This is a genomic window from Nakamurella multipartita DSM 44233 (assembly GCF_000024365.1).
Classification (GTDB): Bacteria; Actinomycetota; Actinomycetes; order Mycobacteriales; family Nakamurellaceae; genus Nakamurella; species Nakamurella multipartita.
The window spans coordinates 5,386,695-5,500,742 of record NC_013235.1; the positions used below are offsets into that span (position 1 = coordinate 5,386,695).

The 114,048-nt window shown below is 72.2% G+C and carries 97 protein-coding genes, 1 tRNA gene and 2 pseudogenes (1 of these 100 cut by a window edge); 51 read left to right on the top strand and 49 right to left on the bottom strand.

The features are described 5' to 3' along the window. Positions 1–111: 111 nt before the first annotated feature. Positions 112–1,296, top strand: a complete 1,185-nt coding sequence (moeA, locus tag NAMU_RS23935; RefSeq protein WP_015749916.1) for a molybdopterin molybdotransferase MoeA — start codon at positions 112–114, stop codon at positions 1,294–1,296. 19 nt (positions 1,297–1,315) lie between these two features. On the opposite strand, the gene NAMU_RS23940 is transcribed toward moeA, so the two are convergent. Beyond that, the gene (locus tag NAMU_RS23940; protein ID WP_015749917.1) at positions 1,316–2,197 is read right to left on the bottom strand and encodes an endonuclease/exonuclease/phosphatase family protein; all 882 of its coding nucleotides are present in this window, start codon (positions 2,195–2,197) and stop codon (positions 1,316–1,318) included. 218 nt (positions 2,198–2,415) lie between these two features. On the opposite strand from NAMU_RS23940, the gene speB reads away from it, so the two are divergent. Next, positions 2,416–3,552 (top strand): agmatinase, encoded by a 1,137-nt coding sequence (speB, locus tag NAMU_RS23945; RefSeq protein ID WP_015749918.1) that lies wholly within the window; start codon positions 2,416–2,418, stop codon positions 3,550–3,552. Between the two features lie 67 nt (positions 3,553–3,619). On the opposite strand, the gene NAMU_RS23950 is transcribed toward speB, so the two are convergent. After that, positions 3,620–4,048, bottom strand: coding sequence for a hypothetical protein (locus NAMU_RS23950; RefSeq protein ID WP_015749919.1), 429 nt, complete (start codon positions 4,046–4,048; stop codon positions 3,620–3,622). 241 nt (positions 4,049–4,289) lie between these two features. On the opposite strand from NAMU_RS23950, the gene NAMU_RS23955 reads away from it, so the two are divergent. The 5 genes from NAMU_RS23955 to NAMU_RS23975 all read left to right on the top strand — a co-directional run bounded on the left by NAMU_RS23955 (position 4,290) and on the right by NAMU_RS23975 (position 9,162). Further along, entirely contained in the window at positions 4,290–6,638 is a 2,349-nt protein-coding gene (locus NAMU_RS23955) for a sensor histidine kinase (RefSeq protein ID WP_015749920.1), read from the top strand. Then, entirely contained in the window at positions 6,635–7,273 is a 639-nt protein-coding gene (locus tag NAMU_RS23960; RefSeq protein WP_015749921.1) for a response regulator, read from the top strand. Before NAMU_RS23955 ends, NAMU_RS23960 begins: the two co-directional genes overlap by 4 nt. 152 nt (positions 7,274–7,425) lie before the next feature. After that, entirely contained in the window at positions 7,426–8,439 is a 1,014-nt protein-coding gene (locus NAMU_RS23965) for a TerC/Alx family metal homeostasis membrane protein (RefSeq protein WP_015749922.1), read from the top strand. Positions 8,440–8,645: 206 nt separating this feature from the next. Continuing rightward, positions 8,646–8,894, top strand: a complete 249-nt coding sequence (locus NAMU_RS23970) for a DUF6457 domain-containing protein (RefSeq protein ID WP_015749923.1) — start codon at positions 8,646–8,648, stop codon at positions 8,892–8,894. A gap of 4 nt (positions 8,895–8,898) precedes the next feature. Then, positions 8,899–9,162, top strand: a complete 264-nt coding sequence (locus NAMU_RS23975) for a GlsB/YeaQ/YmgE family stress response membrane protein (RefSeq protein ID WP_015749924.1) — start codon at positions 8,899–8,901, stop codon at positions 9,160–9,162. 28 nt (positions 9,163–9,190) lie between these two features. Here NAMU_RS23975 and NAMU_RS23980 read toward each other — a convergent pair whose 3' ends face one another. Continuing rightward, positions 9,191–9,589: a PPOX class F420-dependent oxidoreductase gene (locus tag NAMU_RS23980; protein ID WP_015749925.1), complete on the bottom strand. Its 399-nt coding sequence runs from the start codon at positions 9,587–9,589 to the stop codon at positions 9,191–9,193. 84 nt (positions 9,590–9,673) lie between these two features. Here NAMU_RS23980 and NAMU_RS23985 point away from each other — a divergent pair, with 84 nt between their 5' ends. Further along, entirely contained in the window at positions 9,674–10,861 is a 1,188-nt protein-coding gene (locus NAMU_RS23985; protein ID WP_015749926.1) for a cation:proton antiporter, read from the top strand. A 69-nt stretch (positions 10,862–10,930) separates the two neighbouring features. On the opposite strand, the gene NAMU_RS23990 is transcribed toward NAMU_RS23985, so the two are convergent. Next, positions 10,931–12,013, bottom strand: a complete 1,083-nt coding sequence (locus NAMU_RS23990) for an App1 family protein (RefSeq protein ID WP_015749927.1) — start codon at positions 12,011–12,013, stop codon at positions 10,931–10,933. Positions 12,014–12,161: 148 nt separating this feature from the next. On the opposite strand from NAMU_RS23990, the gene eat reads away from it, so the two are divergent. Genes eat through eutC form a run of 3 tightly spaced genes read left to right on the top strand, consistent with a single transcriptional unit; the run spans position 12,162 to position 15,881 of the window. Further along, entirely contained in the window at positions 12,162–13,634 is a 1,473-nt protein-coding gene (eat, locus tag NAMU_RS23995) for an ethanolamine permease (RefSeq protein ID WP_015749928.1), read from the top strand. Between the two features lie 46 nt (positions 13,635–13,680). Beyond that, on the top strand, positions 13,681–15,093 hold the full coding sequence (locus NAMU_RS24000; RefSeq protein ID WP_015749929.1) for an ethanolamine ammonia-lyase subunit EutB: 1,413 nt from the start codon (positions 13,681–13,683) through the stop codon (positions 15,091–15,093). Further along, the gene (eutC, locus tag NAMU_RS24005; RefSeq protein ID WP_015749930.1) at positions 15,090–15,881 is read left to right on the top strand and encodes an ethanolamine ammonia-lyase subunit EutC; all 792 of its coding nucleotides are present in this window, start codon (positions 15,090–15,092) and stop codon (positions 15,879–15,881) included. The genes NAMU_RS24000 and eutC overlap by 4 nt, the downstream gene beginning before the upstream one ends. 28 nt (positions 15,882–15,909) lie before the next feature. Here the strand turns inward: eutC and NAMU_RS24010 are convergent, their stop codons facing one another. Then, a complete protein-coding gene (locus NAMU_RS24010) occupies positions 15,910–16,359 on the bottom strand; it encodes a PAS domain-containing protein (RefSeq protein ID WP_015749931.1) in 450 nt (149 codons plus the stop codon). Positions 16,360–16,368: 9 nt separating this feature from the next. Here NAMU_RS24010 and NAMU_RS24015 point away from each other — a divergent pair, with 9 nt between their 5' ends. After that, a complete protein-coding gene (locus NAMU_RS24015) occupies positions 16,369–16,953 on the top strand; it encodes a GNAT family N-acetyltransferase (RefSeq protein WP_015749932.1) in 585 nt (194 codons plus the stop codon). Between the two features lie 9 nt (positions 16,954–16,962). On the opposite strand, the gene NAMU_RS24020 is transcribed toward NAMU_RS24015, so the two are convergent. From NAMU_RS24020 to NAMU_RS24030, 3 genes are all read right to left on the bottom strand, one after another. After that, a complete protein-coding gene (locus NAMU_RS24020; RefSeq protein ID WP_015749933.1) occupies positions 16,963–17,949 on the bottom strand; it encodes an IS481 family transposase in 987 nt (328 codons plus the stop codon). Positions 17,950–18,025: 76 nt separating this feature from the next. Continuing rightward, a complete protein-coding gene (locus NAMU_RS24025) occupies positions 18,026–18,358 on the bottom strand; it encodes a TfoX/Sxy family protein (RefSeq protein WP_041369391.1) in 333 nt (110 codons plus the stop codon). Continuing rightward, the gene (locus NAMU_RS24030) at positions 18,355–18,741 is read right to left on the bottom strand and encodes a nuclear transport factor 2-like protein (protein ID WP_005177618.1); all 387 of its coding nucleotides are present in this window, start codon (positions 18,739–18,741) and stop codon (positions 18,355–18,357) included. The genes NAMU_RS24025 and NAMU_RS24030 overlap by 4 nt, the downstream gene beginning before the upstream one ends. Positions 18,742–18,760: 19 nt before the next feature. Between NAMU_RS24030 and NAMU_RS24035 the strand changes: the two genes are divergently transcribed. From NAMU_RS24035 to NAMU_RS24050, 4 genes are all read left to right on the top strand, one after another. Then, positions 18,761–19,480, top strand: a complete 720-nt coding sequence (locus tag NAMU_RS24035; RefSeq protein ID WP_015749935.1) for a winged helix-turn-helix transcriptional regulator — start codon at positions 18,761–18,763, stop codon at positions 19,478–19,480. 63 nt (positions 19,481–19,543) lie between these two features. Then, complete coding sequence (locus NAMU_RS24040; protein ID WP_015746695.1) at positions 19,544–21,097, top strand: IS1182-like element ISNml3 family transposase; 1,554 nt, start codon at positions 19,544–19,546, stop codon at positions 21,095–21,097. Between the two features lie 296 nt (positions 21,098–21,393). Continuing rightward, positions 21,394–22,479 carry an IS110 family RNA-guided transposase gene (locus NAMU_RS24045; RefSeq protein ID WP_015749936.1) on the top strand — a complete coding sequence of 362 codons (1,086 nt, stop codon included), beginning with the start codon at positions 21,394–21,396 and terminating at the stop codon, positions 22,477–22,479. A 460-nt stretch (positions 22,480–22,939) separates the two neighbouring features. Beyond that, entirely contained in the window at positions 22,940–23,932 is a 993-nt protein-coding gene (locus NAMU_RS24050; protein WP_015749937.1) for an IS481 family transposase, read from the top strand. Here the strand turns inward: NAMU_RS24050 and cphA are convergent. After that, positions 23,929–26,673: a cyanophycin synthetase gene (cphA, locus tag NAMU_RS24055; RefSeq protein WP_015749938.1), complete on the bottom strand. Its 2,745-nt coding sequence runs from the start codon at positions 26,671–26,673 to the stop codon at positions 23,929–23,931. The genes NAMU_RS24050 and cphA overlap by 4 nt on opposite strands. 101 nt (positions 26,674–26,774) lie before the next feature. Beyond that, positions 26,775–28,160 carry an aminotransferase class V-fold PLP-dependent enzyme gene (locus tag NAMU_RS24060; protein ID WP_015749939.1) on the bottom strand — a complete coding sequence of 462 codons (1,386 nt, stop codon included), beginning with the start codon at positions 28,158–28,160 and terminating at the stop codon, positions 26,775–26,777. On the opposite strand from NAMU_RS24060, the pseudogene NAMU_RS32010 reads away from it, so the two are divergent. Continuing rightward, a pseudogene (locus tag NAMU_RS32010) lies at positions 28,159–29,096 on the top strand (amidohydrolase family protein). The gene NAMU_RS24060 and the pseudogene NAMU_RS32010 overlap by 2 nt on opposite strands. Positions 29,097–29,100: 4 nt before the next feature. Continuing rightward, on the top strand, positions 29,101–31,041 hold the full coding sequence (locus NAMU_RS24070) for an ABC1 kinase family protein (RefSeq protein ID WP_015749940.1): 1,941 nt from the start codon (positions 29,101–29,103) through the stop codon (positions 31,039–31,041). A 10-nt stretch (positions 31,042–31,051) separates the two neighbouring features. Here the strand turns inward: NAMU_RS24070 and NAMU_RS24075 are convergent, their stop codons facing one another. Then, positions 31,052–31,870: a fumarylacetoacetate hydrolase family protein gene (locus tag NAMU_RS24075; RefSeq protein WP_015749941.1), complete on the bottom strand. Its 819-nt coding sequence runs from the start codon at positions 31,868–31,870 to the stop codon at positions 31,052–31,054. 13 nt (positions 31,871–31,883) lie between these two features. Then, entirely contained in the window at positions 31,884–32,858 is a 975-nt protein-coding gene (locus tag NAMU_RS24080; RefSeq protein ID WP_138180455.1) for a cyanophycinase, read from the bottom strand. Positions 32,859–33,232: 374 nt separating this feature from the next. On the opposite strand from NAMU_RS24080, the gene NAMU_RS30160 reads away from it, so the two are divergent. Continuing rightward, on the top strand, positions 33,233–33,748 hold the full coding sequence (locus NAMU_RS30160; protein WP_015749943.1) for a hypothetical protein: 516 nt from the start codon (positions 33,233–33,235) through the stop codon (positions 33,746–33,748). A 65-nt stretch (positions 33,749–33,813) separates the two neighbouring features. On the opposite strand, the gene NAMU_RS24090 is transcribed toward NAMU_RS30160, so the two are convergent. Next, complete coding sequence (locus NAMU_RS24090; protein WP_015749944.1) at positions 33,814–34,644, bottom strand: putative protein N(5)-glutamine methyltransferase; 831 nt, start codon at positions 34,642–34,644, stop codon at positions 33,814–33,816. A 240-nt stretch (positions 34,645–34,884) separates the two neighbouring features. Between NAMU_RS24090 and galE the strand changes: the two genes are divergently transcribed. Together galE and NAMU_RS24105 are read left to right on the top strand one after the other, a co-directional pair. Then, positions 34,885–35,853, top strand: a complete 969-nt coding sequence (gene galE, locus NAMU_RS24100; RefSeq protein ID WP_015749945.1) for a UDP-glucose 4-epimerase GalE — start codon at positions 34,885–34,887, stop codon at positions 35,851–35,853. Between the two features lie 254 nt (positions 35,854–36,107). Continuing rightward, positions 36,108–37,502 (top strand): sugar porter family MFS transporter, encoded by a 1,395-nt coding sequence (locus tag NAMU_RS24105; RefSeq protein ID WP_015749946.1) that lies wholly within the window; start codon positions 36,108–36,110, stop codon positions 37,500–37,502. Positions 37,503–37,565: 63 nt separating this feature from the next. Here NAMU_RS24105 and NAMU_RS24110 read toward each other — a convergent pair whose 3' ends face one another. Together NAMU_RS24110 and NAMU_RS24115 are read right to left on the bottom strand one after the other, a co-directional pair. Next, positions 37,566–38,276, bottom strand: coding sequence for a TetR/AcrR family transcriptional regulator (locus tag NAMU_RS24110; RefSeq protein WP_015749947.1), 711 nt, complete (start codon positions 38,274–38,276; stop codon positions 37,566–37,568). A 31-nt stretch (positions 38,277–38,307) separates the two neighbouring features. Beyond that, on the bottom strand, positions 38,308–38,928 hold the full coding sequence (locus NAMU_RS24115) for a TMEM175 family protein (RefSeq protein WP_015749948.1): 621 nt from the start codon (positions 38,926–38,928) through the stop codon (positions 38,308–38,310). Positions 38,929–39,160: 232 nt separating this feature from the next. Between NAMU_RS24115 and NAMU_RS24120 the strand changes: the two genes are divergently transcribed. After that, a complete protein-coding gene (locus NAMU_RS24120; protein ID WP_015749949.1) occupies positions 39,161–39,886 on the top strand; it encodes a phosphatidylserine decarboxylase in 726 nt (241 codons plus the stop codon). Next, positions 39,886–40,788, top strand: a complete 903-nt coding sequence (locus tag NAMU_RS24125; RefSeq protein WP_015749950.1) for a CDP-alcohol phosphatidyltransferase family protein — start codon at positions 39,886–39,888, stop codon at positions 40,786–40,788. Before NAMU_RS24120 ends, NAMU_RS24125 begins: the two co-directional genes overlap by 1 nt. 64 nt (positions 40,789–40,852) lie before the next feature. Here NAMU_RS24125 and NAMU_RS24130 read toward each other — a convergent pair whose 3' ends face one another. The 3 genes from NAMU_RS24130 to NAMU_RS24140 form a co-directional block, all read right to left on the bottom strand. After that, a complete protein-coding gene (locus NAMU_RS24130) occupies positions 40,853–41,158 on the bottom strand; it encodes a DUF3263 domain-containing protein (protein ID WP_015749951.1) in 306 nt (101 codons plus the stop codon). Between the two features lie 179 nt (positions 41,159–41,337). Beyond that, a complete protein-coding gene (locus tag NAMU_RS24135; RefSeq protein WP_015749952.1) occupies positions 41,338–42,345 on the bottom strand; it encodes a hypothetical protein in 1,008 nt (335 codons plus the stop codon). A gap of 150 nt (positions 42,346–42,495) precedes the next feature. Next, positions 42,496–43,917 carry an amidase gene (locus NAMU_RS24140; protein WP_015749953.1) on the bottom strand — a complete coding sequence of 474 codons (1,422 nt, stop codon included), beginning with the start codon at positions 43,915–43,917 and terminating at the stop codon, positions 42,496–42,498. Positions 43,918–43,981: 64 nt separating this feature from the next. On the opposite strand from NAMU_RS24140, the gene NAMU_RS24145 reads away from it, so the two are divergent. Next, the gene (locus NAMU_RS24145; protein WP_015749954.1) at positions 43,982–45,535 is read left to right on the top strand and encodes an MFS transporter; all 1,554 of its coding nucleotides are present in this window, start codon (positions 43,982–43,984) and stop codon (positions 45,533–45,535) included. Positions 45,536–45,603: 68 nt separating this feature from the next. Continuing rightward, positions 45,604–47,253 carry an AMP-binding protein gene (locus NAMU_RS24150; RefSeq protein WP_015749955.1) on the top strand — a complete coding sequence of 550 codons (1,650 nt, stop codon included), beginning with the start codon at positions 45,604–45,606 and terminating at the stop codon, positions 47,251–47,253. 121 nt (positions 47,254–47,374) lie between these two features. Here NAMU_RS24150 and NAMU_RS24155 read toward each other — a convergent pair whose 3' ends face one another. Further along, positions 47,375–48,160 (bottom strand): TIGR03084 family metal-binding protein, encoded by a 786-nt coding sequence (locus tag NAMU_RS24155; RefSeq protein WP_015749956.1) that lies wholly within the window; start codon positions 48,158–48,160, stop codon positions 47,375–47,377. A gap of 168 nt (positions 48,161–48,328) precedes the next feature. On the opposite strand from NAMU_RS24155, the gene NAMU_RS24160 reads away from it, so the two are divergent. Next, positions 48,329–49,135, top strand: coding sequence for an enoyl-CoA hydratase-related protein (locus NAMU_RS24160; RefSeq protein WP_015749957.1), 807 nt, complete (start codon positions 48,329–48,331; stop codon positions 49,133–49,135). Between the two features lie 4 nt (positions 49,136–49,139). On the opposite strand, the gene NAMU_RS24165 is transcribed toward NAMU_RS24160, so the two are convergent. Both NAMU_RS24165 and NAMU_RS24170 read right to left on the bottom strand, forming a co-directional pair. Continuing rightward, positions 49,140–50,879, bottom strand: coding sequence for a DHA2 family efflux MFS transporter permease subunit (locus NAMU_RS24165; RefSeq protein WP_015749958.1), 1,740 nt, complete (start codon positions 50,877–50,879; stop codon positions 49,140–49,142). A 168-nt stretch (positions 50,880–51,047) separates the two neighbouring features. Continuing rightward, entirely contained in the window at positions 51,048–51,728 is a 681-nt protein-coding gene (locus NAMU_RS24170) for a PadR family transcriptional regulator (RefSeq protein ID WP_015749959.1), read from the bottom strand. Between the two features lie 149 nt (positions 51,729–51,877). Here NAMU_RS24170 and NAMU_RS24175 point away from each other — a divergent pair, with 149 nt between their 5' ends. The 3 genes from NAMU_RS24175 to NAMU_RS24185 all read left to right on the top strand — a co-directional run bounded on the left by NAMU_RS24175 (position 51,878) and on the right by NAMU_RS24185 (position 54,597). Next, complete coding sequence (locus tag NAMU_RS24175; protein ID WP_015749960.1) at positions 51,878–53,599, top strand: PHA/PHB synthase family protein; 1,722 nt, start codon at positions 51,878–51,880, stop codon at positions 53,597–53,599. Positions 53,600–53,750: 151 nt separating this feature from the next. Continuing rightward, on the top strand, positions 53,751–54,179 hold the full coding sequence (locus NAMU_RS27840) for a PAS domain-containing protein (RefSeq protein WP_015749961.1): 429 nt from the start codon (positions 53,751–53,753) through the stop codon (positions 54,177–54,179). A 136-nt stretch (positions 54,180–54,315) separates the two neighbouring features. Next, on the top strand, positions 54,316–54,597 hold the full coding sequence (locus NAMU_RS24185) for a hypothetical protein (RefSeq protein ID WP_015749962.1): 282 nt from the start codon (positions 54,316–54,318) through the stop codon (positions 54,595–54,597). Positions 54,598–54,716: 119 nt separating this feature from the next. Here the strand turns inward: NAMU_RS24185 and NAMU_RS24190 are convergent, their stop codons facing one another. Beyond that, on the bottom strand, positions 54,717–55,361 hold the full coding sequence (locus tag NAMU_RS24190) for a TetR/AcrR family transcriptional regulator (protein WP_015749963.1): 645 nt from the start codon (positions 55,359–55,361) through the stop codon (positions 54,717–54,719). A 227-nt stretch (positions 55,362–55,588) separates the two neighbouring features. Here NAMU_RS24190 and NAMU_RS24195 point away from each other — a divergent pair, with 227 nt between their 5' ends. Both NAMU_RS24195 and NAMU_RS24200 read left to right on the top strand, forming a co-directional pair. Further along, positions 55,589–56,380, top strand: a complete 792-nt coding sequence (locus NAMU_RS24195) for an SDR family NAD(P)-dependent oxidoreductase (RefSeq protein ID WP_015749964.1) — start codon at positions 55,589–55,591, stop codon at positions 56,378–56,380. Positions 56,381–56,429: 49 nt separating this feature from the next. After that, positions 56,430–57,995 (top strand): AMP-binding protein, encoded by a 1,566-nt coding sequence (locus NAMU_RS24200; RefSeq protein ID WP_015749965.1) that lies wholly within the window; start codon positions 56,430–56,432, stop codon positions 57,993–57,995. A 16-nt stretch (positions 57,996–58,011) separates the two neighbouring features. Here the strand turns inward: NAMU_RS24200 and NAMU_RS24205 are convergent, their stop codons facing one another. The 3 genes from NAMU_RS24205 to thiO are packed head-to-tail and all read right to left on the bottom strand — an operon-like array spanning position 58,012 to position 60,138. Further along, the gene (locus NAMU_RS24205) at positions 58,012–58,794 is read right to left on the bottom strand and encodes a thiazole synthase (RefSeq protein ID WP_015749966.1); all 783 of its coding nucleotides are present in this window, start codon (positions 58,792–58,794) and stop codon (positions 58,012–58,014) included. After that, positions 58,787–58,987, bottom strand: coding sequence for a sulfur carrier protein ThiS (gene thiS / locus NAMU_RS24210; protein ID WP_015749967.1), 201 nt, complete (start codon positions 58,985–58,987; stop codon positions 58,787–58,789). The genes NAMU_RS24205 and thiS overlap by 8 nt, the downstream gene beginning before the upstream one ends. After that, positions 58,984–60,138 carry a glycine oxidase ThiO gene (gene thiO, locus NAMU_RS24215; RefSeq protein WP_015749968.1) on the bottom strand — a complete coding sequence of 385 codons (1,155 nt, stop codon included), beginning with the start codon at positions 60,136–60,138 and terminating at the stop codon, positions 58,984–58,986. The genes thiS and thiO overlap by 4 nt, the downstream gene beginning before the upstream one ends. A 410-nt stretch (positions 60,139–60,548) precedes the next feature. On the opposite strand from thiO, the gene thiE reads away from it, so the two are divergent. Further along, on the top strand, positions 60,549–61,214 hold the full coding sequence (gene thiE / locus NAMU_RS24220; RefSeq protein WP_015749969.1) for a thiamine phosphate synthase: 666 nt from the start codon (positions 60,549–60,551) through the stop codon (positions 61,212–61,214). Between the two features lie 15 nt (positions 61,215–61,229). Here the strand turns inward: thiE and malQ are convergent, their stop codons facing one another. Beyond that, a complete protein-coding gene (gene malQ / locus NAMU_RS24225; RefSeq protein ID WP_015749970.1) occupies positions 61,230–63,404 on the bottom strand; it encodes a 4-alpha-glucanotransferase in 2,175 nt (724 codons plus the stop codon). A 192-nt stretch (positions 63,405–63,596) separates the two neighbouring features. Between malQ and NAMU_RS32015 the strand changes: the two are divergent. From NAMU_RS32015 to NAMU_RS24240, 3 genes and pseudogenes are all read left to right on the top strand, one after another. Next, positions 63,597–63,980, top strand: a pseudogene (locus NAMU_RS32015) (aromatic acid exporter family protein); the annotation flags it as partial. A 656-nt stretch (positions 63,981–64,636) separates the two neighbouring features. Continuing rightward, a complete protein-coding gene (locus NAMU_RS31210; RefSeq protein ID WP_041369406.1) occupies positions 64,637–64,966 on the top strand; it encodes a hypothetical protein in 330 nt (109 codons plus the stop codon). A gap of 84 nt (positions 64,967–65,050) precedes the next feature. Next, entirely contained in the window at positions 65,051–66,310 is a 1,260-nt protein-coding gene (locus NAMU_RS24240) for a multidrug effflux MFS transporter (RefSeq protein ID WP_015749972.1), read from the top strand. 221 nt (positions 66,311–66,531) lie between these two features. Here NAMU_RS24240 and NAMU_RS27845 read toward each other — a convergent pair whose 3' ends face one another. Next, positions 66,532–67,293: a hypothetical protein gene (locus NAMU_RS27845; RefSeq protein WP_015749973.1), complete on the bottom strand. Its 762-nt coding sequence runs from the start codon at positions 67,291–67,293 to the stop codon at positions 66,532–66,534. A 99-nt stretch (positions 67,294–67,392) separates the two neighbouring features. On the opposite strand from NAMU_RS27845, the gene NAMU_RS24250 reads away from it, so the two are divergent. From NAMU_RS24250 to NAMU_RS24260, 3 genes are all read left to right on the top strand, one after another. Beyond that, on the top strand, positions 67,393–68,733 hold the full coding sequence (locus tag NAMU_RS24250) for a DUF4032 domain-containing protein (RefSeq protein WP_015749974.1): 1,341 nt from the start codon (positions 67,393–67,395) through the stop codon (positions 68,731–68,733). A gap of 159 nt (positions 68,734–68,892) precedes the next feature. Next, a complete protein-coding gene (locus tag NAMU_RS24255) occupies positions 68,893–69,477 on the top strand; it encodes an HdeD family acid-resistance protein (protein ID WP_015749975.1) in 585 nt (194 codons plus the stop codon). 126 nt (positions 69,478–69,603) lie between these two features. Further along, positions 69,604–70,608: a sigma-70 family RNA polymerase sigma factor gene (locus tag NAMU_RS24260; protein ID WP_015749976.1), complete on the top strand. Its 1,005-nt coding sequence runs from the start codon at positions 69,604–69,606 to the stop codon at positions 70,606–70,608. Between the two features lie 57 nt (positions 70,609–70,665). Here NAMU_RS24260 and NAMU_RS24265 read toward each other — a convergent pair whose 3' ends face one another. The 4 genes from NAMU_RS24265 to NAMU_RS24275 form a co-directional block, all read right to left on the bottom strand. Then, complete coding sequence (locus NAMU_RS24265) at positions 70,666–72,198, bottom strand: CYTH and CHAD domain-containing protein (protein WP_015749977.1); 1,533 nt, start codon at positions 72,196–72,198, stop codon at positions 70,666–70,668. A 79-nt stretch (positions 72,199–72,277) separates the two neighbouring features. Further along, positions 72,278–72,421, bottom strand: a complete 144-nt coding sequence (locus NAMU_RS30165; RefSeq protein WP_169312549.1) for a hypothetical protein — start codon at positions 72,419–72,421, stop codon at positions 72,278–72,280. A 275-nt stretch (positions 72,422–72,696) separates the two neighbouring features. Further along, positions 72,697–73,878, bottom strand: coding sequence for an ABC transporter ATP-binding protein (locus NAMU_RS24270; protein ID WP_015749978.1), 1,182 nt, complete (start codon positions 73,876–73,878; stop codon positions 72,697–72,699). After that, positions 73,875–75,725 (bottom strand): helix-turn-helix domain-containing protein, encoded by a 1,851-nt coding sequence (locus NAMU_RS24275; protein ID WP_015749979.1) that lies wholly within the window; start codon positions 75,723–75,725, stop codon positions 73,875–73,877. Before NAMU_RS24275 ends, NAMU_RS24270 begins: the two co-directional genes overlap by 4 nt. Positions 75,726–75,864: 139 nt before the next feature. Between NAMU_RS24275 and NAMU_RS24280 the strand changes: the two genes are divergently transcribed. The 9 genes from NAMU_RS24280 (at position 75,865) to NAMU_RS24320 (ending at position 88,292) form a co-directional block, all read left to right on the top strand. Then, the gene (locus NAMU_RS24280; RefSeq protein ID WP_015749980.1) at positions 75,865–77,367 is read left to right on the top strand and encodes an aldehyde dehydrogenase; all 1,503 of its coding nucleotides are present in this window, start codon (positions 75,865–75,867) and stop codon (positions 77,365–77,367) included. Between the two features lie 253 nt (positions 77,368–77,620). Beyond that, positions 77,621–79,027, top strand: a complete 1,407-nt coding sequence (locus NAMU_RS24285) for an MFS transporter (protein WP_015749981.1) — start codon at positions 77,621–77,623, stop codon at positions 79,025–79,027. Next, positions 79,024–80,214: an FAD binding domain-containing protein gene (locus NAMU_RS24290; RefSeq protein WP_015749982.1), complete on the top strand. Its 1,191-nt coding sequence runs from the start codon at positions 79,024–79,026 to the stop codon at positions 80,212–80,214. Before NAMU_RS24285 ends, NAMU_RS24290 begins: the two co-directional genes overlap by 4 nt. A 48-nt stretch (positions 80,215–80,262) precedes the next feature. Beyond that, positions 80,263–80,691, top strand: coding sequence for a cupin domain-containing protein (locus NAMU_RS24295; RefSeq protein ID WP_015749983.1), 429 nt, complete (start codon positions 80,263–80,265; stop codon positions 80,689–80,691). Next, positions 80,688–81,680, top strand: coding sequence for an amidohydrolase family protein (locus tag NAMU_RS24300; RefSeq protein WP_015749984.1), 993 nt, complete (start codon positions 80,688–80,690; stop codon positions 81,678–81,680). The genes NAMU_RS24295 and NAMU_RS24300 overlap by 4 nt, the downstream gene beginning before the upstream one ends. Positions 81,681–81,685: 5 nt before the next feature. Further along, complete coding sequence (locus NAMU_RS24305; protein ID WP_015749985.1) at positions 81,686–82,762, top strand: NADH:flavin oxidoreductase/NADH oxidase; 1,077 nt, start codon at positions 81,686–81,688, stop codon at positions 82,760–82,762. Between the two features lie 140 nt (positions 82,763–82,902). Beyond that, a complete protein-coding gene (locus tag NAMU_RS24310) occupies positions 82,903–83,829 on the top strand; it encodes a cation diffusion facilitator family transporter (RefSeq protein WP_015749986.1) in 927 nt (308 codons plus the stop codon). 147 nt (positions 83,830–83,976) lie between these two features. Continuing rightward, positions 83,977–85,407, top strand: coding sequence for an ankyrin repeat domain-containing protein (locus tag NAMU_RS24315; protein WP_015749987.1), 1,431 nt, complete (start codon positions 83,977–83,979; stop codon positions 85,405–85,407). Between the two features lie 191 nt (positions 85,408–85,598). After that, positions 85,599–88,292 (top strand): hypothetical protein, encoded by a 2,694-nt coding sequence (locus tag NAMU_RS24320; protein ID WP_015749988.1) that lies wholly within the window; start codon positions 85,599–85,601, stop codon positions 88,290–88,292. Between the two features lie 23 nt (positions 88,293–88,315). Here the strand turns inward: NAMU_RS24320 and NAMU_RS24325 are convergent. The 3 genes from NAMU_RS24325 to NAMU_RS24335 form a co-directional block, all read right to left on the bottom strand. Continuing rightward, positions 88,316–88,391 (bottom strand) — tRNA-Thr (locus NAMU_RS24325). Positions 88,392–88,444: 53 nt separating this feature from the next. Beyond that, entirely contained in the window at positions 88,445–88,753 is a 309-nt protein-coding gene (locus tag NAMU_RS24330; protein ID WP_015749989.1) for a hypothetical protein, read from the bottom strand. Positions 88,754–88,797: 44 nt separating this feature from the next. Continuing rightward, positions 88,798–89,709, bottom strand: a complete 912-nt coding sequence (locus NAMU_RS24335; protein ID WP_015749990.1) for a zinc metalloprotease — start codon at positions 89,707–89,709, stop codon at positions 88,798–88,800. 173 nt (positions 89,710–89,882) lie between these two features. Between NAMU_RS24335 and NAMU_RS24340 the strand changes: the two genes are divergently transcribed. Continuing rightward, positions 89,883–91,454 (top strand): gamma-glutamyltransferase family protein, encoded by a 1,572-nt coding sequence (locus tag NAMU_RS24340; RefSeq protein ID WP_015749991.1) that lies wholly within the window; start codon positions 89,883–89,885, stop codon positions 91,452–91,454. A 52-nt stretch (positions 91,455–91,506) separates the two neighbouring features. On the opposite strand, the gene NAMU_RS24345 is transcribed toward NAMU_RS24340, so the two are convergent. The 5 genes from NAMU_RS24345 to efeU form a co-directional block, all read right to left on the bottom strand. After that, positions 91,507–93,318 (bottom strand): VanW family protein, encoded by a 1,812-nt coding sequence (locus tag NAMU_RS24345; protein ID WP_052308071.1) that lies wholly within the window; start codon positions 93,316–93,318, stop codon positions 91,507–91,509. Between the two features lie 365 nt (positions 93,319–93,683). After that, positions 93,684–94,202, bottom strand: coding sequence for a helix-turn-helix domain-containing protein (locus NAMU_RS24350; protein ID WP_015749993.1), 519 nt, complete (start codon positions 94,200–94,202; stop codon positions 93,684–93,686). Between the two features lie 360 nt (positions 94,203–94,562). Beyond that, positions 94,563–95,888 carry an iron uptake transporter deferrochelatase/peroxidase subunit gene (gene efeB, locus NAMU_RS24355; RefSeq protein WP_015749994.1) on the bottom strand — a complete coding sequence of 442 codons (1,326 nt, stop codon included), beginning with the start codon at positions 95,886–95,888 and terminating at the stop codon, positions 94,563–94,565. Between the two features lie 22 nt (positions 95,889–95,910). Beyond that, positions 95,911–97,167 carry an iron uptake system protein EfeO gene (efeO, locus tag NAMU_RS24360; protein ID WP_015749995.1) on the bottom strand — a complete coding sequence of 419 codons (1,257 nt, stop codon included), beginning with the start codon at positions 97,165–97,167 and terminating at the stop codon, positions 95,911–95,913. 117 nt (positions 97,168–97,284) lie between these two features. Beyond that, positions 97,285–99,024 (bottom strand): iron uptake transporter permease EfeU, encoded by a 1,740-nt coding sequence (gene efeU / locus NAMU_RS30705; RefSeq protein WP_015749996.1) that lies wholly within the window; start codon positions 99,022–99,024, stop codon positions 97,285–97,287. A gap of 183 nt (positions 99,025–99,207) precedes the next feature. Here efeU and NAMU_RS24370 point away from each other — a divergent pair, with 183 nt between their 5' ends. Both NAMU_RS24370 and NAMU_RS28705 read left to right on the top strand, forming a co-directional pair. Beyond that, on the top strand, positions 99,208–99,780 hold the full coding sequence (locus tag NAMU_RS24370) for a peptide deformylase (protein WP_015749997.1): 573 nt from the start codon (positions 99,208–99,210) through the stop codon (positions 99,778–99,780). Between the two features lie 352 nt (positions 99,781–100,132). Then, on the top strand, positions 100,133–102,367 hold the full coding sequence (locus NAMU_RS28705) for a bifunctional alpha,alpha-trehalose-phosphate synthase (UDP-forming)/trehalose-phosphatase (RefSeq protein WP_015749998.1): 2,235 nt from the start codon (positions 100,133–100,135) through the stop codon (positions 102,365–102,367). 35 nt (positions 102,368–102,402) lie between these two features. On the opposite strand, the gene pip is transcribed toward NAMU_RS28705, so the two are convergent. From pip to NAMU_RS24395, 4 genes are all read right to left on the bottom strand, one after another. Further along, positions 102,403–103,341 (bottom strand): prolyl aminopeptidase, encoded by a 939-nt coding sequence (gene pip / locus NAMU_RS24380; protein WP_015749999.1) that lies wholly within the window; start codon positions 103,339–103,341, stop codon positions 102,403–102,405. Positions 103,342–103,343: 2 nt separating this feature from the next. Next, entirely contained in the window at positions 103,344–103,718 is a 375-nt protein-coding gene (locus tag NAMU_RS24385; protein ID WP_015750000.1) for a VOC family protein, read from the bottom strand. An 81-nt stretch (positions 103,719–103,799) separates the two neighbouring features. Further along, positions 103,800–105,014 carry an AI-2E family transporter gene (locus NAMU_RS24390; RefSeq protein ID WP_138180457.1) on the bottom strand — a complete coding sequence of 405 codons (1,215 nt, stop codon included), beginning with the start codon at positions 105,012–105,014 and terminating at the stop codon, positions 103,800–103,802. 124 nt (positions 105,015–105,138) lie between these two features. Further along, the gene (locus NAMU_RS24395; protein WP_015750002.1) at positions 105,139–106,215 is read right to left on the bottom strand and encodes a LacI family DNA-binding transcriptional regulator; all 1,077 of its coding nucleotides are present in this window, start codon (positions 106,213–106,215) and stop codon (positions 105,139–105,141) included. Positions 106,216–106,568: 353 nt separating this feature from the next. Here NAMU_RS24395 and NAMU_RS24400 point away from each other — a divergent pair, with 353 nt between their 5' ends. Further along, the gene (locus NAMU_RS24400) at positions 106,569–107,705 is read left to right on the top strand and encodes an ABC transporter ATP-binding protein (RefSeq protein ID WP_015750003.1); all 1,137 of its coding nucleotides are present in this window, start codon (positions 106,569–106,571) and stop codon (positions 107,703–107,705) included. Between the two features lie 67 nt (positions 107,706–107,772). On the opposite strand, the gene NAMU_RS24405 is transcribed toward NAMU_RS24400, so the two are convergent. The 6 genes from NAMU_RS24405 to NAMU_RS24430 form a co-directional block, all read right to left on the bottom strand. Next, complete coding sequence (locus tag NAMU_RS24405; protein WP_015750004.1) at positions 107,773–108,669, bottom strand: metal ABC transporter permease; 897 nt, start codon at positions 108,667–108,669, stop codon at positions 107,773–107,775. Further along, positions 108,666–109,577 (bottom strand): metal ABC transporter ATP-binding protein, encoded by a 912-nt coding sequence (locus NAMU_RS24410; RefSeq protein ID WP_015750005.1) that lies wholly within the window; start codon positions 109,575–109,577, stop codon positions 108,666–108,668. Before NAMU_RS24410 ends, NAMU_RS24405 begins: the two co-directional genes overlap by 4 nt. Continuing rightward, entirely contained in the window at positions 109,574–110,524 is a 951-nt protein-coding gene (locus tag NAMU_RS24415) for a metal ABC transporter solute-binding protein, Zn/Mn family (protein ID WP_015750006.1), read from the bottom strand. Before NAMU_RS24415 ends, NAMU_RS24410 begins: the two co-directional genes overlap by 4 nt. Positions 110,525–110,851: 327 nt before the next feature. Beyond that, positions 110,852–111,832: a 23S rRNA (guanosine(2251)-2'-O)-methyltransferase RlmB gene (gene rlmB / locus NAMU_RS24420; RefSeq protein WP_015750007.1), complete on the bottom strand. Its 981-nt coding sequence runs from the start codon at positions 111,830–111,832 to the stop codon at positions 110,852–110,854. Between the two features lie 64 nt (positions 111,833–111,896). Beyond that, entirely contained in the window at positions 111,897–113,318 is a 1,422-nt protein-coding gene (cysS, locus tag NAMU_RS24425) for a cysteine--tRNA ligase (RefSeq protein ID WP_015750008.1), read from the bottom strand. 19 nt (positions 113,319–113,337) lie between these two features. After that, positions 113,338–114,048, bottom strand: the 3' end of a protein-coding gene (locus tag NAMU_RS24430; RefSeq protein ID WP_015750009.1) for a glycoside hydrolase family 13 protein. Its footprint extends 1,026 nt past the window's final position; only the last 711 of its 1,737 coding nucleotides appear in the window; its start codon lies beyond the right edge, outside the window; it ends in the stop codon at positions 113,338–113,340.

The window sequence follows — 114,048 nt, forward strand, 5'->3', positions numbered from 1 at the left end:
CGCCCCAAGACCGTACCGCAGGCCCGCAGGGCTGGTGTCGTCGGAAATGGGTGATATTCCAGCGGTTCTCGGTGACGGGACGCAATACCCGAGGTCAGGCAGGATGAGCCCATGCGCACCGTGACCGAACACGCCCGGGTGATCGCGGACCTGCTGGTCCCGACCCCCGTCGAAGCGACAACGTTGACCGAATCCCTGGGTCTGGTGCTGGGTGAGGACCTGCGCGCGCCGCTGGATCTGCCGCCCTTCGCGAACTCGGCGATGGACGGTTACGCCGTCCGGGCGGCCGACGTCGCGGCCCTGCCGGCCACCCTGCCGGTGAGCCAGGACATCCCCGCCGGCCGGACCGACGTCGGGCCGCTGACGCCGGGCACCGCCGCCCGGATCATGACCGGCGCACCCCTGCCCCCGGGGGCCGAGGTGATCGTGCCGGTCGAGCGCACAGACGGCGGCGCCGACCGGGTCCGCATCGACTCCGCCCCGGCACCGGGCATCCACATCCGCACCATCGGCGAGGACGTACACCGCGGCGACGTCGTGCTGCCGGCCGGCACCGTCATCGGCGCCGCCCAGATCGGGGTGGCCGCCGCCCTCGGGTACGCCGATCTGCCGGTTCGCCGGCCGCTGCGCGTGCTGGTGCTGTCCACCGGCACCGAGCTGGTCGCCCCCGGCCGGCCGCTGGCCCCGGGCCAGATCTACGAGTCGAACGCGCCGATGCTGGCCGCCGCGTTCACCGCCATCGGCGCGTGGGCGACCATCGAGCACTTCGTGGTCGACGAGGTCGCGGCGCTGCGGGCCGGGCTGGATCGAGCGGCCGCCGGCACCGACCTGATCGTCACCTCCGGCGGGGTCTCCGCCGGGGCCTATGAGGTGGTCAAGGACGCACTCACCGGGCAGGGCGTCGAGTTCGCCAAGGTGGCCATGCAGCCGGGCATGCCGCAGGGGGCCGGGCGGTACGGCGACATCCCGGTGGTGACGCTGCCCGGCAACCCGGTGAGCTCCTACGTCTCGTTCGAGGTCTTCCTGCGTCCGGCGGCCCGCGCCGCGATGGGCCACCCGGACATCACCCGGCCGACCGTCACCGCCCCGCTCTCGGCCCCGCTGGACTCCCCCGCCGGCAAGCGCCAGTTCCGCCGCGGGCACCTGAACGCGGTCGAGGGCACGGTGGCCGCCTGGGGCGGTCCCGGCTCGCACCTGCTGGCCTGGCTGGCCGGGGCGGACTGCATGCTCGTCATTCCCGAGGACGTCACCCACCTGGACGCCGGCGACCCGGTCGAGGCCTGGTTGCTCGGGTAGACCCGGGGCCGGGCCCCGGTCAGCGGGCCGTCAGGCCGACCAGCACCAGCCGGTGGTCGCTGCCGCCGGCGGCCATCACCTGGTCGCTGACCGGGGTCAACCCCCGGGCCAGCACGTGATCGGGCCGGGTGATCGGGAAGGTCGCCGGCCAGGTGAAGCCGAAGCCGCCGCCGACGGTGGCCCGCGAATCGGCCAGCAGGTCGGTCAACGGGTTCAGGGCGGAGTCGGTGCTGGCGGTGTTCAGGTCGCCCAGCACGAGCACCCGGCCGGCCTGGTCGGCCCGGACCAGGGCGGCCAGCTCGGCGACCGCCTCGTCCCGCTGGGCCGTCTCGCCCGGCCGGACCGAGGGCAGATGAACGGTGTACACGGCGATGTCGCCGTCCGGGTGGTGCACCACCGTGCGGAACGCGCGGGCCCAGCTCAGGCCCAGTTCCAGCGGCTCCGGAGTGTCCATCGCCCACTGCGACCACAGGCCCACGGTGCTGACCCGGACGTGGTCGGCGTAGGCGGCGTCCAGGGTGTCCAGCGCCGACTCGGCCGGGCCGGTGATCTCCTGCACGGCGACCAGGCCGGCCCCGGTGCCCAGCAGCCCGCGCACGGTGGCCGCCGGGTCGTCGTTGGCGGCCCCGATGTTCTGGGTGGCGACCAGCAGATCGGCGCGCGCGGCCGCCCGGGCCGGCAGCAACTGCGGGACGAAGGTGACCGACCAGACCAGCGCCGTGATGGTCACCGCGGCCGCCGCCCACCACGACCGGCGGATCGCGGCCAGGGCGGCCAGCAGCACGATCAGCACGGCGGTCCAGGGCAGGAAGCTGCTCCAGGCCGAGCCCACCCCGTTCAGCGACGGGATCCGCGGCGCGAACAGGATGCCCAGCGCGAGGATCACCGCGGCCGCGGCCACACCCAACCCCCGCCACGAGCGGCGGGGCCGGCCCGGCCCACCGCGGTCACCGCCGCCGGCCGACCCGCGGACAGCGGGAAGCCGGGCGGTAGCCGAAGATGGGGGCGAAGAGGAGGGCCCGGGTGAGGGCGTGGTCATCGAGCTCACGCCGTGAGGACGCACGGGCACCCCATCTGGTTGGTCCCACCACCGAGGGTGGATGAGCAGCGGAGGACTCGATGAGCGGCGGGAGCAAGCCGGCAACGGCCGGCCAGTCGGAGAACGACGACGAGGGTCTGCCCACGTTCAGTTCCCGGGACTGGGTGGCCACCGCGGCCGGACTGGCCCAGCGCCGGCCGGACGTGGCGATCGTCGGCGCGCCGATGGACATCAACACGACCTACCGGCCGGGAGCCCGGTTCGGTCCGAAGTACATGCGGTCCAACGCCTATGACCCCGGCACCTACCACCTGGACCTGGGTCTGGACATCTTCGAGTGGCTGGACGTGGTGGACGCCGGCAACGCCTACTGCCCGCACGGCCAGTCGGCGCGGTCGCAACGCAACATCGAGGCCAAGGTCACCGACGTGCTGCGGGCCGACGCCTTCCCGATGATCATCGGCGGCGACCACTCGATCACCTACCCGGCGGCCACCGCGGTCGCCCGCAAGTACGGCTGGGGCAAGGTCGGCCTGCTGCACTTCGACGCGCACGCCGACACCGCGGACAGCATCGAGGGGCACCTGCACTCGCACGGCACCCCGATGCGCCGGTTGATCGAGTCGGGCGCGATCCGCGGACGCAATTTCGTCCAGGTCGGGCTGCGCGGCTACTGGCCGCCGCCGGAGGTCTTCGACTGGATGCGCGAGCAGGAGATGACGTGGCACCTGATGCACGACGTGTGGGACCGGGGCATGCGGCCGGTCATCGCCGACGCCATCGCCCGGGCCGGCGACGGGTGCGACTGGCTCTACCTGTCGGTCGACATCGACGTGCTCGACCCGGGTTTCGCCCCCGGTACGGGAACTCCGGAGCCGGGCGGGATGAACCCGGCGGACCTGCTGCGGGCGGTCCGGCAGATCGCGCTGGAGACCCCGCTGGTCGCGATGGACGTGGTCGAGGTCTCGCCGCCGTACGACCACGCCGACAACACCGTCAACAACGCGCACCGGGTCATCCTGGAGGCGCTGGGCGCGCTGGCCACCAAGAAGCGGGAGCGGGCCGGCGGCGCGGTGACCCGGCCGGGCAGCCGCCCCGATCCCGCCCGGCTGCGCTATCCGGTCGAGCCCACCGAGTGGTCGCGCCCCGGTGACGGGACGAACACCTATACCGACGCGGACGCCCACCTGCAGGGCGAGCACGACGACCACACCTGACACCTGAGAACCACGGCCGACCGGCCACCGGCGCGGCGTGCGCACGGTGGCCGGCCGGCCCGGAGCGTCAGCAGGCGTAGCCGAAGTAGCCCTGGGACTCCCACGGGTAGATGCTCAGCCGGAAGCCCGAGCACCACCCGCGATTGGCGTACTGCTGGGCGAACCACTTGTGCCCGTAGGCCAAGGCGTAGTAGCCGGCCCGCAGCTGCCACGGCACGCCGCCGGGCAGGCCGGGCACCCGGCCGGCGGCCAGATCCCGGGTCTCGGCCTTGGACAGGTAGACGGTGCAGCGGCCGCCCCCGCAGCTGGCCGTCATCGTCGCCATCGGCGCGGCGGCCATCTTGGCCGTCCGTGCCCCGGCGGTGGCTGCCGCGCTCGCGCTGGCCGCGGTGGTCGACGCGGCCAGCAGGCCGCCGATCAGCGCCACCAGCACCGCCAGCCGGGCCAGCCAGCCGGCCCGGCTCCTGGTCTGGACCTCGGACTCGGTCGTGATCATCGACGATCTCCTTTCCGATCCCCCCGGGGATCGTGAGCCAGGACCGGGCCCCGACGGCCCGATCCGCGGGGCGGCGATGGCCCCCACCTCCAGGTGACCTGCCTCCCCCCGGGATGCCCCCGCGATCGACCCGACCACCGCCGCCGTGGCCTCACCCTGACCCTCGCCGGCGGTCGCGGTCACGTCCCCTGAGTTCGGGACACCCGTTTTGTCGCGCAACGGCGAGAATGACCCGGTGGGCATGGTGGGGGGCACCGTTGCGCGCCTGCGGGCGCGGCCGGCCCGGGGGCCGGCCGAGCAACCCTGGGCGACCTGGTTCGAGCGCGCGCTGGGCCTGGTCTACGCGATCGTCGTGGTCAACGACGTGCTGATCTCGACCGACTACATCCGGGGCACGGTGGCTGCGACCGCGCCGGCCGGGGCCGTGGCGGTGATCGTCGGGGCGGCGGTGCTGCTGGGGTCCGGGGCGGTCATCGCCGCCGGGGACCGGCCGCCCTGGCTGGCCTACCTGACCGTCACCGTCCTGCTGATCACCCAGTTCGTCGTGCTGGCCAGCGTCCTCGACCCGTCCCGGATGCCGGCCGTCTGGTGGGCCTGGCAGCTGATGGTGCCGGCCTTCGTGCTGGTCGTCGGGGTGCTGCCGACCGCACGGGCGGTGGTCGTGGTCGTCGCCGCGGTCGCCGGGTACGTGTTCATCCGGGTCCTACCGGCGTCCGGCGCCGCCGCGGGCTGGGTCACCGCGGTCTCGGAGGTGACCCTGGCGCTGGTCTTCGTGGCCGTGGGCGTGGTGTTCGTGCCGGCCTGGCGGCAGACCGCGGTGATCGCCGACGGGTCCGCCCGCGCCCGCCAGTCCGAGTTCGCCCGGACCGAGGCGGCCCGGGCGGCGGACCGGCAGGACCGCGCGGCCTCCCGGCTGCTGCACGACGAGGTGATCCACGCCCTGCGGGCCGTTGCGCTGCCGGCCGGGGCGATCGAGGCGTCCCGGGTCCGGGCGATGGCCACCGGGGCGGCCGATCTGCTGCGCGCGGCGGTCGCCGGCCCGCCCGCCCCGCGTGATCTGCGCCAGGAACTGCAGGACCTGACCGATCGATCGGGCCTGCCCGTCAGGCTGCGGCTGGCCGGCGCGGGCCGACTGCCGGACCGGGTGGTCGAGGCGCTGAGCGGGGCGACCGGTGAGGCGCTGCGCAACAGCGAACGGCACGCCGGGTGCGACGCGGTGCTCGTCGAGGCCACCCTGGACAGCGACGGCGCCGCCATCCAGATCGTCGACGACGGTCGCGGTTTCGACCCCACGACGGTGCTCGACGGCCCGCTGGGCCTGCGCCAGTCGATCCTGGCCCGGGTGAGAGAGGTCGGCGGGTCGGCCACGGTCACCTCGACCACGGGCGGGGGCACCACCGTCGAGCTCGCCTGGCGGATCCCCGAGTCCGGGTGCATCGCCTCCCGGCGGCTCGCCGACCTCGCCGGCACCCGGAACCGGATCGTGCTCGGAGCCACCATGCCGATCCTGTTCTTCGTGGTGATCCAGGCCGTGCTGCACCACCACCTGCTCTCCGACCCCCGGTTCGCGCTGCTCGCGGTCGGCGTCGTCACGGTGCTCACGGTGGCCGCGGCCGGATGGGTCACCCGGCACCCGATGGCCGGGTGGCACTCGGTCGTCCTCATCGCCGCGGCGGTGCTCGCCGCGTTCGTCGGCGGTCGGGGGCTGGTGCCGGGCGGCAACATCTCGGTGGCCTATTTCGCCGCCGGCGTGGGGGCCCCGGCCATGGCCCTGATCGCCATGTTCCGACCGCCCTGGGAGTCGCTGGTCGGCGCGATCGGCGCGACCGCCATGGCCGCGGTCGTGCTGCTGGACCTGGCCCCCGACGGCAGCCTGATCGTGCCCGGGCTGCCGGCCATCGCGGCCAACGTGCTCGGGGTGGTCTGCCTGCTCGGCGGCCGGTTGACCATCGACCGGATGGCCCGGTCGATCCGGCGGGACGAGGAGCTGGCGCGTCATGCGCGGGCGGCCGGTGAGCAGTTCCGGGTGGCCCGGGAGGTGCTCACCGCTCGCCTGGGTCGGGTCCGCGGGTGGGTGCTGCCGTTCCTGAGTGCGGTCGGTGACGGCCGGCTCGACCTGGACTCGGCCGAGGTGCGACGCGAGGCCGGCACGCTCGAGGCGGCGGTGCGCGACGACATCCGGCTGGGGTCGCAGATCGACGACCGGGCGCGTGAGCTGATCGCCCGGGCCCGGCGGGCGGGTCGCACCGTGGAGATCATCGCCGACTCGGGCGGCCCGTCGGCGCTGCCGCCCGGGCTGGCTGCCCGGTTGCTCACCGCGGCGTTGGCCGGGCCGGACCAGCCGCTGCGCACCGTGCTCACGGTGACCGGCGCCCGGTCCCGGACGGTCAGCCTGATGGTCACCCCGGCACCACTCGACCCGTCGCTGACCGCCGTGGCCGCGGACCTGGACGCGACGGTCCTGCACGGTCCGGACTTCCTGCTCATCCGGGTCGACCCGGCCCGCGTCACCCCGGCGGCCACCCCCGGGCTGTCACCTGACCCGGGGACTTCCGTCCCGGCCGGCGCCGGAATTGGCTGGGTGGCATGACCGGACCCGAGGACGCGCCGCTGCGGCTGGCCGCGGTCGACGATCACCCGTTCGTGCTCAACGGCATCCTGTGGACGGTGCGCGAGTACGCCCCCTGGGTGCAGGTGATCGGCACCGCGGCGTCGGTTGCCGAGTTGCTGGCCGGCGGGGGCGGCACCGCCGACGTCGTGTTGCTGGACCTGGATCTCGGGGTCCCGGCCGACGAGGCCGACCCGACCGGCAACGTCCGGGCCGTCCGGGCGGCCGGGCCGCAGGTGCTGATCCTGACCGCGGAGGAACGTCCGATCCCGGTCCGTCGGGCCATCGCCGCCGGTGCGGTCGGTCTGGTGCTCAAGTCCGACCCGGCGCACCTGCTGATCGACGCTCTGCGGACCGCTCGAACCGGGGAGCTGGCCGTGTCCAGCCGCCTGGCCCATGCCCTGCTCACCGACGAGAACCTGGTCGGCCACCTGGCTCCACGCCAGATCCAGGTGTTCGAGCTGCTGGCCCAGGGCGTGGGCCGGGGGGACATCGGCCGGCTGATGGATCCGCCCGCCGCCACCTCCACCGTGGACACCTATCTCAAGGGGCCGCGCGGACCTACCGCACGCTCGGCCGGGAGACGTTCAACGCCTACGAGACGCTGCAGCACGTGATCCGCGACGGGCACGTCGACCCGCCCGGCCGGCCGCCGGCCGGGCCGCTGTGAAAGATCTGGGCAACGCCTGGGAAAGGGGGGAACTGATCGGCGACGCGGCCAGTTGATCATGCGAAAAGTCGCCGCGCGCCCGGAACGAGGAGACCCCCGTTGCTCGAGCTCAGTGTCCTGTGGTGGACCGTCACCATCGTGCTGATCGTCGGCCTGCTGGCCTTCGATCTGATCTTCGCGGCGGCCCGGCCGCATGCCGTCGGATTCAAGGAGGCGGTCGGCTGGTCGGTCTTCTACATCCTGATCGCCGTCGCCTTCGGCCTGGCCTTCATGTGGTACGCCGGGGCGGATTTCGGGGCGCAGTACTTCGCCGGCTACATCGTCGAGAAGAGCCTGTCGGTCGACAACCTGTTCGTCTTCGTGATCATCATGACCACCTTCGCGGTGCCCGAGGCGCACCAGCACAAGGTGCTGACCTTCGGCATCATCATCGCGCTGATCCTGCGGGCCATCTTCATCGTGGTCGGCGCCGCCCTGCTGGACCTGTTCGCGGTCATGTTCCTGCTCTTCGGGCTGCTGTTGATCTTCACCGCGATCCAGCTGTTCCGGCACCGCGACCAGGACCCGGACGTGCAGGAGAACGGTCTGGTCAAGCTGACCCGCAAGGTCATCCCGGTGACCACCGAGTACGACGGCGGGCGGCTGTTCACCCGGATCGACGGCAAGAAGCTGGCCACGCCGCTGTTCATCGTGCTGATCGCGATCGGCAGCACGGACCTGCTGTTCGCCTTGGACTCGATCCCGGCGGTGTTCGGGGTGACCGCTGAGCCCTACATCGTTTTCGTCGCCAACGCCTTCGCCCTGCTCGGCCTGCGGGCACTGTTCTTCCTGGTCAAGGGCCTGCTGGACCGGCTGGTCTACCTGTCCACCGGCCTGGCGATCATCCTGGCGTTCATCGGGGTCAAGCTGGTGCTGCACTGGGCGCACGGCATCTGGCCGGGGGTGCCCACGGTCTCGACCAACGCCTCGCTGGTGGTCATCGTCGTCGTGCTGGCCATCACCACCGTAGCCAGCCTGATCAAGACCAAGAACGACCCCTCGGCCAAGGCCCACCCCGGCTCGCTGCGGGCCAACCCGCACTCCGACGAGCACTCCTCCCCCCGCCCGAGCTGACCCCGCCCGGACCGCCCCCGAGCCCACCCCCGAGCCCCCCAAGCCGCTGTTGATCATGGGAAGGGTGCCGCTGTCCGGCCGCGAAAACGGCACTCCTCCCATGATCAACAGCAGGTGGGGGGCCGGGCCAGGGGTGGGGGCCGGGCTAGGGGTGGTCAGGGAGGACCCTGATCCGGGCGTCCGGGCCGGGCCGCTACGTTCGAGGGATGAGCACTTTGGATGATTGGATCGGCCAGGCCTGCGCGGCGTTGGACCTGCCCGCGGACTTGATCCCGACCGACCGCCGGGACGCGCTGCTGGACCTGACCCGGGACGTCGCGCACGGGGTGGCCCGCATCGCCGGCCCGCTGACCTGCTACCTCGTCGGCGTCGCCGTCGGCCGCGGCGCCGACCCGGAACAGGCGCTGGCCACCCTCACCGCCCTGACCGGCACCGTCGAGCAGACCAAGGAGTAACGCCATGGGTTGGCTGTCGTGGATCGTCTTCGGCGCCCTGGCCGGCTGGATCGCCTCGCTGGTCGTCCGGGACCGCCGGGGCTGCATCATGAACATCATCGTCGGCATCCTGGGCGCGGTGCTGGCCGGCTTCATCTACCAGTGGACGACCGGCAAGGCCTGGACCTACGAGTGGAGCTGGTCCAGCTTCGGGGTGGCCTGCCTGGGCGCGATCGGCCTGCTACTGGTAATCAACCTGATCGCCGGGGGCTCCCGCTCCCGGCGCTGAGCCCCGACCCCGACCCGCGCGTCCGGTCTCAGCCGCCGACCGCGCGGGTCGGGGTGATCGCGATGACGACCCGCTCGTCGCGGATCATCGCCGCCCGGTAGTCGTCCCAGTCCGGATGCTCGCCCCGGATCGCCCGGTACACCTGCTCCAACAGGTCCAGCGCCGCGGGCTGGTCGACGATTTCGGCCGTCCCGTCGAGCTGCACCCACCCGCCGTAGAAGGCCTCCGGCAGCACCAGCACGCTCACTGCGGGGTCCCGGCGGATGTTGCGCACCTTGGCCCGCGGCGCCTGGCTGGAGATGCACACCCGCCCGTCCACCACCCCCGCATTGACCGGGGACAGCTGCGGGCTGCCGTCCCGGCGACGGGTGGCCAACACCGCATGATCGTTGGCCCGGACGAACTCGACGGCCTGGCTGATCTCCATGGGGCTATCGTCGCCGATCAGCGGCCGGGTGTCAGCCGGAGTCCGGCGGCGCCGCGGGCCTGGCCGCCGGGTGAGGGAGGTCGGGTGGACTTCGGCACGTTGGCGGTGATCGTGACGGCCGGGCTGGCCGGACCGCTGCTGGCCGCCCGAACCAGCTGGCGGATCCCGGTCGTGGTCGGCGAGCTGCTGGCCGGTGTCCTGCTCGGCCGCTCCGGATTGCAGATCCTGGACACCGGCAACCCGACCTTCACCTTCCTGGCCGACATCGGCTTCGCCCTGGTCATGTTCGTCGCCGGCTCGCACGTGCCGATCCTGGACCCGCGGCTGCGACAGGGGATCGGCGTCGGATTGGCCCGGGCCGCGCTCGTCGGCGCCCTCGCGGCCGCCCTGGGCGTGGGGCTGGCCACCGCCTTCGGCACCGGCAACGGGGCCATCTACGCGGTGCTGATGGCCTCGTCGTCGGCGGCGATCGTGCTGCCCATCGTCGATTCGCTCGGCCTCACCGGGTCCGGGGTGCTCCAACTCCTGCCCCAGGTCGCGGTGGCCGACGCCGCCTGCATCGTGGCCCTGCCGCTGGTCATCGACCCGGCCCACGCCGGCCGGGCCGCCCTGGGGGCGCTGGCCGTGATCGGCTGCGCGCTCGCGGCCTTCCTGCTGCTGCGCTGGGGTGAGCGCACCGGCCTGCGCCGGCACCTGCACCGGGTGTCGGAGAACCGCAAGTTCGCGCTCGAGCTGCGGATCAGCCTGCTGGTGCTGTTCGCGCTGGCCGCCGTGGCCATGGCCACCCACGTGTCGGTGATGCTGGCCGGGTTCGCGCTGGGCCTGGCGATCGCCGCGATCGGCGAACCGCGACGGCTGGCCCGGCAGCTGTTCGCGATCTCGGACGGCTTCTTCGCGCCCCTGTTCTTCGTCTGGCTGGGCGCCTCCTTGGACGTGCGGGACCTGGGCCAGCATCCGAGCCTGATCCTGCTCGGCCTGCTGCTCGGGCTGGGCGCGCTGCTCGCGCACCTGGTCGGGGCGTTGACCCGGCAACCGATGAGCCTGGCCGCGCTGTCCTGTGCCCAGATGGGCGTGCCGGTGGCCGCGGCCACGCTGGCCACCCAGGTCGGCCTGCTGGGGCCGGGCGAGGCGCCGGCGATGATCCTGGGCGCGCTGGTCACCGTCGCCGTGGCGGCGCTGGCCGGCGGGGCGGCCGGACGTCACCAGGTCCGGCAGACCCGGACCGGCGAGGGCTCGGCCGGCGAGAGCCGGGCCACCGGCGCGGCCGGCTGACCCCCGGCACCGGCCCACACACCCGGCGCGAACCCCACCGGCCCGGACCCCCGGCTCTGACCAACCGGCCTACCGGGGCGGCAACCCGGCCGCCCGCAGGGCCGCGACCAGCGCGAACCCGTCCTTGCCCCGGACGGTGGGCACGTGCGGAGCCGGCGCCCGGTGGGTCGCCGTCGTGGTCAACGCCTGCTGGGTCGCGGTGAGCCGGCGGATGGCGATGCCGAGGACCTGCTGCGGGTGCTCGGCCGCGTAGTCGTCGTAGATCTGCGGGTCGTGCTGCCCGTCGTCGCCGACCAGCAACCAGCGCACCTGGGGCAGCTCCCGGCCCAGCCGGCGCAGCGTGTCGTGCTTGTGCTGGCGGCCCGAGCGCACCCAGCCGGTGTTCGTCGGCCCCCAGTCGGTCAGCAGCAGCGGGCCCTCCGGGAAGCCGTGCCGGGCCAGGAACCGGGTCAGCGTCGGCGCCACGTTCCAGGCCCCGGTGGACAGATAGATCACCGGCGCCTGCGGGTGCGCGGCCAGGATCTGCCGGTACAGCTCGGCCATGCCGCGCACGGCGACGCGGGCCGACTCGCGCAGGACGAAGGTGTTCCAGGCGGCCAGCAGCGGCCGCGGCAGGTGGGTGATCATCACCGTGTCGTCGATGTCGCTGACGATGCCCAGGGTCGGCTCGTCGCCGACCACCCGCACCCGCAGCCGCGACGGCCGCCCGCGGTCGACCCGGATCGGCAGGTCGTGCCAGCCGGCGGGCAGCGTGACCGCGATCCGCGCGTCCAGGTACCCACGCCGGTCGGTGACCAGGTGATAGGTGCTGCCGTCGACGTCCACCTCCACCCGGGCCGCCGGGATCGGCGTGGTCAGGAACCGGCGCCAGCCCCGGGTCGCGCGTTGCCGGGCCGCGGTCGAGTCCGGGTCCGGGTCGGCGGCCGCGTCCATGCGAGGGTCCCGGTCGGTCACCGGCGGCGCCAGCAGCACTCGGGCCAGCAGGCGAACCTCGTGGGTGGACCCGTAACCGGTGTACGGGACGATCCGAGGTCGCCAGCCCCGGCGCCGGAACAGCCGGTTGCGCAGCGCGTTGACGACGTCATCGACCCGGGCGGCGATGTGCCGGCGGCCGGTCACGCGGTCCGGCCGGGGCGGGTCGGAAGTGATCACCCGTCGAACCTGCCCCATCGGCCGGCCGTTCGCACTGCGGGCGGCGGGCGACCGGCCGGATCGGCGCCGACTCGGACCGTTCATGGGCCGGCAACGTCGCCCTGCGATGGTGACGACGTTCGGCCCGCCGACCCGATTGGGAGGGCACATGGTTGCCTCGCCGCCCGAATCCCCCACCCCCGCCGCCGCTGACGCGGCCGGCCCCACCGGAACCGGAACCGGAACCACCGAGTCCGGCGACTATCTGGCCCGCCGGTCGCTGCGCACCGGCACCGCCGGATGGGTGCTGCTGGCCGGCCTCGGCGTGAGTTACGTGATCTCCGGCGACTACTCGGGGTGGAACTTCGGACTCGCCGAAGGCGGGTTCGGTGGTCTGCTGATCGCCACCGTGGTGATCGCCGGGATGTACCTGGCGATGGTGCTGGGTATGGCCGAGATGTCCTCCGCGCTGCCCGCGGCCGGCGGCGGGTACACCTTCGCCCGGCGCGCCCTGGGACCCTGGGGAGGCTTCGCCACCGGCACCGCGATCCTGCTGGAGTACGCGATCGCGCCGGCCGCGATCGCCACCTTCATCGGCGCCTACGTCCAGTCCCTGGGGCTGTTCGGCATCACCGACGGCTGGTGGGTGTACCTGGCCGCCTACGCGGTGTTCATCGGTATCCACCTGGCCGGCGTCGGCGAGGCGCTCAAGGTCATGTTCGTGATCACCGCGATCGCCGTGATCGGTCTGATCGTGTTCGCGGTCGCGGCGGTCGGCCTGTTCGACGCGGCCAACCTCACCGACATCGCCCCGACCGACGCGGCCGGCGCCAGCAGCTTCCTGCCCTTCGGTTACCTGGGCATCTGGTCCGCGGTGCCCTTCGCCATCTGGTTCTTCCTGGCCGTCGAGGGCGTCCCGCTGGCCGCCGAGGAGGCCGCCGAGCCGGCCCGCAACGTCCCCCGCGGGATCATCGCGGCCATGGGCGTGCTGCTGGTCAGCGCGGCGACCGTCCTGCTGCTGGTGCCCGGTGCGGGCGGGGCGGCGGCGATGTCGGCCTCGGGCAATCCCCTGGTGGAGGCGCTGGGCGGGTCGGCGGTGGCGACGGTGGTCAACTACATCGGCCTGGCCGGCCTGATCGCCTCGTTCTTCTCGATCATCTACGCCTACTCCCGACAGCTGTTCGCGCTGTCCCGGGCCGGATACCTGCCGCGGAGCCTGTCGGTGACCAACCACCGCAAGGCCCCGATGCTGGCCCTGATCGTGCCCGGGCTGATCGGCTTCGCCTTGTCGTTGACCGGTCAAGGGGCGATGCTGCTGAACATGGCCGTGTTCGGCGCCGCCGTGAGCTACGTGCTGATGATGATCAGCCACATCGTGCTGCGGGTGCGCGAGCCGGGGATGCCCCGGCCGTACCGCACCCCGGGCGGCGTCGTGACCACCGGCTTCGCGCTGGTCGTCGCGGTGTTCGCGGTGGTGGCCACGTTCCTGGTCGACAGCACGGCGGCCCTGTGGTGCCTGGGCGTGTTCGCCGCGTTCATGGCCTACTTCGGCCTGTACAGCCGGCGACACCTGGTCGCCCACTCCCCCGACGAGGAGTTCGCGGCGCTGGCCGCAGCCGAGTCCGAACTGACGGAGCGCTGACCCCGATGACGGCGCCAGGGTCGGACCGGGTTGACCGGAGCGGCGTGTGACCGTCTACCGGCAGAGCCTGGGCGGTCACACCTACCAGTTCGACGGGGTGGTGGAACTGCTGGCCCGGGCCACCCCCCAGCGCTCCGGCGATCAGCTGGCCGGCTGCGCGGCGACGTCGGACGCCGAACGGGCGGCCGCCCAGTGGGCGCTGGCCGAGGTCGAGCTGGCCACCCTCCTGGAGCACCCGGTGGTCCCCTACGACACCGACGACGTCACCCGGCTCATCCTGGATCGGCACGACGCCGCGGCCTTCGCGCCGCTGGCCGCCTGGACGGTCGGCGAGTTCCGGGACCGGCTGCTGGCCATCGCCACCTCGCCCACCGCCGCCGTCGAGTTGACCGCCCTGGCCCCGGGGCTGACCCCGGAGATGGTCGCCGCGGTCAGCAAGCTGATGCGCAACGCGGACCTGATGACGGTGGCCAAGGCGGCCCGGGTCAGCACCGCCTTCCGCAGCACGATCGGCGTCCCCGGCCGGTTGGCCACCCGGCTGCAACCCAACCACCCGACCGACGACGCCCGGGGCGTCGCGGCGGCCGTGCTGGACGGTCTGCTCCTGGGCTCCGGGGACGCGGTGATCGGCATCAACCCAGCCACCGACTCGCCGGCCACCGTCGCCGAGCTGCTGCACCTGCTCGACGACATCCGTGCCCACTTCGAGATTCCCACCCAGACCTGCGTGCTCACCCACGTCACGACCACCCTGGACCTGATCGGTCGGGGCGCCCCGGTCGACCTCGTGTTCCAGTCGATCGCCGGCACCCAGGGCGGCAACGAGTCCTTCGGGGTGGAGCTGGGCATGCTGGCCGACGCCCGGGCGGCCGCGCTGGAGCTGGGCCGCGGCACTGTCGGCGACAACGTCATGTACTTCGAGACCGGCCAGGGCTCGGCCCTGTCGGCCGGCGCCCACCTGGGCACCGACGGCAAGCCGGTCGACCAGCAGACGCTCGAGGTCCGCGCGTACGGGCTGGCCCGGGAGTTCGCGCCGCTGCTGGTGAACACGGTGGTCGGCTTCATCGGCCCCGAGTACCTCTACGACGGCAAGCAGATCGTCCGGGCCGGGCTGGAGGACTACTGCTGCGGCAAGCTGCTCGGCCTGCCGATGGGGGTGGACGTCTGCTACACCAACCACGCCGAGGCCGATCAGGACGACATGGACAACCTGCTGGTCCTGCTCGCGGCGGCCGGGGTGGGCTTCGTCATCGCGGTGCCCGGGGCCGACGACGTGATGCTGGGCTACCAGAGCCTGTCCTTCCACGACGTGCTGGCGGCCCGCGCGATGCTCGGCCTGCGTCCCGCGCCGGAGTTCGAGACCTGGTTGGCCGCCGTCGGTCTGGGCGATGAGCGGGGTGGGGTGCGGTCGGTCGACCCGGCCGGCTCCGCGCTGCGGCAAGTGCTGGGGGCCCGGTGAACGCGCAGCCGCCGGCCGACCCGCCACCCCAGCAGCGACCGGACTTCTGGAGCGGGCTGCGGGCGACCACACCGTCCCGGATCGGGCTGAGCCGGACCGGTGACGCGGTCAGCACCCGGCACCTGCTGGAGTTCCGGGCCGCGCATGCGGCGGCCCGGGACGCCGTTCACGAACCGCTGGACACGGCCGCCCTGACCGGCTCGCTGCGCGACCTGGGCCTGGGCGAACCGGTGATCGTGACCAGCCGGGCGGCCGGCCGCAGCGAGTACCTGCGCCGCCCGGACCTGGGTCGCCAGCCGCTGGACCTGACCCCGTTGGAGGGGTTGCCGAGCAGCCGGGACATCGCCGTCGTGCTCGCCGACGGGCTCTCGCCCCGGGCCCTGGCCGAGCACGCCGCCCCGCTGCTGGCCGCGCTGGTCGCCGAGTTCGCCGGCCGGTGGACGCTGACCCCGCCGGTGATCGCCACCCAGGCCCGGGTGGCCCTGGGCGATCACATCGGCGCCGCCCTGGAGGTCGGCACGGTGATCGTGGTGATCGGGGAACGGCCCGGCCTGTCCGTGGCCGACAGCCTGGGCATCTACCTGACCCAGGGGCCCCGGCCCGGCCGCTCCGACGCCGACCGCAACTGCGTGTCGAACATCCACCCGCCCGGCGGCCTGGACTACGCGACCGCGGCCCGGGTGACCGCCGGCCTGGTCGCCGGCGCCCGCGCCCTCGGCCGGTCCGGGGTCGCCCTCAAGGACACCTCGCGGACCATCGAGCCGGGCGCCCGCACCGCCCTGGACTAGTTCGAGGGGACCGGCCCGCCGGCCGGGTTCAGAGCCGACCGAGCACGTCCGCCCCGCCGGTCTCGACCAGATCGGTGACGTCGATCTGGGTGCCGATGAAGTGCGTGACCTCGTCGCTACCCGGCTCGTGGATCGGCGAGATGGACACCTTGTTCCAGAACCACGACCCGTCCCGGCGGTAGTTCCGGATGATCACGCTGATGTCGGTGTGCCGGCGGATGGCCTCGTGCAGCCGCCGGACCTGGGCCCGGTCGGTGTCCGGCCCCTGCAGGAAGCGGCAGTTGTGGCCCAGGATCTCCTCGGGGGCATACCCGGTCATCCGCTGGAAGGACTCGTTGGCGTACACCAGCGGGGCGTCGTCGGTGTTGCGCGCGATGGTGATGCCCTGGACCGCCTGGGTCGCCGCGATGGCCCGCACCAGCACGCCCGGCAGACCCGCCGACGGCAGCTGACCGCCGGAATCGTGTTCGGTGCGCATGATCGGAGTATGCGCGCTGAACCTGTCACATTCCGCGCCGTGACCCCGGCGGATTTTGGATTGCTCGCCACCTGGCTCGGCCGCCCGCACGTGGCCCGCTGGTGGAACCACGAGTTCACCGCGGCGGCGGTCGACCGCGATTTCGGCCCGTCGGCCCGCGGCGAGGAGCCCAACGAGGACCTGCTGGTCCTGCTCTCCGACGAGCGCGGCCGCGACCGACCGGTCGGGCTGGTCCAGCGCAGCTACTGGCACGACTACCCGGAGTACGTCACCGAGATCGCGCCGATCATGACCATCCCGGCGGACGCGGTGACCATCGACTACCTGATCGGCGATCCGGCCGACACCGGCCGCGGCCTGGGGCCGACGATCATCGCGGCCGTGGCTGCCGACACCTGGCGCGCCCACCCGCGGGCCGGGTCGATCATCGTGCCGGTCGCGGCCGGCAACCGGGCGTCCTGGCGGGCCCTGGAGAAGGCCGGCTTCGTCCGGATCGCCGAGGGTGACCTGCCCCCGGACAACCCGATCGACCCGCCGCTGCACGTGGTCTACCGGCTGGACCGACCGGCTCCGGCGGCCTCGTCCGGAGCGTGACCCGGACGGCTAGTTGTACTGACCGGGGACGTTGATCAATCGTGAGAAGGGCGGCTGGCCTCCGCAGGCGGTGTGTGGTCGGTGCTGGTTGTACTCGTGGAGCCAGTCGGGGAGGGCATCGCGGCGTTCGTTCTCGCTCGTGTAGCAGCGCGCATACGCCCAACCGTCGGCCATGGTGCGGTGAAATCGCTCGACCTTGCCGTTGGTCTGTGGGCGGTATGGCCGCGTTCGCTTCGGAGTGATCGATAGGGCCTCGCACGTGTCTCGCCACAGGTGAGAACGGTACGCACCACCGTTATCGGACAAGATGCGCTCAATTGCGACCCCTCGGTCGGCGAACCACTCGACCGCTCGATGCAGGACTCCGACGGCGGTGACAGCGGATTCGTCGTTGTGAACCTCGGTGTAGGCGACGCGCGAGTGGTCATCGATGATGGTGTGCACGAACGCATACCCGAGCTTGGGGTTGCGCCACTTGTTCTTCGGCTTGCCGGGAGTGACGGCACGATTCCTCGATCCTTGACGTCGCCCGACGTATCGCCAGCCCCCACCGTCGGGGATGTTCCCGAGCTTCTTGACGTCCACGTGCACGAGCGAGCCAGGGTGGTCGTGTTCGTATCGGCGGATCGGCTCGCCGGTAGCACGGTCGACGTAGCAAAGTCGATTCATGCGCGCGGTCGTGAGGATACGGTGGACCGTGGCCGGGGCGATGCCGAGTCGGGCTGCGAGTTGAATAGGCCCTTCCCTCAGGCGCATTCGTAGGCTCACGCACCGTTTTGTCGTCTTCTTGCTCGTCTTGTTCGGCGAAGACTTCGGCCGTGACGACCGGTCCTGCATCGGCTCGCCAGCAAGGTAGCGGTCGACCCACCGCTTCACGGTTGGCCACGACACCTGGAAGCGGGCAGCGACTTCGCTGATCGGCCATCCTTCCTCGATGACGAGGCGTGCGACTCGTAGACGATGACGTGGGGTCAGCGCGGCATTGCGATGACTCAAAGTGCCTCCTGAGATAGATCGGTGGCCGGCCGCGTGTGCGACCGGCCACCGGATGATGGAGTTGGAGTAGAGATCTCTACTCGGCGCCGTGCGCTGCATGGAAGGTGAGTGCTGGCTCGAGCCAGGACTCGAGCCCAGGTCCCTGGAGTGCGGCCTGCTCGACGCTGATCCAGCCGTCGCCCATGGGGCGATCTGCGCCCATGAGCGCAGGGTGAGCACCAGGGCGGGTGAGCAGGTCTTCCGCGTCAGTGGGGTCGATGCGTAGCAGGAGCGTCCCTTCCCGACGAGCGGCGACAACCATCCGGTCCTCGACCATGAACGACACTCCCCCGAACATCGACACCTCACGAGGGCTGCGAGCTCTTAGCGCGTCACGAACTCGCTCGACCAGGTCCTTCTGTGCTGTCATCGTCCACCCTTCTCGATGTACTCGGGGCCGCTGTAGTGAAGGTTCAAGGACGCGATGCGTCCGCCGTCGAAGGTGAAGAACTCGGCGAAGGTCATGGGACCGCCGGGCATGGTCGCCGTGTAGAGCACGGCGGAGCTGTTAGTGCCGTGCACGTCGTGGATGATCTCGATCTGCTTGACCGTCGCGATGAACCCGGCGACCCCGCCCAGGAAGCCATCGGTGGCGTCGGGGAGGTGTCCAGCGAGGGAGCCCGTGAAGTCGAGGTGGTCATCCAGCAGAGGCCGTAGGTCAGCCCCGTCCTGGTAACTGTCGATGCCGGACTCGAGGATCCGGTAGTAGTCCTTGAGTGTCTGAGGTGCGGCAGAAGACAGGGTGGCGGGCATGGCTCTCCTTGGTGTGAGAATGGTGCTTGATACTTTCAAGCAGGCACTTGATAAAGTCAAGGGGGTTCAGGTGAAGTCCTACGGACAGCTTTGCTCGATCGCTCGCGCCCTGGATGTCGTCGGTGACCGGTGGACTCTCCTGATCGTGCGTGAGCTGCTGATCGGGGGAGCATTGCGCTTTGGCGAAGTCCAGCGCGGCCTGCCTGGCATCGCGACGAACCTGCTCACCCAGCGTCTGCGGGACCTCGAGACCAACGGTGTCGTCGTCCGCGAGCCCGCCCCAGGAATCCCGGGCACGCCAACGTATCGGCTTACCGAGCGTGGCCGGGCCCTGGACGGAGTGCTGCGCGAGCTTCTGAAGTGGGGTGCACCGACGGTTCCAGAGGCGCCGAGTGATGCGGTCTTCCAGATGCACTGGCTCAGCCAACCGGCACGCTTCCTCCTCGCGGATCACAGACCGGACGAGCCACCGATCGTGATCCGGTTCGGCACCTTCGACGACGGCTTCGACCTCACCGCCGCCGACGGGACCATCACGGTGAACCCTTGCCAGCGCGATGTCAGCCCCCTGGCGCGTGTTGCAGGCCCCGGGCCGGTACTGGTTGCCCTCCTGCAAGGCGCAATGCCTCTGCCCGCCGCTATCGCGCATGGCGTGGATGTCACCGGCGATGCCGCGACCCTGACGCGAGTTCTACCAGCGCCGCAAGCGTCGACTAACGTCCCCGGTCAGTACAGCTAGGACGCTCCTGAATTATCCGTATGTCGGCCCCTGTTGATCTTGTGTGTTCGGGATGATCTTGGTGTGCAGGGTCGGTCGCGGGATCAGCGTGAGTTGTTGGATGCCGAGTCGGTAGTCGGTGGGCTGCTCAAGCCGGGCAGCGTGTTCGCGTTTCTGGCCGCGCACCGTCGGGAGGTGTTCCCGGACGGCATGTTCGCGGATCTGTTTCCGTCGGGTCGGGGCCGCCCGTCAGTGCCGGCCGACGTGATGGCGTCGGTGATTGTGCTGCAGGCTCTGCACGGCCTGTCCGACGCGGACACGGTGGACTCGGTGACGTTCGATCTGCGGTGGAAGGCAGCGTGCGGGTTACCGGTGACCGCTGCGGCGTTCCATGCCACGACATTGACGTACTGGCGGCGTCGGCTGGCCGCTTCGCAGTCGCCGAACCGGATCTTCGACGCGGTCCGCCAGGTCGTGGACCAGACCGGGGTGCTGGCTGGAAAGAGCAGGCGAGCGTTGGATTCCACGATCCTGGACGACGCGGTCGCCACCCAGGACACGGTCACCCAGTTGATCGCGGCGATCCGCCGGGTCCGCCGCGAGGTACCCGGCGCCGCCGAGGTCGTCGGCGAGCACTGCTCGGCTCACGACTATGACGACCCGGGCAAACCGGCGATCGCCTGGAACGATCAGCAGGCCCGCGAGGCCCTTGTCGATGCGCTGGTCACCGACGCGCATCGGGTGCTGGGACACCTGCCCGACCAGGAGCTCGGACCGAAGGCGGCGGACGCGGTCGCCCTCTTGGCGTTGGTCGCCGGGCAGGACGTGGAACCGGTCGAGGGCTCGGACGGCACCGACGGACGGTGGCGGATCGCGCAGCGGGTCGCCCCGGACCGGGTGATCTCCACCGTGGACCCGGAGGCGCGGCACGCCCACAAGACTGTCCACCGGCGGCAGGACGGGTTCAAGGCACACATCGCGGTCGAACCCGACACCGGTCTGGTCACCGCCTGCGCGGTGACCATGGCCAGCGGACGCGGCAACAGCGACGCCGAGGTTGGACCCACCTTGCTGGCACAGGAGACCGAAAAGCTGCACGTGCTGGCCGATTCGGCGTACGGATCGGGATCCGCGCGGGCCGAACTGGACCATGCCGGGCACATCGCGTTGATCAAGCCGTTCCCGCTGCGGTCGGCCGTGCCGGACGGGTTCACCCTGGACGACTTCACCGTCGACCCCGAGGCCAGGACGGCCACCTGCCCGAACGGGGTGACCCGGTCGATCACCGCGCAATGGTCCGTCACCTTCGGAGCGGCTTGCCGCGGCTGCCCGCTCCGGGCCCAATGCACGACCAGCGACGCCGGTCGATCGCTGAAGCTGACCGAGTACGAAAGCCTGCTCAGGGCGGCCCGTCGACAAGCGGAAACCGAGGACTTCCAACAGGTCTACCGACGGCACCGGCCGATGGTCGAACGATCGATCTCCTGGCTGGTCCGCGGCAACCGCAAAGTCCGCTACCGCGGCGTCGCCAAGAACGACCACTGGTGGCACCACCGCGCCGCTGCGATCAACCTCAGGCGAATGCTCACCCTCGGGCTGACGCGGGTGAGCGGGACGTGGACCATTGCACCGGCCTGACCGGCCGGCACGAGACCTCACCGGGCCGTGAGCAACGGCCCGTCCCTCCGATCAGTCAGGAGAATCATCCAGGGCCGGGCGACGACTCAGGACCACGCCTGACAGCCCGATCACGCGCGAACGCTCCCACTGTCCCAAAGCGAACTCCCGAACCCACAAGTGACCGTTATTCAGGAGCGTCCTAGACGGTATGGGAGGCCCGCGGAGTTGACGGGCCGGGGCCTCTCTCGCAAGTTGTCGTGGATTGCCGACCGGGAGCGGCCCGGTCGGTAGCGCCACAATTGCGGGAGGCCCCGGTGTTCAGTGAGCGTACGAGTGTGGGTCTGGATGTGCACGCACGGTCGATCGTGGGGTGCGGTCTGGACACGGTGACCGGTGAGGTGTTCCGGCGGCGGTTGACGCCGACGTTCGCCGGTGTGTCGTCCTGGTTAGCGGAGCTGCCGGCCCCGGTCGCAGTGACGTATGAGGCAGGGCCGACCGGGTTCGGGTTGGCCCGGGAGTTGACCGGTGCCGGGGTCCGCTGCCTGGTCGCGGCGCCGTCGAAGTTGCAGCGCCCGCCGGGTGACCGGGTGAAGACCGACGCCCGGGACGCCCTGCATCTGGCCCGGCTGCTGCAGATGGACCAGATCGTGCCGGTCCGGGTGCCGGACCTGGAACAAGAGGCGGCCAGAGACTTGGTCCGGGCCAGGGAAGACGTCCGGGGTGATCTGATGCGCAGCCGTCATCGGTTGTCGAAACTGCTGCTGCGGCAGGGGATCATCTATTCCGGCGGCCGGCCGTGGACCGGTGCCCACGAGCACTGGCTCCGCGGGCAGCAGTTCCCGCAGCTGGGGCTGCAGACCGCGTTCGACTCGGCGTTCGAGACGGTGCTGCTCACCCAGGGTCGGCGGGACCGCCTGGACAAGGCGATCACCGAGATGGCGCTGAACAGCGAGTTCACCCCTGTCGTGCACCGGCTGTGCTGCCTGCGGGGGGTGTCCACGCTGACCGGGTTCGGTCTCGCGGTCGAGATCGGCGACTGGCACCGGTTCACCGGCTCCACCATCGGCGCCTACCTGGGTTTGGTGCCCACCGAGTCGTCCTCCGGTGGGCAACGCTCGCAGGGATCGATCACCAAGACCGGCAATACCCACGCCCGCCGACTGCTGGTCGAGGCCGCCTGGCATCACCGCAAGTCCTACCGCAACCCCAGCACGGTCATGCAGACCCGCTGGGATCAGGCCTCCCCCGCGGCACGTGCCCGCGGGCATGCCGGGAACCACCGGCTCCACCGCCGCTGGGAACAGCTACTGGACCGGAGGAAGAAGACCGTGATCGCCAACGTCGCCGTCGCCCGCGAGCTCGCCGGCTGGTGCTGGTCCCTGGCCGTCATGGACGACTGACCCGCCCCCGGATCGACGGTCAACCGTCCGTCGTCCGGTGCGGCTCACGAACCCAGGCGGTGACCTGATGGTCGTGGCAGCGCGTGGAGCGAACCCGCGGAACAGCTATGAGCAGCAACGGTTCTCGTTGCCACGCTCGATCTCTAGACCAGCGCAACGCTCCAGCCGAACAGCCCGTCCTGCGGTAACCAACCCGCGCATATCAGTCTGACCCGCGCGTCGCGAAGACACGCACACGACCACCGGTCACCGCCTGGCCCAAAAGCAAAAGCGCCTAGAAGTGAAGACCCCTTCCGGGCGCCGAACAGGCCTGCCTACTTGACAGATTTGCTCACATATCAGTTGTTGTATCCAGGGACATTGGTGACACGCCGGGTCGGCTGGTTGCGGGCATGAGGGAGGGTCCCCTTGGTGAGGTGTGAAGCGACCAAGCAAACACGCCGAACCAGGAGGACCCCTCGTGGCCCACCGTAACGCCCCGCTGACCCCCGAGGGACGCCGACGCCTGTGCCAGCGCGTCGACGCCGGTCGGCCGATCTGTCACGTTGCCGCCGAGGCCGGCGTGGCCCGGCAAACCCTGGCCAAGTGGCACGCCCGCTGGAAGGCCGACGGTCCGGCCGGCCTGCAGGACCGCTCGTCGCGCCCGGTGTCCTCACCCGGCCAGGTCGACGCCCAGGTCGAGGACGTCGTGGAGTATCTGCGGCGGCACCTCAAGCTCGGTCCGGTGATGCTGGCCGCGGAGCTGCGCGAGTTCGGGATCACGCTGGCGCCGTCGACGATCCACCGGGTCCTGGTGCGCCGGGGCATCTCTCGCCTGCGGCACCTGGACATCACCGGCCATCAGCTGCGGGAACCGGTCCGCCGGTACGAGTGGGCCGCGCCCGGTGACCTGATCCACGTCGATGTGAAGAAGATCGGCCGCATCCCCGACGGCGGCGGCTGGCGAATCCACGGCCGGGGCAACGACGCCCACCGAGCCTCCCAGCGGGGTCAGCGACCCGGGTACGCGTTCCTGCACACCGCGATCGATGACCGGTCCCGGCTGGCCTACACCGAAGAACTGGCCGACGAGAAGTCCGTGACCGCGGCCGGTTTCTGGGCCCGCGCGGTCGAGTTCTTCGCCGCGCACGGCATCGAGAGGATCCACCGGGTGCTGACCGACAACGGTTCCTGCTACCGCGGCAAGGACTTCAACACCGCTCTGGGGGCCACGGTCCACAAGTACACCCGACCGTACCGACCGCAGACCAACGGAAAGGTCGAGCGGTACCACCGGACCCTGGCCCGGGAATGGGCCTACCGCCAGGCCTGGTCCTGCAACGACGAACGAGCCGCCGCCCTGGCCGGGTTCGTGCACCGCTACAACTACCATCGGCCGCACACCGCGCTGAAGGGCAAACCGCCCGCCTACCGCACGCCAGCCGTTACCAACCTGTCCGGGCTCAACAGCTAGTCGTCGGCGTCGGCCGAACCGGCCTGGGCCCGCTTGGCCACGGTCTGCAGCTCGTCCCAGACGGCCCGGGCCCGGTCGACGCAGACCAGCACCAGATCGCCCGGGTTGGCCCACTCGACGGCGACCTTGGTGGCCTCGATCTCATCGAGCACCACCTCGATCTGCTTGACCCGGCCGCCCTGGGCCTGAGCCTCCTTGGCGCCCTGCACGATCAGCCCGGCGGTCTCCCCGGGCGCCCGGCCGCGCAGCCGCTCGTCCTCGCGGACGATGATCCGGTCGAAGTGCTTGGCCGCCTCCAGGCCCAGGTCGATCATGTCCTGGTCGCGGCGGTCGCCGGCGGTGGCGATCACCCCGATCCGCTGCGGGCGTTCCCAGCTGGCGCTGTCCTCGAAGAACCGGTCGACGAAGGCCCCCAACGCGACCATGGCCGGCGCGTTGTGGCAGTAGTCGACGATGACCTTGACGCCCCTGACTTCGGTCAGGTTCATCCGGCCCGGGGCCGAGTAGTACGACGGGGTGAACGAGCGCAGCCCGCCGCGGATGTCGCCCAGGTGCGCGCCCGCGCAGTACGCCGCCGCGGCCGCCGCCATCGCGTTCTGCACGTTGAACATGGCCTTGCCGCCGAACGTGGCCGGTACGAGATGCGTGTAGGCCAGCGGCATCCGGCGCCGGCCGTGGACCAGCACGATCAGCTCGCCGAGGTCGGAGCGTTCCAGGATGACCGCCTTGCCGCCGCGCCGGCAGTGATCGGAGATCATCCGGTTGTCCGGCTCGGTGGAGAACCAGACCACCTCGCCGGAGCAGGCCCGGCGCATCCCGGCGACCAGCGGGTCGTCGGCGTTGAGCACGGCCGACCCGCTCTTGGGCACCGCCTCCACGATCACCTGCTTGACCTGGGCCAGCTGCTCGACGGTGTCGATGCCGCGCAGCCCCAGGTGGTCCGGGGCGACGTTGAGCACGACGGCGACGTCGTTGCGCGGGTAGCCCAGGCCCTCGCGCAGGATGCCGCCGCGGGCCACCTCGAACACCGCGAAGTCGACCCGCGGGTTCTGCAGCACCATCCGGGCCGAGCGCGGGCCGGAGGCGTCGGACCGGATGACCAGCCGGTCGTCGATGACGACGCCGTCGGTCGAGGTCATGCCGACCTTGCGGCCCATCGACTTGAAGATGTGCCCGATCATCCGGCTGCAGGTGGTCTTGCCGTTGGTGCCGGTGACGGCGACGATCGGGATCCGGGCGTTGCTGCCCGGCGGGAACATCAGGTCCACCACCGGCTTGGCCACGTACTGCGGGTCGCCGATGGTCGGGTGGGTGTGCATGCGGAAGCCCGGTGCGGCGTTGACTTCGCAGATGGCGCCGCCGGTCTCGCGCACCGGCTGGGTGATGTCCGGGCACAGGAAGTCGATCCCGGCGATGTCCAGCCCGACGACCCGGGCGGCCTCCTCGGCGATGTCGATGTTGTCCGGGTGCGCCTCGAACGTGCGGTCGATGGAGATGCCGCCGGTGGACATGTTTCCGGTCAGCGCCAGCTTGACCATCTCGCCGCGGGGCGGGACGTCGGACATCTCGTAGCCCTGCTCGCGGACGAGCTCGATCGCGGCGTCGGTGACTTCGATACGGGTCAGCACCTTTTCGTGCCCCACTCCGCGCCGCGGGTCGGCGTTGGTCGCCTCGACCAGCGCGGCCACCGACTTCACCCCGTCGCCGATGACGTGCGCGGGCACCCGTTCGGCGATGGCGGTCATCTGCCCGCCGATCACCAGCACCCGGTAGTCCTTGCCGGCGATGTAGGACTCGACCAGCACGTAACCGCGGCGGGACTGGTCGTAGGCCTCGTCGAAGGCCGCGCGCACGGCCGCCTCGTCCTGCAGGTTGATGGCCACCCCGCGGCCGTGGTTGCCGTCCAGCGGCTTGACCACCACCGGATAGCCGATGCGGCGGGCGATCCGGACCGCATCGTCGGCCCGGCGCACCACCTCGGAGGCCGGTACCGGCAGCCCGGCCGCGGCCAGCAGCCGGTTGGTCAGTTCCTTGTCCGAGGCGATGTCCACCGCCAGCGAGGAGGTCAGCGAGGTCATGGTGGCCCGGATCCGCTGCTGGTTGACCCCGTAGCCCAGCTGCACCAGCGAGCCGGAATTGAGTCGCTGCCAGGGGATGTCGCGGGCGATGGCCTCGTCGAGGATGGCCTGGGTGGAGGGCCCGAAGGCCACCCGCTGGCAGGTGCGCAGGAAGTCGTCGTGCTCGGCCGAGAAGTCGAACTCGTCGGCCAGGTCGTTGTCCGGGATCAGGTGATTGATCAACCGGACGGCCAGCCGGCCGGACAGGGTGCCCACCGTGTCGTCCAGGTAGCCGTAGATGACGTTGTAGACGCCGTCCTCGCCGGTCGAGCGGGTCTTGCCGCGGGTGATCTCGTGGCCGGCGGTGCGCTGCAACTCCAGGGCGACGTGCTCGACGACGTGCCCGGCCCAGGTGCCCTCGACCAGCCGCTCGACGAAGCCGCCGTCGCGGCCCCGGGAACACTGATGGTCCTTGAGCCCGGGCAGCAGGTCGACCAGCGTCTCGGTGAACCCGGGCAAGGTGTCGGTCGGTCGCTGTTCCAGCCGCCCGATGTCCACCACCAGGTGCACCGACTGCTCGTAGGACCAGAAGTTCGGCCCCCGGTAGACCCGGGACTCCCGGATGGTGATGTCCGGCTCCCCGTTGCCCGGGACGAACCCTTGTTCCGCCGTCGACCCGGTCATCGCAGCCCCTTCCACCCGACCACTCACCGAACGCTCGGGAGTTGCTGCGCATTGTGTCAGGCAGCGCGGCAGGCCGCCGCCGGCGCAGGAGGCCGATCCGCTCAGGCGGCGTCCCGGCGGTGGCGACCGCCTGCGGTCACCGCTGAACCCGGGGCGGTGGCGACCACCCGGCGGACGGCGTCGACGGCCCGATCGACGTCGGTCAGGTTGTTGTAAAGGTAGAAACTGAGCCGGCAGCTGGCCGGCGGGTCCAGGCCCAGATCGTGATGGGCCAGGGTCGCGCAGTGGCAGCCGGCCCGGGATTCCACGCCCAGCTCGTTGAGCGCGGCGGCCAGTTCGAACGGGCTTCGCCCGGCGACGGTGAAAGCGACCAGCGGGGCGCGCGGCCCGCCGGCCGGCACTCCCAGCAGCCGTAGCCCGGGCACGGTGGCCAGCGCGGCCATGGCCCGTTCGGTCAGCCGGGCAGTGTGCCGGCCGATGACCTGCATGGTCGCGGCGACCACGGGCGCGGGCAACGGATCCTCGGTGCGGAAGTACAGCCGGCGATCGGCGCCGATCAGGTCGACGGCCAGCCGCAACGCCTGGGCCGAGACGATGAGCCCCAGGATGTTCGGGGTGCCGGCCGAGAACTTCCAGGGCAGCTCGTTGTACTCGACCCGGTCCGGGAACACCTGGCCGTCGGCGATCATGTCCCCGCCGTAGAGGAACGGCAGCGAGGACGCCAGCAGGTGTTCCTTGGCGTAGAGGATGCCGACACCGAACGGCGCCATCATCTTGTGGAAGGAGAACGAGAGGTAGTCCAGGTCCAGCGCCTGCACATCGACGAACGAGCTGGGCACCAGCTGGGCACCGTCAACCAGCAGCCGGGAGCGGCGTTCGCCGGTGGGCTGCGGGTACCCGCTGGCGTCGGCGATCGCCCGGATCGCCGGCAGCGGCGGCTTGGTTCCCAGGAAGTTCGACGCCCCGGTGCAGCAGATCAGCTTGGTCCGGGTGTCGACCAGCGAGGCCAGGTGATCCAAGTCCAGGCGTCCGGTGGCGTGGTCGAAGCGGGCGATCCGGCACTGCACCCGCCGGCCCAGGCGCGGCAGGATCTCCCGGGTCAGGGCGTGCCAGGGCACGTAGTTGGAGTTGTGCTCCAGCATCGTGGTGACCACGTTGTCGCCGTCCCGGAACTCGGTGAGCAGCGAGTACATGACGGCGTTGTGCGCCTCGGTGGTGTTGCGGTAGGCGGCGATCGATCGCCGGCTCGGCGCGTTGAGCCACTGGGCGATCGTGTCGTAGGCGGCTTCGAACCGGTCCGTGGTCCACCCCGAGGCGTTCGACTGGCCGCGGTGCACGTTCTCGTAGAACGGGATCAGACTCCGGTACAGATCCAGCAGCGGACGGGGTGGCTGCGTGCTGGCCGCGTTGTTGGTCACCACCCGGCCGCTGCGCACGAAGTCGAACTGGTCGCGAATGCGCTCGATGTCCGGGTCCTTCGGGTCCATGCCGGAGCGGAGGAACCGGACGCCGGAAGTGATACCGCCCGCGCGGACGGATGCCGGGTCGGATCGACGCCGGGCATCGATACTGTCCGGCGTGCCCATCCTCACCGAGCCCAAGATCGACTGCCACCTGCACCTGCTGGATCCGCACCGGTTCCCCTACCTCCCGCAGGCCTGGTACCACCCGGTGGAGAACGAACAGTCCAGCGCCGAGCAGCTGATCGACCTGTTCGACGCGTTCGCCGTCCGGCACGCCGTCGTGGTCGGACCCAACTCCGGCTATGACGTCGACAACCGTTGCCTGCTCGATCTTCTCGACCGCGGCGCGGGCCGTTTCAAGGGGGTGGCGGTCGTCGACAACGACATCTCCCGCGCGGAGCTGGCCGAGCTGCGCGACCGCGGGATCGTCGGCACCACCCTGCAGGCGGCGTTGCTGGGCGTGGAGCACTTCGCCGGCGCCGGCCGGCTGCTGCGCGACCTGGCCGAGCTGGACATGGTCGCCGACGTGCAGGTGACCGGCGACCAGCTGGTGCAGCTGGCCCCGATGCTGGACGAGTCCGGGGTGCGGGTGCTGATCGACCACTGCGGCCGCCCGGACCCGGCCGCCGCCTGGATCAGCCGGGCTTCGCCGCCCTGCTGGCCGCCGGCCGCACCGGCCGGTACTGGGTGAAGCTGTCCGGCCTGGTCAAGTGCTCCGGGCAGCGCTACCCGTGGCCGGATTCCTGGCCCTACGTGCAGGCCCTGCTGGACGCGTTCGGCCCGCAGCGCTGCCTGTGGGGTTCGGACTGGCCGTTCCTGCGGGCTCCCGAGCGCATCGACTACGCCACCGTGCTCACGCTGACCGAGCGGCTGGTGCCGGACCCGGTCGTGCGCGAGCAGATCCTGTTGACCACCCCGGCGCGGCTGTTCGGCTTCGACGCCGGACAGCGGTCAGGCTGAACCCATGTCCATCGACATCGACCTGTCTTTCTGGCAATACCTGCTGGTCATCGCCTTCGTCCTGGGTGTCGGATTCGTCTCCGGCCGGATCCTGGGCATTCACCGGGGATTCCTGCGGGCGACCGCCGCCGGCATCGTGGGCTCGTTCACCGGTCTGGTCCTGGCCACCGTCGTGCTCGGCAACTACATCACCGAGGACGACGAAGAGAACCTCATCCTGGCCACCTTCGGCTTCGCCCTGCTGGCCACCATGGTGCTGTCGGTGACCCTGGAGGCGGTGCTACGGCCGCGCCGGCGGGGCCGGCGGACCTCCTGGCGCACCCGCATCCGGGCGTTCGCCACCATCGGCGGGCGCCTGTTCGAGGTCACCCGGATCGCCCGCCGGCACGGGTTGGTCGGGCGCCGGTTGGTCTCCCGGTCCGCGCTGACCAGCCCCGAAGGCGGCCGGCGCATCCGCGGCTTCCTGGAGGACTGCGGCGGCGTGTTCGTCAAGTTCGGCCAGATCGCCTCCACCCGCTCCGATCTGATCCCGCCGGCGGTCATCGTCGAGCTCTCCGACCTGCAGTCCAACGTCAAGAAGGTCCCGATCGACCAGATCCGGGCGGCCATCGAGTCCGAGCTGGCCGAGCCGGTGGGTCAGGTGTTCGCCGAGTTCTCCGACGAGCCACTGGCCGCGGCCTCGATCGGACAGACGCACACGGCGGTGCTGCCGGACGGGCGGCGCGTGGTGGTCAAGGTCCGCCGGCCCGAGGTCGAGGTCGGGGTGGCCCGGGACTCGGCGGTGCTGCGCTGGGCGACCCGGCAGCTGAGCCGGCGGTCGGAGGCCGCCCGCTCCCTGGGCGTGCAGTCCATCGCCGACGAGCTGATCCGCTCGGTCGAGCAGGAACTGAACTACGTGCACGAGGCGGCCAACGCCAAGGCGCTGGGTGCGGTGCCCACCCCGGGCGTGCAGATCCCGCCGGTGATCGGCGATCTGAGCACCGAAGGGGTGCTGGTGATCGACCGGGTGGCCGGCGTGCCGGTCTCCGAGACCGCGGCAGTGGACCGCTGCGGCGTGTCCCGGCCGGTGCTGGCCGGCCGGCTGCTGTCGGCCTTCCTGAACCAGGTGATGGTCGCCGGGGTGTTCCACGCCGACCCGCACCCGGGCAACATCCTCATCGACGGCCAGGGCACCCTGTGGCTCATCGACTTCGGAGCCGTCGGCCTGATCGACCCGGTGACGATGGAGTCGTTGCAGCTGATGGTGGGCGGCCTGGCCACCCACCAGCCGGCGCTGATCGCCCGCGGCCTGCGGTCGATGTCCGGGGCGGCCGGCGAGGCGATCGACAGCCAGGCGCTGGAGACCGAGCTGAGCCGGCTGCTGTCCGAGCAGATGCACGCCGGCGGGTTCGACCCGCGCAGCCTGCAGCAGATCATCGGCGTGATGCGCACCCACGACCTGCCGGTGCCCTCGACGTTGACCCTGCTGGCCCGGGCCCTGCTCACGCTGGAGGGCACCCTGCGGGTGCTGGACCCGCACATGGACCTGGCCGTGGCCGCGACGACCGAGCTGGGGGCCACGGTCGACAACCGGTCGGCCGAGCCCAAGCAGATCCTGCAGAAGGAGCTGATGCGCAACCTGCCCTCGTTCCGGGCCCTGCCCGGGTTGACCGAGGACGTCGCCCTGCAGCTGCGGGCCGGCCGGGTCCGGGTGCACGTCGAGGCCTTCACCGGCGAGAGCCGCACCCATCTGACCGGCTGGATCGACCAGGTGCTGTTCGCCGTGGTGGCCGCGGTCGGCCTGCTGGCCTCCACCCTGATGCTGGTCGGCGTCGCCGTGGCCGGACCCGACCGGGAGACGGCCACGCTCACCGCGGTCGGCTACATCGGGCTGATCATCTCGTCGGTGATGCTGATGCGGGTGGTCGCGCAGATCCTGCGCCGGGACGGCGAGCACGAGCGCTGACCCCGGCCGGTCACACCACCGGCGTGCGCACCGATCCGACGCCCTGCACGGCCACGGTGACGCTGTCCCCCGGCCGCAGGTACCGGGGCGGGGTGCGCTTGAAGCCGACCCCGTCCGGGGTGCCGGTGGCGATCACGTCACCGGGGTTCAGGGTCATCACCTCCGACAGGTAGGCCAGCAGCTCGCCGACGCCGAAGACCATGTCGGCCGTGCTGCCGTCCTGCATGATCTCCCCGTTCACCACGGTGGTCAGCCGCCAGCCTGTCCCCGGGTCGCCGGCCTGGTCGGCCGTGGTGATCGGCGAGATCGGGCCGCTGACGTCGGCGTTCTTGCCCACCGTCCACAGCCGGGAATGCAGCTGATGGGTCCGGGCGGACAGATCGTTGAACGCGGCGTAGCCGAACACGCCGGCCAACGCCTCCTGCGCCGAGGCCCCCTTGAGCGGGCGGCCGACCACGGCGGCCAGCTCCACCTCCCAGTCCCAGCCGGGCTCGCCCGGCGGGACCGGCGCCGGCGTCCCGTCGGTGACCAGGGACGCGGTCCAACGGCCGAAGATCGCCGGATGCTCGGGCAGCTTCATCCCGGCCTCGTCGGCGTGCAGCCGGTAGTTCAGGCCCACGCACAGGACCCGGGCCGACGGCGGGACCGCGGGCGCCTCGACGATCTCGGCCCGCGCCCGGTCGCCGCCGGTGAGCGCGGCCGCCGCGGCCAGGGCGGCGGGCAGGTCGGCGTAGAAGTCGGTCACCTCGGCGACGTCGGCGACCGTCCCGTCGTCGAACAGCCGGGCCACTCGCACCGGACGGCCGTCGCGCACCCCGATGAACCGCATGATGGTCGTCCCTTCAGGAGGAGGCGGGCCGCCGGCGCAGCTCCGCGGTGGATTCGTGCGCACCCTCGGCGGCGATGCGCCGGCTGTCCGGGCGCAGGCCCGCGGGCACGTCGACGGGTCGGGCCACGGTGGGCGGTGCGCTCAGGTCGGGCAGCCCCGGGGCGGACACCAGGCACCGCCCGTCGAGGTCGAAGACCACGCCCCGCGGCAGCGAGTGCAGCCGGACGTCGGAGATCATCAGCGGCTGGGTGCCGGTGGCGGTGTAGGCGGTGGTCAACGCGGCCGACCCGTCCATCACGGTCACCACGCCGCGCCCCTTCACCTCGAGCCGGCCGTCCGGCCGGATAATCGCCGCGGTGTCCTCGTCCACCCCGATGCCCAGCTGGGCGGGGTTGTTGGCGACCAGCGACAGCAGCCGGCCGAACCGGTTTCGTTGGGTGAAGTGCTGGTCGACGATGGCCTGCGGCAGCAGCCCCAGCCCCTCGGACACCTGGCTCATCCGGAACTTCGGGGTGGCCCCGCCGCTGCCCAGGGAGATCATGTGGGTGGACAGGATGCTGGCCCCGGCCGAGGTGCCGGCGATCAGCGCGCCCCGGTGATGGGCGGCGGTGATCGCGGCGCCCAGCGGGGTGCCGACCACGATCGCGGCCAGCTTGACCTGGTTGCCGCCGGTCATGAACACGGCGCTGCAGCCGTCCACCGCCTCGACAAGATCGGGGGCAGCCGCCTGGGCCCGGCTCTCCGGCCGGATGCCGACCACCTCGGACACCCCGAGGGAGCTGAAGATCTGCAGGTAGGCGTGCGTGATCTCATCGCCCAGGGACGAGGCGGTGGAGATCACCACGATCCGGGCGGCGGACCCACCGGCGAGCCGGACGACCTCGCGCAGGACGGTCATCCGCCCGACCTTGTCCTCGGCCCCACCGATGGGCATCACGATGCCGCGAACAGGACCGGCCGCCGGGGCGGCCGCGGAGGCGGCAGTCACCCGGGTCACGGTAGTGCAGAGCCTCGTCGCGGCCCCGCGGGACCGCTCGGTCGGCCGGGCGGGGCCGGGTACCCGACCTCGTGGGGGCTCAAACGGAAAGCATCGGAAGATTCGTCACAGCAGGTGACTTAGCAATCAAACCGCCGCCGTTGCTAACGTCGACGACGGGTCAAGGGGGATCCCCGCTCCATTCGCCGGGACGCGCCTTTCGCGCTCACGCACTCGCCCGCCTCGTTCATTGTTCGATGCCGGGTCGCCCATTGTCGGGTCGGGCACCAGCTTTTCCGCGTGAATTCCCGCCGTCGAGCGAGCCGCCGTCCGAGTACCACCGTCCGAGCACCACCGTGTTCGAGCACCACCGAGAAGGAGTACCGATGACCACGTACGCCGAAGCGACCGACAAGACCGTCGAGACCTGGAAGAGCAGCGCGAAGGCCATGTCCGAGCGCATGGAGTCCCTGGTGACCATGCCGTCGCTGGACTTCGTCGAGCCGGTCGAGCGCTACTTCGACTACCTGCAGCGGGCCGTCGACCTCAACCGCGAGCTGCTCACCCGCTGGGCCGAGCTGGCCAGCCAGATGTCGGGCACCCTGCGCGACGAGGCGATCAAGGCCGGGCATGCGCTCGAGGAGCGGGTCGAGGATGCGGCCGACAAGGCCGGCGAGCTGGCCTACAAGGGCAAGGAGCTGGCCGACAAGACCGTCGACGAGGCGGGCAAGGCCTTCGACAAGGCGACCGACGTCGCCGAGGACGTGGCCGACGACGCCGCGAACACCGCCAAGAAGGCCACCGACGAGGCGACCGACACCGCCGAGGATCTGGCCGACGACGCCGCCGACACCGCGCAGAAGGCGACCAGCAGCACCCGGTCTCGCCGCCGCACCTCCTGATCGAACGCCGATCCGGTCCAGGTTCGGCGTGATCGCCGGCTGCGCCTGACCGATCCTCGGGTCGGTCAGGCGCGGCCGGCTCCGGCGGCCGCAGGCCGTCCGAGAGCCACCGTGGCCCCGAGCTCTTCGTCCCGGACGATCTGAGGGGCCAGCCCCGCCGCGGTGAAAGCCGTGGTGATCAGAGGGATCTGGCTGGTCCCGACCTCCACCAGCAGGACGCCGTCCGGGGCCAGCCAGGCCACGGCACCGGCAATGACCCGGCGCAGCACGCGCGTGCCGTCCGGCCCGCCGTCCAGGGCGATCCCGGGTTCGTGGTCCCGAGCCTCCGGCGGCATCAACGCGATAGCTGCGGTGGGCACGTAGGGCGCGTTGGCGACGAGCACATCGACGGCGCCGCGCAGCCGGCCGGGCAGCGCCGCGAACAGATCGCCCGCGTACACCGCGGCGCCGATCGGGGCCAGGTTGGACCGGGCGCAGCCCACCGCCACCGGATCGATGTCCGCAGCGTGCAGCCGGACCCCGGGCACGGCCGCGGCGATGGCCAGCCCGATCGCGCCGCAGCCGCAGCACAGCTCGACCACCAGCGGCTCCGGCCGTCCGGCCAGGTGCCCCACGGCCGCCCGCACGAGCAGCCGGCTGCGCTGCCGCGGCACGAAAACCCCGTCGGTCACGGCGATTCGCAGCCCGTCGAACTCGACCCAGCCGACCAGGTACTCCAGCGGGGTGCCCGCGACCCGGGCCCGGACCAGTCGAGCCAGCTCCGCCGGGCCGTCCGCCGCCGCCAGCAGCAGCTGCGCCTCCTGCTCGGCGAACACGCAGCCGGCGCCGCGCAGCGCCGCCACCACCCCGGCCGGGGGGATCGAGCCGGCGGAACCCGGCTCGGCCGATGACTCCATGCCACCGATCTTCACCCATCCGGACCCGGACGGGTTGTTCGTCCCGTCACGGCGGCGGGACGATCATGGATCACTGGCCCAGCGAACCGCCATCTGGTTGCATCGACGGGGGCACGCCGGCCGGCGGGCCGCGCGCACGGCAGGCGGGGGTCGCAATCCGATGATGGGTACCTGGGTCCACGAGAGCAGCCCGACGGGACGGGCCGCCCAGCGGCTGCGCGACGCCGGCCCGGTGGTCCGATGAAGGCCCTCGTGGTCGGTGGCGCCGGTTACATCGGCTCCGTCGTCACCCGCCTGCTGCTCGCCCAAGGCCACGACGTCACCGTCCTGGACGACTGCTCCACCGGCCACGCCGACTCCGTCCCCACCGGCGTCCCCTTCCACCAGATCGACATCACCGCCGCCGGCACCGTCCTGGCCGCGGACCGCTACGACGCCGTCCTGCACTTCGCCGCCAAGTCCCTGGTCGGCGAATCCGTCGCCCGGCCCGCCCCCTACTGGCACACCAACGTCGGCGGCACCCGCGCCCTGCTCGACGCCATCACCGAACACCACGTGCCCACCCTCGTCTTCTCCTCCACCGCCGCCACCTACGGCGAACCCGACACCATCCCCATCACCGAAACCGCACCCACCCGCCCCGGCAACACCTACGGCGCCACCAAACTCGCGGTCGACATGATGATCACCAACCAGACCACCGCCAGCCCCCTGGCCGCCGTCTCCCTGCGTTACTTCAACGTCGCCGGCGCCGCCCTGGGCGCCGGCGAACGCCACACCACCGAAACCCACCTCATCCCCAACGCGCTGCGCGCCATCACCGACACCGGCTCCAGCGGCCCGATGACCATCTACGGCACCGACTGGCCCACCCCCGACGGCACCCCCATCCGCGACTACGTCCACGTCCTGGACCTGGCCCACGCCCACGTCCAAGCCCTCACCGCCGCCCAACCCGGCCACCACCTCATCGCCAACCTCGGCAGCGGCGACGGCTACTCCGTGCACCAGGTCCTCACCACCATCGAAACCGTCACCGGCCAGCGCGTCCCCACCACCACCGGCCCCCGGCGCGCCGGCGACCCCGCCCGACTCGTCGCCTCCAACACCCTCGCCCAAGAAAAACTCGGCTGGACCCCGCAACTCACCCTCACCCACATGATCGAAGACGCCTGGGCCTTCCATACCGACGGACGGACCATCCGGTAGTCGAATCGGCCCGGACATCGTTGTCACCCCACGCGGGCCGCACATTCCCCCGGGTGGCCCACGGGCCGCCAAATTTCCCCTCCCGGTGGACGCAGCCGGTCATCGCGGCCCCCTGAACGGCCGCGGATGGCCCGGCCGGCAGCGATTTTCGGTGACCCTGTGTTCAATTCCGCGCTGCGGCAATGTCACCCGCGATCACCCGGGCGGATTCTCGGCGCGCATGGACATTTCCCGCCCGAGTACCTTCCCGCCTCATGAATGCTTTGGTCCTGCGCAGTGCGATCGTGGCCGCCCTCGGTGGCCTGATCTTCGGATTTGACACGGCCGTGATATCAGGCACCACCGGCGCCCTGGAAACGAAATTCGGCATCGGTGGATTCATGCTCGGATTCACCGTGGCCACCGCCCTGATCGGCACCATCGTCGGCGCCGTGGGCGCGGCCCGGCCGGTCGACCGGTTCGGCCGCAAGAAGGTGCTCTACACCATCGGCGTGCTGTACGTGATCGGCGCGCTGGGCAGCGCGCTGGCCGACAGCCTGCCGATCTTCATGGTGTTCCGGTTCCTGGGCGGCATCGGGGTCGGTGCCGCGTCGGTGACGGCACCGATCTACACCGCGGAGGTCTCCCCGCCGGCGCACCGTGGGCGGCTGGTCGGCCTGGTGCAGTTCAACATCGTGCTGGGCATCCTGCTGGCCTACATGTCCAACTACGTCATCGCCCAGCTCGTCGACGCCGGGTCGGCCTGGCGCTGGATGTTCGGCGTGATGGCGGTGCCCGCGGCGATCTTCCTGGCCCTGCTGGTGACGGTGCCGGAGAGCCCGCGGTGGCTGATGTCGGTCGGCCGCACCGACGAGGGCGTGGCCAACATCCGCCGGCTGACCTCCAGCGACGCCGAGGCCCGGTTCGAGATCGACGAGGTCACCGAGTCGTTGCGGGCGGCCCAGAGCCTGCCCAAGGTCAAGTTCTTCGTCCGCGAGCACCGCAAGGTCATCCTGCTGGCCTTCGCCATCGCCGCGTTCAACCAGCTGTCCGGGATCAACGCGGTGCTCTACTACGCGCCCGAGGTGTTCCGGATGGCCGGCGCGGGCGAGAACGCGGCGTTCCTGGAAAGCGTCGCCGTCGGCGGGGTCAACCTGATCGCGACGATGGCCGCCCTGACCGTCATCGACAAGCTGGGCCGGCGCCGGCTGATGCTGGTCGGCTCGATCGGCTACCTGATCAGCCTGGGTGGGCTGGCCCTGATCTTCTACGTCTACAGCGGCAACTTCAGCGGGTTCTCCAGCGTGCTGGTGCTCGTCGGCCTGATGGTGTTCATCGCCGCGCACGCCTTCGGTCAGGGCGCGGTGATCTGGGTCTTCATCTCCGAGATCTTCCCCAACCGGATCCGCGGCCGCGGCCAGTCGTTCGGCAGCCTGACCCACTGGGTGTTCGCGGCGATCGTGTCCTGGAGCTTCCCGGGCATCGCCGGCGCGCTGGGCGGCGGCACCGCCTTCCTGCTGTTCGGGATCTGCATGATCGGCCAGCTGATCTGGGTGATCAAGGTGATGCCCGAGACCAAGGGCGTCCCGCTGGAGGAGATGGAAAAGCAGCTGGGTGTGGCCTACGACCCGAACGAGCGCCCGCCGAGCCGCCCCGTCGCCGGTCACTGACACCGGTCGCCGGTCACCGGTCCGCGACGACCGACTGACACCGGGCGAGCACGCCCGGGCCGCTCAGCCGGAGCGGGCTTCGGTCAGGTGCTCGCGGACCACGGCCGCCACCCGCTCGGGCGAGGTGGCGGCCGGGAACACCGCGACCATGATGTCGGGCGCCGACCCGGCCGCGCCGGCCGTCGGGCCCACCCCGAACAGGGCGCGCACCTCGTCGAGGGCGGCGGTCAGCTCCTGCTCGTCCACCGGGTCGGGTGAGCGCAGCAGCCGGCGCAGCTCGTAGTTGTGGGTGGCCGTCACCACGGCCGCGAACCGGATCGCGATCAGCGGCGGCTCGTGCGGCAGGCGCCGCCGCAGGTGGCTGGCGAACAGCCGCTCGTACCGGCTGATGGTGACCAGCTCGCGGTCCCGCAGCTCCGGCGTCTGCCGCACCACCCGGTCCCGCAGTTGCACGATCGGCAGCCGGTCCCGGAAGCGCCGGAAGACCATGGTCGCGGCCTCGCAGACGGCCCAGTACGGGTCGCCGTGGTCCCGGGCCAGGAACTCGCCGATGGCGTCCAGCAGCTCGTCGTGATCGGCGAAGATGACGTCGTCCTTGGACCGGAACTGCCGGAAGAACGTGCTGCGCGAGACGCCGGCCGCCTCGGCGATGGCCGTGGCCGAGGTGGCCTGGAAGCCCTGCTCGGCGAACATCCGGACGGCGACATCGGCCACGCTCACCCGGGGCAGGGCCGCCGCTCGCCCGGCCGGCGGTTCGCCCGCGGTGGTCTCCATCCGCCTACGGTACTGGCCCTGACACTCGGTCTCACCCGGGGCTGGTCCGCCGCAGCAGGATCCGGGTCGCCGGGATCATCGCCAGCCAGCAGATTCCGGCCGCCAGCAAACCGAAGAAGGCGGCGCCGATGGCCACCACGAAGACTCCCAGCGTGGTCAGCGAGCCGACGGTGAAGCCGTGCACGCGGGCCGGGTCCAGCCCGGCCACCAGCAGCCCGTGACTGCGCGCGTACAGCCACATCGCCACGATGGACAGGCTGGTCACCGCCAGCGCCGCGGCGTAGAACACCACCTCCAGATGGTGCTCGTCCTGCACGGCGCCGAGGACTGACGTCGGGAACGGCATGAAGGTGACCGTCAGCAGGCACAGCAGGTTGAGCCAGAGCAACCCGCCGTCGAACTTGTCGATCATCCGGTACATCCGGTGGTGGGCCATCCAGAACTGCCCGATGACCAGGAAACTGATCAGGAAGCTGAGGACGTGCGGCCAAAGTTCGCCGAGCACGTGCGTCAGGTGCTCGTCCGGTTCGGGCGTTTCGAACTCGGCCGTGAGCGGCAGCACCAGCAGGGTGATGACGATCGCGAACACCGCATCGCTGAAGAAGACGATCCGCTCGAAACCGAGGGAGAGCTCCCCGCTGGGTTCGGACACGGAAGCCTCCCGCTGACCTGACTGCCCGACGTCACCGCGCGTCGTCACCGCGCGTCGTCACCGCACGTCGTCACCGCGCGTCATTGTGGCATCACTGCGGAACGAGCGCGCCGGCAGACGTGCCGAGCACGGTTTGCCCGCCGTCCTCGGCTACCGTGGTCGCATCCGAACGTCGGGCGGAATCTTGAGCCGCAGCGTCCCCGATGGTGAAAGGGCAGGCGAGACTCCCGCAATGGCCGACCCACGACCCGGCTCCCACATGGTCGAGCTGATTCGTTCAACCGTCCCGCCGATCCATCCCGGCGGTCGACCCATCGTCCTGGGCGCGGCGGCCGCCACGCTCGGGGCCCGCGTCCTGCTGCGCACCCTCGGACTGCGCCGGGCCGGCCGGGTGGTCACCACCGCCGGCCTGGCCGCCACCGCAGCGTCGGCCGCGTTCTTCCGGGCGCCGGCTCGGGTCCGGCCGGTCGGCCCCGGCCTGGTCGTCGCCCCCGCGGACGGCCTGGTCAGCCTGATCACCGAGGCGGCCCCGCCGCCGGAGCTGGGGCTACCGACCACCCCCCTGGTCCGGGTGTCGATCTTCCTGTCGGTATTCGACGTGCACATCCAGCGGGTCCCGGTCGACGGGGTGATCCGCGCGGTCGCCTACCGCCCCGGCAAGTTCCTCTCGGCCGACCTGGACAAGGCCTCGGAGGACAACGAGCGCAACTCGCTGCTGATCGACTCGTCGGTGGGCGTGCCGGTCGTGGTCACCCAGATCGCCGGGCTGGTGGCCCGACGCATCGTCTGCGACGTCCGGGCCGGCCAGGCGGTCAGCACCGGCGAGACCTACGGGCTGATCCGGTTCGGCTCCCGGCTGGACACCTACCTGCCGCCCGGCACCCGGCCGCTGGTGCAGCTGGGCCAGCGGGCGGTCGGCGGGGAGACCGTGCTGGCCGACCTGGCCGGAACCGGCTGATGGGCGGGGTCCCGGTGGTGCGGTTCCTGCCCAACGCCATCACCGTGCTGGCGCTGTGCGCCGGCTTGACCTCGGTGGCGTTCGCGATGAACGGGCAGTGGCGGCTAGCCGTCGGGGCGATCGGGGCGGCCGCCGTCCTGGACTCGCTAGACGGGCCGGCCGCGCGCTGGCTGCAGTCGCAGAGCCGGGTCGGCGCCGAGCTGGACTCGCTCTCGGACTGCATCTCCTTCGGGGTCGCCCCGGCCCTGGTGATGTACGTCTGGCTGCTGCGGGACGAGGGCCGCGGTTACGGCTGGGTGGTGTGCCTGCTGTTCGCGGTGTGCGCCGCGCTGCGGCTGGCCCGGTTCAACTCCTTGCTCGACGACGAACCCAAACCCTGGGCGAAGGGCTTCTTCACCGGGGTGCCCACGCCGGCCGGCGGCCTGATGGTCACCGCGCCGCTGCTGCTGACCAACCGGCTGGGCACGGACGGTCCGTGGGCGGCGCCCTGGGCGGTGGCGCTGTGGATCGTGTTCATCGGCCTGCTCATGGTGTCCCGGGTGCCGACCATCGCGCTCAAGTCGGTGCGGCTACCCGCGCAGCTGATCGTGCCGATGCTGATCCTGCTGGTCCTGGGCGTCGCGCTGCTGGTCTACGAGCCCGAGCTGGTCACCGTCGTCGGCATGGTCGTCTACCTGCTGCACATCCCGTACGCGATCTGGAAATACAACCACCTCAAGAATCACCCGGAGCTGTGGCGCACGGCCGGGCGGCGGCCGCGGCGGTCCAGCCGTCGGGTCCGGCTGCGGATCCCGCGGCGGCAGCGGGTGGCCGGTCGCCTGCCCGACGGATCGCCCGCGCCCTACCGTCGGGGGGTCGGGGCGGGACGGCGCCCGCGCAGCGCCTGGCGCCGCGAACCCTGATCCTTGCCCGACCCATGACCGGTCCGGCGCGCACGTCGGGCCGGAGCCGTTCGGCCCCGTGGGTTCAGACCTCGAAGCCCAGGCGGCGGGCCGAGCGGGTCTTCTGCCGGCTGGTCCGCAGCCGGCGCAGCCGCCGGACCAGCAGCGGGTCCTCGGCCAGCGCGGCCGGGTTGTCGATGATCTCGTTGAGCACCTGGTAGTAGCGGGTCGGAGACAGGTCGAACCGCTCCTTGATCGCCTGCTCCTTGGCCCCGGCGTACTGCCACCACTGCCGTTCGAAGGCCAGGATGTCCCGGTCGCGGCGGCCCAGCTCGGCTCCGGCGCTCGGGTCCCGGTCGCCGCTCGGCTGCGGCGCGGCAGCGGTATCCACGTCGGGTCCTCCCGGATCGGCGCTGCGTCGACGCGACGGTCGACACCCCGGTCGACACGAACGTCTCCACAGACAGCTACACAGTCATGACGGCAGCCGAAACACCCGGCGGCCGATGGCGTGCTCATTTCAACACGGTGAGCGGCGCCGCCCGGGTTGCCGCGTGGGCGTGTCCGCGATCAGCCCGTCGGGGTGGCCCCGGCGGCGGTGGGTGAGGCCGCCGTGGTGGCTGCCCCGGCGCTCGGGCTGGGCGTCGGCGTGCTCGACGTGGCCGGCGCCGACGAGCCGGTGGTCGCCCCGGTCGAGCCGGGGGCCGACGTGCTGCCGGGGGCGCTGGTCTCGGTCACCGTGGCGGTGCTGGTCGCCTCGGTCGTCACCGTCACGGCCGCTGTCGGGTCGGTCGGGTCGGTCGAGTCGGTGCGGTCGGTCGGCTCGGAGTCCGACCCGCCGCCGGCCGGCGTCCCGCCCAGCACGGACAGTCCACCGGAGGATCCGCCCGAGATCGGCGCGCCGGTGACGGCCTCGACCACGGTGACGGCGCCGAGCGCGCCGGCGAACACCAGCACCGAGGTCGCCAGGCCGACCAGCACCCAGCGCAGCCGGCCGGGCCGGGCCGGGCGGCGCTCCTTCGGGACGGGCGCCGGGCTCGCGGCCGGGCTCGGCCGGGTGAGCCGGGCGGGCTCGGGCGCGACGGCGGTGAGCAGCACGGTGTCGGCCGCGTCGGGCGCGCGCACGTGCTGCACGGTCAACGCGACCTTGCGCCGGGTGACCAGCAGGGAATGGCCGATCACCGCGCTGCCGACGACGGAGACCACCGAGGCGATGGCCGCCCCGATGACCGTGCCGGCCACGCCGAGCTGGGCGCCGAGGAAGGCGGCGACCACCGCCGCGGACATGCTGGCGATGACCTGGGTCGCGGACAGCGTGAGCTTGGGCGGCTCGTCCTCGTCGGTGCCGGCGATGACCGTCTCGGGGGCGCCCGGCCTGGTCGTGGGGTCGCCGCCGGGCGGGACCGGGCCGATCGGCGCCGGCCCGGCCGGGGAGAGCGGGTACGAGGGGTACGGCCGGGCCGGGGACGGGGCGGTGGCCGGCCGGGCGGCGGTCTGCCGGGCCTGGGCGATGACCTGGGTGTCCAGGACGGTGCTGCGGTCGTCGGGGCCGGGCCGGGTGGAGCGTGGTGCAGGCATGGGTATCGGTTTCGGGTCGAGGTGGCGGGTGTCGTCGCCTGGTCCGCAGGCATCATTCAAGACGCCCGCGGTCGCTCCCCCGTTGTGGGTTCGTGCGTTGCCTCACAACCACTCTCGGCTCAGGCCGGGGCCAGCCCGATCAGGGCGGGCTCACAGCTCCGGATGCCGCCGGCCGTGCCCGGTCACCGTCTCGAAGCCGCGGGCGATCGCCAGCAGCGCGCGCTCGCCCCGGTGCCGGCCGACGATCTGCAGCCCCATCGGGGTGCCCGTCGGGCTGAACCCGCCCGGCACCGAGATCGCCGGGTGACCGGTGACGGTGATGTGGCAGACCGGCCGCATCCAGCCCAGGTAGTCCGGCTGCGGCTGCCCGGCCACCACCTCCGGGTACTGCACGTCGGCCGGGAACGCGGGCAGCGGCGCCACCGGCAGCAGCAACGCGTCGAACTCCTCGAGGAACTCGCGCATCCGGTGGAACAGCACCGTGCGGTGCACCGCCGCGCGCCCGATCTGCGGGCCGGTCAGGCTGCGGCCCTGCCGCATGTTGGCCAGCAGGCTCGGCCGCACCAGGTCCGCGCCGGCGTCCAGCTCGGCCCCCAAGGTGGCCTCGAACTGCCAGGCCCGCAGCACCCGGAAGCACTCGTCGGCGCCGGAGAAGTCCGGGCAGGCCGGTTCCACCCGGGCCCCGTGGGTCTCGCAGACCGCGGCCGCGGCCCGGACCATGTCGGCCACCGGCGCCTCGACCGGGACCTGGCCGCCCAGATCGGGCGAGAAGGCGATCCGGGCCCCCACCAGCCCGCGCTCGGGGACCTGCGCGAACGCCGACCCGGGCTCCTCCAGGGAGATCGGCGAGCGGCGGTCGGGCCCGGCCAGCACGGACAGCAACCGGGCGAGGTCGTCGACGGTGCGGGCCATCGGGCCGGACACCGACAACCCGCTGTAGCCGTCGGCGGCCGGGTGGACGGGCACCCGCCCGGCGCTCGGCCGCAGCCCGACCACGTTGCAGTACCCGGCCGGCAGCCGCAGGGAGCCGCCCATGTCGTTGCCGTCGGCCAGCGGGTGCAGCCCGGCGGCCAGCGCGGCCGCCGCCCCGCCCGAGGACCCGCCGGCGGTCACGCTGCGGTCGTACGGATTGCGTGTGGTGCCGAAGACCTCGTTGAAGGTGTGCCCGCCGGCGGCGAACTCGGGGATGTTGGTCTTGCCGATGGTGACCACCCCGGCGGCGCGCAGCCGCTCGATGACCAGGTCGTCGGTGTCGGGGATCAGGTCGGCCCGCAGCCGGGAGCCGAAGGTGGTGCGGATCCCGGCCGTCAGATGGTTGTCCTTGTGCGCCATGGGCAGGCCGTGCAGGGGGCCGGCGAACCGGCCGCGGGCCGCGCCCTGGTCCAGCTCGTGGGCGCGGGCGAACGCCGATTCCGGGGTGAGCGTGATGATCGCGTTGATCGCCGGATTGACCGCCTCGATCCGGGCCAGGTGCGCAGCGAGCAACTCGCGGGCGCTGACCTGCCGGCTGCGCAGCAGGGCGAGTTGCGCCCGCGCATCGAGATAGTGCAGGTCCTGACTCATCATGGTCATCTTGCGGGACGCGTGTCGCCGATGCCCATCGTGGGCATTGGCGATCGGATGAGGAGGGGTCGTCATGGCCGGACCGGCAACCGCGACGTCACTGCGCCTGGTGTTGATCAGCATGACGCTGGCCAACGCGATGATCCTGGTGGACCAGACCGCGGTGCCCCTGATCCTGCCCGACGTCATGAGTACGTTCGGCATCGGCTCGGGCCTGGCCCAGTGGGTGCTCAACGCGAGCCTGCTGCCGCTGGCCGGCCTGCTGGTGCTGGGTGGCCGGCTGGGCGACCTGCTCGGCCGCCGGCGAATCTTCCTGCTGGGCTCGGCCATGTTCGGCGGCGCGTCCGCCGTGGCCGGGCTCGCCCCGGCGTTCTGGATCCTGCTGCTCGCCCGGGTGGTGCAGGGCGCCGGCGGGGCGCTGATGTTGCCGGCGACCGTGGCGATCATCAGTTCGGCCTACCCGCCGGAGAGCCGTGGCCGGGCGCTGGGCACCATGGGCGGCACCGCGGCGATCGCCGGCGCCCTGGGCCCGACCATCGGCGGCGCGCTCACCTCGCTGCTGAGCTGGCGCGCGGTGCTGCTGATCAATCTGCCGCTGCTGCTGATCGTGCTGTGGTGCACGTTGCGCGCGGTGCCCGCCGACCCGCCGCGAACGGGCCGGGCCCACGTGGACGTCAGCGGGTCACTGCTGTTGTGCGTGACCCTCGTCGGGGTCGTCTTCGGCCTGTCGCAGACCGCGGTCTGGCCGCTCACCAGCCCCGGGGTATGGGGGCCGGTGCTCGTCGCGGTGGTGGCCGGCGGGCTGTTCGTCCGGCGGGAGCGCCGCGCGCACAACCCGCTGATGAGCTTTGCCCTGCTGCGCCGGCACCGGAACTATCTCGGCGCCACGGTCAGCCAGGGGCTGGCCGGGATGGCCGAGATGGGGCTGGGCCTGATCTTCCCGCTGCTGTTGATCCTGAACCTGCGGATGGACCCCGGCCTGGCCGGCCTGGCGCTCATCCCGACGACCCTGCCGATGGTGTTGCTGGCCCCGTTGACGGGGCGCTGGTACGACCGGTCGGGCGGTCGGGCGCCGATGACCTGGGGCTTTCTCGTCCTGGCGCTGTCCGGGGTGCTGCTCGCGGCGACGGTGTCCATGGACAGCTACCTGTGGCTACTGCCCGGGCTGCTCGCCTACGGCACCGGACTGGCCATCGTGTTGACGGTGAACGACCCGGTGACCGTCGACAGCATTCCCGAGGCCGACCAGGGTCAGGCGTCCGGCGTCTCGGCGACCGCCGAACAGGGCGGCGGCGCCCTGGGCATCGCTGTGCTGTACGCGGTGTTCCATCAGGTCTATCTGGTCAAGTTCTACGCCGCCCAGGACGCCGCGCCCGGACCCGACCTGGACCCCGACACCATCGGCAAGCTCAAGGACATCCTCATCGGCGAAGAACAGACCGGACTCAAGGTGTCCGATTTCGGGGAGTACGTGCAGACCTACCTCATCCCGGCGCGGGAGGCCTCGAACCTGGGCTACGCCGTGACCTTCCTGGTGGTCACCGGGCTCGCGCTGATCGGGGCGGCCGCGTCCTGGTGGCTGGTCCGCCGACCCGCTCCGATGACGACGGACACCGAACCGGCCTGACGGGTGTTGGATCGGGGGGTTGGATCGGGGGGTTGGATCGGGGGGAGAGCGTTCAACGAGGAGGGCTCATGACCACCGCTGCTTCCTACGCCTCCGGCACCTCGGACGAGCCGCTGCTGGGCGAGACGATCGGTCAGGTGCTGGACCGGGTCGCCGCCGCGCAGCCGGCGGCGCCGGCCCTGGTCGAGGTCGGCACCGGCCGCCGCTGGACCTACGCCGAGCTGCGCGCGGCGGCGGACGAGGTCGCCCTCGGGCTGCTGGCGGCCGGGGTCCGGCGCGGTGACCGGGTCGGCATCTGGGCACCCAACCTGGCCGAGTGGACGTTGGTGCAGTTCGGCTCGGCCAAGATCGGCGCCATCCTGGTCACCATCAACCCGGCGTACCGCTCGCATGAGCTGGCCTACGTGCTCAACCAGGCCGGCATCGGCCTGCTGGTGGCGGCGCCCTCGTTCAAGGGCTCGGACTACGCGGCCATGATCGAGTCGGTCCGGCCGCAGTGCCCGGCCCTGCGCCGGGTGGTGCTGATCGGCGGCCCGGAGTGGGACGGGCTCGTCGCCGACGGCCGGTCGGGTGATCCCGCCGAGCTCGCCCACCGGCAGGCCGAGCTGTCGGCCGACGACCCGATCAACATCCAGTACACCTCGGGCACCACGGGGTTCCCCAAGGGCGCCACCCTGTCCCACCACAACATCGTCAACAACGGCTACTTCGTCGGCCGGCTGTGCGGCTATACCCCGGCGGACCGGGTCTGCATCCCGGTGCCCTTCTATCACTGCTTCGGCATGGTGATGGGCAATCTCGGCGCCCTCACCCACGGGGCCACGATGGTCATCCCGGCCCCCGGCTTCGATCCGGCCGCGACCCTGCGCGCGGTGGCCGCCGAGCGGTGCACCTCGCTGTACGGGGTGCCGACCATGTTCATCGCCGAGCTGGCCGACCCCGGTTTCGACGGCTACGACCTGTCGTCCCTGCGCACCGGGATCATGGCCGGTTCGCCCTGCCCGGTCGAGGTAATGAAGCAGGTCGTGCAGCGGATGGGCATGACCGAGGTGACCATCTGCTACGGCATGACCGAGACCTCACCGGTGTCCACCCAGACCCGCGCGGGCGACTCGCTGGAGCGCCGGGTGTCCACCGTGGGCCGGGTCCACCCGCACGTCGAGGTCAAGGTCATCGACCCGGCCACCGGCCGGACGCTCCCGCGGGGGGAACCCGGCGAGCTGTGCACCCGGGGCTATTCGGTGATGCTCGGGTACTGGGACGAGCCGGACAAGACCGCACAGGCCATCGACGCGGCCCGCTGGATGCACACCGGTGACCTGGCCGCCATGGACGACGAGGGCTACCTGACCATCACCGGGCGGATCAAGGACATGGTCATCCGGGGCGGCGAGAACATCTATCCGCGGGAGATCGAGGAGTTCCTGCACACCCACCCGGACGTGCTGGATGCGCAGGTGGTGGGCGTGCCCGACCAGCGGTACGGCGAGGAGCTGTGCGCCTGGATCACCATGCGCGCGGGCGCGCCGGCCCTGACCGCCGAGGCCGTGCACGAGTTCGCCACCGGCCGGCTGGCCCACTTCAAGATCCCCCGGTACGTGCTCGTCGTGCCGGAGTTCCCGATGACGGTCACCGGCAAGGTGCGCAAGGTCGAGATGCGGGAGAAGTCCGCGCAGCTGCTCGATCTGGGCGCGGCCGCGGCCATCCGCCCCGCCTGACCAGGCCCCCCTTCCCGCGCGGATCAACTACCCCGGCGCGGATGAACTGACTTCGAATGTGACGGCTGAGCACGGTGTTGCCGACTTCATCCGCGCGGGAGCTATCGAACCCCGCCGACGCTCAGTCGCGGCTCGGGGCCCGACCCGGTCCCGGCGGCCCGGCGAACGCCTGGGCCAGATTCAGCCACTGGTCGGCCGCCGCGCCGGTGGCCGTCAGGGCCAGATCGGCACGGTGCCGCCGCCGGGTGACCAGCAGGCAGAAGTCGACCGCCGGCCCGGTGACGTCCGGCGGCCGGCCATCCGGCCCCCAGACCCAGAGCGAGCCGTCCGGCGCGGCCAGCTCCACCCGGAACGGCTCCGCCGGCGGGGTGGCCCCGTGCACGCCGAACGCGTGGTCGCGGGTGATCACCCCCAGGTGGGCGACGTGCCGCAGCCGTCCGGTCGGCACCCGTTCGACGCCCAGCGCGTCGGCGACGTCCTGGCCGTGCGCCCAGGTCTCCATGATCCGGGCGGTAGCCATCGACGTCGGGCTCATCCGGGTGCCGATCCAGGGCAGGCGCACGTTCCCGGCGGCGGCCAGCGCGGTGGCCAGCGCCGCCCGGCCGTCCCGCCAGCGGGCCAGCAGCTGCGCCGGGGGCAACGCCGCGCCGCTCGCGGCGCCGGCCTCGATCAGCCCGGTCAGGTCGGTCGCCGCGGACCGGCTGATCCGGGCGAACGCCTCCGGGTCGGTGGCCGCGGCCAGCGCGGCGTCATCGGTCCACTGCAGGTGCGCGATCTGGTGCGCGATCGTCCACCCGGGGGCGGGCGTCGGCGTGGCCCACGCCGACGCCGGCAATGCCGCCACCAGGGCGTCCAGCTCGGCCCCCTCCGCGGCCAGGTCCGCGAGGACGTCGGCCTTGTCGATCATGTCCCTCCCCAGTGCCGTCGGGTCGCCTACTCGACGTCCGCATCGTGCCCCAGAATCGCCAGCCTGTCCCACCCGGAGTAGACCGCGGCCGGCGGGTGGGGTCTGATCGGGTACTCAGAGATCGACCCAGAGATCGACCCCCACCCCGACGCAGAACCGAGGTTGACCGTGGACCAGGACCGCCGGACGACCGGGACCAGCCGCGCCGCCCCCTTGGTGGACTACCAGGTGCAGGCCGGGATCGCGACCGTGACGTTGGATTCGCCGGCCAACCGCAACGCCCTGTCGGCCCGCCTGCGCCACGAACTGCTGGACCGGCTGGAGGCGGCCATCGCCGACCCGGCCGTCCGGGTGATCGTGCTGACCCATACCGGCCCGGTGTTCTGCTCGGGCATGGACCTGAAGGAGTCGGCCGCACCGGGCACCGGCGACCAGGGGGTCACCGAGCTGCCCCGCATCCTGGAGACCCTGTGGTCCTCCGGCACCCCGGTGATCGCCCGGCTGGCCGGCCCGGCCCGGGCCGGCGGCATCGGCCTGCTGGCCGCGTGCGACCTGGCCGTCGCGGTGGACACGGCGACCTTCGCGTTCACCGAGGTGCGCATCGGCGTCATCCCGGCTGTCATCTCGGCGGTGCTGCTGCCCCGGCTGGCGCCCCGGGCCGCGCACGAGCTGTTCCTGACCGGGGAGATCTTCGACGCGCGCCGGGCCGTGGAGATCGGCCTGCTCAACCGGGCCGTGGCCGCCGAGGACCTGGACGCCGAGGTGACCCGGTTCGTGGACCTGCTGCGGCTCGGCGCCCCCGGGGCGCTGGACGGCACCAAGCGGCTGCTGCGCCGGCCGCGCGGTGACCTGCGGTCCGACCTGGCCGCGCTGACCACCATCTCGGCCGGCTACTTCGCCGGGCCGGAGGCCCAGGAGGGCATGGCCGCGTTCCGGGAGAAACGCCCGCCGGCCTGGGTCACCGAGCCGCGCTGACCGGTCAGGACGCCTCGGCCCGCTCCGGCGCGGCCGCTGGATCGGCGCCGGCGACCGCACCGGCGACCGGACCGGCACCGGCACCGGCACCGGCACCGGCACCGGCACCGGCGACCGTGCTCCGCGATCGCACGAACAGCACGGCGACCGCCGCGGCCAGGACGACCCCGATCGCCACCCGGATCACCGGGCCCATGGCGTCGGTGAACGCGGCCGCGAAGGTCTGCTGCGCGGCCGCGGCCAGCTGGTCGGCCAGGGCCGCCGGCACGTCGGCCGGCCACGAGGACTGCGCCTGCCCCGCGCCCACCGACAACCCGCCGTGCGCCGCCTGGGTCAGCCCGTCCACGAACGGCGCCCGGGCCGCCGCCGGCAGTCCGGCGGCGACCAGCTGGGCCTGCGCGACCATGGCATCGGCCAGCCGGTTGGCCAGGACCGCACCCAGGATCGCCGTGGCCAGCACCGCCCCGAACTCCTGGACCGTGTCCAGCACGCCGGCACCCACCCCGGCCCGGGCCGGCAGCATGTCCCGGGTGGCCAGCCCGAACACCGGGGTCCAGACGCAGCCCAGCCCGATCCCGGCCGCGACCAGCCCGGGTACGAACACCCACCACGCGGAGTCCGGCGTGGCCACCGCCGCGATCTCGACCATGCCGCCGGCGAACAGCAGCAACCCGGCGAAGAGCACCCACTTCATCGGGATCCGGCCGGAGCCGGACAGACCGCCGACAATCCCGGAGGTGATCATCATGGCCATCGACTGGATGCCGATGACGAGCCCGGCGGCGATCGCGGTCAGCCCGACCACCGACTGGTAGTAGATGGTCAGCGGCAGGAACATGCCGACCATGGCAAACCCCATGGCCAGCAAGACCAGGGTCATCACGGTGAAGCTGCGATCGGCGAAGACGGCGAACGGCAGCAACGGTTCCCGGTCCTGGGTGACCGCCTGACGCCACAGGAACAGGACGAGCAGGACGGCTCCACCGGCGATGATCATCGGGATGGTGACGAACCCGGCGACCGTGCCCCAGTCGTACCGCTCACCCTCGATCAGCCCGAACACCACCCCGAGCAGGCCGGCGGTGAGCAGGGCCACGCCGACCAGGTCGAGCCGGTGCCGCCGGCCGGGCCGCACATCGGGCATGACGGCGAACGCCAGCGCGAACGCGGCCACCCCGATCGGGATGTTCAGGAAGAAGATCCAGCGCCAGCCCACGTGGGTCACCAGCAGGCCGCCCAGGGTCGGACCGGCCAGCACCCCCAGGCCGGACATGATGCCGGTCGCGGCAAAGGCCGGGCCTCGCTTGGCCGGCGGCAGGATCGAGGTGATGATCGGCAGTCCCTGCGGTGCCAGCAGGGCGGCCCCGACGCCCTGCATCGCCCGGAACGCGATCAGCTGACCCGGCGTCTGGGACAGCCCCGAGGCCAGGCTGGCCAGGGTGAACACGGCCAGCCCGATCAGGAACAGCCGCCGCGGCCCGTGGATGTCACCCAACCGGCCGGCCGTGATCAGCAGCACGGTGTAGGTCAACGAGTAGGCCGAGCCCACCCACAGCACGGTCTCCAGCGTGGCGTTCAGGTCGGTGACCAGGTCGGGGATGGCGATGTTGACGATCGTGATGTCCAGCAGGGTCAAGAACAGGCCCAGGCAGAACACGGCGATGACCAGGGTCGGGCGGACCGGCCGCCGGCCGTGGATGGGCACGCCGGTCACGGTGACCGACGGCGGGGTGGGTGCGGACATGGGAAAATCTCCTTGCACAGGTGTGAGTGGTGGGTATGCCGATGGCTCGGTGGCTCGGCCCTGACGCGGTGTCGCGCGGACGCTGGTTCGTGCGGGCCGGCGGTGTGTTGGCGCACACCGCCGGCCATCGCTCGGCCGCCGGGATGGTGGCCGCGCGGGTTCGGACCCCTACCGAGGCGGCCCGTTCTCCGACATCGGCCGGGGAATGCCGGGGACCAGGGCGCCGCCGCGGGCGACGCCGTCGGCCCAGGCCCGGATCTGCTCGGCGTCCCAGGTCAGCCGGCCGCTGGCGATGTCCTCGACGACCCCGCTGACCCAGGCGTGCTCGGCCTCGAGCATCGCCAGCTGGTACTCGGTCTCGATCAGGAACAACCGCGGGAACTGGTACTGCGCGGTCAGCCCGTCGGTCACCGAGCGGACCGCGGCGATCGACTTGCCCAACTGGACCAGCCGCGCCATGAGCTCGGACCGGGCCTCCGCGGCGGACAGCAGCGGCAGGAAGGACAACGCCGCCGCGAACTCGGGAAACTCGTTGCGGACCTCCCGCAGCATCCCGGTCAGCCACAACTCGGCGGTGTCCCGGCCCTCGTCGGTCAGCCGGTACACGGTGCGCTCGGGCCGCCGCCCGGCCCGCTCGGTCTCCATCGGTTCGATCAGTCCGGCCGCGGCCAGCCGCTCCACCGCCGGGTAGAGCGACCCCCGCTGCACCCGCACCACCGTGTCCTTGCCGCGGGCCTGCATCACCCGCTGCATCTCGTACGGGTGCATGGGCGCCTCGGCCAGCAGGACCAGGACCATCAGCGTCAGCGGGCTCGGCCGCAACGCGGACGCTCGGCTCCGACTAGTCATGTCATGACTATCGCGCTGATGACGCCCCGGGTCAAGAGTCCACTGAGAGGGAGAGCACGTCCGTCGCGCGGCATCCGACGGCCCGGCATGGCAGGCTTTCGGGTGCTCGATGAAGTGCTCGCACGTGCCGCCATCCCCATGGAGCCCCGATGAACTCACCCCTGCCGGACCCCACCGCCTGGCTGACCGATCTGTTCAAGACCCAGAACCCGATGGTGTTGTGGCCGGTGGGTGACGTCGCGGACACCTCGGCCGCGGTCGCCGCGGCCGCGGCCCCGTGGACCAAGACCGTCGCCCAGATGACCCAGTGGCAGATGGACACGATGAAGGCGTTCTGGGCGCCGTTCACCGGCGGCGCCGCGAAGGCGGAGGCCGGGGCCGACGCCAAGGCGGCCATCAAGGACCGCCGCTTCAGCGGCGAGGCCTGGACCTCCGACCCCCGGTACGAACTGGTCGCCAAGGCCTACCTGGCCCAGACCGAGCTGGCCCAGAAGGCCCTGGACGCCGCGCCGATCGACGACCGCTCCAAGGCCCAGTGGGGCTTCGCCCTACGCCAGGTCGCGGACGCGCTGAGCCCGGCGAACACGCTGGCCACCAACCCGGAGGCGTTGCAGCTGGCCCTGGAGACCGGCGGCGCCAGCCTGGCCGAGGGCATGCGGCTGTTCACCGAGGACCTGGCCAAGGGCCGCATCTCGATGACCGACGAGAAGGCGTTCGAGGTCGGCGAGAACGTCTGCACCACGCCGGGCAGCGTGGTCCTGCAGAACGAGCTGATCCAGCTCATCCAGTACACGCCGACGACCGAGAAGGTCTACAAGCGGCCGCTGCTGATCGTGCCGCCGTGCATCAACAAGTACTACATCCTGGATCTGCAGCCGGCGAACTCGTTCGTCGGGCACGCGGTCGCGCAGGGGCACACGGTGTTCCTGGTGTCCTGGCGCAATGCCGGCCCCTCGCAGGAGAAGCTCACCTGGGACGACTACCTGCAGCAGGGCGTGTTCGCCGCGATCGAGGCGGCCCTGAAGATCAGCAAGGCGGACAAGCTCAACGCCCTGGGCTTCTGCATCGGCGGCACCCTGCTGGCCAGTGCGCTGTCCGTGCTGGCGGCCAAGGGTGAGCATCCGGCGGCCAGCCTGACCCTGCTGACCACCCTGCTCGATTTCAGCGACACCGGCGAGATCGGCCTGCTGGTCACCAAGGAGGGCGTCGCCGCCCGCGAGCAGGCCATCGGCAAGGGCGGGTTGCTCAAGGGCAGCGAGCTGGCCCAGGTCTTCGCCGCGCTGCGGGCCAACGACCTGATCTGGCCGTACGTGGTCAAGGGCTACCTCAAGGGTCAGGCCCCGCCCGCGTTCGACCTGCTCTACTGGAACAGCGACGACACCAACCTGCCCGGCCCGATGTTCTGCTACTACATCCGCAACACCTACCTGGAGAACAAGCTGCGCGAGCCGGGCGCGCTGACCATGTGCGGCGAGCAGGTCGACCTGGGCGCGCTGGACATCCCGGTGTTCGTCTACGCCTCCAAGGAGGACCACATCGTCCCCTGGACCTCGGCGTACGAGAGCACTCAGCTGCTGCGCAACGCCACCTTCGTCCTCGGGGCCAGCGGTCACATCGCCGGCGTCATCAACCCGCCGGCGAAGATGAAGCGCAACTTCTGGATCGCCCCGGACGGTGGCGGCACCCCGGCCGAGTCCGACGCCTGGTTCGAGGCGGCCGAGCAGGTCCCCGGCAGCTGGTGGCCGACCTGGTACGAGTGGCTGGCCGAGAAGGCCGGCAACCAGATCAACGCCCGGGCCAAGCTGGGCAGCGCGCAGTTCGCCCCGCTGGAGGACGCACCGGGCAGCTACGTCAAGCAGAAGGCGCCCTGATCCCGGACGGGGCCGTGAGCTGACCGTGCGCGACCGCTGAGGCCGTCGCTGTGAGCCGAACGCGTTCATTTGCTCACAGCGCGGTTTCAACGGGCCCTGGTGGGGATATACCTGGAACCGGACATCTCAGGCGACCCGAGGGAGCGGTCCGATGGCCGGTCAATGCCTTCCACCTACGGGTGATTCCCGCCAGGACGACCTGCACGCGGCCCATCGCACCGAACACGTCGAGCGGCCGGCCGGCGTCAAGGGCGGGTTTCGGCTCTGCCTGCCGACCGGCCAGTGGTGGTGGTCCCCGGGCATGTTCCGGCTGCACGGGTACCCGCCCCACCAGTGGCGCTCGCTGCGCCCCAGCACCCGTCTGTTGCTCACGCACCGCCATCCGGCCGACCGCTCGGCCTTCGCCCAGGCCTGGACCCACCTACTGGAGACCGGCGGGGTGATGGCCGTCCGGTACCGGATCGTCGGCGTCGACGGGGTGGTCCGGCCGGTGTTCGCCATGGCTTACTTCGACCGGCCCGCCGGGGCGGCCGGCCGGGCCGGCGGCGAGATCACCGGCGTCATGCAGTCCGATGAATAAGGGACCGAATCAGCGACCGAAACAGCAACCGACTGATGCTTGACCCACCTCGCAGTGCTTGGTAGACTACGCATGACGGTCAGGACGAGGACGCAAGAACTCGCTCGCCGGCTCCCCCACGACGAAAGGAAAGTCAATGTCGGACTTCGCCAAGCAGGCTCAGGACGCGGCCGAGCAGTACCTGGCCACCATCCAGAAGATCCAGGACGCCTCCCTGGACGCCATCGCCCGGGTGACCTCCTCGATTCCGGATGCCGCCAAGGACGCCGCCAAGAACGTCCCCACCCTGCCGACCCCCGAGGGTCTGCCCACCGTCGAAGAGGTCTCCGCGGCCTACTTCGACTTCACCGAGAAGCTCGTGGCCAACCAGAAGGCCTACACGGAGAAGTTCCTGTCCGTGGTCAAGACCGAGGTCTGAGTTCTCCCCGGCCGATCGGCCGACCGCATCACCCGACCGCCCGGTCCGGATCCCCTCGCGGGAACCGGCCGGGCGGTTCGCGTTTCGCGATCGAGGGTCCTGACCGGGCCCGGTCGCGATCAACCCGACGAAGGACGGGGCACCCAGGCGGGCAGCAGCCAGTGCGCCCCGGCTCGCAGCTCGTCAACGGCACCGGCATCGCCCGCGATGTGCCGGACCAAGCAGTTCTCGAACAGCCCGTCCAGGGTGGCGTACGCGGTCAACGACGTCACCACCGACCGGCCCCCGCGCAACTGGGCGTAACGCCGCACGACCCGCCCGACCATCGACTCCAGCTGGGCGTCCAACTCGCCCACGGTGAGCCGCAGCTGCTCGTCGAAGGTGGACTGCGCACGCAGGTCGTACCAGAGCCGATGCAGGGCGAAGTCGGCGACCATGGTCGCGACCAGGGCGTCGGCAAAGCCCTCGACCAGGCCGTCCGCGGTGCTCGCGCCGGCGACCACCGCGTCGTAGCGGTGCACACAGGCCGCCTTGTACCGGCGCACGCAGAAGGTGATCAGCTCGACCTTGTCGCGGAAGTAGTAGTGCAACAGGCCGTGCGAGTAGGCCGTCTTCTGCGCGATCTCGCGCAGGCTGGTGCGGGCGTAACCGAGCTCGCCCAGGGTGGCCAGGGCGGCGTCGGCCAGCTCCTCCCGCCGAGCGTCGAACTTGTCCACGCCGGCGCGCTCGAACCGGTCGGGTCCGGCGAGCTTGGCGCGCGTCATCGGACTCCTTCCCGTTGCGCTCATTGTCCTTCGCATCGGCTTCTCTTCGCATCGACATTGTCGGCACCCGTTTGGACGACTGTCAAGAAAAGTCTTGACAGTCGTCCAGATTCGGGAGCAGCCTGTCCCACACATCGGCCGCGTGGCGGGTTCCTTCGGGGGGAGCCCGGCGCGACGACCCTCGGTTGCGACGGCCGGCCCGTCCGCCCAGGCAAAGGAGCCTGCCCATGACCTCGATCGATCTCACCGGCCGCACGGCCCTGGTCACCGGCGGGGCCCAGGGCCTCGGCGAGGCGATGGCGATTGCCCTGGCCGGGGCCGGCGCGACGGTGATGATCGCCGACATCCAGGACTCCGGCGAGCAGACGGCCAAGGCGCTCGGCCCCGAGCACGGATTCGTCAAGCTCGACGTGACCGACGAGGCGGCCTGGGACGCCGCCGTCACCCAGACCGTCGCCCAGCTGGGCGGTCTGGACATCCTGGTCAACAACGCCGGCGTCGAGATCACCAGCCTGATCACCGAGGTCCAGGTGGCCGACATCCAGAAGATGCTGGACGTCAACGTGCTGGGCACCACGTTGGGGCTCAAGCACGGGTTGCGGGCGATGCGACCCGGCGGGGTCGCCGGCCGGGGCGGCGCCATCGTCAACGTGGCCTCGGTGGCCGCGACCATCGCCTTTCCCGGCATCGCGGTCTACTCGGCGACCAAGTCGGCGGTCGACCGGCTGACCCGGGTGGCGGCCATGGAGTCCGGCAAGCTCGGCTACGGCGTTCGGGTCAACTGTGTCTATCCGGGTCTGGTACCCACCGCGATGGGCATCGGCCTGGCCAACGACGTCGCGGGCATCGGCCTGTTCGAATCGGCGGAGGCGGCGGTGGGAGCCGTGGTCGAGCTGACCCCGGCCGGCCGGCTGGGCCAGGTCGAGGACATGGCCGACGCGGTGGTGTTCCTGGCCTCCGACGCCGCCCGATTCATCACCGGCGCCGGGCTGCCGGTCGACGGCGGGATGGGCATGTGAAAACTCACGCTCCGCGCCGGCCGACCGTTCAAGGGTGAATCGAGGGTCCATGCGACTGGTCGATTACCTGGACAAGGGGGCCTCGCTCGGCCCCGACCGGCCGTGCCTGACCACCGACGGCACGACGATGAGCTACGCCGACGTGCAGGCGCTGTCCCACCGGGTGGCCGCGGCGCTGGTCGCGGCCGGCGTCACCCCGGGCGAGACGGTGGCGATCCTGTCGGCCAACGACCCGATCGCCTTCAGCTGCGTGTTCGGCATCAGCCGGGCGGGTGCGGTCTGGTGCCCGATCAACCCGCGCAACGAGGCCACCGAGAACCGGCAACTGCTGGACCTGTTCGACTGCTCGGTGCTGGTCTACCAGCAGTCCTTCGCGCCCCTGGTGAACCGGATCCGGGCCGACCTGCCCAAGGTGCACACCTGGGTGTGCCTGGACGGGCCGGCCGCCCCGGACACCCTGACCTGGGCCCAGTTCCTGGCCGCCGGGCGGCCGAGCACCGCGACCGACCCGGAACCGGCCCCGGCCTGCGACCTGCCGGCGCTGGACGACTTCGCCATGCTGGTCGGCACCCGCGGCACCACCGGCCGACCCAAGGGCGTCATGCTCACCGGCCGCAACCTGGAGACGATGACGGCCATCACCCTGATGAGCTACCCGTTCCGGGGCCGTCCGGTCTACCTGGCCCTGGCCCCGCTGACCCATGCCGCCGGCGTCCTGTGCTTCCCGATGCTCTGCCAGGGCGGGGAGATCGTGATCATGCGCCGGCCGGAGGTGGCCACGTTCATCGAACTGATCGCCCGGCACGGCGTCACCCACACGTTCCTGCCGCCCACCCTGATCTACATGGTGCTGGCCGAGCCCGCCCTGGACCGCACGGATCTGTCGTCGCTGCAATGCTTCTGGTACGGGGCAGCCCCCATGTCGGCCGCCCGGCTGCAGGAGGCGCTCACCCGCATCGGCCCGGTGATGGGCCAGCTGTTCGGGCAGACCGAGGCGCCGATGATGATCTCGACGATGGCCCCGGCCGACCACTTCGAGCCCGACGGCACCGTCGCGGTCGGCCGGCTGGCCTCGGCCGGCCGCCCGGCCCCGCTGGTCACGGTGGGCATCATGGACGCCGCCGGCGCGCTGCTGGGCCCCGGCGAGCGGGGCGAGATCGTGGTCCGGGGATCGCTGGTCACCCCCGGCTACTACCGCGACCGGCAGGCCACCGCGGAGGCCTCCCGGTTCGGCTGGCACCACACCGGCGACATCGGCTACCTCGACGACGACGGGTACCTGTTCATCGTTGACCGGGCCAAGGACATGGTCATCACCGGCGGCTTCAACGTCTACTCCACCGAGGTGGAGCAGGCCCTGATGCAGCACCCCGGGGTCCGCGACTGCGCGGTGATCGGGCTGCCGGACGAGAAGTGGGGCGAGCGAGTCGTCGCCGTCGTGCAGGCCCAACCCGGGACCGACCTGCGGGAGGCCGAGGTCATCGCCTTCGTCAAGACGCTCATCGGCAGCGTCAAGACCCCCAAGCAGGTCCACCTGTGGCCGGACCTGCCCCGCTCCAAGGTCGGCAAGGTACTCAAGACCGACATCAAGGCAACGCTGGGCGCGGCCCGCTGATCCCCGGCACCGATCGCTACAGCACGGCCATCCCGTGCACCGGGGACGAGGCCTGCGCGTGCACCCGCTTGGGAATCCGGCCGGCCCGCCGCGCGGCCCGGCCGGCGAGCACCGCGTGCCGCATCGCGGTGGCCATCAGCTGCGGGTCCTGGGCCCGGGTGACAGCGGAGGCCAGCAGCACCCCGTCACACCCGAGCTCCATGGCCAGCGCCGCGTCCGAGGCGGTGCCGATGCCGGCGTCCAGGATCACCGGCACGGTGGCCTCGGACACGATCAGCTCGATGTTGTGCGGGTTGGTCAGGCCCAGGCCGGTGCCGATCGGCGCGCCCAGCGGCATCACCGCCGCGCACCCAGCCTGCTGCAACCGGCGGGCCAGGATCGGGTCGTCGTTGGTGTAAGGCAGCACCACGAAGCCGCGACCGACCAGCTGCTCGGCCGCGTCCAGCAGCTCGATCGGGTCCGGCAGCAGGGTGAACTCGTCGGCCACCACCTCCAGCTTGACCCAGGTGGTCTCCAGCGCCTCCCGGGCCAGCTCGGCGGTCAGCACCGCCTCGCGGACCGTCCGGCAGCCGGCCGTGTTGGGCAGGATGCGCACGCCGCGGGCGTCCAGCACGTCCAGCAGCGAGCCCTCGGCGGCCACCCCGTGCCGGCGCATCGACACCGTGCACAGCGCGGTGCCGGAGGCCTCGATGGTCTCCTCGATCACCGTCATGCTGGCCGCGCCGCCGGTGCCCAGCAGCAGCCGGGACGCCAGGGTGACCCCGGCGATGACGAACGGGTCGTCGCCTCGCTCAGCCACCCTGCACCGCCGTGACGATCTCGACGACGCTGCCGTCGCGCAGGGTGGTGGACGGCCACTGCGAGCGGGGCACCACGTCCCCGTCCAGCGCGGCCGCCCCGCCCCGGCCGCCGCCGGTCTGGGCGCCGATCAGGGCCTGCAGGGTGGTGCCGGCGGCCACCTGCCGCGGCTGGCCGTTGACCATCACGTTCATCGAACCTCCTGGGGGGCAGTGCGGTGCGGGGCGAAGGGAGCCAGGGCGGCCGGCACCCGGCCGTCGGTGATCAGGTCGGCGATGCCGTCGCCGGTGATCGGGGTGAGCAGGATGCCGTTGCGGTAGTGCCCGGTGGCCAGGATCAGCCCGTCCACCCAGGACGGGCCGAGCAGCGGGGCGTTGTCCGGTGAGCCCGGCCGCAGCGCGGTGCTCACCTCGACCAGCTCGGCCTCGGACACCGCCGGCAGCAACGACTGGGCGTCGCGCAGCAGCTCGTACACCGCGCCGGCCCGGGCTGTGCAGTCGAACCCGGCCTCTTCGGTGGACGCGCCGATCACCAGCTCGCCGCCGGCCCGCGGCACCAGGTAGACCGGGGACCCCTTGACGCTGCCCCGCAGGATCCGCGGCGGCAGCGCGTCCGGGTCCATCCGCAGGCGCAGGGTCTGGCCCTTCACCGGGTGCACCCGGGGCCGCGCGGCGGCCGGCAGACCGGCGATCCGGCCCGAGTGCGCGCCCGCCGCCAGCACCAGCACCCCGGCCGACCGGACGGTGCCGTCGGCGGTGGTGATGCCGGTGGCCCGACCGTCGACGACCTCGATCCGGGCGACCGTCTCGGCGACCAGTTCACCCCCGGCGCCGACCACCGCGGCCAGCAGCGCGGCGTGCAGCAGCCGGTTGTCGACCTGGTGGTCGTCGGCGGCCAGCAGGCCACCGGGCAGGCCCGGCGCGATGCCCGGCAGCAGCCCGCGCAGCTCGCGGGAGGTCAACGGCTGCATGCTCTGGTCGAGGGTCGCGGCGAAGGCGGCCAGATCCCGCAGGGCGGCCAGGTCGGCGCCGTCCCAGGCGGCCACCACGGTGCCGGTGCGGCGGTAGCCGATGTCCCGGCCGGTCGCCGCGGTCAGCTCGGCCGCGAAGCTGGGGTAGCGGGCGGCCGAGGCCAGGTTCAGGGCCAGCAACGGCTGCTCGCCGTAGTGCAGTTCGGTGACCGGCGCCAGCATCCCGGCCGCCGTCCACGACGCCCCGGAGCCGGGCGCCGGGTCGACCACGGCGACCGACCGTCCGCGACCAAGACACCGCCAGGCGATGGACAGCCCGATCACCCCGGCACCGAGGACGAGCACGTCCGGCGCAGCCGCGCGGCCCGCGCTCATGGCCGCGCTCCGGCCGGCGCCGCGCGGCCGGGTGGGTGCGCTGGGTGCGGTCGGCAAGCCTGGTTCACGGCCGGCGATCCCTTCGGTCGGCACGGTTCGCGGATGGGGAACCAGACTGCCGACTCGTCCGGGGGCAATCTCCCTACGCCGGCATGATCCGGTTCAGGTCGGACGGTCGGCGGCTGGCAGCCACCCTCTCAGCCCGATCCATCGGGCTCCCGCGTGCACCTGGCACCCTACTCCGGCCGCCGCCGGCCGCCCAACGGGCGGGCACGGGTGGACCGGGTGGACACGGGCGCCGGGCCGCGCACCCGCCGACCGAAGGTTCGGCGTCGCCCGGCGGCGCCGAACCTTCACTCGACCGGCTCCGGACGGGCCTGCCACCGGGGCGCAACTCCCGGCTGGGCACAATGGCGCCGGTGAGCTCCCCCCACGATGCCCGTCCCGCGCTGGCCCGGGCCCGCCTGTACCTGTGCACCGATTCCCGCGCCCGGCAGGGCGACCTCGAACCGTTCCTGGACGCGGTGCTGGCCAACGGCGTCGACATCGTCCAGCTGCGGGAGAAGGGGCTGGAGGCGCGCGCGGAGCTCCGGCTGCTGGAGGTCTTGGCCGCGGCGGCCCAGCGGCACGGCAAGCTGTGGGCGGTCAACGACCGGGCCGACGTCGCGCTGGCCAGCGGGGCGCCGATCCTGCACCTGGGCCAGGACGACCTGCCGGTGCCGCTGGCCCGGCGGATCGTCGGCGACGAGGTGCTGATCGGCCGCTCCACCCACGACCCGGCCCAGCTGGACGCGGCCCGCACCGAGCCGGGGGTCGACTACTACTGCGCCGGCCCGACCTGGACCACCCCGACCAAACCCGGCCGTCCGGCGGCCGGGCTGGGCCTGCTCGACCACGGGGTGGCCCGGCAGGACGCGCGGCCGTGGTTCGCCATCGGCGGCATCGAGAACGCCGCCCGGCTCGAGGAGGTCATCGCCCGCGGCGCCCGCCGGGCCGTGGTCGTGCGGATGATCACCGAGGCCGAGGACCCGGGCGCCGCCGCCCGCGCGGCCGCCGACCGCCTGGCCGCGCTCTGACGGCCGGCCCCGGGTTCAGCTCTCGTTGACCACCTGGGCCAACCGGCGGGCCCGGCTGGAGACGAACACCTGCTCCAGGCTCATCGGCGCCCCGTCGGGACCGGTCAACGGCACCCGCCAGTTCGGGTACTCGTCGATGGTGCCCGGCTGGTTCTGGGTGCGGCGATCGCCGACCATGTCGGTCAGGGCCACACACAGCAGCTTGGACGGGGTCCAGGTCAGGTACCGGTGCAGGGCCTGCACGGTGCTCTCCAGCTCCAGTCCGGCCAGGTCGGGCGAGTCCGGATCGAGCTTGCCGGTGGCCGAGGAGGCCGTCGCCGCGGTCAGCGCGCCCCGTTGCCGCAGCTCCTCGATCCAGGCGGCGCGTTCGGCGTCGTCGGCGGCCAGTTCCTCCTCCAGCGACCGGGTCAGCAGGCCCAGCTCGTCGCGCAGCCGGACGTGGTCGCCGGCCAGGTACCCGGCGGTCGGTGGCAGGTCGTGGGTGGTCACCGAGGCCAGGCAGTACTCCCGCCAGCGCTCGGGCCGCAGCGGCCGGCCGTCCCCGTCGAACTCGAACTCGAACCACAGGATCGAGGTGCCCAGGATGCCCCGTTCCGACAGGTACTCGCGCACCCACGGCTCGACCGTGCCCAGGTCCTCGCCGACGACGATCGCGCCCGACCGGGACGCCTCCAGGGCCAGGATGCCGATCAGCGCCTCGTGGTCGTACCGCACGTAGGTCCCCTCGGTGGGGCCCATGCCGTCCGGGATCCACCAGAGCCGGAACAGCCCGATGATGTGGTCGACCCGGACCCCGCCGGCGGCCCGCAGCACCGTGCGGACCATGTCCCGGAACGGGGCGTACCCCTGCTCGGCCAGCCGGTCCGGACGCCACGGCGGTTGCGCCCAGTCCTGCCCGGCCTGGTTGAACGCGTCCGGCGGGGCGCCGACGGTGATGCCCTGGGCGAAGACGTCCTGCAGGCTCCAGGAGTCCGAGCCCTCCGGGTGCACGCCCACGGCCAGGTCGTGCATGACGCCCAGGGCCATCCCCGACCGCCGGGTCGCCGCCTGGGCGATGGACAGCTGCTCGTCGAGCACGAACTGCAGCCAGCGGTAGAAGTCGACGTCGTCGGCGTGTTCGGCCCGGAAGGCGAGCACCTCCGGGGTGGCCGGATGCTGCAGCTCGTCCGGCCACTCGTGCCAGTCCTTGCCGTGCCGGTCGGTCAGGGCACACCAGGTCGCGTAGTTGTCCAGGCCCTCGCCCTCCCGTTCCCGGTAGGCGGCGTAGGCCAGCTCCCGGCCGGCCGACCGGGGCACCGCGTGCACCAGGCGCAGGGCCGCGGCCTTGGCCGTCCAGGTGGTGTCCCGGTCGATCGCGTCCAGCCCCGCCAGGTCCTGCTGCAACGCCGCCTTGAGCGAGCCGACCTCGGCCCGGTCGGCGGCCGGCAGGTCGGCGTACTCGGGGATGCGCTCGACCCGCAGGTAGATGGGGTTCTGGAAGCGGCGGGTGGTCGGCAGGTACGGGGAGGGTTCCATCCGGCCGGACGGTTCGGCCGCGTGCAGCGGGTTGATCAGCACGTACCCGGCGCCCAGGTCCGCCCCCCAGACGGACAGGTCCTCCAGGTCGACCACGTCGCCGACGCCCCAGGAGCCGGCCGAGCGGACGCTGTAGAGCTGGGTGGCGATCCCCCAGGCGCGCCGGTCGCCGAGCCGCTCCGGCAGGCCCACCCGCTGCGGCGTGACGATCAGCGCACACGACGCCTCGTCACCCTCGGACCAGGCCTTGAGCCGGTGGTAGCCCAGCGGCAGGTCCCCGGGGATGCGGAAGGTGGCCTGCCCGGTCCACCGGTCCCCGACCTGCCGGGCCGGCGCCCAGTTCTCCTCCTGCACCAGGCTCGAGCGGTACCCGCCGCCCTCCAACTCGATCCAGACGTCCACTGCGGCCCCGTCGCGGACGTGCACGTTCACCGTCGGGGCCCAACCCGCCCGGATCACCAGGGCCGGCGGTAGCAGGCGCCGCCAGGGGGCGTCGTCGTGGTCGCGCAGGGCCTGCTCGGCCGCGTCCGGGGTGGCGACGTCCACGCCCAACGCCTCCAGCACGCGGGTGATCGACCGATCGGAGACCTGGACGTGACGGCCCTGCCAGTCCCAGAACTCGGTGGCGATGCTGTGGGCGGCGGCCAGCCGGTGCAGCGTGTCGGGCAGGTCCATGGCGGCAATCCTCTGAATGGGGCGAGATCCGGGATGCCAGAGATCACATCACGCGCACCCATCCGACGCTCGCCACGGGGCGTCTGACCAGTGCGGCCCGACGTGGGCCGATCACACCGTTGCGACACCGCACACTCCGAAGGGAGCAGGCCGAGCATGCCCACCGCCATTCGTCGTCTCGTGGACGTGGGGATGACCCGACTGCGCCTGCGCGGCCGTCCGGCCATCGCCCGGGCTCTGCGCCTGTCCGGCGCGGCCGTGGCCGCGTTCAGCGCCGCGCTGGCCCTGTTCCCCGGCACCGTGCCGATCCTGGCCCCGCTGACCGCGCTGCTGGTCGTGGAGATCACCCTCAAGGACAGCCTGACCAGCGGGGTGCAGCGCATCATCAGCGTGGCCACCGGGGTGCTGCTGGCCGTGCTGTTCTCCAGCGTGGTCGGCCTGACCTGGTGGAGCCTGGGCGTGCTGGTCGCGCTGTCGATCATGGTCGGCCAGCTGATGCGGCTGGGGCCGCACCTGATCGAGGTGCCGATCAGCGCCATGCTGGTGCTGGCCGTCGGCGGCGCCGAGGCCGCGGCCACCGACCGGATCAGCGAGACGCTGCTCGGGGTGGCCGTCGGCATGCTGGTCAACCTGATCGTGCCGCCCGCGGTGGGCTCGGACTCGGCCGCCGCCGCGGTGCAGCGGTTCGCCGCCGAACTGGCCCGGCTGCTGCGCACCGCATCGGCCGAACTGGCCGAGCCGATCACCGACGCCCAGGCCATCCGCTGGATGGACGACGCCCGGACGCTGAGCCGCAACGTGCCCGAGATCGACAAGGCCCTGCGGCCAGGCCGAGCAGGGCCGCCGGCTCAACACCCGCGCCCTGGTCGTGCCCGACACCAACGACAGCCTGCGGGCCGAGCTGGACGCCCTGGAGCACACCACGGTCACCGTGCGCAGCATGTTCCGGTCGATCCTGGACGGCGTCCGCGACCATCCCACCCTGGACCCGACCCGGGGCGAGGACCTGCGGCTGGTCTTCGCCGAGCTGCTCTCCGACGTCGCGGCCAGCGTCGAGGCGTTCGGCGAGCTGGCCCGGCACGAGGGCACCGAACACGTCACCAGCACCGAGCAGCGGCTGACGGCCGCGCTGGCCCGGCTGCGGGAGGCCCGGGACCGGGCCGACGACCTGCGGATGGTCGGCGGACAACGGCTGGGAGCTCTCCGAGCCGGTCCTGCAGACCGTCGAGCGGGTGCTGCGCGATCTGGACGTGCTCGGCCAGGCCCGGCGCCCGCGGCCGCCCCGGTCGACCACCCTGGCCGAATCGCTGGAGATCATCCGCACCGCCGGCCACCTGCTGCAGGCGGCGCCGCTGGCCGGCCCGTTGCCGCCGCACCGGCGCCCCGACCGGCGGCCCATCCCGGCCGACCAGACCGGTCCGCATCGGCTGCCGCTGGGCCGCACCCCGGGCCACCGGTCCGGGCGTCCGGTCCGGGAGGACTCGCCGTTGGACACCGGGCGGATGCGGGCGGTGTCCCGCCCGGCCGGCCGGGCCCGCTCCGGGCCGACCAGTCGCGCCTGAGCACATCCGCGCCCGGCCCGGGAATGCCCGTCCGGGGCGCCGGGTTGGTTCAGGAGTCAACAAACTTCAAGGGGTACTTCATTCATGACTGTCAGCGTTCGCGAGAGCCGGATCCCGGCCTCCCTGATCATGCTGCTCGGGGCGCTGACCGCGATCGGGCCGTTCACCATCGACCTGTACCTGGCCGCGTTCCCGCAGATCACCTCAGACCTGGCCACCGACCCGGCGGCCGTCCAACTGACCATCACGGCGACCCTGGCCGGCCTGGCCCTGGGCCAGCTGGTGATCGGCTCGGTGTCCGATGCGCTCGGCCGCCGGCGGCCCCTGCTGGTCGCGCTGAGCGTGTACGTGGTCGCCTCGGCCGGCATCGTGTTCGCCGGATCGGTCGAGATGCTGACCGGGCTGCGTTTCGTCCAGGGCTTCACCGCGGCCGCCGGCATGGTGCTCTCCACCGCGATCATCCGGGATCGATTCCACGGGGTCCGGGTCGGCAAGGCGCTGGCCCGGATGATGCTGGTGGTCGGCGTGGCCCCGGCCATCGCCCCGGTCATCGGCGCGCAGTTCCTGGCCTGGGGCAGCTGGCGGATGATGTTCGCCGCGCTGGCCGTCGTCGGGGCGGTGCTGCTGGTGCTGGCCGCGGTGTTCCTGCGCGAATCGCTGCCGGTCGAGCGGCGCCGCGCGGGCGGCCTGGGGGCGGCGGCCCGCTCGTACGCCTCCCTGCTGCGGGACCCGGTGTTCGTCGGGCTGGCCTTCGTCGGCGGCTTCTCGCTCGCCGGCATCTTCACCTACGTCTCCTCGGCGACCTTCGTCTTCCAGGAGGGCTTCGGCCTGAGCACCGGCCAGTTCGCGGCCATCTTCGCCTCCGGCGCGGTGGCCATCACCGCCGGCACCCAGATCAACGGTGCGCTGATCGGGCGGGTGCGCCCCGAGCGGATCCTGCTGACCGGGGTGCTGGTGTCCGTGCTCACCGCCGCGGCCCTGCTGACCGTGTCCATCCTGGGCCTGGGTGTGCTGCCGATCGCCGCGCTGCTGGTGCTCACGCTGCTGACCGCGGGGATCCTGCTGCCGGCCGTGCCGGTGATCGCGCTGGCCCAGAATGCCCACCGGGCCGGCAGCGCGGCCGCCCTGCTGGGCGCGATCCAGTTTGCCGTCGGCGCGTTCATCGCCCCGCTGTCCGGGCTGTTCGACGCGTCCTCGCCGGTGCCGATGGCCGGGGTGATCCTGGGCGCCGCCCTGGTCACCCTGGGCCTGGTGCTCCTGCTGCGCCGGCCGCTGGCCGCCCGTCCGGTCCTGACCGGGGACGAGCGCGTCCTGGCCACCAGCGACGAGCTCGTCACCACCTGAGCCCACCGGCTCGCCCGGCCCACCCTCGGCCCCGGCGCTGCCTCCCCCACCGGCCCCGCCCCTCACCCGGCCCGCCCCGCCCCGAACCCCGTCGAGTGTGCAGAAACGGCCCTCATCCGCTCGGATGAGGGCCGTTTCTGCACACTCGGGCCCGGGGGTGGCCGGGCGGGGCCGGGTGAGGGGCGGGGCGGGGGCGGGGTCGGGCCGGGCCGGGCGGGGGCTCAGCCGGCGGGGTCGACCCGCCAGCCGTCGGGGACCGTCATGCCCCGCTCGACCAGCTCGTCCCGCATCCGGTCGCGCAGGGCGGCGTCGCCGGCCAGCCGGGCCTGCCGCTCGCGCAGCGGCCCCGAGCCGACCATGTTGCGGAACCAGCCCAGCGCGGCGAGCCGTTCGAACAGCTGCCGCTGGGTGCCGGCCGGCAGCGGCCGGTCGGCCTCGGGCCAACGCAGCGCCCCCCAACGGCCCCGGTAGACGGCCGCCCGCACCGGGACCCGGGCCGGGGTCTCGCTCGCGGCGAGGTGCAGCAGGTACCGCTCGGCCGCGACCGGGACCAGCTCGTAGTTGGGCTCGGTGACGTCCAGCCGGGCCCGTTGGCCCTCGTCCAACCAGAGCACCGCGCAGTCGACCGCCGCGCCGGGCGAGTCGACAAGCACCCACGGCAGGTAGCCGGGGTCGCTGACGTGCGCGGAGTGGGCCAGCACGCACCCGTGCAGCCGGGCCCGGGTGACCGCGATGGGTCCGCCGTGACCGCCGAACTTGGCCACCAGCTGGGCCGGCGCCGCGTTCGCGCCGAACGCCACCACCGCCGTCCGGCCGTCACGCCCGTCGGGCCAGCCGTCGACCCCGGGCGAGAGCGGACGCACCCGGTCGTCGCGCAGCAGGTAGTCGAAGGCGAGTCGCTCCCCCGGATAGAGCGCCGGATCCGCACGCGGAGCCGGCGGCAGGTTCAGATCGTTGAGATGTGTTTCGGACGGGCCGGACATGATTGCCTCCTCGGTCACCGTAACGGGCCGCGGAGCCCCGGCGTGACCGCGCACCGACGGGCCCGTGATCATCTCCTGTGTCAGGCTGATCCGGTGCGCATGCAGTTCGCGACCGGACCCGACCCCATGGACCTGCTGACCCTGCCCTGGTCAACGGCGTTGGAACGCTGGCCCAAGGAGAAACTGGTCTCCCTGCCTCGGGGTATCTCTCGGCACGTCGTCCGGTTCGTCCGGATCGGCGGCATCGTCTACGCGATCAAGGAGATCAGCCAGGGACTGGCCGAGCACGAGTACGGGCTGCTGCGCGAGCTGGCCAAACGCGAGTTGCCGGTGGTGCAGGCGGTCGGCGTGGTGGCCAACCGGATGACCCCGGAGGGCGAGCCGCTGGACGCCGCCCTGGTCACCAAGCACCTGAAGTTCTCCCTGCCCTACCGGGCCCTGTTCTCCCGCCGGATGGACCCGGAGCTGGAGACCAAGCTGCTGGACGCACTGGCCGAGCTGCTGGTCCGGTTGCACCTGGTCGGCTTCGCCTGGAAGGACTGCTCGCTGTCCAACACCCTGTTCCGGCGCGACGCCGGCGCCCTGGCCGCCTACCTGGTGGACGCCGAGACCGGCGAGCTGCGCGAGTCACTGTCCAAGGGGCAGCGCCTGCAGGATCTGGACATCGTGGAGACCAACGTCGCCGGCGAGCTGTTGGACCTGCAGATGTCCGGCCTGCTACCCGAGTCGATCGACCCGTTGGAGACCGCGATGTCGGTCATCGAACGGTACGAGCGGCTCTGGGAGCTGCTCACCGCGCCACAGACCATGGGCGACGACGAGTGGTGGCGCATCGAGCAGCGGCTGCGCAAGCTCAACGAGCTGGGCTTCGACGTGGCCCAGATCCACATCAACGAGCACGACGGCGACCCGCACGTGATGGTGCAGACCCAGGTCGTGGACGCCGGCCACCACCGCAAGCGGTTGTTCGCCCTGACCGGCATCAACGTGCAGGAGAACCAGGCCCGGCGCATCCTCAACGACCTGGACACCTACCGGTCGCAGGCCGTCATGCCCGGCACCGAGGTCGACGAGGACACCGTGGCCCACCACTACGTCACCGACGTCTACGACCCCGTCGTCGAGGCCATCCCGGCCGGGCTGGCCGAGAAGCTCGAACCGGCCGAGGTCTTCCACGAGGTGCTCGAACACCGCTGGTACCTGACCCAGGCGGCCGAGCGGGAGGTCTCGATGGACTACGCGACCCAGTCCTACATGCAGACCGTGCTGCGCCACCGGCCGGACGAGAAGGCGTTCCTGGACTCCAGCCTGATGGGGGTCGGCGCCCTGGACGCCGACGACATCAGTGACGACCCGCCCGACAGCGATCCGGAAGAGAACGACCCGGCAGACGTCGACATGAGTGACGACGACATGAGTGACGACGCGCAGGCCGGCTGACCCGCATTCGACCTGAGATCGGCGTCACCGCCCCGAGATCAAGATGTCACCCAAGATCGACAAAATTCGTGCATCGGCGCTGATACCGTCGCCACGATCCGCGGTCGCGCGGCATGGGCAATGGGGGCGGGCGCCCGCGTCCGCCATGAGGAGTTCATCATGACGACAAACGTGCGCGGCATGGGTGAGATCGCCGCCAAGTACTGGTGGGTCATCCTGGTCCGCGGGATCATCCTGATCCTGCTGGGCATGGCCATGTTGATCTGGCCGAAGCAATCGGTCTGGGTCTTCGCCATCATCTTCGTGGCCTACCTGATCGTCGACGGCATCATGTCGATCTTCCAGGGCCTGTCCGCCCGCCGGTCCGGGCAGTCGGGCACCGGCGACCTCGTGGTCGGCGCCCTGTCCATCCTGGCCGGCATCGTCATCCTGGTCTGGCCGAAGGAGAGCGGGACGGTCATCGCCTTCCTGGTCGCCTTCTGGGCCCTGCTGGCCGGCATCTCCGGCATCGCCGGTGGGCTGGCCCTGCGCAAGCAGCCCGGGTCCGGCTGGGGCTGGTTCGTCGCCTGGGGCGTGCTGGCCTTCGCGTTCGGCGTCATCGTGCTGTTCAACCCGGCCGCACTGCTGGTCAGCCTGCTCTGGCTGGTGGCGATCTGGGCGATCATGGCCGGCATCCTGTTCGCCATCGCCAGCTTCTACGTCCGCAAGGCCGGCAACCTCATCGTCGCGCAGACCTCCACCTGACCCGCTCGGCGGTCCCGGCCCGTCGGCGCCGGGATCGCCATCGTCGGCCGCTTGCGGTAGGCACTGTCGGTGCCCGCTCCTATGGTGGGAGTCGTTCCATTCGGCGACCGCAAGGAGACGCCCGTCATGACCGAACTCGTCACCGATCAGGCCCCGGGGCGGACCGCCGGACCCGGCCGGGCCGAGCTGGAACGCCGGCTGGAGGACCACCGGCGCGAGCTCGGCGGGTACTGCTACCGGATGCTGGGCGCCGCGTTCGAGACCGACGACGCCGTCCAGGACACGATGGTGCGGGCCTGGCGAGCCCTGGACAAGTTCGACGGGCGGTCCTCGCTGCGCACCTGGCTGTACCGCATCGCCACCAACGTGTGCCTGGATCTGCTGAGCAGCCGCAACCGGCGCGCCCTGCCGATGGACTTCGGGCCGGCGTCGCCCCCGGTCGCCGAATCGCTGGGTCAACCGCATCCGGAGGCCACCTGGATCCAGCCGATGCCGGACGGCGAGGTACTGACCGGCACCGCGGACCCGGCCGATCTGGCCGTGCAGAAGGACTCGGTCCGGCTGGCCTTCATTGCCGCCCTGCAGCACCTGCCGCCCCGCCAGCGGGCCGTGCTCATCCTGCGCGAGGTGCTGCGCTGGAGCGCGGCGGAGGTGGCCGACCTGCTGGACAGCACCGTCGCCTCGGTCAACAGCGCACTCCAGCGGGCCCGGGCCACCCTGGCCGCCGTCGACCCGGCGGCCGGGACCCACGCCGACCCGATGGACGAGGCGCAGAAGGGCCTGCTGGCCGATTACGTCAAGGCCTTCACCAGCTACGACATCGACGCGCTGGTGCTGCTGCTGCGGCAGGACGCCACCGCGTCCATGCCGCCGTTCGCGCTCTGGCTGTCCGGGCGGGACGACATCGCCGCCTGGCACCTGGGGCCGGGCGCGGCCTGCCGGCAGTCCAAGCTGATCGCGCTGGAGGTCAACGGATCGCCGGCGTTCGCGGCTTACAAGCTCGCCGCCGACGGCACCCACCGGCCCTTCTCCATCCAGGTGCTCGACCTGGACGGGGACAAGATCGCCCGGATCACCTACTTCCTGGAGACCTCGCTGTTCGCCCGGTTCGGGCTGCCCGCGTCGCTGTAGGGCGGCCGCCAGGGCCGGGGGCGACCGTTCCGGCCCCGCCGGCGGTCGCTCCGGCCGTCAGCTGCGCAGCCAGGCGGTCGTCTTCGGGTCGGCCAGCGCGGCCCAGTCCTGTGCGAACTCGCCCAGCGCCTTGTCCCCGCGGACCTGCTCCAACGCGTGCAGCCGGCCCAGGGTGAAGGCGTTGTCCCCGTCCAGGTGCAGCCGCACGCCCAGCTCACGCAGCGCCGCGCGAGCCACGACGCTGTCCTGGTGCTCGCCGAGCGCCTCCTGCAGGGCCTCGGCCCGGGCGGCGAGCACCAGAGCCGGCTCGCCGAACGCCGGCGCGACGGACTCCCCCGCGTAGCGCAGCCGCTTGGCCGCCTTGCGAATCTCGTGGTACCACTCGTCGCGATGCGCATGGTCGGCCGGCTCGCCGGCCTGCACCAGCCTGGTCACCCGGCGGTAGGCCTTGCGCACGCAAGCGGTGAGCACCTTGCGTGCCTTGCGGTCCCCGTCCTCGGTGAACGGCGGGTCGGCGACCAGCTGGTCCAGCCGGTCGAGCAGCCGGAAGTAGCGGCCGGAGTCCAGGGCGACCAGCAGCTCGTCGTGGGCCTTCTTGTGCTGCACCTGCAGGTCGGTGCCGATCCGGGATGCGATCGGGCCCAGCACCAGCTCGTCGGGTTCGGCGGTGATCTCGGCCAGCAGCCGCGCCCGGAGCACCTCGGCGTCGCGGGCCCCGCCCAGCTCACCGGCGATCCACTTGAGCTCCTCGCGCAGCGGGTCGGTCACGGTCCGGTCGAGCAGGGGACGGAAGGTGGCCAGGGCGCTGCGCAGCCGGCGGGTCGCCACCCGCATCTTGTGCACGGCGTCGGGCTCGTCGGTGCGCACCAGCGGGTCCCGGGCGAGGATGACGTGGACCTGCTCGGCCAGGTGGGCCAGCACCACGTCACGGGCGTGGCTCTTGGGGCTCAGGTGGGCCGGGTCGGGGCGGGTGGGCAGGCCGGCCAGCCGCCCGTGCAGGGCTCGGGCCAGCTTGGACGGCCAGGGCGAGGCCGTCGCCCCGGCCGCGCGGATCACCGCATCGGCCGCCTCGATCAGCTCCTCGGACCCGTCGACCAGTTCGACCTCCCACTCGCGCCAGTCGGACACGTCGGCCGAGCCGCCCGGACCCGGGGCGCTGGCCCGGACCACGTCGTCGACGGCCTCGGCCAGCACGGCGCCCTGCGGGCCGAGCAGCTTGTGCACCGTGCGCCGGCTCTCCAGCCGGGCGACCGGGTGCAACTCGTGGTCGCGGACGTGCACCCGAACCCGGTCGAGCAGCGCGGTGGGCGGGGTCGGGTGGTCCTTGAGGGGCTCGCCGAACTCGGTGCGGGCACCGGCGGCGGCCGGCACCTTCAGATGCCAACCGGCGTCCGATCCGCCCGTCCGCCGGCGCAGGGTGATGCCGGCCCGGGTCAGCGCCAGGGTGTCGGTGTCGAAGTAGGTGGCGTCCAGGTGCTTGACCGCCGGATCGGACAGCGCGCCGACTCCGGGCAGCGAGCTCAGCTCGACCCAGGGCAAGTCTTGCGGGGCATCATATTTTCGCTCGATCTCGAGGTGTTCGGACGTCATGGGACCGGTCTACCAGAGGTGTCCACCGGCCCCGGTCCGGTAGGCCGGTACCGGGCCGGGACCCGGCCCGGCCGGGACGCTAGCGGCGGCTGCCCGCGCTGCGGTGACCGGCCAGCACCCAACCGGCGACGACCGAATCCCAGACGATCGGGGTGCCCGCCCGGTAGGCGGTGGAACAACAGTCACAGCGTCCCGCTCGGGTGGCGGGTACTGGAGCGCTCATCAGGAATCCTTCGGGTCTGCGGCAGGGGAGGCCGACGTTGGCCCAGGGGGCGGCGGGGTGGAGAGAGGGAATCCGCTGATCACGGCATCTCGGCAGAGACATGCTCTGGGGCCGGTGATGCGGATGATGTCGAAAATCACGGCCGCGGGGCGGCGGACTTTCGATGCCCCTTCAGCAAACCAGCCCGGGCCGCCGGGAGCAAGCCGCACCACGTTAACTTCGTGGGGCCGGGCCGTGACGTGCCTCTCCATCGCCGGACGGGTCCCGCGGTCGGCCTACTGGGGATGGTGCAGCGCGCGACCGGTGGCCGGGTCGAAGACATGCGCGGCGGCCACGTCCACGGACACCGCGACGGGGTCGCTGAGCCGCACCGGCGCATGCCCGCCGAAGCGGGCCACCAGGGTGCCGCCGTCGCGCAGACCCACGGTCAGGAAGGTGTCCCGGCCGGTCCGCTCGACCGCCGTCACGATTCCGGCCAGGACCGTCGCGTCGGGATCGGGGTTCGGCGGGACCGCCGTCACCGACTCGGCCCGCAGGCCGAGCAGCACCGGTTCGCCCACCCGGGAGACCAGTGCTCCGGGCACCGGCTGCCAGGTGACCAGCGTCCGGTCGCCGACCCGGTACGCCGCCACCCCACCGGCGACCACCAGTCGCGCGGTCAGCACCCCCAGCGGCGCCGGGGCCACGAAGTCCGCGACGAACAGGCTGGCCGGCTGGTCGTAGAGCTCCCGCGAGGTGCCGATCTGCCGCACCCGGCCCTGCTCCATCACGGCGATCCGGTCGCCGATGGCCAGCGCCTCGGTCTGGTCGTGGGTGACGTAGAACGTGCTGACCCCGGCTGACTTGACCGTCTCGGCGATGACGCGGCGCATCCGGACCCGCTCGGGCAGGTCCAGGTTGGCCAGCGGCTCGTCGAGCAGGAACGTCGCCGGGCGGCGCACCAGGGCCCGGCCGACCCCGGCCTGGCCGCGCTGGCCCATCGAGATCTCGGTGGGTTTGCGGCGCAGCAGGCTCCAGATGCCCAGCCGGCGCGACTGGTGTTCCACCCGTTGCTGCACCTCGGGGGCCGAGGTGTGCCGCAGCGCCAGACCGAAGCCCATGTTGCGGGCCACGTCCAGGGTGGGATACAGCGCCGTCTTCTCGAACACCATGGCCACGTCCCGGTCGGCCGGTGGGCGGCCGGTGACGTCGCGGCCCTGGATCATCACCTGACCGGGTTTGACCGGCAGCAGCCCGGCCAACGCCCGCAGCAGGGTCGACTTGCCGCAGCCCGACGGTCCGAGGACGGCCAGCAGTTCGCCGGGCTCGGCCAGCAGGGTGAAATCGGCGAGCACGACCGTGCCGTCGCGCTGGGTCACGGTCGCCGCGACCAGGCCGGTCCGGCCGGTGCCCTCGGCGCGGGGGCCGGCGGCCCCGGCGGCCCCGGCGGGCCCGGCGGCCCCGGCGGGCCCGGTCACGGTTCACCGTCCTCGAACCGGAAGCCGGCCACGTCCAGCACGGTCAACGCGGCCCGCACCTGCACCATTGCCTCCGGGTCGGCCAGCTCCAACCCGGTCAGCGACTCCACGCGCTGCAGGCGCTGGGTCACCGTGTTCGGGTGCAGGTGCAGCGCCTGCGCGGTGGCGGCCCGGTTCTGTCGGGCGGCCAGGTAGCAGCGCAGGGTGTCCAGCAACTGGGTGCCCCGCTGCGCGTCGTGCCGGCGGACCGGGGCCAGGGTGCGGTCGGCGAAGGCGACCAGCGGGCCCGGGTCGTCCACCTGCAGCAGCAGGCCGGCCACCCCGAGGTCGTCAAGGGTGATCGCGGTGTCGATCCGGCCGCCGGCCAGGCCGATCTCCAGACCTCCGCGGGCCATCCGGAAGGCCAGCGGGTAGTCGGCCGCCGGTGGCGAGACGCAGACGGTGGCCGCCGCCACCCCCGGCACCGACCGCAGCGCCCGGCGCACCGCCTCCCCCACCCGGCCACCTGTCCCCGCCCCGATCCGTGCGTCGAGCCGCCCGCCCGCCCCGGCGCCCGTCCCCGGGCCCGGGCCGCTACCCGTGCCGCGGGCGGGGTCGGGGACGGGGTCGGTCAGGGCCGCCGGCCACAACACCGCCAGCACCCCCCGGTACGTCCCAACCAGCGGGCGGGGATGGAACCGGGCGGCCAGATCGGCCGCCGCGGCCAGCACCCGCTGCTCGAGCAGGATGCGCCGCGCCGGATCGGCCGGCTCCACCCGGCCGACCACGACGACCGCCGGGCCGGACAGGTCGTGGCCGAGTCGTGCGGCCCGGTCCCGGACCGCCGGCGAGTCGGCCGCCGCCCCGCCGAGCACGTCGGTGAGCAGCTCCCCCCGCAGCCGCAGCTCGACCTCGACGGCAGTCCGGATCCGGGCCAGTTCCAGGGACAGCACCAGCGAGCCGTGCTCGACCGCGCGCCGGTCCAGCGCCGACAGGTGCCCGGGCCCGACCCACAGCCGGGCGGCCACGTCCCCGGCCACCCACACCGTCCAGACGTGGCGACCGGCCACCTCGGCCCCGTCGGCCACCGCGTCGCCGGAGGCCGCCGCGCGCAGCTCGGGTGGGGGCAGCTCGGCGGCCCCACCGGCCACTGCCGAGACCTGGCCGTCGGCGTCCTCGATCACCACCGGTTGGCCGATCAGCTCGGCCAGGGCGTGCACGATGCCGGGCAGGCCGCCACCGCCCAGGGCGACGTCCAGCAGCTGCCCGTGGATCCGTTCGGACTTGGTCAGCAGCTCGGCCTGGTCCCGGAGCCGGTCGACCAGCCGCGCCGAGGTCAGCGCCAGCGCGGCGTGGTTGGCCAGCAGGGTGAGCCGCTCGACCTCGTCGCCGTCGAAGTCGTGGACGTGGGCCCGGTAGCCGTTGAGCGTGCCCAGCACGGCGCCGTCGGCGATCAACGGGACCGACACCATCGCCCGGTACCCCTGGTCCCGGGCCACCCCGCCCCACGGGACGAACTCCGGCTCGGCGGCGATGTCGCTGATCGCCACCGTCCGGCCCGAGGAGAAGGCCCGGCCCGACGGCGCCTGGCCGCTGCCGTTCAGTGCGAGCTGCACCGGACGGTCCGCGTTCACACTGGCCACGTAGTCCTCGGACAACCCGCTCCAGCCGGTGATCAACAGATGGGTCCCGGTCGGGTCGGGCAGCAGCACGGCGCAGAAGTCGTAGCCGAGCAGGTCGCGGGCGGTGTCGGCGACCAGATCCAGCACGGCGGGCAGTTCCCCGGGGGAGGTCACCGCCAGGGCCAGCCGATCGACCGCGCTGAGCCACCGGCGCAACTCGTCCAGGGCCGGCCCGACGGTGATCATCGACCCACTCTATGTCACGAATGACATTTTCATTCGGGAAGTATGTCGCCCATAACATTTGATCGGCCCAGCTCCCGCTGAATACTTCTCTCATCCCCCAGCACCACCCGAGCCCACCAGCCGGTCGAGAGGCGATCCAATGACGGACACCACCACAGCTCCCGCGCACCTGGCCGACCCGGGCGTCCGGCCGCACGCGCGGCCCACGCGGTCGATCGTGAACCCGGCCACCGGCGAGGTCATCGCCACCGTCCCGGAACAGGGCGCGGCCGACGTCGACCGGGCCGTGGCGACCGCCAAGGAGGCTTTCGAGACCGGCCCGTGGCCGACGATGGTGCGTAGCAAACGAGCCCGGCTGCTGCTCACGCTGGCCGACGCCATCGAGGCCAACTCGGCCCGGCTCTACGAGTTGGAGACCCGCAACAACGGGCGGCCGATCACCGAGACCCGGGCCCAGCTGTCCCGGGTGCCCGAATGGTTCCGCTACAACGCCGGCCTGCTGGCCGCGCAGCGCGACGCCGTGCTGCCCGGCGACGGCGAGTACCTGACCTACCAGCGCCGGGCCCCGCTCGGCGTCTGCGGGATCATCACGCCGTTCAACCACCCGATGCTGATCCTGGCCCGCAGCCTGTCCGCCGCGCTGGCCACCGGCAACACGGTCGTGGTCAAGCCCTCCGAACTCACCCCGCTCACCACCCTGGCCCTGGTCGAGATCCTGCACGCCGCAGGTCTGCCGGCCGGGGTGGTGAGCGTGGTGACCGGCAGTCGGGAGGCGGGTGAACGCCTCACCCGCCATCCCGACGTCGCCAAGATCACCCTGACCGGGGGCACCGAGGCCGGGCGGTCGGCCGCGCTGGCCACCGCGGCCCGGTTCGCCCGGGTCACCGCCGAGCTCGGCGGCAAGACCCCCATCGTCGTATTCGACGACATCGACTCGGTGGTGGCGGCGCAGGGCGCGGCCTTCGCCGCGTTCGTCGCCGCCGGCCAGTCCTGCGTCGCCGGTTCCCGCTTCCTGGTGCAGCGCGGCAGCTACGACGCCTTCGTCGACGCCCTGGCCACCCGGGCCGACGCCATCCGGATCGGCGACCCGGCCGCCCCCGGCACCCAGCTCGGCCCGCTGATCAGCGCGGCCCAGCGGGACAAGGCGCTGCGGTACGTGCAGATCGGGCTGGACGAGGGGGCCCGGCTGGTCGCCGGCGGCACTGTCCCCGACCTGCCCGGCCCGCTGAACCAGGGCTTTTACCTGCGGCCGACCGTGCTGGCCGACGCCACCAACGACATGCGTATCGCCCAGGAGGAGATCTTCGGGCCGGTGGCCACCGTGGTCCCGTTCGACACCGAGGCCGACGCGATCGCCATGGCCAACGACAACCGGTTCGCCCTGGGCGCCGGCGTCTGGACCCGCGATCTGGCCCGTGGCCACCGCGTCGCCGACCGGATCACCGCCGGCATGGTCTGGGTCAACGACCACCACCGGCTCGAGCCCTCCCTGCCGTGGGGCGGGGTCAAGGAGTCCGGCCTCGGCAAGGACGCCGGCACCGAATCGTTCGACGACTTCACCTGGATCAAGACCGTCGTGGTGCGCACCGCCGCCGACGACGTCGACTGGTACGGCCAGGCCGACCCCGGCCGACTCAACTGACCCTCCGCCCTCCCCGACCCCCGCGCCCGGCCCCACCCCGCCACCGACCTTCCCGTCCCGCCCCCTCCCCCGCCTCGCCCCGCCCCCCTCTGATGTTGATCATGGGAAAAGTGCGGTTCTGGACCGCTCATTCCGGCACTCTTCCCATGATCAACACCACGGTGGGGGGTGGCCCCCGGGGGGTGGGGTGAGGGGAGGAGGGGGACGGCGCGGCCGGGGTGCGCGCCGGTTCCACCGATCCCAGGAGACCCCCGTGAGCATTCCCGTCGACCAATCCCGCGCGCCCGGCTGGCGCACCGAGATCACCCGGGTCCAGTGGCTGGTGCTGCTGGGCACCACGCTGGGCTGGGCCCTGGACGGCTTCGCCGGCAGCCTGTACGCGCTGGTGCTCGGCCCGGCGATGACCGAGCTGCTGCCCAACAGCGGCATCACCCCGGCCCCGGCGTCCATCGGCCTGTACGGCGGCCTGACCGTCGCCCTGTTCCTGGCCGGGTGGGCCACCGGCGGCATCCTGTTCGGCGTGCTGGCCGACTACTTCGGTCGCACCAAGGTGCTCTCCATCGGCATCCTGACCTACGCCGTGTTCACCGCGGCCGCCGCCTTCGCCGACACCTGGTGGCAGCTGGGCATTCTCCGGTTCATCGCCGGCCTGGGCTCGGGGGTGGAAGCCCCGGTGGGCGCCGCCCTGGTCGCCGAGGTCTGGCGAAACCGCTACCGGGCCAAGGCCTGCGGCGTCATGATGTCCGGCTACGCGGCCGGCTTCTTCATCGCCGCCCTGGCCTACGCGGTCCTGGGCAGCCACGGCTGGCGGATCATGCTGGGGCTGGCCGTCATCCCGGCGGTGCTGGTCTGGTTCATCCGCCGCTACGTGCCCGAGCCGGCGGAGATCACCTCGGCGATCAGCGCCCGCCGGCGGCGCCGGGAGGCCGGCAAGCGTGACGAGCAGGACCGTTTCGTCCTCGGCCGGCTGGTCCGCCCGCCGCTGCTGCGCAACACCCTGATCTGCACGGCCCTGGCCACCGGTTCGCTAATCGCGTTCTGGAGCGTGTCCACCTGGTACCCGCAGATCATCCGGCTGGCCACCGCGGCCGAGTCGCTGCCGGTGGACGTCGGCAACAGCCGGGTCGCCCTGGCCTCCATGCTGTTCAACGCGGGCGGCGTCGCCGGTTACGCCTCCTGGGGCTTCCTGGCCGACGCGATCGGCCGGCGCAAGGCCTTCGCCATCAGCTTCGCGGTGTCCGCGGTCAGCATCGCGTTCCTGTTCCCGTTCGAGCACAGCTTCACCACGTTCCTGGTGATGATGCCGGTGCTGGGCTTCGGCCTGTTCGGCGCGCTGTCCGGAACCTTCGTCTACGGTCCCGAGATCTTCCCGCCGAGCGTGCGGGCCACCGGCATGGCCCTGGCCAACAGCGTCGGCCGCTACATCACCGCGGCCGGCCCGCTGATCGCCGGCGTCATCGCCGCCAGCTGGTTCGGCGGCGACCTGGGCCTGGCCACCACCTGCGTGGCCGCATTCGGGCTGATCGCCCTGGTCGGCCTGGCCTTCGCGCCGGAGACCAAGGGCGCCGCGCTGCCCACCGATCCCGGCGTCACCCTCCCCCCGCCCGCCGCACCTGCCCCCGTCCAGGCGGCCGCCACCACCCAGGAGCACACGTCATGACCAGCTACTCCGGCGCCCGGGCCATCGTCATCGGCGGCTCCATCGGCGGCCTGACCACTGCCCTGCTGCTGCGCGACATCGGCTTCGACGTCACCATTTTCGAGCGCACGCCGACGGTGCTGGACGGTCGTGGCAGTGGCATCGTGCTGCAGCCGGACACCCTGCGCTGGTTCACCGAGCGCAGCACCAAGAACCCGGCCCAGCTGTCTACCTCGACCCGGTGGGTGCAGTACCTTGACCAGCACGACCAGATCGTGCACCGCGAGGAGCGCACCTGGAGCTACACCGCCTGGGGCACCTTCTACCGGGCCCTGCTGGACGACTTCGGCCTGGACCGGTACGTGCTCGGCGAGTTCGCCGCCGGCTTCGATCAGGACGAGAACGGGGTGGACGTCCGGTTCGTCAGCGGCCGGCGGGAACGGGCCGAGCTGGTCGTGTTCGCCGACGGCATCTCCTCGATGGCCCGGTCGCGGATCGATCCGAGCGCGACCATGACCTACTCCGGCTATGTGGGCTGGCGGGGCACCGTCCCCGAACACACCCTGTCGGCCCACGCCCGGCAGACCCTGCGCGACGCGATCAGCTACACCGTGGTGCCGAACTCGCACATCACCATGTACCCGATCCCCGGCGAGAACGGCGTCGGCGCGGACGACCGGCTGATGAACTACGTCTGGTACCGCAATGTCCCGGCCGGCCCCGAGCTGACCGAAATGCTCGTCGACAAGCGCGGTTTCGCCGGTGCGGTGTCGGTGCACCCGGGCCAGGTGCAGGATCGGTACGTGGCGGAGATGCGCGCGGAGGCGGCCCGGGTGTTCGGTCCGGCGATCGCCGAGGCAGTCACCAGCACGGCCACCCCGTACGTGCAGGTGGTGCAGGACGTGCGGTCGGGCAAGATGGCCGACGGCCGGGTCGCGCTCATCGGCGACGCCGCCTGCGGCGCCCGGCCGCACGCCGCCGCCGGGACGGCCAAGGCCGCGGCCGACGGCTGGGCCCTGCACGACGCCCTGCAGCAGGCGGACGGCGACATCGCCGCCGCCCTGCGCAAGTGGGAGCCGGCGCAGCTGGCGCTGTCCGCGGCGCTGCTGGAACGGGTGGTGGACATGGGCGAGCGGGCCCAGTTCCGCGGCACCTGGACCCCCGGCGACCCCAGCCTGCGCTTCGGCCTGTACGCCCCCGGCCGCTGATCCGCTCCACCGACGCTGAAACCCGTTCCCCCACAAGGAGATCTCACGATGAGCACCTTCCTGGCCGACCTGCCGCTGGCCGGCACGCTGATCGGCACCGATTTCGCCGGGTGGACCCCGGAGCTCCGGGCCGAGTTCGAGACCCATTCGCACGACGGGCATGTCGGATCCCGCCTGCTGGCCGAAACGCCGCGGGCCCGGGTCTGGGAGATCCGGCTGGCGCCGGGCGAGCGCTGGCACGCGCACCGGCACGTGCTGGACTATTTCTGGACCGCGGTCACCCCCGGCACCAGCCGCCAGCACACCTTCGACGGCACCACCCGCGAGGTCAGCTACGCCGCCGGCGAGACCCGCTACTTCCACTTCGGTCCCGGCGAGTTCCTGCTGCACGACATCGAGAACGTCGGCGCCGGTGAGCTGATCTTCACCACCGTCGAGCATCTGGACGGCGACAACGCCCCGCTGGACCTGTCGTGATCACCGCGGTGGCCGGCGGAGTGGTCGACGTGCACGCGCACTGGTTGCCCCGGGAGCTGTTCACGTTGCCGCCCGGCGCACCGTACGGCGCGCTGACCGACCGGGCCGGCGAGCTGCATCTGGGCGAGGTGCCGCTGTCCATCGCGGCGACCGCGCTGAGCGACGTGCCGGCCATCCGGGACGACATGCGCCGTGCCCGGGTCGGGGTGCGGGTGCTCTCCGCGCCGCCATTCGCCTTCCCGGTGGGCGACGCCGGCGCGGGGGCCGACGCGGGTGACTACGTCGCCTCCTTCAACGAGTCGCTGGCCGCCGTGGTCGGCGAATCCGACGGCGCGCTGGCCGGTCTCGGACTGGTCGGGCTGCACGACCCGGACCGGGTCCGCGAGGAGCTGGCCACGTTGGCCGTCACGCCCGGCATCGCCGGGGTGGCCATCCCGCCGCTGCTGCGCGGCGACTCGCTGGACCGCGGGGTCCTTCGCGAGGTGGTGGTCGGCGCCGCCGAGCTCGACCTGGCCGTGCTCGTGCACCCGATGCAGCTGCCCCGGCCGGAATGGTCGTCGTACTACCTGGCCAACCTGATCGGCAACCCGACCGAGACGGCCACCGCGGTGGCCTCGCTGCTGCTGTCCGGCCTGGCCGAGGAGCTCCCGCTGCTGCGCATCTGCTTCGTGCACGGCGGGGGCAGCGCCCCCGCCCTGCTCGGCCGGTGGGAGCACGCCTTCACCCGCCGGGCCGACGTCGCCCGGTCGGCCAAGCGCGGACCCCGCGAGGGCTTCCGGGAGCTGTTCCTGGACACCGTCACGCATGACCCGGACGCACTGGATCTGCTGGTCGCACAGGCCGGCGATGGCCGGATCGTGGCCGGCAGCGACTACCCGTTCGACATGGCCCAACCCCATCCCGTCGCCTTCGCCGTGGACAACGGCCTGCCCGCCGCCACGCTGGCGGCCAGCGGCCGGGCGTTCCTCGGCCTGACCCCGGCCCGGTGAATCCCATGACCTCGCTGTTCGACCCGATCACCCTGCGACAGATCACCTTTCGCAACCGGATCTGGCTCTCCCCGATGTGCCAGTACAGCGCCGACGACGGGATGCCCAACGATTGGCACCTGGTCCACCTGGGGTCCCGGGCGGTCGGCGGCTTCGGCCTGGTGATGACCGAGGCGACCGCGGTGGTGCCGCAGGGGCGGATCAGCCCGCAGGACACCGGCCTGTGGAACGACGAGCAGGCCGCGGCCTGGCGGCCGATCGTCGAATTCCTGCACGCGCAGGGCGCGGCGGCCGGGGTGCAACTGGCCCACGCCGGCCGCAAGGCCTCGATGTACGCACCCTGGCGGGGTGAGGGGTCCGTCCCGATCGCCGACGGCGGCTGGGTCACGCAGGCCCCGTCGGCGATCGGTCACGGCGAGCATCCGGCCCCGGTGGCCATGAGCCCGCAGGAGATCGCTGCCACGGTGACCGCGTTCGCCGCCGCCGCCCGCCGGGCCGACGCGGCCGGGTTCGACGTGATCGAGCTGCACGGCGCCCACGGCTACCTGCTGCACCAGTTCCTCTCGCCCGTCACCAATCACCGGACCGACGCCTACGGCGGGTCGTTCGAGAACCGGATCCGGTTCACCCTCGAGGTGGTCGACGCCGTCCGCGCCGCCTGGCCGGCCGCAAAGCCGCTGGTGGTGCGGATCTCGGCGACCGACTGGATCGAGGGCGGCTGGACCGCGGCCGAGAGCGCCGATCTGGCCCGGATCCTGCGGGATCGCGGGGTCGACCTGCTCGACGTGTCCACCGGCGGGCTGGACCCGGCCCAGCGGATCACCGTCGGGCCCGGTTACCAGGTGCCGTACGCCCGCGACGTGCGCACCAAGGCCGAGATGCCCACCGGCGCGGTCGGCCTGATCACCGAACCGGCCCAGGCCCAGCAGATCCTGCACGAGGGTTCGGCCGACGTGGTCTACCTGGCCCGGGCGGCGCTGCGGGAACCGGCCTGGCCGTTGCGGGCCGCGCACGAGCTGGGGGTGGCCGCCGCGGACGCGCCCTATCCCCCGCAGTACCGGCGTGGGGTCTGGCGCGGCTGAACCCGGCCCGTTCCGGCGCTCAGCGCCCCGGCGGGTCTTCCATCGAGTGGACGGCCGCGCCGGCATCCCGTCACGATTCAGCGGAGCCTGTACCATTCCGGTGTGATGATCGTGATGCTGTCCTGGTTCGGTGACCCGCGGTGAGCGGGGGGCACGGGCACAGCCACGGCCCGGCGGGCGGCGGCGACCACCGGACCCGGCTGGCCATCGCGCTGGGCCTGACCTCGGTGGTGCTGGTCGTCGAGGTCATCGGCGCGGTCATCTCCGGCTCGTTGGCCCTGCTGGCCGATGCCGGGCACATGCTCACCGACGCGGCCGGCCTGGTGATCGCGCTGATCGCCGCTCAGCTGGCCCGCCGGGGTCCGACCGACCGGCGGACCTGGGGTTTCCTGCGGGCCGAGGTGCTGGCCGCGACCCTGCAGGCCGCGATCCTGCTGGCCGTGGGCACGTTCATCCTCGTCGAGGGCATCCAGCGGCTGTTCGAACCGCCCGAGGTCGCGTCCGGCATCATGCTGGTCTTCGGCGTGGTCGGCCTGGTGGCCAACCTGGTCTCACTGCTGGTGCTGTCCGGGGGACGCGGGGCCAACTTCAACATGCGGGCCGCGTTCCTGGAGGTGCTCAACGACGCCCTCGGCTCGCTGGCCGTCATCGTCGCGGCCATCGTGATCGCCACCACCGGCTTCGAACGGGCCGACGCGATCGTCTCGATCTTCATCGCCGTGCTGATCCTGCCGCGGACGGTCACCCTGCTCCGGGAGACCACCTCCGTGCTGCTGGAGAGCACCCCGCGCGGCCTGGACCTGGCCGAGGTCCGCGAGCACATGCTCGAGCTGGATCACGTGCTGGCCGTGCACGACCTGCATGCCTCCCAGGTGGCGACCGGGCTGCCGGTGCTCACCGCGCACGTCGTCGTCGACGACTCCTGCTTCCAGGACGGGCATGTGCCGCAGATGCTGGACCAGTTGCAGGCCTGCGTGGCCGAGCACTTCCCGGTCAGCATCGAGCATTCGACCTTCCAGCTCGAACCGGCCGGCCACCAGCAGCACGAGCACGGCGCGCACGCCTGAGCCGGCGCCCGCGGGTACCGTCGGGGTCGGCGCGGCAGGGCGCCACCGGTCCGCGGGCAGGGCAGAGCCCACCTGAGCTCCTCCTCTTCGTGGTCCGACCCTCTTTCGCCCCGATCCGCGGACATCGGGACCTGCGAAGGAGGACCCATGCCCGACGACGTGCCCACCGAGCTGCCGGACCATCCCGACCTGGATCAGCTGCGCCGGCAGGCCAAAGAGCTGCGCCGCGCGGCCGCGGCCGGCGACCCGGCCGCGCTCGCACCGTTCGGCGGAAGCGAGATCACCCTCGCCCGGGCCCAGCGGGTACTGGCCCTCTCCTACGGTTTCGCCAGCTGGCCCCGCCTGGTGCAGCACGTGCGCGTCCGGGCCGACCTGACCAGGGCGATGGACGCCACCGCCGACGCCGACGACCCGCTCGACCGCTTCCTGCGCACGGCCTGCCTGAGCTACACCGAGCCCTCCGCCGCCGGCCGGGCCCGCGACCAGCTCGCCGCGGATCCGTCCCTGGCCGGCCGATCGGCGGCGACGCTCGCCGCCTGCGGCCGGGCCGTGGAGCTGGCCGACCGGATGGCCCGGGATCCGGCGGCCGCGACCCGCGAGGCCGGACCGCACCGCTGGCCCCCGCTGCTGTACCTGTGCTACTCCCGCCTGGGCCTGGGCGACCCGGTCGGCGCCGCCCGGGTGCTGCTGGCCGCCGGAGCCAACCCGAACAGTGGCTTCCTGTGGCAGGGCCTGCCGTCGCCGTTCACCGCGCTGACCGGGGTGCTCGGCGGCGGCGAGCGGGACGAGCCGCCACACCCGCAGGCGGTCGAGCTGGCCGAGCTGCTGCTGGCCGCCGGCGCCGACCCGAACGACAACCAGGCCTTCTACAACCGCCAGTTCCGCCCGGACAACGACCATCTCGGGCCGCTGCTGCGGCACGGCGCCGGGCAGCCCCGGCCCTCGCCCTGGCGGGACCGGCTCGGCGCGGCCTACCCGTCACCGGAACAGATGGTCGGCGAGCACCTGCGCACCGCCGCCCAGCACGGGTTCGACGAGCGGGTCCGCCTCCTGCTCGCCCACGGCGTGGACCCCACCACCCGCGGCTACCACCCGATCCTGGGTGACGCGACCGCCTACGAGGTCGCCGTCCGGTTCGGGCACCCCACCGCGGCGGCGCTGCTGGCCGCGGCCGGCGGGCGCAGCGACCGGCTCGACGCCACCGACCTGCTGCTGGCCGCGGCCCTGTCCGGAGACGATTCGCTGGCCCCGACCGGGCCGCCGGACCCGATCACCGACCTGCCCACCCGCCGGCCGGACGCGATGCGGCTGGCCGCCGAGCAGCACGACATCGCCGCACTGGCCCGGCTGCTCGCGCTCGGCTACCACGTCGACACCCCCGGCGCGGGCCACGTCACCGCCCTGCACGAGGCGGCGTTGCGCGGCGACGCGGCGATGTGCCGGTGGCTGATCGACCACGGCGCCGACCCGACGGTGACCGAACGCCGGTTCGGCGCCACCCCGGCCGGCTGGGCCGCCCACGCCGGGCACCGGGAGCTGGCCGGCTGGCTGACCGACCGCGCCGCCGCCGCCGGCTGACTCAGCCCCCTGCCCGCCCACCCCACCCCTCACCCCCTCGCCGACTTGCCTCAGACGCACCGCTGCGGCGTCACCAGCGGTGCGTTTGAGGCAAGTCGGTGGACCCCGGGGTGCACCGAATCGGACATTCTGCCCAGGCTGCTGCCCGAAAGGGCAGGTCCGGCGCGGTGTTCGGCCGTTACCGTCGAACGATGAGCCGGCTGCACCATCCGGTCACCCGGGGTCCCGAGCGGAACGCCACCGGGGAGCCGGCGCCCGCCCGTACGCCCGGTCCGCCGCACCGCGTGCTGGCCCTGCAGCGCACCGTCGGCAATCGCGCGACGGTGTCCGTCATGCGGGTCGGCGGGTGGGACGACGCCCTGCCGGGATCGGGCAACAAGGCCGAGTCGACCACCACCGACGCGGCGACGGCCAACGCGGTCCGCCGGATCCCGGTCACGGGCATCCCTGGCGCGGCCACCGATCGCGCGATCGTCTACCTGCCCGCGTCGCTGCCGCCGGGCGGTGGCCCGATCGACGTGCTGCTGCACCTGCACGGGCATCCCGCCGGCGGACCGGGCGGGTACCTGGGCGGCAAGTCCGACACCGACGGCGCCCAGGCCGACGACATCGACGAGTACCGCATCGGGGCCCAACTGGCCGCGGCCGGCCGGCCGATGGTGGCGATCCTGCCGCAGGGCGTCGGCAAGTCCGACTTCGGCGCGGGGTCGGCCCGCGCGTTCGACGCCGACAGCTACATCCGATCCACCTTCGACCGGTTGGGCGCGCTCGGGGCCTGGACGGCCAAGACCGCACCCACCCCCGGTCCGGTGGTCTTGTCGGGACACAGCGGCGCGGACAACCCGATCTCCACCATGCTGTCCGGCCCCCTGGGCCCGAAGAAGCTGCAGGCCTTGTTCCTGTTCGACACCATGTACCCGGGCGCCGGTTTCGTGGAGAAGATCTGGGCCTACGTCAAGGATCGGCTCGACGGCGAGCTGGCCGACCTGACGGCGATCCGGGAGGGTGGCGCCGAGCAGGACGCGGACGCCGCCCGCGGTGAGGCCGGGCCGCGGGCCGCATCATCGGCCGCCGTCCTGGAAGCGATGCTGGACTACGTGACCAGGCAGGGCTTCCGGCTGTTCAACGTGCACGGCGGCAGCACCTACAAGCCGCAGTCCGAGCAACTCGACCAGAACATCACGACGTGGTTCCACCAGCGGCAGGTCCGGCAGCTGGTCGGCGGCCCGGGCGCACCCGTCCACGACGCCTGGCGCGGCAACCTGGAGATCTTCCGCTCGGCCGATCGCGCCAAGGGCGTGCACATGCGGATCCTGCGCTACGGCGACCACCTCAAGCGCGCCGTCGACCTGCTGCCCCAGCGGGTCGCGGTCGACGCCACCCCCGTCCGGCCAGTGACGGTGTCCCGCGTGCCCGACAAGCCGGCCGAGCAGGCGCCCGCCAAGACCCCGGATCAGCTGATCGCCGAGGCCACCGACCGCATCCACACGTCACTGCTGGCCGCCGCGGCGCCGTTCGTCGGCACCGCGAATGCCGCCGACATCCCGGGGATGTTGACCATGCAGCTGATCGCCGGAGCCAAGGATCCGCGTAAGCGGCTCAAGGCGGGCAACCCGATGCTGCCCCTGTACGACGCGCTCTGGAGCCCGGCCGTGGTCGCCGATCTGGCGACGGTGGACGACCCGGTGGCCGACAAGGCCGCCAAGAAGAGGCCGAAAAAGGCCGAGGAACGGCGACGGGCGATCCTGGCCGGGCTGCTGACCGCCCTGCTGCCCAGTGCGGCATCCGGGGCGGCGGTGACCGCCCCGGCCAAGCCCCTGGATCGCGCGGCCGAGCTCGCCACCGAGAAGTCGCTGGTGTCCTCCACCGTGCTCGGCCTGACCACCGACAAGTCCTGGGAGAAGGTCCGGATCGCCGTCATCGTGAAGTTCGGCGGCCTGGTCGACGGTCCCCGGGTGGCGATCGAACGGGCCAACGCCTACTACGGCAGCCTGGTCACCCCCACGTTCGCCGGCTATTCCGGATCGACCGTCGTGCATCCCCACCTGCAGGCCGCGCTGGTCCGGGCCGATGCCCACCTCACCAAGCACCTGGCCCTGCTGCCCAAGGACGAGAAGGACGCGATCACCGCCGCGGTCAAAAAGATGTGGAGCACGGTCATCCGGCCGAACCAGAACGCCCGGCACAAACTGTCCGACCACAGCTTCGGCTGGGCCATCGACCTCGACGCGGCCCGGAACCCGAACATCGGCAAGGGCGCCGGCTTGGCCGCGGTGGCGGCGGTGACCGGGACGAATCCCCGATCCGCCAGCACCGCCGGCAAGTCCGCGGACCAGGTGCAGACGGTGGCCACCGACCTGCGCCGGGTCAGCCGGGAGTACGTGGCCGCCATGTCCAGCGACACCACCATTGCCCCCGTCCTGCTGCGGCTGGCCAACGACGGCCGCAGCGCGGCCAAGCTGCCGGCCCTGGCCACCGGGGTCGGCGCGAGCCTGGTCGCCGCGGTCAAGCAGGGCAAGGCCGCCGATCGGGCGACCGCCCTGCGGGAGGCGGTGTGGCCCGAGGGCAAGGATCTGCCGGCGACCTCCCCGGGCAAGGGAAAGAAGCCGGTCAAGCCCGCACCCCCGGCCGGGCTGGCCGCCGCGATCGAGATCCTGCAGACCGTCGGCACCGCCTACCGCACCTCGTTCGGCAAGAAGGGTGCCCGGGTGGCGGCCAAGACCGAGGGCACCGCCGGCTCGGTCGCCGCCCACGGCTTCGTCAACCTGCCGCCGGCCCTGGTCGCCGCGCTGACCGGGTCCGACGCCGGCGGGCTGACCTGGCTGGGCACGGCCAACCAGGACTTTATGCACTTCGAGCTGGCCAAGGAACCCGCCCTGTACTGATCGGCCGGCCGACCACCAGTGGCTGGAGCCGCCGAGGGGACTTGAACCCCTAACCGCCCGATTACAAGTCGGGTGCGCTACCAATTGCGCCACGGCGGCCTGCGCCGGCCGGGGCCGGCGCGCTGGCCAGCCTATCCGGCGCGGGCCGGGGCTTACGAACTCCAGGTCAGGCGCAGCACGTCATCGCTGACCGACCGCACCTGCAGGCCGATGGTCTGGCCGGCCACCTGCGCGGTCAGCCGATCCGGGTCGGCCGGATCGGCCTGCCAGGTGCCGGGCTCGGCCATCGGGCGATCGCCACGGCCGGGCACCAGATAGTCCAGTTGGCCGTCCCGGTGAAAGCTCAGGCCCTCGCGGCCCCGGGCCGGCGGGAACGGGTAATCGTCCGGGCGGTAGACCCGGACGTCCCCGCGTTCCTCTTCGTGCGAACGCATCCAGACCCGGTCGACGAACGGCTTCACCCCCCGATTATGGCCCGCCGGCGGCCCGACCAGCCCGGGGTCGCTCAGCCGGCGGTGGGAACCGGCAGGCCGGCGCCCAGACCGGAGCGGGACAGTTGCAGGGCCGCGTGCATCCGCTCGACCTGCTGCTGGCTGAACATGAACATGCTGTCGTCGTCGACGTAGTCCATGTAGTTCATGAACATGTCCCCGTTCGGCGCGGCCGGGCACGAGACCTTGGGGAAGCGCGGCTTGCCGGAGTTGGGGCCGAGCTGATTCGGGGTGTCGCCGACGAAGTCCGTGTCGTCACAGGTCGGGACCCGGGCCTCGCCCCAGATGTGGGACAGATTCAGGTAGTGGCCGATCTCGTGGGTGGCGGTGCGCCCCAGGTCGAACGGGGCCTTCGCCGAGCCCCGACGGCCGAAGGCGGCCGTGGCGATGACGACGCCGTCGGTGGCCGGGTCACCCCCCGGGAACTGCGCGTAGCCCAGGACACCGCCGCGCAGTCCACAGACCCACAGGTTCAGGTAGCGCGTGGTGTCCCAGGCGTCCGCGCCGCCGGACGAACGCTTCTTCATGGTGTCGTCCACGCCGAAGTCGACCGCGGCCGTGCGGGTCCGGGTGATGCCGGTGGTCGGCTGACCGGCCGGGTCCTGGGTAGCCAGATGGAACGACAGGCCGGGCCGGCCGACCAACTGGGCGAACGGGGCCGGCACCTTGCTCAGATCGGCGTTGGTCCCCGCGTAGTCCTCGTTGAGCACCTCGATCTGCGAGGCGACCTGCGCGTCGCTGATGGTGGTCGCGTCCGAGTGGTCGAGCACGTGCACGACGACCGGGATGTCCGTCGGGTAGTCCGACGGAGCCCCCTGGCGCAGCGCCCGGGTCTGGCTCTCCAGCTGAGCCTGGTTGACCCGCAGCTGCGGGAACAGGTCGACCTGCCGAAAGTAGTTCTGCACCGCACCGCAACTGCGCGCCATGACGTGCTCCCCTCGAACGACCCGGCCTCGGCGACGCGGGTGTGGCTGTCCACCCAGAAGGATGGGCCGGCGTGGCACCGAATACCCGAATTCATGACAAAACCGGCCAACTCACCCGTTCGGCCGCCAGCTCCTGACGAGTACCCCGCCGGACCGACCGCTACCGTCGAACGATGCCATCCCGGTCCGACAGCGACGGCACCGTGCGCGCGCCGCACGGTCTGGTCTGCTCGGTCGACGCCCGGGCGTCGGCGGCCGGGGTCGCCGTGCTGGACCGCGGCGGCACCGCGGTGGATGCCGCGATCGCCACCAACGCGGTGCTGACCGTCACCGCCCAGCACCTGTGCGGGCTCGGCGGCGACCTGTTCGCGCTGGTCCACGACGGCACCGGGCCGCCACGGGCCCTGGCCGCCGTGGGCCCGGCCGGTTCGGGCGCCGACCCAGCCGTCCTACGGGCGCAGGGCCACCGGCAGCTGCCGCGGCGTGGGGACATCCGGGTGGTCACCGTTCCCGGGTGCGTCGACGGCTGGCTGGCGCTGCATCGACGGTTCGGCCGGTTGCCTCTGCCCGAGCTGCTGGCCCCGGCCCGGGAGCTGGCCGCGGACGGCTTCGCCGTCTCCCCGTCGCTGGCCGCGGCCGCCGTGCGGATCGCCGGCACGCCCGGCGCCGACGACTACGCCCGGCCGGGCGGGCTGACCGCCGGCGACCGGGTCCGCCGGCGGATGGTCGCCGCCACCCTGGACGCGATCGCCGCCGACGGCCGGGCCGGTTTCTACGGCGGCCGGTTCGGCGCCGGTCTGATCGAGCTGGGCGCGGGGTTGTTCACCGACACCGACCTGGCCCGTCAGGTGGCCCGGTGGGTGGAGCCGATCTCGGCCGCCGCCTGGGGGCACCGGGTGTGGACGACCCCGCCGCCCTCGCAGGGGTATCTCATCCCGGCCGCGGCCTGGATCGCCGACGGGCTGCCCCTGCCCGACGACCCGGCCGATCCCGGCTGGCCCCACCTGCTGGCCGAGGCAGCCCGCTGGGCCGGATACGACCGGCCGGCCCAGTTGCACGAGCACGCCGACGGGGCCGCCCTGGTCGCCGAGGGGCGGCTGGCCCCACGCCGGTCGGCGATCGACCCGCAACGCCGGACCGGCCCCGCCGCCCCGGGCGCGGCCGGCGGCACGACCTACCTGTGCGCCGTCGACGGCGATGGCATGGGGGTCTCGCTGATCAACTCGAACGCGGCCGGCTGGGGTGCCCACCTGGTCGTGCCCGGCACCGGGGTCTTCCTGCAGAACCGCGGCCTGGGCTTTTCCCTGGAACCCGGTCACCCGGCCGAGTACGGGCCCGGCCGGCGTCCCCCGCACACGCTGGCCCCGGCCCTGGTCACCGGCCCGACCGGCGATCTACGGGCCGTGCTCGGCACCATGGGCGGCGACAGCCAGCCGCAGATCGTGCTGCAGCTGCTGGCCCGGCTGCTGCCCGGCGGGCAGAGCCCGGGGCAGGCGGTGGCGGCGGCCCGCTGGTTCCTCGGCGACGGCGGCTTCGACTCCTGGACCACCGACGACGACGTGATCTCGCTGGAGCAGGGCGCCCCGGCGGCATGGGCCGAGGGCCTGGCCGCCCGCGGTCACGCCGTGCGGGCCGGCGCCGGCCCGGCCGGCCATGCGCACGCCATCATCCGAGCGCTGGACGGGGAGTGGGCCGGCGCGGCCGACCCGCGGGCGGCCGGTTCCCTGGCCGCGGGCCGCGCCTGAGCCGGCGCCGGGCCCCCCGGCCGGCACACCGCTCCGCCTCCAGGAACGCCGATCAGCCGCCGGCCGGCACCTCGGCCGCCGGGGCGGCGGCCGCGTCCATCGTCGCCGGCGCGGTGCTGGCGGCGGCCGGAGCCGGCGAGCAGATCACGTTCTGCTGACCGTTGTAGACCGTGGTGAAGTCCTCCCGGCGGATCTCGTTGCCGGCCAGGTCCTTGATGATCCGGGTGTTGACAATGCTGAACCCGGTACTGCCGCCGGAGGGGGTGCAGGCGGTGCCGTACGGCTTCACGATCACCGGCGCCGAGGTGTAGTTGAACCGGTCTGAGCTGACCGACTCGACCTGGACGTGCTTGGTGCCCCAGAGCCGCACGGTGATGTCGGACGGGGTCCAAATCGTCTCGATCAGCACCCCGGTGTCGTAGTCGTTGGAGAAGGCCAGCTCGATCTCGCCGTCGAAGACGGTCGCCTCGCGACCGGCCGGGTACCGGCTGATGTAGAAGGAATGCGGGGTGTGGGTGACATCGCCCATCCCGGCGAAGTACGCGGCGTTGTAGGTGGTCGTCGCGAACTGGCTGATCCCACCGCCGACGGCGGTGGACAGCGCGCCCTCCTGGATGATCGCGGCCGGGACGTAGCCCTGTTCGGTCCCGCGCGGACCGGTGAACTCGTTCAGACCGAAGGTGGCCCCCGGCATCACCAGGGCCCCGTTGACCTTCTCGGCGACCACCCGGATGTTCTCACCGGACGCGGCGGCGAAGCCGCCGGTGGTGAACTCGCCGATGACCTCCTTGATGCCCAGCGCGTTGGCCTGCTCGGTGCTGAACGCCGGGTCGCTGAGCTGGTAGGCCAGCTCCACGGTGCGGTTCGGGGTGGTGACGGCCGCGGCCACCGCGGCCTCGGTGGCCGCCGCGTCCAGTGCGCGGCCCGCCGCGCTCGGTTCGACGACCGGCGCCCCGTCCCGGATGACGACCTTGGCGTCCACCGGCGCGCTCTGGGTGGCCTCGACCGCCGGCCGCACCGCGTCCAGCACGGCCGCGGGGTCGACGGCCACGACGAAGCCGTCGGCGCTGTCCGGGGTGATGGTGGTGGCCGCACCGAGCTCGACGGCCCCGACCTCGACGGTCGCGCCGCCACCGGTCAGGGTCAGCGGCGCGGAGACGATGGTGGCGGCCTGGGCCGCGGCCCGCTCGGTGCCCTCGACCGAGGCGCGGACCGGCGCGGCGGACACCGGCAGGACCAGCCCGCCGAGGCCGCCGGGGCCGCCGGAGATCCAGGCCGCGGAGATCGATTCGACCGATCCGGCCACGTCGAGGCTGCGGCCGATGACCGGCTGCACCGTGGTCACCTGGCCGTTGTCGATGGCGACCGATCCCTCGACCGGCGCCAGGTCGGTGCTGGTGGCGATGCCCTGCACGACCGCGGTCAGCGCCGTCTCGTCGACGCCGTCGGTGAGCGGCTGCTCGATGGAGGTGAAGAACGAAGAGAGCCGGACGAACGGGTTCGCCGACCGGGTGCCCAACGCCTGGACGGTGGCGGCCACATCGGTGCTCAGCCCGGCCTGGGTCGGGTCGATCTGGGTGGCCACCCCGTGCACGTCGACCACGACGGGCGCCGAGTACTCCGGCAGGGCCTGCTCGGTCAGCGCCGCAGCGGCTTGTTCCGGGGTCAGGCCGCCGACCGCGACCCCGGCGACCGAGGTGTTGCGCTCGATCGTGCCGGAGGTCATCAGCAGATCCACCAGGTAGACCGCGGCGAGCACCGCGACGACGCCGCCGACCACGCTGGCGATGATCTTGTTGCGGCGGGCGGAATCGACGCCGGAGCCGTTCTCGGGCGCCGGGGCGGCCGCGACGGGCAGGGCCACCGTGTCCGCTGACTCGTTCGATGAGGCCGGTGGGGTCGATGGGGTCGATGGGGCGGACGACGCGGGCGGGGCGGTGGACTCGTCTGTCATGCCGAACGCTCGATCACTGCTGGTGGGTGTCCTTCCTGATGCGCCGGCCGCGGGGAGCGGGGACGGGCCCGTCAGGGCCACGGTCTCATGGACGCCCAGGAATAGGCAGTGGATGGGCCAGGATCACAGCTTCACCCGAACGGGTCACTGCGACCCGGTGCATTGATCGGACCCGTGCAGTGTCGGACCGGTGCATTGATCGGACCGGTGCACTATTGGACCGGTGCACTATCGGACGCGGCGGCCGGTCACGGCCGGACCGCGGGGCCGCCGGGTCAGGATCCGGTGGCGACGGTGGCGGTCTGCGGCCGGGCGCTGCGGCTGCTGGTCATCAGCAGCCGCCGGCACTCGTCGGGGCGCACGTTCATCAGGGCGGCCAGCGCGTGGATCGCGCCGTCGTCCAGCGTCATGGTCGAGGACGAGTTGGCCCGCAGCTCGAACCACCGCTTGACCACCGCGAGCCGGGGGTCGGAGCTGGCCATGACCTCTTGCACGTCGACGGCGATGGATCCGGTGCCGAACGGCGAGGGGCGGGTGGCGACGTTGCGCTCCGCGGCGGACAGCAGGGTGCCCAGGTCCTCGCCCAGGGCACCGGCGATCACCCAGAGCACGTCGACCCGCAGGGACCGGTGCCCGGTCTCGTAGTTGGCCAGCGCGGCCTTGCTGACCAGGCCGTTGGTGCGCTGCGCGACCTCGGCTTGGGTGAGCTTCTGCCGGCGGCGCGACTCACGCATCACGCGGCACACCGCAGCGGCGAAGGCCTGCTGCGACCGTGAATCGTAAGCCTGCGACACCGGGACTCCTCTGGTCGATCGATGCGGCGGACACGGACGGCCCCCGCCAAAACCACGACAACGAGGCGTCACTCTCCGTGTTGCTTCACGTTCTGTGTAGGCATCCGGTGGACCAAATGGGCTACACAAATGCGAGATCGGCACGTCGTCTCATCATTTCTACCACAGAGTAACTGCCGATACACCCTTTTGGCCCATCCGTGTGAACCGTCCATCACAAGGATGGTCGGCTTGGTGGTCGAAAACAAGGGTCGACTGCAGAATTGGCCGCCTCGACGGGGTCATCGGCTCAGGTATTCACCCATCGGGGTGTGCCCCCAGTGCGCAGGGACGCCACTAACGGTGGCATCGCCGTCTCGATCAGGTGAAAAGAGACTTGCCGAACCAGTCGCCCGGCGCGCTGACTCCCGGCGGGCAGCCCCACAGGCCGCCGCCGATGTGGGCGATGTACTCGTTGAGCAGATCGCTCTTGCCCAGCCGGGTCTGCAGCACCTTGAACTGGGTCTGCGGGTCCCGCTGGTAGGCGATGAAGAACAGGCCGGCGGCGAGCTTGCCGGTGGCCGGGTCCTGGCCGTCGGTGTAGTTGTAGCCGCGACGCAGGATGGTCAGGCCGTTGTTCTGCTCCGGCGAGGCCAGCCGGATGTGGGCGTCGATGTCGATCACCGGCTGACCGTTGTCGCCGAGCTTGGCGTAGTCGGGCGCGGTGAACTCGTCACCCCCGGTCAGCGGCGCCCCAGTGTCCTTGAACCGGGCGAAGATCTTCTCCTGGTCCTCCAGGGGATCGGTGTCCCAGGACTCGATCTCCATCCGGATCTTGCGGGCGACCAGGTAGGAGCCGCCCCGCATCCACTCGTGCTCGGGGGCCAGGGACGCGCCGTTCGCGCCCACCCACACGTGCGCGTCCAGGGTCGCGGTGTCGTCGGCCCGCACGTTGCGGGTGCCGTCCTTGAAGCCCATCAGGTTGCGCGGGGTGACCTGCTGCGACCCGGTCGAGGACGCCCGCCCGAAGCCCAGCTGCGACCAGCGCAGGGTGGCGGTGCCGCGGGCCGCCCGGGCCAGGTTGCGGATGGCGTGGAAGACCACCTGGGGATCGTCCGCGCAGGCCTGCACGCACAGGTCGCCGTCGGACAGCTCGGCCCGCATCACCGCGTCACCGGGAATGGTGCCGAAGGCGGTCAGCTCGGGCGGCATCCGGTCGGCCAGCCCGAAGCGGTCGTCGAACAGGCTGGGGCCGAAGCCGACGGTGATGGTCAGCGAGTGCGCGCCCAGATCCATCGCCTCGCCGGTGTCGAACGGCGGCTGGGCCGGCTTGGTCGGCGAGTCGCTGACCTGCTTGCCCTGCGTCATCCGCGCGGCCATCGCCGCCCACCGGCCGAGCATCCGCTTGAGTTCCTCGACGTCGGTGGTGCTCACGTCGAAGGCGGCGAACATCAGCCGCTCCTGCTGCGGGGTGACGATCCCGGCCTGCCGCGCTCCGTAGAACGGGACGATCGCGTTGGCCTGCGCATCGGGGTCGGTCGAGGCTGCGCCGGTCGAGCCGGGGTCGGTCGACGCGGCGTTGGCCTCGGTCGCAGCCCGGATGCCGTACCCGGTCGCCACCCCGACGCCGACCCCGACGCCGGCGGCCACGCCCAGGCCGGCGGCCCCGGTGAAGAACCGCCGACGTGAGGTGCCCTGCTCGGTCATGCCTGTCTCGCCCGTCCGTGTCCTAGTTGGTGATCTTCTGCGCGACTGCCGACAGCGGCTCCTGCACCACCAGCAGCGCGGCGACCAGCGCCTTCTTGTCGGCGTCGGTCAGCTTGTCGTAGGAGACCCACCCGCTGGGCGAGGTCGGGTCCTTGTACGTGGCCAGCTTGGTGGTCAGCGCGTCGAAGGCCGCCGAGATCTGCGGCACGATCGTCGGGTCGATCTGGTTCAGGGCCGGCTTGAGCGTCGCGAACGCCTGCAACGATCCTTCCACGTTGGCCTCGAAGTCCAGCAGGTCGATCTTGGAGTACGCCTCCTCCTCGCCGGTGATCTTCGAGGCCAGCACCTCGTCCAGCAGGGTGGCCGCGCCGTTGGCGACCTCGAAGGCCTGGTAGCCACCGTCGGTGCCGGCGTTGGTCGCCGCCGACAGCTTCTGCGCCTGGGTCTGCAGGCTGGTGATGTCGACGATCAGCTGGTCGGCCAGGTCGCCCAGCCCCTCGGTGCTCTGCCGCTCGAACAGGCCCTGCTCGATCGGGTGGAAACCGGTCCAGGTGGTGCCCTGCTCGACGTCACCGACGCGCAGGTCGATGGCCGGGTCCAGGTCCGGGAAGGACTCGGCGACCGGCTCGATGCGCTCGTAGAACGGCCGGGCCTTGATGTAGGCGGCCTGCGCGGCGGCCACGTCGCCGGCGTGGATCGCGGCGGCCATCTCCTGCACCGGGACCAGCAGGAACGTGATCTGGTCGTCGACGTAGGCGGCGTAGTCCTTGGTCGCCTGGTCCAGCAGTGCGGCCAGGTCGGAGTCCTGGGCGGCCGCCTGCCCGGTCACCGTGAACGTGCTGCGCTCGGTGCTGGCCCCCGGGCAGTAGATCTCGAAGGTGCCGCCGTCCAGGCGGGCCGAGAACGTGCTGTCGAAACCGGGCGCCAGGTTCTCCCGCTCGCCGACGATGCGCTGATCGGCGACCAGTTCGACCTCGGTGACGCCCACGGCGTCGACGTTGGTGACCACGAAGGTCACCTGCCCGGCCGGCACGCTGTTCGGGCTGGCCACGCAGCCGTCCGCGTCGGTGACGGTGACGGTGACCTGGCCGGGCTGGGCCGATCCGGAGACTGACGCCGAGCCCGACGCCGCCGAACCGGTGGCCGCCGCATCGGAGGCCGACGCGGTCGTCGTGCCGCCGGACGACGCGGTCGTGGTCCCGGAGCCGCACGCGGTCAGGGTCAGGGCACCGGCCGTGAGCAGCGCGGCCGGCCAGAGCCGGCGGGTCCGGATGGACATGGGTTCTCCCGAAAGGTCATGGACAGGGGTCAGGACGGACAGGCCGATCGACAGTGATCGACAGGGGTCGGTGGTGATCAGGTGGGCTGGGCCCGGTGCGCCGCCGGACCGGTGCGGCTAGGGACGGCGCGGTGGAACGGATCCGGCCAGCGACTGCTGGGGGCGGTCGGCCGGCGTCGCGGCCTGCGGTGACCGGTCGACCGGTGGTTGCGTCGCGGGGGTGGTCGCAGGAGTGGTCGCGGGGATGGTCGCTGACGGCCCGCGGGGCCGGGCGAGCAGCTTGGGCAGCCCGAACGCCAGCAGCACCAGGGCGAAGGCCACCAGCAGCCCCGGGATGACCCGGCCGACGACCTGGTTGATGTCCCGGCTGTGTTCGAACTCGGCCACCTGGGCCAGGGCCGGGGCGAGCGCCGCGGGCGGCGTGCTTAGCGTGGTGTCTCCGATCGCCCCGACCTGGACCGGAGCTCGGTCGGCCACGGCCACCTGCACGGTGCGGACCAGCCGGACGTCGACCCCGACGACGATGCCCGACTCGGCATCGGCGGTGACCGTGGGCGTCACGGTGTCGGTGTAGGACGCGGTGTAGGTGGTGCCGCTGGTCCCTGAGCGGATGCCGACGGGCAACCGCCCGCCGTTGAGCGCGGCCAACTGATCGGCCGTCAGGGTGGTGGACAGGCCGGCGGCGGCCGGATCGGGTGTCGAGCTCAGCGGGGTGCCGGCGAAAGTGGTGGCCGTCACCGAGGTCCCGTTCGCCAGCACGACCGCGGCGTGTCCGGTGGCCGTGAGCACGCTGGAGCCGCTGGTGCTGACGCCGCCGACCTGGACCGACAGCGTCGCCGGGGTGCCGGCCGACCCGCCGCCCAGGGCATCGAACGCCGCCTGCACGGTGGCCGTGCCGGTCGCCGAGCCGCCCGCCTCGACCAGCGTGAAGGGTCCCTGCACGTCGGTCCGCGGGGCGGGCACCGACGGCGCGGCCAGGGCCAGCCCGCCGGCCACGACCAGGGCGGCGGCGGCCGAACCGAGAAGGATCTTGCCCAGCGCACGGGGCGCGGGCGTGCGCTTGGGCGGCCACAGCACGACCAGCAGCATCGGCACGGCGTACAGCAGGTAGGCGATGACCTCGACCACCGGCAACGTCGAGCGGATGCCGAGCATGCCGGTCAGCAGCGACTCCTGCACCGAACCCGGCCGGGCCAGCGCGGTCAGGTCCAGCGCCTGCTGCTGGCCCACGGTCAGCCAGCCGGCCTCGTAGGCGGCCCGCAGGGTGCTCATCACCAGACCGGCGGCGACCAGCACCAGCACGGCGCCGGTGATGCGGAAGAACCGGGACAGGTTCAGCTTGATCCCGCCGCGGTAGACCAGGTAGCCCAGGACGACCGCGACGGCCACGCCGAGCACGACGCCGATCCCGGCCTGGATGGGCGAGATCGCGGACTGGAAGGCCGCCAGCAGGAAGACCGCGGTCTCGAAGCCTTCCCGGAACACGGCCAGGAAGGCCATGACGATCAGCGCGCCCGCCGAACCCCGGGCCAGCGCGCTGCCGGCCGCGCCCTGCAGGCTGCTGCGCAGGTCCCGGGAATGCTTGCGCATCCACAGGATCATGTACGTGATCATCAGCACGGCGATGCCGGCGACGACGCACTCGAGCATCTCCTGCTGCTGCTGCGGCAACTCCGAGCGCAGCAGCTGCAGCAGGACGCCGACCCCGAGGCAGATGGCGACGGCGATGCCCACGCCGATCCACATCTGACGGATCGTGTCGGCCCGATTACTCTGCTTGAGGAAGGCCGCGATGATGCCGACGATCAGGGCAGCCTCGAGTCCTTCGCGCAGACCGATGACGAACGTCGCAAGCATGCCCACCTCCTGACTCGGGCCCACCGACTGGCCCGGCCGCGTCGCGACCAGCACCCGGGCCGAGCCATTTGGTTAGCCTGCCCTAGCCAGGCACCTTACATCCGATTCCCGGGAATACCGCACGGGTCAAAGGTCCCAATCCGGCCGTGCGATCTTCGCCGCGTCATTTCGTACGCTGTTCCGATGACCATCCGCCCCATCGTGATCTGCGGCGAGCCGGTGTTGCACCGGCCGACCCGCCCGGTCACCGAGTTCGGCACGCCCGAGCTCAACACGCTGATCCAGGACATGTTCGAGACCAACGAGGCCGCGCACGGCGCGGGCCTGGCGGCCAACCAGATCGGCGACGACCGGCGGTTGTTCATCTACGACTGCCCCGACCAGGGATCACGGCGGCGCGGCTACATCATCAATCCGACGATCGAGACCTCGCCGATCCCGACGAACATGCCCGATCCGGATGACGACTCCGAGGGTTGCCTGTCCGTGCCCGGCGAGAACTTCCCCACCGGTCGGGCCGACTGGGCCCGGGTGAAGGGCTTCGACTCCGATGGCGAACCGATCGAGGTGGAAGGCACCGGTTTCTTCGCCCGCTGCCTGCAGCACGAGACCGACCACCTGGACGGCCACCTCTACATCGACCGGCTGATCGGCAAGAACCAGAAGCGGGCCTTCAAGGCGGTGCGCGAGAACGGGTGGGGCGTCCCCGGGCTGACCTGGATGCCGGGCAAGGACCCCGATCCGTTCGGGCACTGACCGCCCGGAGACCGGCCGAGTGCCGGCCGGTCCCGGATCCTCGCTCCGACAAGCATGTGACCATCCGCCCACCGATGGCGTGAACAAGGGTGGATAGGGTGGGAACTGTGCAGACCGTGAACACCTTGACCTCCCCCGTGACGTCCGGCCCGATCCTGCACATCCCCGCGGCCCGGAGCGGCCGGTGAGCGCACCCACCGCGGCCGACGACCTGAGCGAGGAACGCCGCGACGCGAGTGCCCGCAACGGGCACGCCCACGGCGCCGACCGCGCGAACGGGTCCCGAGACGAAGGCCCGGACGGCGACGAGGGCCTGGACGACGGCGAGGCACTGAGCAGCGCCCAGGCCCAGATGGTCGTGGTCGCCAACCGGCTGCCCTTCGACATCGAGAAGCTGCCCGACGGCAGCACCCGCGCCCGGCAGGCCCCCGGCGGGCTGGTCACCGCGCTGGCCCCCATCTTGTCCCGGCGGCAGGGCGCGTGGATCGGCTGGCCGGGCTCCCCCGACGTCGAGCTGGAGCCGACGTCCACCGACGGGCTGAGCCTGCACCCGGTCACCCTGACCGCGGACGAGGTCGACAACTACTACGAGGGGTTCTCCAACGAGACCCTGTGGCCGCTCTACCACGACGCCGTCGTCGAATCGCGATTCCACCGCGAATGGTGGGAGGCCTACCAGAAGGTCAACGAGCGGTTCGCCCAGGCCGCCGCCGATCTGGCCGCCCCCGGCGCCACCGTCTGGGTGCACGACTACCAGCTGCAGCTGGTGCCGCAGTTCCTGCGGCGGCTGCGCCCGGACGTGCGGATCGGCTTCTTTTTGCACATCCCGTTCCCGCCGGTCGAGCTGTTCATGCGGCTGCCGTGGCGGGTGCAGATCATCAACGGGCTGCTGGGCGCGGACCTCATCGGCTTCCAGCTCCCCGGCGGCGCCCGCAACTTCGCCCGCCTGGCCAAGTCGCTGACCGGCGCCGTCACCACCGGCGGCACCATCGAGCACGAGGGCCGGCAGATCCGGGCCGCCGCCTACCCGATCGCCATCGACTCGGCCGCGCAGTCCGCGCTGGCCGCCACCCCCAAGGTGCACGAGGCGGCCAAGGCTCTGCGGGCGGATCTGGGCGACCCCAAGAAGATCATCCTGGGCGTCGACCGGCTGGACTACACCAAGGGCATCGACGTGCGGCTGCGCGCATTCGGCGAGCTGCTCAAGGAGGACGACCCGGCGGTCCAGGACGCCGTCATGGTGCAGATCGCCACCCCCAGCCGGGAGCGGCTGGGCTCCTACCGGCGGATGCGTGAGCAGATCGAGCAGCAGGTCGGCGCCCTCAACGGCGACTACGGCCGGATCGGCCGGCCGGCCGTGCACTACCTGCACCAGTCGCTGCCCCGCGAGGAGCTGGCTGCGTTCTACGTGGCCGCCGATGTGATGACGGTGACGCCGTTCCGGGACGGAATGAACCTGGTCGCCAAGGAGTACGTGGCCTGCCGGGTCGACGGCGGCGGTGTGCTGCTGCTCTCGGAGTTCACCGGTGCGGCCAAGGAGTTGCGGGCCGGCCTGCTGGTCAACCCGTACGACACCGACGGGGTCAAGCGGCATCTGCGGGAGGCGCTGACCATGCCATCGGTGGAGGCCCGCCGGCGGATGCGCTCGCTGCGCCGCCAGGTGCTGACCCATGACGTCGATCGGTGGGCCGCGGCCTTCCTGTCGGCTCTGGAGCACACCCGCGATCACCTGGCCGACGCGATGCACCGGCTGCCCAGCGAGGTGGTGGCCAAGCTGCACCAGATCGCCGAGACCCAGCGGCTGCTGGTGGCCACCGACTTCGACGGCTGCCTCGCGCCGATCGTCGACGACCCGGCCACCGCCCGGCCGCTGCCGGAGTCGATGGAAGCCCTGCAAACCATGACGGCCACCCCCGGCACCGTGGTCGCGGTGGTCTCCGGCCGGGCGCTGTCCGACCTGGAGATGCTGCTCGGCCCGGCCGAGCGGATCCATCTGGTCGGCAGCCACGGCGCCGAGACCTCGGCCGAGGACCGCGAAGAGACCTCGCTGCTCAGCCCGGACGACGCCAAGCGACTGGGCCGGCTGCGGTTGGAGCTGCAGCAGATCACGGCCGAATACCCCAAGGTCCGCCTGGAGCTCAAGCCGACCGGGATCGCCGTGCACCTGCGCGGCATGGACGCCCAGGACGCGGCCGCCGTCACCGCCTCGGTCGAGGAGAACCCGGCGACCTGGCCGGGCGTGCACCTGCTGCGCGGCAAGAAGGTCCTCGAGCTGACCGTGGTGACCACCAACAAGGGCCGCGCGCTCAAGGCCCTGATGAAGGCGAACCACTGCACGGCCACCGTCTTCATCGGCGACGACATCACCGACGAGAACGCGTTCGGCGTGCTGGAGGACGGGGACGTCGGCATCAAGGTCGGCCCCGGCCGGACGGTGGCCGACGCCCGGATCGCCGATCCGGGCCGGGTCGCCGACGTGCTCAACGTGCTCGCCGACAGCCGGCGCCGGGTGATCAAGAAGCGCTCCCAGCACGCCGCGGGCACGTCCGGACCGGTGGCCAAGGACCAGCAGCCCCCCGCGTCCTGACCGAACAACCGGCCGGTCGGCCGGCCCCGCCGCCGTCACGGGTCGAACCCGGCGATGGCGGCGGTCAGCTCGTCGGTCATCGACGCCCCGCTGTGCCCGCTGTCGGCCAGCACCACCAGGCGGCTGGCCGGCCAGCGCCGGTGCAGTTCCCAGGCCGCCGACAGCGGGCCGCTGACGTCGTACCGGCCGTGGATCAGCACGCCGGGCAGGTCGGTGATCGTGGCCATCGCGCCGAGCACGCCGTCCGGGGGCAGGAAGCAGTCGTTGGCCCAGTAGTGGATGACCAGGGTGGCGAACTGGGCGCGGAACTGCGGGTCGGCGAACGCCGCGGACGGGGCCCAGTCCGGGGCCAGCGAAACGTGCACGTCCTCCCAGGCGCACCAGGCCGCCGCCGCGGCCGCCCGCACCTCCGGGTCGGGGTCGGTGATCCGCTCCCGGTAGGCGTCCAGGACCCGCTGGCCGGGCCGTCGCCCGGATGCGGCGGCGAACTCGTCCCACTCCCGCGGGAACACGTGCCGCATCGACTCGGTGATCCATTCCAGGTACTCCCGGCCGCCCGTGGTGACCGCGGCCAGGACCAGCCCGGACACCCGGTCGGGGTGCCGCTGCGCGTAGGCCAGGGCCAGGGTGACGCCCCACGACCCGCCGACCACCAGCCAGCGGTCGATGCCCAGGTGGACCCGCAACGTTTCGATGTCCTGGATCAGTTGGTCGGTGGTGTTGCCGGCCAGCGAGGCCAGGTCCTGGTGGGCCAGCGGCCGGCTACGTCCGCATCCGCGCTGGTCCAGGTACACCACACGCCAGCGGTCCGGGTCGAACCGCCGCCGGTATCCGCCGGACATCGGCGCGCCCGGGCCGCCGTGCAGGAACAGGGCCGGCCGGCCACGCGGGTTCCCCGAGCACTCCCAGTACAGCTGCGCACCGTGCGCGGCCGGCAGCAGACCGGTCGCGTACGGCTCGATCGGCGTGCTCACGGTCAGTCGGCCGGCGGCCGATGGCAGACGGCCTCGACGTTGTTGCCGTCCGGGTCGCGGACGAACACGCCGTAGTAGTTCGGGTGGTACTCCGGCCAGACCCGCGGTGCGTGCAGGATCTCCCGGCCCAACCCGACGGCGACCCGGTGCACCTCGTCGACGACCTCGCGGCTGCCCGCGGTGAACGCGACGTGCGACTGCCGGCCGCCGGGATCGGTCGCCTCGCTCAGCCAGAAATACGGATGCTCAGACGGGCCGTAGCCGACGGCCACCCCGTAATCCATGACCCGGCCGTATCCCAGCGGGGCGAAGAACGCGTCGTACCAGGCCGTCGCCGCGGCCAGGTCATCGGACTGCAACCCGAAGTGATCGATCATGACCCGCACTCTGCCACCGGGGTCTGACAGCGGCCCCCTTCCGACCCCTACCCAGAGTTGATCATGGACAGATTGCCGTTTTCAGTCCTCCGAAGCGGCACTCTGTCCATGATCAACAGCCGAGGCACGGTCGGGGGTGGGGCGGTCGGCGGCGCGGGGTGGGGCGGTGTCGCCGAAGAACAGCTGCAGCCAGTGCGCCTGCGGATCGATGTCCACCAGCATGCCCTTGACCAGCAGGCTGGCCGGGATGGCCAGGATCGCGCCGAGCGGCCCGAGAATGTAGGTCCAGACGATCAGCGACAGGAAGCTCACCGTGGTGGTCAGCCCGACGGCGTCGCCGACGAACTTGGGCTGCAGCACCGACTGGATGACGAAGTTGAGCCCGCAGTAGATCACCACGACGGCGATCGCCAGGCCTGGACCGCCCTGCAGCAGGCCCAGGATGGCCGGCGGGATCAGGCTGATGATGAACCCCACGTTGGGGATGTAGTTGGTGACGAAGGCCAGCAGGCCCCAGACGAACGCGGCGGGAATGCCCAGCAGGTACAGCGCCGCGGTGTCCAGCACGGCGACGATCCCGCCGAACACGCTGGCCACCCAGAAGTACTGCCGGGTGTTCGCGGCAATCGTGCGCAGCCCGTCCAGGGCGACCTCGTGCCCGGAGCGCAGCTTGGCCATCCGGGCCGGGAACACCGCGGCATCGACGGCCAGGAAGATCAGCAGCACCATCGCCAGCAGCAGCACCGACAGCGCGCTGCTCAGGCCGGATAGCAGCGACTGGGCGAAGCCGGCGATCGTGCTCGGGTCCAGGCTGGACAGGGCCGACTGGATGTCCGCCTCGCTCAGGCCCAGCCCGGCCAACCACGACTGCAGCCCGGCCAGCGCCTGCGACCACTGCGCGGAGTACTGCGGGATCAGCGCGACGAACGCGACGATGCCCAGCACGGTCGCCACCACCAGGCCGACGATGATGAACAGCGCGGTCAGGAATGCCGCCCCGGTGGCCACCCACTGCGGCGCGCGCCGGCGCACCAGGGCCCCGCGGATCGGGTCGACCAGGATGGTCAGCACCAGGGCCAGGAACACCGGGCCGATGATGTTCGGGATCGCCCGCATGCCGGCCACGACGACTACGATCGCGGCCGTCACCAGCACGATGACCAAGCCGCGCGGCAATCCCCCGAACCGGCCGGGCCGGGCGGCCGGGGCCGGATCCGCCGGGCGGCCCGCCGCCGCATCGGCCGGTGGGGCCGCGGCGTCGGCCGGTGGTTCGTCGTTCCGTCGTGCGTGCGCCATGTCGTCCGTCCGCCCGTCGCAGGGGTGCCATCGGGCATCAGCCTGCCCTGTCCGGGCCACCGGCGAGCGCAGGCTCAGCGACGAGTCACCGCAGGTCGGGCGGGGCGGTGCGGGTCCGGGCCGGTCAGTGCCGGGGCGGCGCGGTGGTGCGGCCGGGCAGGAAGCGGGTCGGCAGCACGATCCGCCGGCCGGCCGCCTTGCGGGCCGGGCTCAGCAACATCCGGCCGGCGTTGCGGCCCTTGTCCACGACCGGCTGCTCGACCGTGGTCAGGCCGAAGTCGACGGCCGTCTTGACGCCGTCGAACCCGGTCACCGACACGTCCTCGGGCACCCGCTGGTGCCGCCTGGTCAGCTCGGTGATGGCGCCCAGGGCCAGCACGTCGGAGGTGGCGATCAGGGCGGTGATGCCGGGATCGAGCGCGAGCACCTCGGCGGCGGCCGACTGCCCGGCCTCGACAGTGTGCTCGAACCGCTCGACGACCGGGATGCGGTCCCAGGCCACCCCGGCGGCGTTGCACGCGTCGCGCAGCCCGAGCAGCCGGTTGCGTTGCACGTGGTAGCGAGCACTTTGCTGGCGTTCGATCGGCACCGGGCCATCCATCCGGGCCCGCCCCAGCCGCATGCAGATCACGCCGATGCGATGGTGGCCCAGCGACAGCAGATGCTCGGCGACCTGGCGGATGGCCGCCTTGTCGTCGATGCCCACGGAGTCGGTGCCGGAGATGCTCGGCTGATCGCAGATCACCGACGGCACCGGACGGGCCAGCGCGGCGGTCAGGTGCGGGTCGTCGTCGGGCATCGAATAGACCACGAACCCGTCGACCGCGGCCCGGGTGACCCCGGCGATGTCCTCAGATCCGGGGCGGGCGGGCACCAGCAGCAGGCCGACCTGGGCCTCGTCGCACTCCAGGGTCAGGCCCTCCAGGAAGGCGACAGCCCCCGGGTCCCGGATCGCGTAGGAGGCCTGTTCGGCCAGCAGTAGCCCGACGGCCCCGGCCTTGCGCGTGCGCAGGGAACGGGCCATCGGGTCCGGGCCGGGATAGCCCATCCGGCGGGCCGCCTCCATCACCCGGGAGCGCAGCTGCGGCGACAGCTGATCGGGGCGGTTGTAGGCGTTGGACACGGTGGTTCGGGACACACCCAACTCGGCGGCGAGCGACGCGAGCGTCGCCGGCGGCCTTGTCCGGGAGGGTCGGTCCATCAGGCACACGGTATCGCGTCCGCGCAGGTTGGACGGTATCCGCCCCGGCGCGCAGCGTGATCGTGATCGTGACGAACACCTCGCTTCATCCCCTGAACGCCACTGGCCGGCCTTCGTTCCGCCACCGGGGGGCCACCTGACCAACACCAGACCGCCGGCCAACCGCCACCCGCTCGCCGCCCGGCCGCTCCTGGCCGTCCCCGATCACCCGGCTCCAGGAAGTCGGGAAAACGTTTTCCAGACCCCTTCCCAAGGCTGGTTCGCTCCGTTAGGGTCGGGACCGACAGCCTCAGCGACCGGTTCGCGCGGTGACGGAAACCGACGACGGAACCGATGGAAGGACGTGACGATTCATGGCCGACGTCAAGTACGACGGAGCGTCCCGGGTCTACCCGGGTAGCCCGCCGGTGCGCGCGGTGGACACCCTGAACCTGGAGATCCCGGACGGCGAGTTTCTCGTCCTGGTCGGTCCCTCGGGCTCGGGCAAGTCCACGGCGCTGCGCATGCTCGCCGGCCTGGAGGACGTCAACGAGGGCCGCATCCTGATCGGCGGCCGCGACGTCACCCACGTCCCGCCGAAGAGCCGGGACATCGCCATGGTGTTCCAGTCCTACGCGCTGTACCCGCACATGACCGTGGCCGAGAACATGGGCTTCGCGCTCAAGCTGCGCGGCGTGAACAAGACCGAGATCGCCGAGAAGGTCAAGGAGGCCGCCGGCCTGCTGGATCTGGAGAAGTACCTGGACCGCAAGCCCAAGGCCCTCTCCGGTGGCCAGCGCCAGCGCGTGGCCATGGGCCGCGCCATCGTCCGCGAGCCGTCCGTGTTCCTCATGGACGAGCCGCTGTCCAACCTGGACGCCAAGCTCCGGGTGGAGACCCGCGCCAACATCGCCGAGCTGCAGTCCCGGCTGGGCACCACGACCGTCTACGTCACCCACGACCAGGTCGAGGCCATGACCATGGGCCACCGGGTGGCGGTGCTCAAGGACGGCATCCTGAACCAGGTCGACACCCCGCGGACCCTGTACGACAAGCCGGTCAACGTCTTCGTCGCCGGGTTCATGGGCTCTCCCGCGATGAACCTGCTGACCGTGCCGCTGGTCGGCGACGGGGCCCAGCTGGGTGACGCGACCTTCGCGCTGCCCCGCAGCGTGCTGTCCGAGGCGTCCGCCGCGGGCCTCAAGGAGGTCACCTTCGGTGTCCGTCCGGAGAACATCACGCTCGCCGACAAGGGCATCCCGGTCACCATCGACCTGGTCGAGGAACTCGGCGCCGACGCCTTCGTGCACGGCCACACCCCGGACGGCAACCGCCTGGTGATCCGCGCCGACGCGCGGATCCACCCGTCGCAGGGATCGACCGTCTACGCCCTGCCGACCGACGCCGACCACTGCCACGTGTTCGACCCGAACACCGGCATCCGGTTCAAGTCCTCGGACGCGGTCCCGGCCGACGCCGCCAACAGCAGCATCACCCTCGGCAAGAGCTGACGCTCCCCCGATCGACGGGGCGGCTGTGCACCAGCGCAGTCGCCCCGTTTGCCGTATGCCGGCGGCGTCAGACCCGACCGGCACCGACCGGCGCCGCCGGGGCGGCCCCGACCGACCGGCGCGACCAACCGCGCCGGGTCCGGGCCGACCCGAGCAGCCGGCAGACCACCCAGATCGCGAACGAGATGGTGGTGATGTAGGGGCTGATCGGGATGCTGCCGCCCAGGGCGAGCAGGATGCCGCCGACGGTGGAGACCATCGCGAACACCACCGAGAGCACGGGCACCCACACCGCGGACGCGGTCACCCGCATCGCCGCGGCGGCCGGGGTGACCAGCAATGAGAGCACCAGCAGGGCGCCGACCACCTGAATGGCCATGGCCACGGTCAGGCCGAGCATCAGCATGAACACCGGGGACAGGGCCCGCACCGGGACCCCGCGGGCGGCGGCGATGTCCGGGTCGACCGAGGCGAACATCAGCGGCCGCCACACGACGGCCAGGGCCGCCAGCACCAGCAGCGAGATCCCGCCCAGCCAGTACAGCTGCGGGTCGTCGACGGCCACGATCTGCCCGGTGAGCAGGCCGAACTTGTTGGCCGACCGGCCCGGGTACAGGGACAGGAACAGCACGCCCAGACCGAGCCCGAACGGCATCAACACGCCGATGATCGAGGACCGCTCCCGGGCCTTGACCCCCAGCACCCCGATGACCACCGCGGCCAGCAGCGATCCCATGATCGAGCCGACGACCACGTTCATGCCGACCAGCAGCGCGAACGAGGCCCCGGCAAAGGACAGCTCGCTGATCCCGTGCACCGCGAACGTCAGGTCCCGCATCATCACGAAGACGCCGATCAGCCCGCCGACCAGGCCCAGGATGGCCCCGGCCAGGATCGAGTTGTGCAGCAGGGCCAGCAGCTCGCCGTAGTCGTCGAAGTTGAAGATCTTGTCCCAGATGCTCATCGCCATTCGCCGCCCAGCTCGGTCGCGGCGTGGTCGTCGTGCGACTGGTGACCGACCGCCTCGGTGGAGGACACCACGATGATCCGGCCCTGCGCCCGCAGCACGTCCACCGGCGCGCCGTAAAGCTCGGACAGGCCAGCCGAGGTGAGCACCTCGTCGGGGCGGCCGAGCCGAAAGGACCCGCCGGCCAGGTACAGCACCTGGTCGACGTAAGGCAGCACCGGATTGATGTCGTGCGTGACGAACAGCACCGCCGTACCCCGCAGCCGGCGTTGCGCATCGATCAGGGCGGCGATGTCCTGCTGATGGCGAAGGTCCAGGGCGGCCAGCGGCTCGTCGCACAGCAGCAGCACCGGGTCGCTGGCCAGGGCGGCGGCCACCCGGATGCGCTGCAACTCGCCGCCGGAAAGCATCGAGACGGGGGCGTCGCCGAACTCGCCGGCGCCCACCGACTCCAGCAGCTCGTCGATGCGGCTGCGGATCCGGCGCCGGCGCGCGCCCACGGCGACGGGCAGCCCCCACCGGTGCCCGTCCAGGCCCATCCGGACCACGTCGCGGGCCTTGATCATGGTGGCCGCGTCGATGGCGATCTTCTGCGGCACGTATCCGACGTCGGTGCTGCCCCGGCCGAGCGGGCGGCCGCTGATCGCGCCCGACCCGCTGGTCAGGGCCACCTCGCCGAGAATGGTGCGCAGCAGGCTGGTCTTGCCCGAACCGTTCGAGCCGAGCACGGCGACGAACTCGCCGCGGGCGATCGACAGGTCCAGGTGCGTCCACAGCGTCCGGCGGCCGAACCCCAGACCGGCGTCGCGCAGCTGCAACGCGGGCGGGTCGTTCGCCGGGGCGGCCGGCCCGGCCGGAGCCGGCCGGACCGCCGCCGGCGCGGGCGCGGTCGCCGGCTCGGTCATCCGCCCAGCGCCTGAGTCAGCGCCTGGATGTTGGACTTCATCCACGACAGGTAATCCTGCCTGTCCGGCAGGGTTTCGGTGACCGGAACCGTCGGGACGCCGTTGGTCTTCGCCGCCTCGAGCACCTGCTCGGTCTGCGGGCCGGTGGTCTGCTCGTTGTAGGCGAGCAGCTTGACCTGCTGGCCGGTGAACAACGCGAGCGTCTCGTTCATGACGCTGGCCGGGACGTCCGTCTCATTCTCGATCGCCTCACTGAACTCGGGCGGGGTGACGTTCTTCAGACCGGCGGTCTCCAGCAGGTAGACCGGAACCGGTTCGGTGATGGCGACGGGCGCACCGTCATGGCCGGCCTTGATCGCTTCGGCCTGGGTGATCAGGTCGTTGACCGCCTGGTCGAAGGTGGCCGAATTCGCCTGGTAGGTGCTGGCGTTGGCCGGATCGATGGTCGCCAGTTCGCCGGCGATCGCGTCGGCGACCTTGATGGTCCCCGGCAGGTCGTACCAGACGTGCTCGTTGAGCTCGCCGTCCTGAGGGGTCACGCCGGAGGCGTCGACCGCGGTGATGACGGGCGCCTGGGTGCCCGCCGAGGCCACCATGGTCTGCATGAAGTCGTCGTAGCCGCCGCCGTTCTCCACGATCAGCTGCGCCGACGAGAGCGCCAGCTGGTTGCGCGGGGACGACTGGAAGGAGTGCGGGTCGGCGTTGGGGTCGCTGATGATCGAGGTGACCTCGACGCGGTCACCGCCGATCTGCTTGACCACGTCGCCCCAGACGTTGGTGGCGGCGACGACCTTGACCGTGCCGCCCGCGGCCCCGGCCGACCCGCTGGCGGCGGTGCTGCCGGCGGCGCCGGTGCTGCCACCGGAGCAGGCCACCAGCGTGAGGGCGAGCGCGCCGCCCGCGACCGCCACACCCAGGCGACGCCGAACCCTGAAACCGTTAACCATTCTGAGAATCACTCTCGACAGAGTAGTGACTCTTCCGCCGCCCGCCAAACTCCCCCCACCTCCCGCGCGGATCATCAACGCCGGCGCGGCTCAAGTCATTGACTCGCGTCCCACCCGTCACATCCGGTGCGAGTTGATCCGCGCAGGTGTCCACACCAGGTGTCCACCGACCCGCGCGGATGAAGTCGTTGACTCGCTTCCCACCAGTCCCAAAAGGGGTGGGTTGAGCCGCGCAGGGGAAGTTGATCCGCGCGGGGGAATCGGGGGGCCAGTTGATCCGCGCGGGGGGATCGGGGGAAGTTGACGCGCGGGGGAATCGGGGGGCGGTCAGTCGGGGGTGGGGGTCTCCAGCCGGCGACGGCGGGCGACCTCGGCCAGCACGACGCCGGCGGCGACCGAGGCGTTGAGCGACTCGACCGAGCGGGCCATCGGGATGGACACGGTGACGTCGCAGACCGTGCGGGTCAGCCGGGCCAGGCCGCGGCCCTCGGAGCCGACGACGAGCACCAGCGGCGAGGTGGCCAGCTCGAACGAGTCGGTGTCGGTGGTGCCGTCGGCGTCCAGGCCGGCGATCATCAGGCCCTGGGCGGCGTAGTCCTTGAGGGTGCGGACCAGGTTGGTGCAGCGCGCCACCCGCAGCCGGGCGGCGGTGCCGGCCGACGTGCGCCAGGCCGAGGCGGTCATGCCGGCGCTGCGCCGTTCGGGCACGACGACGCCGTGCGCGCCGAACGCGGCGGCCGACCGGACGATCGCGCCCAGGTTCCGCGGGTCGGTGACGCCGTCGACGGCGACGATCAGTGCGGCCCGCCCCGAGTCCCGGGCCCGGCTGAGCAGATCCTCCGGGTGCGCGTACTGGTACGGCGGGACGACCAGGGCCACGCCCTGGTGGATGGCGTTGCCGGTGAGCCGGTCCAGCTCCGGACGCGAGACGTCCAGCTGCGGGATGCCCCGCTCGGCCGCGCCGGTGATGGCCTCGGCGATCCGCTCGTCGGTGGCCAGCCCGCCGGCCACGTACAGCGCGGTGGCCGGCACCCCGGCCCGCAGGGCCTCGACCACCGGGTTCCGGCCGACCACCGTCTCCGGCAGCTCGCCCCGCGGTCGGGTGGTCGGCCGCGAGTCCGGGCGGGGCTTGGACTTGGCGGCGGCGGCCGCCTTCCGGGAGGCCGGGTGGCCCTTGCGCATCTCCGCGGGCGGCGTCGGCCCCCGGCCTTCCAGCGCCCGCCGGGCCCGGCCGCCGCTGCCGATGACGGCACCCTTCTTGGTGCCCGTCTTGCGCATCGCGCCGCGGCGTTGGGAATTGCCGGCCATGTGGTGTCCTCCGGGTGGTGCGGCGGCCGCGGGCGGCCGGGATCAGGGCGGGGTCAGCGCGGGGTCAGAGCCGGTCCGGCGTCCCCGCGACGGACCACACCGGCCCGTCCTTGGTGTCCTCGATGGCGAAGCCGGCCGCGGCGACCTGGGTGCGGATCTCGTCGGCCCGGGCGAAGTCCCGGTCGGCCCGGGCCTGCGCACGTTCGGCCAGCAGGCCGTCCAGCAGCCGGCCGGTCGCCTCGACCAGCCGCCGGTCGACCTTGCGCTCCACCCACGGGGCCGCCCACGGGTCCAGGCCGAGCACCGCGACCATCGCCCGGACGGACGAGGCCAGCTCCTGCGCGGCGTCGTCGTCGGAGCGGGCCAGCGCGGCGTTGCCGGCGCGGACCTTCTCGTGCACCACGGCCAGCGCCCGCGGCACGCCGAGGTCGTCGTTCATCGCCTGCCGGAACGCGTCGGGCACCTCGCCGATCGGCACCCCGTCGGCGCCGGCGCCGGCCCGATCGGCGGCCCGGTGCAGGAACGCCTCGATCCGCTCGTAGGCCTTGGCCGCGTCGTCCAGGGCCTCCTGCGAATACTCGATCGACGACCGGTAATGCACGCTGATCAGGTAATACCGCAGGGCAACCGGCCGCACCTTTTCGGTGATGGTCGGCACCGACAGGATGTTGCCCAGGGATTTGGACATCTTTTCCCCGGCCATGGTGACCCAGTGCGAATGCATCCAGTAACGGGCGAAGACATCGCCCAGGCCGTGCGACTGCGCGGCCTCGTTCTCGTGGTGCGGGAAGATCAGATCCAGTCCGCCGCCGTGGATGTCGAATTCGGTGCCCAGGTAGGCGCGGGCCATCGCCGAGCATTCGATGTGCCAGCCCGGCCGCCCGCGGCCCCACGGTGAATCCCAGGACGGCTCGCCCGGCTTGGCCGCCTTCCAGAGGGTGAAATCCGCGGGATCGCGCTTTCCACCCGCCTCGGTCTCCCCCTGCACCATTTCGTCGATGCGCTGGCCGGACAGGAACCCGTAATCGGGCTGGGTGCGCACGGCGAAGTAGACGTCGCCCGCGGCGGCGTAGGCGTGCCCCGCCTCGATCAGCGCGGCGATCATCTCCAGGATCTGTGGGATGTGCCCGGTGGCCCGCGGCTCGACCGACGGGCGCAGGCATCCCAGCGTGTCGTAGGCGTCGTCGAAGCTGCGTTCGTGGGTGGTCGCCCACTCCCACCAGGGGCGGCCGGCCTCGGCCGCCTTGGTCAGGATCTTGTCGTCGATGTCGGTGACGTTGCGGACGTGCCGAACCTCGTAGCCGGTGAACTCCAGCCACCGTCGCAGCACGTCGTAGACGATGCCGGCACCACGCAGGTGACCGATGTGCGGATGCCACTGGACCGTCGCGCCACAGTTGTACAAGGACACGACACCCGGCTGCAGCGGCTCGAAGGGGCGCACCGACCGGGTGGCCGTGTCGTACAGGTGCAGGCTCTGGCTCACCCGTCGATGGTACGGGGCCTCACCCGACGCGCCGGTACACCCGGGCCTCCCACGGCGCGAGCAGCAGGGTCGGCGGTGCCGGATCGGGCGCGGGATCGGGCGCCGGGTAATTGCCCAGCACGAATTCGGCGGCGGCCCACTGGGCGGCCTCGGGCACCGGCGCGGGCACCGGGTCGCCGGAGAAATTCGCCACCACGAGCAGCGTCGTGCCGGCCAACGACCGGGTGAACGCGTACACGGTCGGGTCGTCCGGCAGCAGCATGGTGAAATCGCCGTCGACGACGGCGGGTTCGGCGTGCCGCAGCGCGATGACCGCCCGGTAGTGGGAGAACACCGAATCCGGATCGTCGACCTGGGCGCGGGCGTTGATCTGCGGGTAATTGGGATTGACGGCGATCCACGGCTCACCGGTGCTGAATCCGGCGGCCGGCGAATCGTCCCAGTGCATCGGGGTGCGGGCGTTGTCCCGGCTCAGCGGCCGCAGGGCCGCCAGCACCGCCGCGGGATCCGCGCCACCGGCCACCGCGCTTGCGTAGTAGTTGACCGATTCGATGTCCCGGAAATCCTCCGGGCCGGCGAACGGCACGTTCGTCATGCCCAGTTCTTCGCCCTGGTAGATGTAGGGCGTCCCGCGGTGCAGGTGCAGCACCGTGGCCAACATTTTCGCCGATTCGGTCCGGTACCGGCCGTCGTCGCCGAATCGCGACACCGCCCGGGGCTGGTCGTGGTT

Excerpts from the sequence above, each read along its gene's own strand:
- moeA (WP_015749916.1), top strand. The coding sequence starts at position 112 with ATGCGCACCGTGACCGAACACGCCCGGGTGATCGCGGACCTGCTGGTC.
- speB (WP_015749918.1), top strand. The coding sequence starts at position 2,416 with ATGAGCGGCGGGAGCAAGCCGGCAACGGCCGGCCAGTCGGAGAACGAC.
- NAMU_RS23950 (WP_015749919.1), bottom strand. The coding sequence starts at position 4,048 with ATGATCACGACCGAGTCCGAGGTCCAGACCAGGAGCCGGGCCGGCTGG.
- NAMU_RS23955 (WP_015749920.1), top strand. The coding sequence starts at position 4,290 with ATGGTGGGGGGCACCGTTGCGCGCCTGCGGGCGCGGCCGGCCCGGGGG.
- NAMU_RS23960 (WP_015749921.1), top strand. The coding sequence starts at position 6,635 with ATGACCGGACCCGAGGACGCGCCGCTGCGGCTGGCCGCGGTCGACGAT.
- NAMU_RS23970 (WP_015749923.1), top strand. The coding sequence starts at position 8,646 with ATGAGCACTTTGGATGATTGGATCGGCCAGGCCTGCGCGGCGTTGGAC.
- NAMU_RS23975 (WP_015749924.1), top strand. The coding sequence starts at position 8,899 with ATGGGTTGGCTGTCGTGGATCGTCTTCGGCGCCCTGGCCGGCTGGATC.
- NAMU_RS23980 (WP_015749925.1), bottom strand. The coding sequence starts at position 9,589 with ATGGAGATCAGCCAGGCCGTCGAGTTCGTCCGGGCCAACGATCATGCG.
- eat (WP_015749928.1), top strand. The coding sequence starts at position 12,162 with ATGGTTGCCTCGCCGCCCGAATCCCCCACCCCCGCCGCCGCTGACGCG.
- NAMU_RS24010 (WP_015749931.1), bottom strand. The coding sequence starts at position 16,359 with ATGCGCACCGAACACGATTCCGGCGGTCAGCTGCCGTCGGCGGGTCTG.
- NAMU_RS24015 (WP_015749932.1), top strand. The coding sequence starts at position 16,369 with ATGCGCGCTGAACCTGTCACATTCCGCGCCGTGACCCCGGCGGATTTT.
- NAMU_RS24025 (WP_041369391.1), bottom strand. The coding sequence starts at position 18,358 with ATGACAGCACAGAAGGACCTGGTCGAGCGAGTTCGTGACGCGCTAAGA.
- NAMU_RS24030 (WP_005177618.1), bottom strand. The coding sequence starts at position 18,741 with ATGCCCGCCACCCTGTCTTCTGCCGCACCTCAGACACTCAAGGACTAC.
- NAMU_RS24035 (WP_015749935.1), top strand. The coding sequence starts at position 18,761 with ATGGTGCTTGATACTTTCAAGCAGGCACTTGATAAAGTCAAGGGGGTT.
- cphA (WP_015749938.1), bottom strand. The coding sequence starts at position 26,673 with ATGACCGGGTCGACGGCGGAACAAGGGTTCGTCCCGGGCAACGGGGAG.
- NAMU_RS24060 (WP_015749939.1), bottom strand. The coding sequence starts at position 28,160 with ATGGACCCGAAGGACCCGGACATCGAGCGCATTCGCGACCAGTTCGAC.
- NAMU_RS24070 (WP_015749940.1), top strand. The coding sequence starts at position 29,101 with ATGTCCATCGACATCGACCTGTCTTTCTGGCAATACCTGCTGGTCATC.
- NAMU_RS24075 (WP_015749941.1), bottom strand. The coding sequence starts at position 31,870 with ATGCGGTTCATCGGGGTGCGCGACGGCCGTCCGGTGCGAGTGGCCCGG.
- NAMU_RS30160 (WP_015749943.1), top strand. The coding sequence starts at position 33,233 with ATGACCACGTACGCCGAAGCGACCGACAAGACCGTCGAGACCTGGAAG.
- NAMU_RS24090 (WP_015749944.1), bottom strand. The coding sequence starts at position 34,644 with ATGGAGTCATCGGCCGAGCCGGGTTCCGCCGGCTCGATCCCCCCGGCC.
- galE (WP_015749945.1), top strand. The coding sequence starts at position 34,885 with ATGAAGGCCCTCGTGGTCGGTGGCGCCGGTTACATCGGCTCCGTCGTC.
- NAMU_RS24105 (WP_015749946.1), top strand. The coding sequence starts at position 36,108 with ATGAATGCTTTGGTCCTGCGCAGTGCGATCGTGGCCGCCCTCGGTGGC.
- NAMU_RS24110 (WP_015749947.1), bottom strand. The coding sequence starts at position 38,276 with ATGGAGACCACCGCGGGCGAACCGCCGGCCGGGCGAGCGGCGGCCCTG.
- NAMU_RS24120 (WP_015749949.1), top strand. The coding sequence starts at position 39,161 with ATGGCCGACCCACGACCCGGCTCCCACATGGTCGAGCTGATTCGTTCA.
- NAMU_RS24125 (WP_015749950.1), top strand. The coding sequence starts at position 39,886 with ATGGGCGGGGTCCCGGTGGTGCGGTTCCTGCCCAACGCCATCACCGTG.
- NAMU_RS24135 (WP_015749952.1), bottom strand. The coding sequence starts at position 42,345 with ATGCCTGCACCACGCTCCACCCGGCCCGGCCCCGACGACCGCAGCACC.
- NAMU_RS24140 (WP_015749953.1), bottom strand. The coding sequence starts at position 43,917 with ATGACCATGATGAGTCAGGACCTGCACTATCTCGATGCGCGGGCGCAA.
- NAMU_RS24145 (WP_015749954.1), top strand. The coding sequence starts at position 43,982 with ATGGCCGGACCGGCAACCGCGACGTCACTGCGCCTGGTGTTGATCAGC.
- NAMU_RS24150 (WP_015749955.1), top strand. The coding sequence starts at position 45,604 with ATGACCACCGCTGCTTCCTACGCCTCCGGCACCTCGGACGAGCCGCTG.
- NAMU_RS24155 (WP_015749956.1), bottom strand. The coding sequence starts at position 48,160 with ATGATCGACAAGGCCGACGTCCTCGCGGACCTGGCCGCGGAGGGGGCC.
- NAMU_RS24165 (WP_015749958.1), bottom strand. The coding sequence starts at position 50,879 with ATGTCCGCACCCACCCCGCCGTCGGTCACCGTGACCGGCGTGCCCATC.
- NAMU_RS24170 (WP_015749959.1), bottom strand. The coding sequence starts at position 51,728 with ATGACTAGTCGGAGCCGAGCGTCCGCGTTGCGGCCGAGCCCGCTGACG.
- NAMU_RS24175 (WP_015749960.1), top strand. The coding sequence starts at position 51,878 with ATGAACTCACCCCTGCCGGACCCCACCGCCTGGCTGACCGATCTGTTC.
- NAMU_RS27840 (WP_015749961.1), top strand. The coding sequence starts at position 53,751 with ATGGCCGGTCAATGCCTTCCACCTACGGGTGATTCCCGCCAGGACGAC.
- NAMU_RS24185 (WP_015749962.1), top strand. The coding sequence starts at position 54,316 with ATGTCGGACTTCGCCAAGCAGGCTCAGGACGCGGCCGAGCAGTACCTG.
- NAMU_RS24190 (WP_015749963.1), bottom strand. The coding sequence starts at position 55,361 with ATGACGCGCGCCAAGCTCGCCGGACCCGACCGGTTCGAGCGCGCCGGC.
- NAMU_RS24195 (WP_015749964.1), top strand. The coding sequence starts at position 55,589 with ATGACCTCGATCGATCTCACCGGCCGCACGGCCCTGGTCACCGGCGGG.
- NAMU_RS24200 (WP_015749965.1), top strand. The coding sequence starts at position 56,430 with ATGCGACTGGTCGATTACCTGGACAAGGGGGCCTCGCTCGGCCCCGAC.
- thiS (WP_015749967.1), bottom strand. The coding sequence starts at position 58,987 with ATGAACGTGATGGTCAACGGCCAGCCGCGGCAGGTGGCCGCCGGCACC.
- thiO (WP_015749968.1), bottom strand. The coding sequence starts at position 60,138 with ATGAGCGCGGGCCGCGCGGCTGCGCCGGACGTGCTCGTCCTCGGTGCC.
- thiE (WP_015749969.1), top strand. The coding sequence starts at position 60,549 with ATGGCGCCGGTGAGCTCCCCCCACGATGCCCGTCCCGCGCTGGCCCGG.
- malQ (WP_015749970.1), bottom strand. The coding sequence starts at position 63,404 with ATGGACCTGCCCGACACGCTGCACCGGCTGGCCGCCGCCCACAGCATC.
- NAMU_RS24240 (WP_015749972.1), top strand. The coding sequence starts at position 65,051 with ATGACTGTCAGCGTTCGCGAGAGCCGGATCCCGGCCTCCCTGATCATG.
- NAMU_RS27845 (WP_015749973.1), bottom strand. The coding sequence starts at position 67,293 with ATGTCCGGCCCGTCCGAAACACATCTCAACGATCTGAACCTGCCGCCG.
- NAMU_RS24250 (WP_015749974.1), top strand. The coding sequence starts at position 67,393 with ATGCAGTTCGCGACCGGACCCGACCCCATGGACCTGCTGACCCTGCCC.
- NAMU_RS24255 (WP_015749975.1), top strand. The coding sequence starts at position 68,893 with ATGACGACAAACGTGCGCGGCATGGGTGAGATCGCCGCCAAGTACTGG.
- NAMU_RS24260 (WP_015749976.1), top strand. The coding sequence starts at position 69,604 with ATGACCGAACTCGTCACCGATCAGGCCCCGGGGCGGACCGCCGGACCC.
- NAMU_RS24265 (WP_015749977.1), bottom strand. The coding sequence starts at position 72,198 with ATGACGTCCGAACACCTCGAGATCGAGCGAAAATATGATGCCCCGCAA.
- NAMU_RS30165 (WP_169312549.1), bottom strand. The coding sequence starts at position 72,421 with ATGAGCGCTCCAGTACCCGCCACCCGAGCGGGACGCTGTGACTGTTGT.
- NAMU_RS24275 (WP_015749979.1), bottom strand. The coding sequence starts at position 75,725 with ATGATCACCGTCGGGCCGGCCCTGGACGAGTTGCGCCGGTGGCTCAGC.
- NAMU_RS24280 (WP_015749980.1), top strand. The coding sequence starts at position 75,865 with ATGACGGACACCACCACAGCTCCCGCGCACCTGGCCGACCCGGGCGTC.
- NAMU_RS24290 (WP_015749982.1), top strand. The coding sequence starts at position 79,024 with ATGACCAGCTACTCCGGCGCCCGGGCCATCGTCATCGGCGGCTCCATC.
- NAMU_RS24295 (WP_015749983.1), top strand. The coding sequence starts at position 80,263 with ATGAGCACCTTCCTGGCCGACCTGCCGCTGGCCGGCACGCTGATCGGC.
- NAMU_RS24305 (WP_015749985.1), top strand. The coding sequence starts at position 81,686 with ATGACCTCGCTGTTCGACCCGATCACCCTGCGACAGATCACCTTTCGC.
- NAMU_RS24315 (WP_015749987.1), top strand. The coding sequence starts at position 83,977 with ATGCCCGACGACGTGCCCACCGAGCTGCCGGACCATCCCGACCTGGAT.
- NAMU_RS24320 (WP_015749988.1), top strand. The coding sequence starts at position 85,599 with ATGAGCCGGCTGCACCATCCGGTCACCCGGGGTCCCGAGCGGAACGCC.
- NAMU_RS24335 (WP_015749990.1), bottom strand. The coding sequence starts at position 89,709 with ATGGCGCGCAGTTGCGGTGCGGTGCAGAACTACTTTCGGCAGGTCGAC.
- NAMU_RS24340 (WP_015749991.1), top strand. The coding sequence starts at position 89,883 with ATGCCATCCCGGTCCGACAGCGACGGCACCGTGCGCGCGCCGCACGGT.
- efeB (WP_015749994.1), bottom strand. The coding sequence starts at position 95,888 with ATGACCGAGCAGGGCACCTCACGTCGGCGGTTCTTCACCGGGGCCGCC.
- efeO (WP_015749995.1), bottom strand. The coding sequence starts at position 97,167 with ATGTCCATCCGGACCCGCCGGCTCTGGCCGGCCGCGCTGCTCACGGCC.
- efeU (WP_015749996.1), bottom strand. The coding sequence starts at position 99,024 with ATGCTTGCGACGTTCGTCATCGGTCTGCGCGAAGGACTCGAGGCTGCC.
- NAMU_RS24370 (WP_015749997.1), top strand. The coding sequence starts at position 99,208 with ATGACCATCCGCCCCATCGTGATCTGCGGCGAGCCGGTGTTGCACCGG.
- NAMU_RS28705 (WP_015749998.1), top strand. The coding sequence starts at position 100,133 with ATGGTCGTGGTCGCCAACCGGCTGCCCTTCGACATCGAGAAGCTGCCC.
- NAMU_RS24385 (WP_015750000.1), bottom strand. The coding sequence starts at position 103,718 with ATGATCGATCACTTCGGGTTGCAGTCCGATGACCTGGCCGCGGCGACG.
- NAMU_RS24390 (WP_138180457.1), bottom strand. The coding sequence starts at position 105,014 with ATGGCGCACGCACGACGGAACGACGAACCACCGGCCGACGCCGCGGCC.
- NAMU_RS24395 (WP_015750002.1), bottom strand. The coding sequence starts at position 106,215 with ATGGACCGACCCTCCCGGACAAGGCCGCCGGCGACGCTCGCGTCGCTC.
- NAMU_RS24400 (WP_015750003.1), top strand. The coding sequence starts at position 106,569 with ATGGCCGACGTCAAGTACGACGGAGCGTCCCGGGTCTACCCGGGTAGC.
- NAMU_RS24405 (WP_015750004.1), bottom strand. The coding sequence starts at position 108,669 with ATGAGCATCTGGGACAAGATCTTCAACTTCGACGACTACGGCGAGCTG.
- NAMU_RS24410 (WP_015750005.1), bottom strand. The coding sequence starts at position 109,577 with ATGACCGAGCCGGCGACCGCGCCCGCGCCGGCGGCGGTCCGGCCGGCT.
- NAMU_RS24415 (WP_015750006.1), bottom strand. The coding sequence starts at position 110,524 with ATGGTTAACGGTTTCAGGGTTCGGCGTCGCCTGGGTGTGGCGGTCGCG.
- rlmB (WP_015750007.1), bottom strand. The coding sequence starts at position 111,832 with ATGGCCGGCAATTCCCAACGCCGCGGCGCGATGCGCAAGACGGGCACC.